Annotated in this window: 111 protein-coding genes and 2 pseudogenes (2 of these 113 only partly in view); 58 read left to right on the forward strand and 55 right to left on the reverse strand. The window is 60.3% G+C overall.

The window, feature by feature from the left end:
- Positions 1-547, reverse strand: partial view of a GntR family transcriptional regulator gene (locus tag AF71_RS02785; protein ID WP_169680131.1) — the 5' portion only. The gene continues 233 nt to the left of window position 1, outside the view; the window shows 547 of its 780 coding nt (coding positions 1-547); the start codon lies at positions 545-547; its stop codon lies off the left edge, out of view.
- Between the two features lie 178 nt (positions 548-725).
- Here AF71_RS02785 and AF71_RS02790 point away from each other — a divergent pair, with 178 nt between their 5' ends.
- The 5 genes from AF71_RS02790 (at position 726) to AF71_RS02810 (ending at position 5484) form a co-directional block, all read left to right on the forward strand.
- The gene (locus AF71_RS02790) at positions 726-1982 is read left to right on the forward strand and encodes an ABC transporter substrate-binding protein (RefSeq protein WP_169679715.1); all 1257 of its coding nucleotides are present in this window, start codon (positions 726-728) and stop codon (positions 1980-1982) included.
- Between the two features lie 92 nt (positions 1983-2074).
- Positions 2075-3184 carry an ABC transporter ATP-binding protein gene (locus tag AF71_RS02795; protein WP_169679718.1) on the forward strand — a complete coding sequence of 370 codons (1110 nt, stop codon included), beginning with the start codon at positions 2075-2077 and terminating at the stop codon, positions 3182-3184.
- Positions 3181-4071: a sugar ABC transporter permease gene (locus tag AF71_RS02800; protein ID WP_169679720.1), complete on the forward strand. Its 891-nt coding sequence runs from the start codon at positions 3181-3183 to the stop codon at positions 4069-4071. Before AF71_RS02795 ends, AF71_RS02800 begins: the two co-directional genes overlap by 4 nt.
- A gap of 2 nt (positions 4072-4073) precedes the next feature.
- Positions 4074-4952: a carbohydrate ABC transporter permease gene (locus AF71_RS02805; protein ID WP_169679723.1), complete on the forward strand. Its 879-nt coding sequence runs from the start codon at positions 4074-4076 to the stop codon at positions 4950-4952.
- Between the two features lie 19 nt (positions 4953-4971).
- Positions 4972-5484 carry a GNAT family N-acetyltransferase gene (locus AF71_RS02810; protein ID WP_169679726.1) on the forward strand — a complete coding sequence of 171 codons (513 nt, stop codon included), beginning with the start codon at positions 4972-4974 and terminating at the stop codon, positions 5482-5484.
- A 26-nt stretch (positions 5485-5510) separates the two neighbouring features.
- Here AF71_RS02810 and AF71_RS02815 read toward each other — a convergent pair whose 3' ends face one another.
- The 4 genes from AF71_RS02815 to AF71_RS02830 form a co-directional block, all read right to left on the reverse strand.
- Entirely contained in the window at positions 5511-7025 is a 1515-nt protein-coding gene (locus AF71_RS02815) for an aldehyde dehydrogenase family protein (protein WP_169679729.1), read from the reverse strand.
- Between the two features lie 112 nt (positions 7026-7137).
- Positions 7138-8163: an ABC transporter permease gene (locus AF71_RS02820; protein WP_169679732.1), complete on the reverse strand. Its 1026-nt coding sequence runs from the start codon at positions 8161-8163 to the stop codon at positions 7138-7140.
- A 39-nt stretch (positions 8164-8202) separates the two neighbouring features.
- On the reverse strand, positions 8203-9744 hold the full coding sequence (locus tag AF71_RS02825) for a sugar ABC transporter ATP-binding protein (protein ID WP_169679735.1): 1542 nt from the start codon (positions 9742-9744) through the stop codon (positions 8203-8205).
- Positions 9745-9823: 79 nt separating this feature from the next.
- Positions 9824-10786, reverse strand: coding sequence for a sugar-binding protein (locus AF71_RS02830; RefSeq protein ID WP_169679738.1), 963 nt, complete (start codon positions 10784-10786; stop codon positions 9824-9826).
- 438 nt (positions 10787-11224) lie between these two features.
- Here AF71_RS02830 and AF71_RS02835 point away from each other — a divergent pair, with 438 nt between their 5' ends.
- Both AF71_RS02835 and AF71_RS31285 read left to right on the forward strand, forming a co-directional pair.
- Positions 11225-12274, forward strand: a complete 1050-nt coding sequence (locus AF71_RS02835; protein ID WP_246733568.1) for a LacI family DNA-binding transcriptional regulator — start codon at positions 11225-11227, stop codon at positions 12272-12274.
- Positions 12275-12352: 78 nt separating this feature from the next.
- The gene (locus AF71_RS31285) at positions 12353-12544 is read left to right on the forward strand and encodes a hypothetical protein (protein ID WP_210258125.1); all 192 of its coding nucleotides are present in this window, start codon (positions 12353-12355) and stop codon (positions 12542-12544) included.
- 68 nt (positions 12545-12612) lie between these two features.
- Here the strand turns inward: AF71_RS31285 and AF71_RS02845 are convergent, their stop codons facing one another.
- The 5 genes from AF71_RS02845 to AF71_RS02865 are packed head-to-tail and all read right to left on the reverse strand — an operon-like array spanning position 12613 to position 17523.
- Positions 12613-13380, reverse strand: coding sequence for an ABC transporter permease (locus AF71_RS02845; protein ID WP_169679744.1), 768 nt, complete (start codon positions 13378-13380; stop codon positions 12613-12615).
- Between the two features lie 2 nt (positions 13381-13382).
- Entirely contained in the window at positions 13383-14201 is an 819-nt protein-coding gene (locus AF71_RS02850; RefSeq protein ID WP_169679747.1) for an ABC transporter permease, read from the reverse strand.
- 24 nt (positions 14202-14225) lie between these two features.
- On the reverse strand, positions 14226-15302 hold the full coding sequence (locus AF71_RS02855) for an ABC transporter substrate-binding protein (RefSeq protein ID WP_169679751.1): 1077 nt from the start codon (positions 15300-15302) through the stop codon (positions 14226-14228).
- A 23-nt stretch (positions 15303-15325) separates the two neighbouring features.
- Entirely contained in the window at positions 15326-16156 is an 831-nt protein-coding gene (locus tag AF71_RS02860) for an ABC transporter ATP-binding protein (RefSeq protein ID WP_169679753.1), read from the reverse strand.
- A gap of 11 nt (positions 16157-16167) precedes the next feature.
- Positions 16168-17523, reverse strand: a complete 1356-nt coding sequence (locus tag AF71_RS02865; protein WP_169679755.1) for an LLM class flavin-dependent oxidoreductase — start codon at positions 17521-17523, stop codon at positions 16168-16170.
- Positions 17524-17785: 262 nt separating this feature from the next.
- On the opposite strand from AF71_RS02865, the pseudogene AF71_RS31475 reads away from it, so the two are divergent.
- Positions 17786-17922: pseudogene (locus tag AF71_RS31475) on the forward strand (bifunctional O-acetylhomoserine aminocarboxypropyltransferase/cysteine synthase); the annotation flags it as partial.
- A gap of 158 nt (positions 17923-18080) precedes the next feature.
- Here the strand turns inward: AF71_RS31475 and AF71_RS02875 are convergent.
- Positions 18081-19109 carry a LacI family DNA-binding transcriptional regulator gene (locus AF71_RS02875; protein WP_025658523.1) on the reverse strand — a complete coding sequence of 343 codons (1029 nt, stop codon included), beginning with the start codon at positions 19107-19109 and terminating at the stop codon, positions 18081-18083.
- Positions 19110-19291: 182 nt separating this feature from the next.
- On the opposite strand from AF71_RS02875, the gene AF71_RS02880 reads away from it, so the two are divergent.
- From AF71_RS02880 to AF71_RS02915, 8 genes are all read left to right on the forward strand, one after another.
- Positions 19292-21217 carry an ABC transporter substrate-binding protein gene (locus AF71_RS02880; protein ID WP_169679757.1) on the forward strand — a complete coding sequence of 642 codons (1926 nt, stop codon included), beginning with the start codon at positions 19292-19294 and terminating at the stop codon, positions 21215-21217.
- 94 nt (positions 21218-21311) lie between these two features.
- Positions 21312-23420: an alpha-amylase family protein gene (locus tag AF71_RS02885; RefSeq protein ID WP_169679759.1), complete on the forward strand. Its 2109-nt coding sequence runs from the start codon at positions 21312-21314 to the stop codon at positions 23418-23420.
- Positions 23421-23522: 102 nt separating this feature from the next.
- A complete protein-coding gene (locus AF71_RS02890; protein ID WP_018855635.1) occupies positions 23523-24509 on the forward strand; it encodes an ABC transporter permease in 987 nt (328 codons plus the stop codon).
- A 10-nt stretch (positions 24510-24519) separates the two neighbouring features.
- Positions 24520-25710, forward strand: a complete 1191-nt coding sequence (locus tag AF71_RS02895) for an ABC transporter permease (RefSeq protein WP_169679762.1) — start codon at positions 24520-24522, stop codon at positions 25708-25710.
- Positions 25711-25720: 10 nt separating this feature from the next.
- Positions 25721-27430 (forward strand): ABC transporter ATP-binding protein, encoded by a 1710-nt coding sequence (locus AF71_RS02900; RefSeq protein WP_169679764.1) that lies wholly within the window; start codon positions 25721-25723, stop codon positions 27428-27430.
- Between the two features lie 10 nt (positions 27431-27440).
- Positions 27441-28241 carry a 2-oxo-tetronate isomerase gene (gene otnI, locus AF71_RS02905; protein ID WP_169679766.1) on the forward strand — a complete coding sequence of 267 codons (801 nt, stop codon included), beginning with the start codon at positions 27441-27443 and terminating at the stop codon, positions 28239-28241.
- A complete protein-coding gene (locus tag AF71_RS02910; protein WP_169679768.1) occupies positions 28238-29113 on the forward strand; it encodes a 2-hydroxy-3-oxopropionate reductase in 876 nt (291 codons plus the stop codon). Before otnI ends, AF71_RS02910 begins: the two co-directional genes overlap by 4 nt.
- Before the next feature lie 106 nt (positions 29114-29219).
- A complete protein-coding gene (locus tag AF71_RS02915; RefSeq protein WP_169679770.1) occupies positions 29220-31349 on the forward strand; it encodes a beta-galactosidase in 2130 nt (709 codons plus the stop codon).
- 158 nt (positions 31350-31507) lie between these two features.
- Here AF71_RS02915 and AF71_RS02920 read toward each other — a convergent pair whose 3' ends face one another.
- Positions 31508-32299 (reverse strand): aldolase, encoded by a 792-nt coding sequence (locus AF71_RS02920; protein WP_169679771.1) that lies wholly within the window; start codon positions 32297-32299, stop codon positions 31508-31510.
- Positions 32300-32327: 28 nt separating this feature from the next.
- On the reverse strand, positions 32328-33032 hold the full coding sequence (locus AF71_RS02925; RefSeq protein ID WP_169679773.1) for a haloacid dehalogenase type II: 705 nt from the start codon (positions 33030-33032) through the stop codon (positions 32328-32330).
- Between the two features lie 90 nt (positions 33033-33122).
- Here AF71_RS02925 and AF71_RS02930 point away from each other — a divergent pair, with 90 nt between their 5' ends.
- Positions 33123-34022, forward strand: coding sequence for a LysR family transcriptional regulator (locus tag AF71_RS02930; protein WP_169679775.1), 900 nt, complete (start codon positions 33123-33125; stop codon positions 34020-34022).
- Positions 34023-34202: 180 nt separating this feature from the next.
- On the opposite strand, the gene AF71_RS02935 is transcribed toward AF71_RS02930, so the two are convergent.
- Together AF71_RS02935 and AF71_RS02940 are read right to left on the reverse strand one after the other, a co-directional pair.
- Positions 34203-36131: an adenylate/guanylate cyclase domain-containing protein gene (locus AF71_RS02935; RefSeq protein ID WP_169679777.1), complete on the reverse strand. Its 1929-nt coding sequence runs from the start codon at positions 36129-36131 to the stop codon at positions 34203-34205.
- 142 nt (positions 36132-36273) lie between these two features.
- Positions 36274-36951: a GntR family transcriptional regulator gene (locus AF71_RS02940; protein ID WP_169679779.1), complete on the reverse strand. Its 678-nt coding sequence runs from the start codon at positions 36949-36951 to the stop codon at positions 36274-36276.
- 319 nt (positions 36952-37270) lie between these two features.
- Between AF71_RS02940 and AF71_RS02945 the strand changes: the two genes are divergently transcribed.
- From AF71_RS02945 to AF71_RS03055, 23 genes are all read left to right on the forward strand, one after another.
- On the forward strand, positions 37271-38395 hold the full coding sequence (locus AF71_RS02945; RefSeq protein WP_169679782.1) for a BMP family ABC transporter substrate-binding protein: 1125 nt from the start codon (positions 37271-37273) through the stop codon (positions 38393-38395).
- 18 nt (positions 38396-38413) lie between these two features.
- Positions 38414-39544, forward strand: coding sequence for an ABC transporter permease (locus AF71_RS02950; protein ID WP_169679785.1), 1131 nt, complete (start codon positions 38414-38416; stop codon positions 39542-39544).
- Positions 39544-40470 (forward strand): ABC transporter permease, encoded by a 927-nt coding sequence (locus tag AF71_RS02955; RefSeq protein ID WP_169680133.1) that lies wholly within the window; start codon positions 39544-39546, stop codon positions 40468-40470. Before AF71_RS02950 ends, AF71_RS02955 begins: the two co-directional genes overlap by 1 nt.
- 10 nt (positions 40471-40480) lie before the next feature.
- Positions 40481-41497: a formamidase gene (locus tag AF71_RS02960; protein WP_169679788.1), complete on the forward strand. Its 1017-nt coding sequence runs from the start codon at positions 40481-40483 to the stop codon at positions 41495-41497.
- Between the two features lie 9 nt (positions 41498-41506).
- Positions 41507-42208 carry an isochorismatase family cysteine hydrolase gene (locus AF71_RS02965; RefSeq protein ID WP_169679790.1) on the forward strand — a complete coding sequence of 234 codons (702 nt, stop codon included), beginning with the start codon at positions 41507-41509 and terminating at the stop codon, positions 42206-42208.
- Positions 42208-43269 (forward strand): ring-opening amidohydrolase, encoded by a 1062-nt coding sequence (locus AF71_RS02970; RefSeq protein ID WP_169679792.1) that lies wholly within the window; start codon positions 42208-42210, stop codon positions 43267-43269. The genes AF71_RS02965 and AF71_RS02970 overlap by 1 nt, the downstream gene beginning before the upstream one ends.
- A complete protein-coding gene (locus AF71_RS02975; RefSeq protein WP_169679794.1) occupies positions 43266-44816 on the forward strand; it encodes an ABC transporter ATP-binding protein in 1551 nt (516 codons plus the stop codon). The genes AF71_RS02970 and AF71_RS02975 overlap by 4 nt, the downstream gene beginning before the upstream one ends.
- On the forward strand, positions 44816-45484 hold the full coding sequence (locus AF71_RS02980; RefSeq protein WP_169679796.1) for an isochorismatase family cysteine hydrolase: 669 nt from the start codon (positions 44816-44818) through the stop codon (positions 45482-45484). The genes AF71_RS02975 and AF71_RS02980 overlap by 1 nt, the downstream gene beginning before the upstream one ends.
- Positions 45477-45830 carry a cupin domain-containing protein gene (locus tag AF71_RS02985; RefSeq protein WP_169679798.1) on the forward strand — a complete coding sequence of 118 codons (354 nt, stop codon included), beginning with the start codon at positions 45477-45479 and terminating at the stop codon, positions 45828-45830. Before AF71_RS02980 ends, AF71_RS02985 begins: the two co-directional genes overlap by 8 nt.
- Entirely contained in the window at positions 45827-47656 is a 1830-nt protein-coding gene (atzF, locus tag AF71_RS02990; protein ID WP_169679801.1) for an allophanate hydrolase, read from the forward strand. Before AF71_RS02985 ends, atzF begins: the two co-directional genes overlap by 4 nt.
- A gap of 364 nt (positions 47657-48020) precedes the next feature.
- Positions 48021-49346: an ABC transporter substrate-binding protein gene (locus tag AF71_RS02995; RefSeq protein ID WP_018855614.1), complete on the forward strand. Its 1326-nt coding sequence runs from the start codon at positions 48021-48023 to the stop codon at positions 49344-49346.
- A gap of 101 nt (positions 49347-49447) precedes the next feature.
- A complete protein-coding gene (locus AF71_RS03000; protein ID WP_192240164.1) occupies positions 49448-50416 on the forward strand; it encodes a sugar ABC transporter permease in 969 nt (322 codons plus the stop codon).
- The gene (locus AF71_RS03005) at positions 50413-51366 is read left to right on the forward strand and encodes a carbohydrate ABC transporter permease (protein WP_025658499.1); all 954 of its coding nucleotides are present in this window, start codon (positions 50413-50415) and stop codon (positions 51364-51366) included. Before AF71_RS03000 ends, AF71_RS03005 begins: the two co-directional genes overlap by 4 nt.
- Positions 51363-51578, forward strand: coding sequence for a hypothetical protein (locus tag AF71_RS03010; protein ID WP_169679807.1), 216 nt, complete (start codon positions 51363-51365; stop codon positions 51576-51578). Before AF71_RS03005 ends, AF71_RS03010 begins: the two co-directional genes overlap by 4 nt.
- 3 nt (positions 51579-51581) lie before the next feature.
- Positions 51582-52679 carry an ABC transporter ATP-binding protein gene (locus AF71_RS03015; protein WP_169679810.1) on the forward strand — a complete coding sequence of 366 codons (1098 nt, stop codon included), beginning with the start codon at positions 51582-51584 and terminating at the stop codon, positions 52677-52679.
- A complete protein-coding gene (locus tag AF71_RS03020) occupies positions 52672-53679 on the forward strand; it encodes an ABC transporter ATP-binding protein (RefSeq protein WP_169679814.1) in 1008 nt (335 codons plus the stop codon). Before AF71_RS03015 ends, AF71_RS03020 begins: the two co-directional genes overlap by 8 nt.
- A gap of 46 nt (positions 53680-53725) precedes the next feature.
- On the forward strand, positions 53726-55366 hold the full coding sequence (locus tag AF71_RS03025; RefSeq protein ID WP_169679818.1) for a dihydroxyacetone kinase subunit DhaK: 1641 nt from the start codon (positions 53726-53728) through the stop codon (positions 55364-55366).
- Between the two features lie 22 nt (positions 55367-55388).
- Positions 55389-56003 carry a dihydroxyacetone kinase subunit DhaL gene (gene dhaL / locus AF71_RS03030; protein ID WP_169679821.1) on the forward strand — a complete coding sequence of 205 codons (615 nt, stop codon included), beginning with the start codon at positions 55389-55391 and terminating at the stop codon, positions 56001-56003.
- Positions 56000-56398, forward strand: a complete 399-nt coding sequence (gene dhaM / locus AF71_RS03035; RefSeq protein WP_018855606.1) for a dihydroxyacetone kinase phosphoryl donor subunit DhaM — start codon at positions 56000-56002, stop codon at positions 56396-56398. Before dhaL ends, dhaM begins: the two co-directional genes overlap by 4 nt.
- The gene (locus tag AF71_RS03040; protein WP_018855605.1) at positions 56398-56742 is read left to right on the forward strand and encodes an HPr family phosphocarrier protein; all 345 of its coding nucleotides are present in this window, start codon (positions 56398-56400) and stop codon (positions 56740-56742) included. Before dhaM ends, AF71_RS03040 begins: the two co-directional genes overlap by 1 nt.
- Positions 56726-58306: a putative PEP-binding protein gene (locus AF71_RS03045; RefSeq protein WP_169679824.1), complete on the forward strand. Its 1581-nt coding sequence runs from the start codon at positions 56726-56728 to the stop codon at positions 58304-58306. The genes AF71_RS03040 and AF71_RS03045 overlap by 17 nt, the downstream gene beginning before the upstream one ends.
- A 2-nt stretch (positions 58307-58308) precedes the next feature.
- Entirely contained in the window at positions 58309-58719 is a 411-nt protein-coding gene (locus AF71_RS03050) for a hypothetical protein (protein ID WP_062371674.1), read from the forward strand.
- Between the two features lie 55 nt (positions 58720-58774).
- Positions 58775-59767: a dihydroxyacetone kinase subunit DhaK gene (locus tag AF71_RS03055; protein ID WP_169679827.1), complete on the forward strand. Its 993-nt coding sequence runs from the start codon at positions 58775-58777 to the stop codon at positions 59765-59767.
- Positions 59768-60024: 257 nt separating this feature from the next.
- Here AF71_RS03055 and AF71_RS03060 read toward each other — a convergent pair whose 3' ends face one another.
- Entirely contained in the window at positions 60025-61428 is a 1404-nt protein-coding gene (locus AF71_RS03060; protein ID WP_169679830.1) for an ATP-binding protein, read from the reverse strand.
- A gap of 112 nt (positions 61429-61540) precedes the next feature.
- Here AF71_RS03060 and AF71_RS03065 point away from each other — a divergent pair.
- A pseudogene (locus AF71_RS03065) lies at positions 61541-61771 on the forward strand (phenazine biosynthesis protein PhzF); the annotation flags it as partial.
- 140 nt (positions 61772-61911) lie between these two features.
- Here AF71_RS03065 and AF71_RS03070 read toward each other — a convergent pair.
- From AF71_RS03070 to AF71_RS03105, 8 genes are all read right to left on the reverse strand, one after another.
- Positions 61912-62955, reverse strand: a complete 1044-nt coding sequence (locus tag AF71_RS03070) for a sn-glycerol-3-phosphate import ATP-binding protein UgpC (RefSeq protein ID WP_169679833.1) — start codon at positions 62953-62955, stop codon at positions 61912-61914.
- Positions 62955-63803: a sn-glycerol-3-phosphate ABC transporter permease UgpE gene (gene ugpE, locus AF71_RS03075; RefSeq protein WP_025658489.1), complete on the reverse strand. Its 849-nt coding sequence runs from the start codon at positions 63801-63803 to the stop codon at positions 62955-62957. The genes AF71_RS03070 and ugpE overlap by 1 nt, the downstream gene beginning before the upstream one ends.
- A 9-nt stretch (positions 63804-63812) precedes the next feature.
- Complete coding sequence (gene ugpA / locus AF71_RS03080) at positions 63813-64694, reverse strand: sn-glycerol-3-phosphate ABC transporter permease UgpA (protein WP_169679836.1); 882 nt, start codon at positions 64692-64694, stop codon at positions 63813-63815.
- Between the two features lie 65 nt (positions 64695-64759).
- Entirely contained in the window at positions 64760-66070 is a 1311-nt protein-coding gene (ugpB, locus tag AF71_RS03085; RefSeq protein WP_192240256.1) for a sn-glycerol-3-phosphate ABC transporter substrate-binding protein UgpB, read from the reverse strand.
- A 170-nt stretch (positions 66071-66240) separates the two neighbouring features.
- Positions 66241-67041, reverse strand: a complete 801-nt coding sequence (locus AF71_RS03090; protein ID WP_169679839.1) for an inositol monophosphatase family protein — start codon at positions 67039-67041, stop codon at positions 66241-66243.
- A 35-nt stretch (positions 67042-67076) separates the two neighbouring features.
- Entirely contained in the window at positions 67077-68138 is a 1062-nt protein-coding gene (locus tag AF71_RS03095) for an ABC transporter ATP-binding protein (RefSeq protein ID WP_169679842.1), read from the reverse strand.
- On the reverse strand, positions 68135-70369 hold the full coding sequence (locus AF71_RS03100) for an iron ABC transporter permease (RefSeq protein WP_169679844.1): 2235 nt from the start codon (positions 70367-70369) through the stop codon (positions 68135-68137). Before AF71_RS03100 ends, AF71_RS03095 begins: the two co-directional genes overlap by 4 nt.
- An 81-nt stretch (positions 70370-70450) precedes the next feature.
- Complete coding sequence (locus tag AF71_RS03105) at positions 70451-71479, reverse strand: ABC transporter substrate-binding protein (RefSeq protein ID WP_169679847.1); 1029 nt, start codon at positions 71477-71479, stop codon at positions 70451-70453.
- A 182-nt stretch (positions 71480-71661) separates the two neighbouring features.
- On the opposite strand from AF71_RS03105, the gene AF71_RS03110 reads away from it, so the two are divergent.
- Positions 71662-72681, forward strand: coding sequence for a LacI family DNA-binding transcriptional regulator (locus AF71_RS03110; protein ID WP_169679850.1), 1020 nt, complete (start codon positions 71662-71664; stop codon positions 72679-72681).
- On the opposite strand, the gene AF71_RS03115 is transcribed toward AF71_RS03110, so the two are convergent.
- From AF71_RS03115 to AF71_RS03125, 3 genes are read right to left on the reverse strand one after another with little or no spacing between them, the layout of a single operon-like run.
- Positions 72676-72906 carry a hypothetical protein gene (locus AF71_RS03115; RefSeq protein WP_169679853.1) on the reverse strand — a complete coding sequence of 77 codons (231 nt, stop codon included), beginning with the start codon at positions 72904-72906 and terminating at the stop codon, positions 72676-72678. The genes AF71_RS03110 and AF71_RS03115 overlap by 6 nt on opposite strands.
- 19 nt (positions 72907-72925) lie before the next feature.
- Entirely contained in the window at positions 72926-74758 is a 1833-nt protein-coding gene (locus AF71_RS03120) for an ABC transporter ATP-binding protein (RefSeq protein ID WP_169679856.1), read from the reverse strand.
- 40 nt (positions 74759-74798) lie between these two features.
- Entirely contained in the window at positions 74799-75995 is a 1197-nt protein-coding gene (locus tag AF71_RS03125) for an aminotransferase class V-fold PLP-dependent enzyme (RefSeq protein ID WP_169679859.1), read from the reverse strand.
- A gap of 144 nt (positions 75996-76139) precedes the next feature.
- Between AF71_RS03125 and AF71_RS03130 the strand changes: the two genes are divergently transcribed.
- Positions 76140-76925, forward strand: coding sequence for an IclR family transcriptional regulator (locus AF71_RS03130; protein WP_245267913.1), 786 nt, complete (start codon positions 76140-76142; stop codon positions 76923-76925).
- 10 nt (positions 76926-76935) lie between these two features.
- Here the strand turns inward: AF71_RS03130 and AF71_RS03135 are convergent, their stop codons facing one another.
- The 5 genes from AF71_RS03135 to AF71_RS03155 all read right to left on the reverse strand — a co-directional run bounded on the left by AF71_RS03135 (position 76936) and on the right by AF71_RS03155 (position 82104).
- The gene (locus tag AF71_RS03135) at positions 76936-77433 is read right to left on the reverse strand and encodes a RidA family protein (protein ID WP_348644103.1); all 498 of its coding nucleotides are present in this window, start codon (positions 77431-77433) and stop codon (positions 76936-76938) included.
- Positions 77434-77466: 33 nt separating this feature from the next.
- Complete coding sequence (locus AF71_RS03140) at positions 77467-78678, reverse strand: amidohydrolase/deacetylase family metallohydrolase (protein ID WP_112646751.1); 1212 nt, start codon at positions 78676-78678, stop codon at positions 77467-77469.
- 1 nt (position 78679) lies between these two features.
- The gene (locus tag AF71_RS03145; protein ID WP_169679865.1) at positions 78680-79558 is read right to left on the reverse strand and encodes an ABC transporter permease; all 879 of its coding nucleotides are present in this window, start codon (positions 79556-79558) and stop codon (positions 78680-78682) included.
- Positions 79558-80499, reverse strand: coding sequence for an ABC transporter permease (locus AF71_RS03150; RefSeq protein ID WP_169679868.1), 942 nt, complete (start codon positions 80497-80499; stop codon positions 79558-79560). The genes AF71_RS03145 and AF71_RS03150 overlap by 1 nt, the downstream gene beginning before the upstream one ends.
- An 81-nt stretch (positions 80500-80580) precedes the next feature.
- On the reverse strand, positions 80581-82104 hold the full coding sequence (locus tag AF71_RS03155; protein WP_169679870.1) for an ABC transporter substrate-binding protein: 1524 nt from the start codon (positions 82102-82104) through the stop codon (positions 80581-80583).
- A gap of 174 nt (positions 82105-82278) precedes the next feature.
- On the opposite strand from AF71_RS03155, the gene AF71_RS03160 reads away from it, so the two are divergent.
- From AF71_RS03160 to AF71_RS03170, 3 genes are all read left to right on the forward strand, one after another.
- Positions 82279-82575: a hypothetical protein gene (locus AF71_RS03160; RefSeq protein ID WP_169679872.1), complete on the forward strand. Its 297-nt coding sequence runs from the start codon at positions 82279-82281 to the stop codon at positions 82573-82575.
- Between the two features lie 481 nt (positions 82576-83056).
- Entirely contained in the window at positions 83057-83425 is a 369-nt protein-coding gene (locus AF71_RS03165) for a type II toxin-antitoxin system RelE/ParE family toxin (protein ID WP_169679874.1), read from the forward strand.
- A gap of 2 nt (positions 83426-83427) precedes the next feature.
- Positions 83428-83763, forward strand: coding sequence for a transcriptional regulator (locus tag AF71_RS03170; protein ID WP_018855581.1), 336 nt, complete (start codon positions 83428-83430; stop codon positions 83761-83763).
- A 35-nt stretch (positions 83764-83798) separates the two neighbouring features.
- Here AF71_RS03170 and AF71_RS03175 read toward each other — a convergent pair whose 3' ends face one another.
- The 6 genes from AF71_RS03175 to AF71_RS03200 form a co-directional block, all read right to left on the reverse strand.
- Positions 83799-84218, reverse strand: coding sequence for a hypothetical protein (locus tag AF71_RS03175; RefSeq protein WP_169679876.1), 420 nt, complete (start codon positions 84216-84218; stop codon positions 83799-83801).
- A complete protein-coding gene (locus AF71_RS03180; protein WP_018855579.1) occupies positions 84184-84456 on the reverse strand; it encodes a hypothetical protein in 273 nt (90 codons plus the stop codon). Before AF71_RS03180 ends, AF71_RS03175 begins: the two co-directional genes overlap by 35 nt.
- A 252-nt stretch (positions 84457-84708) precedes the next feature.
- On the reverse strand, positions 84709-85278 hold the full coding sequence (locus tag AF71_RS03185; protein WP_245267911.1) for a hypothetical protein: 570 nt from the start codon (positions 85276-85278) through the stop codon (positions 84709-84711).
- 150 nt (positions 85279-85428) lie between these two features.
- Complete coding sequence (locus AF71_RS03190) at positions 85429-86205, reverse strand: molybdopterin-binding protein (protein ID WP_169679878.1); 777 nt, start codon at positions 86203-86205, stop codon at positions 85429-85431.
- Entirely contained in the window at positions 86202-87044 is an 843-nt protein-coding gene (locus AF71_RS03195) for a cytochrome b/b6 domain-containing protein (RefSeq protein WP_169679881.1), read from the reverse strand. Before AF71_RS03195 ends, AF71_RS03190 begins: the two co-directional genes overlap by 4 nt.
- Positions 87045-87125: 81 nt before the next feature.
- Positions 87126-87389: a hypothetical protein gene (locus tag AF71_RS03200; RefSeq protein ID WP_025658451.1), complete on the reverse strand. Its 264-nt coding sequence runs from the start codon at positions 87387-87389 to the stop codon at positions 87126-87128.
- 192 nt (positions 87390-87581) lie between these two features.
- On the opposite strand from AF71_RS03200, the gene AF71_RS03205 reads away from it, so the two are divergent.
- Both AF71_RS03205 and AF71_RS03210 read left to right on the forward strand, forming a co-directional pair.
- Positions 87582-88130: a sigma-70 family RNA polymerase sigma factor gene (locus AF71_RS03205; RefSeq protein WP_025658450.1), complete on the forward strand. Its 549-nt coding sequence runs from the start codon at positions 87582-87584 to the stop codon at positions 88128-88130.
- Positions 88127-88768 (forward strand): DUF1109 domain-containing protein, encoded by a 642-nt coding sequence (locus AF71_RS03210; protein ID WP_169679883.1) that lies wholly within the window; start codon positions 88127-88129, stop codon positions 88766-88768. Before AF71_RS03205 ends, AF71_RS03210 begins: the two co-directional genes overlap by 4 nt.
- A gap of 547 nt (positions 88769-89315) precedes the next feature.
- Here AF71_RS03210 and AF71_RS03215 read toward each other — a convergent pair.
- A complete protein-coding gene (locus AF71_RS03215; protein WP_018855572.1) occupies positions 89316-89462 on the reverse strand; it encodes a DUF1127 domain-containing protein in 147 nt (48 codons plus the stop codon).
- A gap of 466 nt (positions 89463-89928) precedes the next feature.
- Positions 89929-90396 carry an L-2-amino-thiazoline-4-carboxylic acid hydrolase gene (locus AF71_RS03220; protein ID WP_018855571.1) on the reverse strand — a complete coding sequence of 156 codons (468 nt, stop codon included), beginning with the start codon at positions 90394-90396 and terminating at the stop codon, positions 89929-89931.
- Positions 90397-91408: 1012 nt separating this feature from the next.
- On the opposite strand from AF71_RS03220, the gene AF71_RS03225 reads away from it, so the two are divergent.
- On the forward strand, positions 91409-92203 hold the full coding sequence (locus tag AF71_RS03225; RefSeq protein ID WP_169679885.1) for an ion channel: 795 nt from the start codon (positions 91409-91411) through the stop codon (positions 92201-92203).
- 89 nt (positions 92204-92292) lie between these two features.
- Here AF71_RS03225 and AF71_RS03230 read toward each other — a convergent pair whose 3' ends face one another.
- Positions 92293-93189 (reverse strand): GntR family transcriptional regulator, encoded by an 897-nt coding sequence (locus tag AF71_RS03230; RefSeq protein ID WP_169679888.1) that lies wholly within the window; start codon positions 93187-93189, stop codon positions 92293-92295.
- A 209-nt stretch (positions 93190-93398) separates the two neighbouring features.
- On the opposite strand from AF71_RS03230, the gene AF71_RS03235 reads away from it, so the two are divergent.
- From AF71_RS03235 to AF71_RS03275, 9 genes are all read left to right on the forward strand, one after another.
- On the forward strand, positions 93399-94514 hold the full coding sequence (locus AF71_RS03235; RefSeq protein WP_169679890.1) for a mannitol dehydrogenase family protein: 1116 nt from the start codon (positions 93399-93401) through the stop codon (positions 94512-94514).
- On the forward strand, positions 94511-95194 hold the full coding sequence (locus AF71_RS03240; RefSeq protein ID WP_025658443.1) for an amino acid ABC transporter permease: 684 nt from the start codon (positions 94511-94513) through the stop codon (positions 95192-95194). Before AF71_RS03235 ends, AF71_RS03240 begins: the two co-directional genes overlap by 4 nt.
- 13 nt (positions 95195-95207) lie before the next feature.
- Entirely contained in the window at positions 95208-95858 is a 651-nt protein-coding gene (locus AF71_RS03245; protein WP_169679892.1) for an amino acid ABC transporter permease, read from the forward strand.
- Positions 95842-96570, forward strand: a complete 729-nt coding sequence (locus tag AF71_RS03250; protein WP_018855564.1) for an amino acid ABC transporter ATP-binding protein — start codon at positions 95842-95844, stop codon at positions 96568-96570. The genes AF71_RS03245 and AF71_RS03250 overlap by 17 nt, the downstream gene beginning before the upstream one ends.
- A gap of 34 nt (positions 96571-96604) precedes the next feature.
- Positions 96605-97396, forward strand: coding sequence for a transporter substrate-binding domain-containing protein (locus AF71_RS03255; protein WP_348644104.1), 792 nt, complete (start codon positions 96605-96607; stop codon positions 97394-97396).
- Positions 97397-97545: 149 nt separating this feature from the next.
- The gene (locus AF71_RS03260; RefSeq protein WP_169679896.1) at positions 97546-98556 is read left to right on the forward strand and encodes a zinc-binding alcohol dehydrogenase family protein; all 1011 of its coding nucleotides are present in this window, start codon (positions 97546-97548) and stop codon (positions 98554-98556) included.
- A 224-nt stretch (positions 98557-98780) separates the two neighbouring features.
- Positions 98781-99767, forward strand: a complete 987-nt coding sequence (nuoH, locus tag AF71_RS03265) for an NADH-quinone oxidoreductase subunit NuoH (protein ID WP_025658438.1) — start codon at positions 98781-98783, stop codon at positions 99765-99767.
- A 30-nt stretch (positions 99768-99797) separates the two neighbouring features.
- Positions 99798-100364, forward strand: a complete 567-nt coding sequence (locus tag AF71_RS03270; protein ID WP_025658437.1) for an NADH-quinone oxidoreductase subunit I — start codon at positions 99798-99800, stop codon at positions 100362-100364.
- A 45-nt stretch (positions 100365-100409) separates the two neighbouring features.
- The gene (locus tag AF71_RS03275) at positions 100410-100850 is read left to right on the forward strand and encodes a CBS domain-containing protein (protein WP_025658436.1); all 441 of its coding nucleotides are present in this window, start codon (positions 100410-100412) and stop codon (positions 100848-100850) included.
- A 15-nt stretch (positions 100851-100865) separates the two neighbouring features.
- Here the strand turns inward: AF71_RS03275 and nuoG are convergent, their stop codons facing one another.
- The 14 genes from nuoG to AF71_RS03345 all read right to left on the reverse strand — a co-directional run.
- A complete protein-coding gene (gene nuoG / locus AF71_RS03280) occupies positions 100866-103463 on the reverse strand; it encodes an NADH-quinone oxidoreductase subunit NuoG (RefSeq protein ID WP_169679898.1) in 2598 nt (865 codons plus the stop codon).
- 30 nt (positions 103464-103493) lie between these two features.
- Positions 103494-104759, reverse strand: coding sequence for an NADH-quinone oxidoreductase subunit NuoF (gene nuoF / locus AF71_RS03285; RefSeq protein ID WP_169679900.1), 1266 nt, complete (start codon positions 104757-104759; stop codon positions 103494-103496).
- Between the two features lie 4 nt (positions 104760-104763).
- Entirely contained in the window at positions 104764-105276 is a 513-nt protein-coding gene (nuoE, locus tag AF71_RS03290) for an NADH-quinone oxidoreductase subunit NuoE (protein ID WP_169679902.1), read from the reverse strand.
- Positions 105277-105293: 17 nt separating this feature from the next.
- Positions 105294-106508, reverse strand: coding sequence for an NADH dehydrogenase (quinone) subunit D (gene nuoD, locus AF71_RS03295; RefSeq protein ID WP_169679904.1), 1215 nt, complete (start codon positions 106506-106508; stop codon positions 105294-105296).
- Positions 106509-106536: 28 nt separating this feature from the next.
- Positions 106537-107073, reverse strand: coding sequence for an NADH-quinone oxidoreductase subunit C (locus AF71_RS03300; protein ID WP_169679906.1), 537 nt, complete (start codon positions 107071-107073; stop codon positions 106537-106539).
- Positions 107070-107573, reverse strand: coding sequence for an NADH-quinone oxidoreductase subunit B (locus AF71_RS03305; protein ID WP_025658428.1), 504 nt, complete (start codon positions 107571-107573; stop codon positions 107070-107072). The genes AF71_RS03300 and AF71_RS03305 overlap by 4 nt, the downstream gene beginning before the upstream one ends.
- Positions 107561-107926 (reverse strand): NADH-quinone oxidoreductase subunit A, encoded by a 366-nt coding sequence (locus AF71_RS03310; protein WP_025658427.1) that lies wholly within the window; start codon positions 107924-107926, stop codon positions 107561-107563. Before AF71_RS03310 ends, AF71_RS03305 begins: the two co-directional genes overlap by 13 nt.
- Before the next feature lie 161 nt (positions 107927-108087).
- Positions 108088-109527 carry an NADH-quinone oxidoreductase subunit N gene (locus AF71_RS03315; protein WP_169679908.1) on the reverse strand — a complete coding sequence of 480 codons (1440 nt, stop codon included), beginning with the start codon at positions 109525-109527 and terminating at the stop codon, positions 108088-108090.
- Positions 109524-110999 (reverse strand): NADH-quinone oxidoreductase subunit M, encoded by a 1476-nt coding sequence (locus AF71_RS03320; protein ID WP_169679910.1) that lies wholly within the window; start codon positions 110997-110999, stop codon positions 109524-109526. Before AF71_RS03320 ends, AF71_RS03315 begins: the two co-directional genes overlap by 4 nt.
- 9 nt (positions 111000-111008) lie before the next feature.
- The gene (locus AF71_RS03325; RefSeq protein WP_169679912.1) at positions 111009-112766 is read right to left on the reverse strand and encodes a Na(+)/H(+) antiporter subunit D; all 1758 of its coding nucleotides are present in this window, start codon (positions 112764-112766) and stop codon (positions 111009-111011) included.
- Positions 112759-113013, reverse strand: coding sequence for a hypothetical protein (locus AF71_RS03330; RefSeq protein ID WP_169679914.1), 255 nt, complete (start codon positions 113011-113013; stop codon positions 112759-112761). Before AF71_RS03330 ends, AF71_RS03325 begins: the two co-directional genes overlap by 8 nt.
- Entirely contained in the window at positions 113010-114473 is a 1464-nt protein-coding gene (locus AF71_RS03335; RefSeq protein ID WP_169679916.1) for a monovalent cation/H+ antiporter subunit D family protein, read from the reverse strand. Before AF71_RS03335 ends, AF71_RS03330 begins: the two co-directional genes overlap by 4 nt.
- A 4-nt stretch (positions 114474-114477) precedes the next feature.
- Entirely contained in the window at positions 114478-114780 is a 303-nt protein-coding gene (gene nuoK / locus AF71_RS03340; RefSeq protein WP_018855546.1) for an NADH-quinone oxidoreductase subunit NuoK, read from the reverse strand.
- A protein-coding gene (locus AF71_RS03345; RefSeq protein ID WP_169679918.1) for an NADH-quinone oxidoreductase subunit J crosses the window boundary here: on the reverse strand, positions 114780-115033 show its 3' portion. Its footprint extends 247 nt past the window's final position; only the last 254 of its 501 coding nucleotides appear in the window; its start codon lies beyond the right edge, outside the window — the gene reads right to left on this strand; it ends in the stop codon at positions 114780-114782. The genes nuoK and AF71_RS03345 overlap by 1 nt, the downstream gene beginning before the upstream one ends.

Raw genomic sequence — 115033 nt, forward strand, 5'->3', positions numbered from 1 at the left:
CTTCGCGCAGCTCGGTATAGAGCGAGCGATTTGCGACCGTCCAGTCCATGCCGGTCAATCCTGGCGCGCGGGAGGCCGCTATCCAGTCGGTCTGGAGGACGACCGGCACGCCGTCAAGTAGCCGCAGGCGCGACAGCACGATCACATCCGATCCGGGAGGCAAGAGCAGCGGCCGGGTGATGTCAAGCGACGCCTTTACGACCTCCATCGCAAGCAGGCGATGTCCGGGCACGCGACCACTTGCCAGTGCGGTGCTCGTGAAGCTTCTGAGGACCTCGAGTTCAAATCCTCCTCCATTCTCCGCAACATACAAGCCCTTGCCCGGCTGACTTTGAACAACGCCCTGGCGGATCAGTTCGCGCACCGCATGCCGCACCGTGATGCGACTAACATCGTAAAGTGAAACGAGTTCACGTTCGGAGGGCAACTTGCCGCGCAATGGCACCTTCCCTTCCCGGATCGTAGCCAGCAAGTCTTCGTAGACCTGCTGATGAAGCGGACGAGGGTCGGCCCGATCGATTGCCGCATGCCTCTTTGTCGCTGCCACCGGTTCACGGGTCTTCACGTTGCGTTCGCTCCCTTGGTCGGTGCTTGTATTTGCTTTTGCATCTTTGCCCACAAGGGACAAAAGAGTCCAGTTGACATGACTGGTCATAACCAGTCCTACTAGGTCAGGAACCAGAGAGTTCCGCACCGCTCAAGTGTGATAAAGACAGGAACAGCCCATGTTGAAGAAATGCCTTACTGCAGTTGCAGTCTATGCCGGCCTATGGGCCAGTGCCGCGCATGCGGAAAGCATCTCCGTATTCTGCGCACCAACCGAATTCGAACTTTGCACCAAGGTTGCCGACGCCTGGAAGACAAAGACAGGCAACGAAGCAAAAATTAACAAGATGCCGGCTCTCCTCGACGACGCGATCCCGCTCTATCAGCAATTGCTGGCGGCAAAGTCCAAGGATATCGATGTTCTGTTTCTCGACGTCATCTGGCTCGGGATGTTCAAGGCCAACCTGCTTGATTTGAAAACCATGATTCCTGCGGCCGATCAGGACAAGCATTTCACTTCCACGCTCAGTGCAGCCAAGCTGGACGGCAACCTGGTCGCGATGCCTGCCTACATGGACGTGGGCCTGATGTTCTACCGCAAGGATCTCCTGGAAAAGTATGGCAAGCAGCCTCCCAAGACCTGGGATGAGCTTGCTGCGACCGCAAAGGAAATCCAGGACAAGGAGCGCGCCGCCGGCAACGCCAAGATGTGGGGCTACGCCTGGCAGGCAAAGAGCTATGAGGGCCTGACCTGCGATGCGATCGAACTCATTGCATCAAATGGCGGCGGCACGATCATATCCGACGACGGCAAGGTTACGATCAACACGCCGCAAGCCGCCGAAGCCATCGAGAAGGCCAGAGGCTGGATCGGTTCGATCAGCCCGGAAGGCGTTCTGAACTACGATGAGGAAGCGTCACGGGCAGTTTTTGAATCCGGCGACGCGGTATTCCATCGCAATTGGCCCTATGTCTGGGGTACATCGCACAAGGAAGGCAGCTCGATCATCGACAAGGTTGGCGTCATGCCGCTTCCGGTTGGCAAGGAAGGCCAGAAGTCCAGCGGCTGCCTGGGGCCCATGTATTATGGCGTCTCGAAATACAGCGCCAAACCTGAGGTCGCAGCCGACTTTGTGAACTTCATCACGGGTCCGGAGATGCAGAAGATGCGTGCCGTGGAGGCGACCCTCAACCCTTCGATCCAGTCGCTTTATAGCGATCCGGAGGTGCTGGAAAAAATTCCGTTCCTGAAAGACAACCAGCAAGCCTTCGCCGATAGTGCGGTCCGTCCGTCCGGCTACACCGGCACCAGCTACAACCGTGTCTCTCAGGCCTTCTATCGCGCCACCCATGACGTGCTGTCGGGCAGTGGCGATGCCAAAGACAGCTTTGCATCGCTGGCCAAGCGCCTGGAAAAGCTCAAAGAGAGCCGCTGATTGAAGGAAAGTTGCGGGAGCCTCAGCTCCCGCAACCTTTGCAGCCGGCGCTCTGTGCCGGTCGAGCCCCCATGCGCAAGCCAAGGTGAACGATGGCATCGGTTTCGATGGAGTCCGTTTCGAAGAGTTTCGGAACACACAGTGTCATTCATGATGTAGACTTGAAGATCGACGATGGTGAATTCGTTGTCTTTGTCGGCCCCTCCGGTTGCGGAAAATCCACGCTGCTGCGCATTGTGGCGGGCCTGATCTCAGCCTCGTCTGGAACGGTCAAGATTGGTGGCGACGATGTCACCGACGTCCCCGCTTCGAAGCGCGGTGTTGCCTTTGTTTTTCAATCCTATGCGCTCTACCCGCATATGACGGTGGCGCGCAACATTGGTTTCGCACTCGAGACCATGGGGATCCGACGCGATGCGATTGCTCAAAAGGTGCAACAGGTCGCGCGTATGCTCAAGGTTGACCATCTCTTGAGCCGGCGACCGAGAGAGCTGTCTGGTGGTCAGCGCCAGCGGGTGGCGATTGGACGGGCATTGGTGCGCCAACCCGAGATTTTCCTGTTCGACGAGCCGCTTTCCAATCTGGATGCGGACCTGAGAATGGAAATGCGCATGGAAATCGCCAAGCTTCATGACGATCTCAAGACGACGATGATCTACGTCACGCACGATCAATCAGAAGCCATGACGCTTGCAGACCGGATTGTTGTCCTCAATCACGGCAGAATAGAACAGATCGGCACACCTTCGGAGCTGTATCGTCAGCCCGGCAATCGGTTTGTTGCGGGTTTTATCGGCAGTCCGCGCATGAACTTCCTTGCCGTCGAGACACAGCCAGAGCATGACGATGAGCACATCGTCGGCCCGGGTGGCCTGGCAATTGGGCGATCGCCAAGCGATGCAATTCCAGTTGCCGAGATAGGCATTCGGCCGGAGGCGTTGCGCCTGGTACCAACGGGAACCGGGCGTCTCGATTGTATGCTCGAGCGGGTCGAAGACCTCGGACACGAACACTTCGCCTATTGCCGGGTGGGGAGCGGCACACTCTGGGTTGTTCGCCTGCCCGCGGCACCAAACCCCGACGCGATCGGCAAGCCGGCTGCACTGACTTTCGACGATCATTCGCTATTTTTCTTCGCCGCCGACGGCAGACGACTTTTGCCGTCGGCCGAACCATTCGGTGCCAGGAGCGCTCTATCATGAGTGCACGCCTTGCCCGCCGCGATCACCTTGCTGCCTGGCTCTTCCTCGTGCCGGTCATTGCCTCAATGCTGCTTGTCGCCGTATGGCCGTTAGGACGGACATTCTTCTTCGCTTTTACGGACGCCTTTCTCGACGATCCCAGCGTCTACTCCATGGTCGGCATCGACAACCTCGTCGAGGTTTTCAATGACCACACCTGGTGGATTGCCGTCAGGAACACACTGACCTTCACGGTCATCTCGGTGGCAATTGAAACAGCGCTGGGATTGGCTATCGCTCTCCTTATCAACGAGGCCATACCAGGCCGGGGACTTGCGCGCGCTGCGATCCTTGTCCCGTGGGCCATTCCGGTCGTGGTGTCCACCAAGATCTGGGAATGGATGTTGAACGACCAGTTCGGTGTTATCAACAAGCTACTGGAAGCCCTTGGGTTCATCGACCATGGTGTGGCATGGACTGCGAGTGGTTCGCTGATCATGGGGGTGGTCATTTTCATTGACGTATGGATGACGACCCCTTTCATGGTTTTGCTCATTCTCGCGGGCCTGCAGATGATCTCCCAGGAAATATTCGAAGCCGCCGAAGTGGACGGCATTCCGGCCTGGAAACGCTTCTGGTCGATCACCCTCCCGATGCTGCGACCCGCGATCGGAGTAGCCGTGTTGTTTCGCACACTCGATGCCCTACGCATGTTCGACCTTTCCTACGTTCTGGCGGCCAGCAATGAAAAGGTCATGACAGTGTCGATCTACGCACGCGACCGTCTGATCAGCTTCCAGGAACTCGGTGTCGGCTCCGCGGCCTCGACCTGGGTTTTCCTGTTGGTTGCGCTGGTCGCGATCATCATCATCGGTGCCTTGCGCCTCGACAGGGCAGCGGGGCATTGATCATGACAGACCTTTTTCTTGCACGCCCGGCCCGAAAGTCGAGCGCCTATTACAGGGTCCGGCGCCAGGTGTTGCGGGTACTGCAAATCCTTGCCCTATCGCTGGTCCTGATCTACACGCTGTTTCCCTATTACTGGGCCTTCGTTTCGTCGACGAAACAGGGCGCGGCACTCTATCGTTCGGTCCTGCTGCCAGCGCTTGACTTCACCTATTACCGAGAGTTGATCAACAACCCGGTGTTCATCGGATCACTCCTGAACTCCGCCTATGTCGCCGTGGCGACGACCTGCCTGTCCCTTGTGATCGGTATCAGTGCGGCCTATGCGCTCGGACGCATCGACTTTCCGAAGCGTCGGGCTGTTTTGATGATTATCCTGATGATCTCGATCTTTCCGCAGGTGGTCGTGCTTTCGGGCATGTTTGAGCTCATCAACTGGCTCGGGCTCTTCAACCGTCCAAGCGCGCTCATTCTGACATACCTTCTGTCAACGGTGCCGTTCACGACGTGGATTCTCACAACCTTCATTCGCGAGTTCCCGCGCGAGTTGGAGGAGGCCGCGATCGTTGATGGTTGTTCGCACCTTCGTATCCTCATGAAGATACTGCTGCCGCTGATGGGACCGTCACTTGCAAGCACGGGCATCCTCGCCTTCATTCTTGCATGGAACGAATTCCTCTTTGCCTTGACTTTCACGCTGACGGACGAAAATCGCACCGTGCCGGTCGCGATCGGATTGATCGCCGGCACCAATCGTTACGAATATCCCTTCGGACAGATCATGGCTGCCTCGGTGACAGTCACGTTGCCGCTGATCGCGGTCGTGCTCGTCTTCCAGCGGCGCATCGTTGCGGGGCTGACTGCCGGTGCCGTGAAGGGATGACGATAAAGGGACCAATTACATGGATATGCTTGTCAAGCTCTACGATCTCAAACCGGACACCTCCCTCGATGCGAAAATGGAACGGCAAGGTGTCACGATCCGTCGCGTCTTGCCGCCTGAACTGAAGGCTTTGACCGATTGGATTACGCCCCGCTTTGGAGCCGGGTGGTCTTGCGAAGCGACCACGGCTGCAATGCGGCAGCCGCCGACGTGCTTCATCGCAATCCAGAACGGAAGACTGATCGGCTTTGCCTGCCACGACGCCACGGCGAAGGGCTTCTTCGGCCCGACTGGCGTCGATAGTGCAGTCCGTGGCCAGGGGGTTGGCCATGCGCTGCTTTTGACGACGTTACTTGATATGTATGCACAAGGGTATGCCTACGGCGTCATCGGTGGCGCAGGACCTATGGACTTCTACCGCCGAAGCGTTGGCGCCGTTCCGATCGAAGGATCCGTCCCTGGAATATACAGGGGCATGTTGGCCGAGGCAGAGCCAGATGAAATCTCGCAATCGCACGGCCAACCTTCATAGATGCGCGCCCAAAGTCCTTGAGCGGCTCATGCAAGCCAGGGTGTGGGCCGCCCCAAGGTTACATGAACTCCCTTGAACTGGGAATATTCGTCGAAGCCATAGCGGCCAAGTTCGCGTCCCAGTCCGCTCTTCTTATAGCCACCGATCGGCAGCTCCGGCGTCCCGTCGATAACACTGTTGATCCAGCAGCGACCAGCGCGAATGCGGCGGATACTTTGCAGCGCGTTTTCGAGGTTGGTTGACCAGACGCTCGCTGAAAGGCCGAATTCGGTACTATTGGCAAGTGCGATCGCCTCTTCGGCTGTCTTGAAGGTCAGTGTTGAAAGCACGGGCCCAAAAATCTCCTCACGAGCGATCGACATGTCCGGCTTGACGCCTGCAAAGACCGTCGGTGGGTAATACAGTCCAGTCCCCTTGCCTACCCTTTCGCCGCCAAGAAGAAGTTCCGCGCCGGAGGCAATCCCTGCCTCGACGTAAGCATGCACCTTTTGTGCATGCGCCTCCGAAATCATCGCGCCGATCTTGGTGCGCTCGTTCAACGGATCCCCGAACGCGACCTTCCTTGAAATGCCGAGCAACCGATCCATCAAGGCATCCCGGATATTCTCCTGAACCAGCAGCCGGCTCCCGGAAATGCAGCATTGGCCGGCATTGTGATAGACGCCGTAAGCGATGCCGTCGGCCGCCGCCTCGAGGTCCGCATCGGCAAAGACAATCTGCGGCCCCTTGCCGCCAAGCTCCAGCCCCACCCGCTTGACGCTACGAGCGGCGATTTCGCCGAGCTTCGTGCCAACGCGCACGGAACCAGTAAACGCCACCATGTCGATGCCTGGATCCTCCGCGAGCACCTGGCCAGCCGGATCGCCAAAGCCTGTGACAACGTTGAAGACGCCGTCCGGAATGCCAGCTTCGCGCGCAAGTTCCGCCATGCGGATCGAGGTGCCGGAGGTGAATTCCGAGGGTTTCAGGACGACCGTGCACCCAGCGCCGATCGCCCATGGCACGCGCTCCGAGGCAATGATGAAGGGAAAGTTCCATGGCGTGATGATGCCGACGACGCCTGCCGGTTCGCGCAAGACGAGGCCAAGCCGGTCGTCGCCAATATTGTTGTGCGTCTGTCCCTCAAGCGCCCGGGCCTGGCCGGCTGCATAGGACCACAGATCCGCGCAAAATCCGATCTCGCCCCGAGCCTGGACGATTGGCTTGCCGACCTCGAGGCTCTCGATCAGCGCAAGTTCTTCCTGGTGGGCAAGAATGAGATCCGCCACCTTGAACATCAGTCGCGACCGCTCGGCGCCCGACATGCGCGGCCAAGGACCGGTGTCAAACGCCCGCCGCGCTGCTGCGATTGCCAAGCGAACGTCGTCCGCCGACGCATCCGGCCATGTTGCGACCACGATACCGGCATGGCCGGGGCTCACCCGATCGATGGTCTTGCCCGAGGCAGCATCAACAGACTTGCCATCAACGAGCATGCGGTAACGATATTTGGATCCCAGCCGCGGATCACTGGAATCAGGCGCGATAAAGTTAGACAGCATCATTTCTCCCCGGCCAGACATCACGGTCGGCCTTTTCATCCACTTCCGGTCTTCAATGACCCGGACGCATTGGTTTAAGTCGTATGGCGCAGCATGGAATGGCCCCGCTGCTCTAGTCCTGACGTGCAGCCACCGGCAGCGAACCGTCGTCGTGCAGGCGGCCTTCAGTCTGTCGAGCTGCTGCCACGAGGCGGCGCTGTGCCCGGATCGCATGCCATTGCTGGTCGATAAGGACGCCGATGAGGATCACGCCACCCATCACGGCAAAGTTCAATGACGACGGGATGCCGAGCAAGTTCACAAGGTTCTGCAATTCCTGAAGCAAGACTGTACCAAGCACGACACCGACGATCGATCCCTCGCCGCCGCGCAGCGAAAACCCGCCAAGCACGGCAGCGGCGATCGCATAGAGCTCGTAGAACTGTCCATGGCTTGCCGGTGAGATCGAGCGCGTGTACATGGCAAAATAGATCGCCGAGAGCGCCGTGAGCAATCCGCAGATGACATAGGCCGACATGATCATTCGGCCGGTGCGGATGCCTGAATAACGGGCCGCTTCCTCGTTCTTGCCGATTGCGTAAAGATAACGCCCGAAGACGGAGCGGTGCAACACCACCCACATGACCACCGTGATGATGGCGAGCGCAATGAAGGTGTTTGGAACACCATAGAAGCGGCCCGCGGTCAGGAATTCGAGGTCGGGGAAATTCTGGCCGAAGGCAAATCCCGCCGTCCCGTCGGCAGTATAGAAGCGCGCGGCCCCACGATAGATCAGCAAGCCGCACAAGGTGACGACAAAGGGTTGCAGATTGAGCCTGGTAATCAGCCAGCCATGAATGGCACCGATGACCGCCCCAAGCACGAGGATGAGCGGCAGCGCCAACATCCAGGACATGTCCTGGACAGCAATGAAATCGATGAAAAGGACGCCAAGAAGCGCGACGAGCGAACCCACGGAAAGCTCGATGCCGCCGGTAATGATGACAAAGGCCTGGCCGATCGAAAGGATGCCAAACAGTCCGATCAGGTTGGCGGTGTTCGCCAGATTGATCGGCAGCAGGAAGCGCGGATTGATGATGGCGACGACGATGCCGACGACGACAATCAAAAGCAGCAGTCCAAGGTCTTTCTTGATCATTCGAGATCCGTTCCCCGATACCTATGATGGCCGCAGCCGCTATTTTACTCTCTTGCCGACGGCAAGCAAAAGGACGCTTTCCTGGCTGAAGTCATCCTCTTCCAGAATCCCGGCGATCTGGCCCTCATGCATGACGGCAATGCGGTCGGAAACGCCGATCACCTCTTCCATGTCGCTTGAGATCATCAGGATGGCGACGCCAGCATCGGCAAGGGCCCGCATCAGCCCGTAAATTTCATTCTTCGCCCCGATATCGATGCCGCGCGTTGGCTCGTCGAAGATCATCACCTTCGGGTTCATCGATAGCCATTTGGCAAGCACCACCTTCTGCTGATTACCGCCCGACAGTGTGCCTGTCCGGGTCGAAACCGAGGGCGCCTTGATGCCGAGGCGAGCGCGTTGCTTTTCAGCCGCCGCCGTTTCCCGGTCGGCAGACAGCATGTGGCGGTTGGCAAGATTTGGAAGGTCGGCAAGGGTAATGTTCTGGGCAATCGGGAAATCAAGAAGAATGCCGTTGCGCTTGCGATCCTCCGGCACCAGGAAAATCCCGCGAGCCACGGCAACGCGCGCGGAGCCGACCGCGATTTGCTGTCCGTCCTGCAGAATGGCTCCGCCGTAACTCCGGTCAATGCCGAAGAGCACCCTTGCAAGCTCGGTGCGCCCCGAGCCGACAAGGCCGGCAAGTCCGAGGATTTCTCCATACCTGATGTCCAGATCGACAGGGCGGGATGGATAGGCCTCGGTGCGCACGCCGCTTGCCGTCAGCGCAACCGAGCCGGGCGCGCGTTGCGGTTTGGCGGTGCGCGCCGCAAGCACCCGGCCAATCATCAGCTTGACCATCTGGTCGTGCCCGATCTCGGCCTTTGCAAGCGTACCGACGAGCGTGCCATCGCGTAGCACGACCACGCGGTCGGCGACGCGCTCGACCTCGTGGAGGCGATGCGAGATGAAAATGACGCTGATGCCATCTGCTTTCAGCGACTTGATGATGCTCAAAAGCCGCTCGGTTTCGGCCAACGGAAGGCTGGATGTGGGCTCATCGAAGATGACGAGCCTCGCGTTGATCGACAATGCCTTGGCGATTTCCACCATCTGCTGCTCGGCAAGCGAAAGCGACGCCACGGGCGTATCGGCGGAAAAATGCGCCCCCACACGCTTCAGGAGCGGCCTTACCATCTCCCTCAGTCGATCACGATCGACGAGCTTGAGAGGCCCGGCCTTCAGTGGTTCGCGGCCGAGGAAGATATTGGCGGCGACGTCGAGGTTTTCGAAGAGATTGAGTTCCTGGTGGACGAAGGCGATGCCGGACGAGATGCTCGATTCCACGGTAAGCGAACGAAGCTCCGCCCCGTCGAGCAGGATCGTGCCCCGGTCGGGCGCGATCACGCCGCCGAGGATCTTCATGAGCGTCGACTTTCCTGCCCCGTTCTCGCCGACGAGGCCGATCACCTCGCCCGGCATGATGTCCATTGACAGGCCGTCAAGTGCGACGACGCCCGGATAAGTCTTGCCCACACCGGAAAGCGAAAGGAACGGTGTCGCGGGCGCGTCCGGTGACGGAATATCGGAGCTGTGGTTCATAGCCTGTCCATGGCTGCTAATGCTGTCGGCACAATACGTCACTTGCGGCGGCGACTGGCGCCACCGCCGCAAGGAAGGATTACTTGCCGGCCATGGCCTTCAGGTTGGCAGCATACTTGTCGACATCATCCTTGCCGATGATGACCGTCGGGATGATGATCAGACCGTTGGCTGGAACGCCAGACTTGTCGCCCTTGAGATAGGCTGCCATCAGCTTCATGCCCTGATAGGCCCATTCGAACGGCTGCTGTACGACGGTCGCCGCAATTGTGCCTTCCTTGACGCCACCAAGCGTGATCGGATCGTCATCGAAGCCGACGACGGTGATCTGGCCGAGTTTGCCTGCGTCACGCAGCGCCTCATAGATGCGTGGCGTGTTGTAGGAATAGAAGCCGACCATGCAGGTCACGTCGGGGCTGGCAACCAGCGCATCCTCGACGTTCTTCTTGGCACGGGTCTGGTCGATGTCGTCGCCGCGAACGTCAGTCAGCTCGATCTTCGTCCCCTTCAGCCCGTCCTTCATGCCCTGGATGCGTTCCTTGGCATTGTCGGCGCCAAGAAGTCCGACGAAGCCGATGCACTTGCCTCCATCAGGCATTGCCTTCTTGGCGATTTCAGCGGCCTGCTTGCCAGCATCGACGTTGGACGAGCCGATATAGGCGACGCGGTTGGTCTGGGGCGCGTCGCTGTCGGTGGTAAAGAGTGCGGTCTGCGAACCGATCTTGTTCAGGCCGTCCGTCTGGGTCTTAGGATCGACGGCGGAAACCATGACGCCTTTGACACCAGCGCTCACAAGGTCTTCCATCAGGCGCTGTTGAACGGCGACTGACGCCTGTTCAGGATATTTCAGCTGCATGTCGTAGTCTGGCATCTCGCCCTGAGCCTTCTTCACGCCGGCCTCGGCAGCCTTCCAGAAGTCGGAAGCCCCGTTGACCACGAAGGCCAAGGTCGGCTTGTCGGCGGCATGGGATACCGCAACAGGCGCGGCAGTCAGCATCAATCCGGTGAAGAACAAGGCTGCATTGCGTTTCAGCTGATTCATAATACACCTCCCGAAGGGCCGCAGTAGCAAGGGCCCGATTGCAACTTGCGGCCGGCCGGATGCGCGCCCCCTCCTAGGGCAGTCGCAAAGCGACGAATGGCATAGGGTTCCGATCGCTCCATGACGGTATACAAGAATTTTAATTAGTAAATAGTATTATCAATGCAGATCAAAACATTTCATAGAATGGTAGCGGGAAATGCATTTTTGCGTTCGGATATCGCCACCAGCGGCTCACAAGTATGTCACTTCATGCGATTGCTAACGCGGACTGATCAGTGGTAATATTAATTACCAATGGTGAGCAAATGAACACCTTGACCAAATATGGGTAACGGACCTCCACGGATGCGAAAAACCAAGATCTTGGACGAACACGAGCCCGCGGCAAGGAAGCCTGCACGCAACCGAAAGGCCTCTCGCCCCGAGCGCGTGACAATGATGGATATTGCCAAGGCGGCCGGTTGCTCGCAGGCGGCCGTCTCCTTCGTGCTCAACAACACACCCGGCACCCGCATCTCGCAGTTGACCCGCGAGCGCGTGTTTGAGGCAGCGCGGGCACTTGGCTATATGGGAGCGACATATGCAACGCCGACCTCTTACTCAGGCCTGGACAATGTGATCGGGTTTGCCGTCGACCAGCTCGCGACCAGCCCGGAAGCGATCGTTGCGATTGAAGGCGCGCGGCAAGCCTCATGGAACGCCGGCAATGTCCTGTTGGTGACGCAAACGCTCAGCGATCCCGTCATGGAGCCGAAGGCCATAAAAGCGTTGACGAGCGGCGGCATATCGGCGCTCATCTACATGACGATCTATACGCGCGAGGTTGAGCTTCCCGCCTATTTTTACAAGCTCAACATCCCGACGGTGCTGCTCAACTGTTATACGGCGGATTACGCCTTCCCTTGCGTTGTGCCGAGCGAGATTGCGGGAGGACAGAGTTCCACCCGACATCTGATCGCCCATGGACACCATCGCATCGCCACGATCACCGGCGAAATCTGGATGCAGGCTGCGCAGGATCGTCTTACCGGATATCGCCGCGCGCTCGCGACAGCCGATATTCCCTTCGATCCCGAACTGGTCATCGAAGGCGACTGGTCGGCCAGCGCCGGCTATGCTGCGACAATGAAGCTGCTGGCTTTGAAGGAGCCACCAACAGCGATCTTCTGCCAGAATGACAGAACTGCGATCGGGTGCTACGAAGCCCTCAAGGATGCGGGTCTTCGCATTCCCCAGGACATGTCGGTTGTGGGTTACGACGACGAAGACATATCGCGACACCTCGTTCCCCCGCTGACGACGTCTGTCCTTCCCCATCTCGCCATGGGCCAATGGTCGATCGAACATCTCAATCCGGAAAGCCTTCCTGGCAAGAAGCGGTATCCGATTACGAAGCTAGAATGCTCTCTCGTCAAACGTCACTCTGTCGCGGCACCTCCGGTCAAAAGGCCAAAAATCCACCACAGCGAGCAAAATGCGCAATAGTGCGGTCGGCGGCGCAATCCTAGCAAATGTGATCAGACACCTTCACCCACTCACATAGGCTCCTCATCGAGGCGGTTATTGCGCGACGACAGCCGCGCAATCCCCCGGTTTGACCAACCCTTTAAAGTGGCGGGCGGTGAGGATGCCATCCATCTTCGCGACGAGTTCGACAGGCGCTTCGCCGGAACTGGCAAGTTCCTGTCCGGTTATGGACTGTCTGCCGGTCCCGGTCCGGATCCGGCTTCGCCGTTGCCGATCTCGACCGGTTGAAACAGGTTCCCAATCTCGTTGCCGCCGCCACCACTTAAGCCGTACACCAACATCGTCAGGTTTCCGGCTCAGGCCCGCCAGCGCAGCAGCCTGGCTTCTGCCGCACCGGCGAGCCTGTTGAGTGAAAACCCGACAAGGCCGAGAATGATGACCCCGACCATGACAAGTGCCATGTCGAAGCGCTCGCGTCCAGCAATGACCAGGCCGCCGATGCCTGGACCGACCGCAAGAAAATACTCCGCCCCGACGGTCGCCAGCCACGAATAGATGAGGCCGAGATGGATGCCGGTCGCAATCGCCGGGAGAGCTGAAGGCAGGTAGATCCTGGCAACGCGCTGCCAGGGTCGAAACCGCAGCGCCCGACCGACCTCCACCAGCTCTGAAGGCGCGTCCTTGATACCGTCATAGGTGTTGAGGGCGATGGGAATGAAAGCTGCAAGAGCGACAAAGACCACCTTCGCCTGCTCGCCGAAACCGAACCACACGGAAATGAGCGGTATCCAGGCAAGCAGAGAAATTTGCTTCAGGCCGTTGAAGGTCGGCATGACCAGCCTGTCTCCGATCCTCGTCACGGCAACGAGCGTGCCGAAACTGACGCCGAGGATGCAGCCAATCAGAAAACCTGCGATATTGCGCAACAGACTGGCTGTGAGCTGGCCCGTCAGACCATTGTCGATGATCTCGCGCTTGGCGGTCAGGACGACATCTTCGATCCCTGGCAGAAAGCGGGGATCAACGAGCCCGAGGCGGCTGGAGGCCTCCCACAGGGCGAGAAGAAGAAGAGGAAGGGTGAGGCCACGTCTGATACGGACAAGCCTCGTTGACGCTTCGGCCATCGTCAAAGTCCTTCTTTCTTCCAGCGCTGGATGAAGACCTCGGCGCCATTCAGGCCCTTGTCCATGGCAAAGCCTATGAGGCCGATCACGATCATCGCGATGATCACGGTATCAAGCCAGAACATCTGTCTTCCCCAAACGAGCAGGTAGCCGAGCCCTTCGGATGACGCCAGGAGCTCGACCCCGACAAGCGAAGTCCATGCGTGCGTAAGGCCATAGCGGATACCGGTAAAAATGGAAGGAATTGCGCCCGGCAGTACGATCAGGCGAAGCGTCTGCCACCGGCTGAAACGCAGTGCCTTGCCGACTTCCACGTATTTGCCGGGAACACTGCGGATGCCGGAGAAGGTATTGAGCGTGATCGGCACGAGAGCGCCCTTGGCGATGATGATGATCTTCAGTGTCTCCTCAATGCCGACCAGCAGCATCAGAAGCGGGATCCATCCAAGCGTCGGGATCTGTGCGAAGGCTAGGAATGTCGGCTTAATATAGTCTTCCAAGCGCGCAGACAGGCCCATGGCGATGCCGAGACCCAATCCCAACCCCGCGCCGATGGCGAAGCCGAAGACAACGCGGCGCAAGCTGACTGCGGCATGGTAAAGCAGCTCCCCGCTCATGATCATGTCACCGGCGGTCTGCAGTACATAGGACGGGGCCGGAAGGATCTGCTCTGGCAGCCAGCCTCTCGCGGAGGCGAGCCACCAGAGGGCAATCAACAACACGGGAAGAAGCAAGGCCGAGAGCGAAGAGAACCGTCCCTTGAAAAACCTGCGCCCGTTCGGGATGCCGTCATCACCGGCGATTTCAAGAGGGATTGCCATCAGCCTGCTGCTCCAATGCTCTGCTTACGAGGCGACCGGCTTGCCGTCAGCGCCATAGGCTTGCCAGAAGTGCTGCAGGTTGAGCCGTTCAATGGCGCTTTTGAGGTAGCGAGGCTCGAACCAGCCCTCAAGATCGACATCACGGCGGATGAGGCCGAATTCCTTGCTCTTCGCCGCCTGCTCCTTGTACTGCGACACAAGCAGGTCATCGATCAGCGGCGAGTTGCGGTAGGCGAGCGTGTCACCCTTGAAGTACTCCTCCAGAATTGGAACTGGCGTTCCCGACTTGTGCCACAGCTCGAGAAGTGCGGTGCGGTTCGGCTCGTCCGACGACCATTGCGCCGCCTTGACGAAAGCATCGACGACCCGCTGGGTTATGTCGGGATGGGCATCGATGAACGCCTGGCGGCCGATGACGCCGGCATTGCGGCCGAAGCGCGGATCGTCCCCCTTGGTGGTATAGATGATATCGGCTGCACCCTTGGTGGCGAGGTTGATCAGCTGTGTATCGCCGAATGCGGCGTCGATGTCCTTGCTGGTCAAAGCAGCAACCGTGCCTGCGCTGTCGAGATTGACGACCTGAACGTCGCGCTCCGTCAACCCATTAGCCTCCAGCACCTTGATGGCAGCCAGATGACCGTTCGTGCCGCGCTGGAGGGCTATCTTGCGGCCCTTCAGATCCGCGATAGATTTAATGCCGCTATCTTTGGCGACGGCGAGATAGAGCGGCTTTCTCGCTCCGCTTGCCAGGAGATACCTGGTCTTCAGCCCGTTGGCACGGCCGATCAACGAGGGAAGATCACCCTGGTAGGCGAAGTCGAGCTGATCATTCGCAAAGCCTTCGTTGACGGCAGGGCCTGCGCCCTTGAAGAAGGTCCATTCAATCTTGATGTCCGGATCCTTGGCAAATTCCTTCTCCAGAAATTCGCCCGCCCGGGCGGTCGCGGCAGACGTGCCTTCCGCGTAAGGACGATTGTCGACGCCAATGGCGGCATAGCCGACATGAATGACCAGCGGTTCCTCGGCGTGGACCGTGGCCGGGGCGGTCGCGAGCATCAGTGCGAGGCCGGCGACCACGCGTGGCAGAAATGCGCGTTTCATAGTTTCTCTCCGTTTTTTGAAGCTTATCTGGCGAGTGCGACTGCACGTTCGACGTGGCTGCCGTCATCGGCTGATTTCAACCCCTTGGGCTGCGTGCTTTCGCCCGTCGCATGAAGGCTCTTCAGGACCCGATCGCGCACGTTGGCAATATCGCTGGATGTACGCCGGCGTGGGCGCGCCAGCTTGACCGGAACCACTTCGCGGATGCGGCCAGGACGCGGCGACATGACGACGACGCGATCCCCGAGATAGACCGCCTCTTCCACGTCATGCGTCACCAAAACCATCGTGATGTTTTCCTTCGCCCAGATCTCCTGCAGCTCGTCCTGCAGGCGTGCCTTGGTGATGGCGTCGAGTGCCCCGAAAGGCTCGTCGAGCAGAAGGACGTTCGGCCGGCTGACCAGGCCACGGGCAATGCCGGTACGCTGCGCCATTCCCCCGGACAATTGATGCGGGTAGACATTGGAAAAACGGGAAAGTCCGACAAGCTCCAGATGTTCGCGCACAAGCTCGGCCTTTCGCGCCTTGGTCAGCTTGCTGTTCAGAAGGCCAAGAGAGACGTTTTTCTCGACCGTCAGCCAGGGGAAGAGGCGCGGTTCCTGGAAGACGATGCCCCGATGAAGGCTGGGTTCGACGACTTGCTCGTCCGCATGGCGGATGGTGCCGGATGTCGCGATATCCAGGCCTGCAAGGAGACGCAACAGCGTCGACTTTCCGCAGCCGCTGGCACCGACAACAGTGACAAACTCGCCCTGGGCAATATCCAGATTGATGTCGTCGAGCGCGATCAGCGGCTCCCCGTCGATCTGGAACTGCCGGGTTATGTGCTCGGCTGTGAGATGGGGGCGGTTCATGTCGATCACCCCTACTCTGCCGCGGCCTGAACGCGCGCCGGGTGCCGGGGTGTGCTAAGGGAAAGATTTTCGCGCAACGTCCTGCCCTGGTATTCGGTGCGGAACAATCCGCGGCGCCGCAGTTCCGGCAACACGAGCTCCACGAAGTCCCTTAGTCCGACGGGCAGATGCGGCGGCATAACATTGAAGCCGTCTGCCGCCCCGGTCGTGAACCAGTGCTCCATCTCATCCGCGATCCGGCTCGGCGTGCCGACGACCTGCCAATGGCCACGCGCGCCTGCGATCCTCAGATAGAGCTCGCGGATCGTCAGGTTTTCGCGCCTGGCAAGATCAAGAAGCAACTTTTGCCGGCTCTTGCTTGCGTTCGTGTCCGGGAGGTCCGGGATGGGACCGTCAAGAGGATATTTCGAGAGATCAACGCCACCGGTCATGCCGTTCAACATCGACAGGCCGACCACCGGATGTATGAGATCCTGAATTTCCTGGAATTTCGCCTCAGCCTCTGCCTGTGTCCGGCCGACGACCGGGAAGATCCCCGGCATGACCTTCAACTCTTCCGGCCCGCGTCCGTATTTGGCAAGTCGGTTCTTGAGATCCTTATAGAAGCCGCGAGCATCCTCGATTGTCTGATGCGCGGTGAAGACAACCTCTGCGGTACGCGCGGCAAGCTCCTTGCCCGGTTCCGACGAGCCTGCCTGTACGAGCACCGGCTGACCCTGAGGCGCACGGGCGACGTTCAGTGGCCCGCGAACCTTGAAGAATTTGCCCTTGTGATTGAGGATATGCTGCTTGTCCGGATCGAAGTAGATGCCGCTTTCCTTGTCGCGCAGGAATGCGTCGTCCTCCCAGGTGTCCCACAGTCCGCGCACGACATCGGCAAACTCTTCGGCCCGCTCGTATCGCTCCGCATGTGCATAGTGCTCATCACGACCAAAATTATGCGCTTCGTGCTCGCTGGACGAAGTGACCAGGTTCCAGCCCGCTCGGCCGCCGCTGATGTGATCGAGCGAGGCGAATTTCCGCGCGATATGGTAGGGCTCGTTGTATGAGGTGGAAGCTGTGGCGACGAATCCGATGTGCTTGGTCACCGCCGCCAGAGCCGACAGCAAGGTAATCGGCTCGAACTGCGCCACATAGCGGACAGCTGTCCTGCTCAATGCCTCTATGTCCGTCCCGCGCGTTCCAACGCCGTCAGCCATGAAAATGAGATCGAATTTCGCCGCTTCAGCCAGCTGCGCAAGCTCGATATAGTGAGCAATATTGGAACCGGCGTCCGCCTGCGCCTCTGGGTGCCGCCACGCAGCCACGTGATGGCCCGTCGGATAGAGGAAGGCGCCAAGTTTGAGCTGTGGTCGCGCGGCACTCATGTGTGTCTCCTTGGTGAGGGAGACGATAGGCTAGCAGCAACAATTAATATCTATAGAAATAGTATTCTATTTCCTGTGTCGATGCGAGATTTTTGCCGCGGGCAATGGCGCCTTTTGAATGACGATGTTCTGCCGTCGCACCGGTCGGAAAGATATTGCGTCGATAGCGCCGCTGGCGCAATTGTCGCCTTCGAAAAGAACTTCTCTACGTAAAATCAATCAGATATTTCGGGACCTGAAAAGCCAGCCAGCGGCGAGAGGGGCGCAGAAGTACCTGCGCCTGGGCCATTGCGGCGCTCTCGTGGACTTCGAGTTGACGCACGGCCGCGAGGCCGGCCGCCGCTTCATTGACAGCCTTCAACTGCTCTATCCCGTCGCCGATACGGTGACGCGCGCGCTTTTTTGCGACAGGGACCGGGGCTATTTCCGTGCTCGGCAGGTTCGTCCATGAACCATCAGCGATCTATAGGAGGTGGCGTCCCTGCCCCTGGACAGATCCGGACCAGCATCCATTTTTGCACCTGAGGTGCAAATGCGATGGCTTGGAAGCCGGTCGTTTAGCGTGACGACTTCGCAGTATCTTCCGAAATGCGCATGTCCTTGCAGGGACCGGCCGAGCGGCGCTCGATAATGCGCGAGGCGATATTGATGCGGCGAGCGGGGTCGCCTGGTCGCCGCGGCGTCTCGATGCGCTCAAGCAGGAGGCGCAGGCCGACCGCCCCGCACTCCTGACCCTCCATTCGCACGGTGGTTAGCGGCGGCGAGATTTGTGTTGCCGGGGAAAAGTCACCGAAACCGACGACAGAGACGTCGTCGGGAATGCGATAACCTTGACCGAGCAATTCGGAGACAACGGTCAGGGCAAGACCGTCATGGGCACAGAAAAACGCCGTCGGCCGCACGCCGCTCTCCTTCAGCGCGCGAAAAGCATCGGCGAAGGCTCCCTGTTCGTCGAACTGCATCACATGAAGCGCGACGTCGGGATGACTTTCGGCGATCTCGCGAGCGCCATAGAAGCGCTCACGGCGTCCCCTGTATCCGGGCGCACCGGACACGTAGGCAATCGAGCGATGGCCGAGATTGATCAGATACTGAATGACCGCCTGGCCTGCCTCATGGTCCGTGCCAGTGATCTGATCGGCCTGCTCCAACGGGTCGATCCAGCCGAACCGGACGATCGGAATGCCGGTCGCCGTGGCAGCCGCAATCGCCTCGCGATCATGGGGGCCGACGAGAAGCAGCCCGGCGCAGGCAAGGGCCAGATCTTCCAACTGACGAGCGCTATGCGTCCAGTGCACGCGCAAACCCATGCCGAGCCTTTGGGCTTCGCCCTGCATTCCATTCTGGACCTGCATGTAGAGCTCGCTGTTGACTGGATCGAGATCGTGAAAAACAACGGCGATATCGTTGGAACCCGCCTGGGCCGCCGGTTTGGCATAGCCAAGACGTACGGCCATCTCGCGAATGCGCTCGCGCGTTTCCTCGCTGACGCCGCTCTTGCCCGCCAGTGAACGCGAGACCGCATATTTCGAGAGGCCTACCTCCCGCGCGATCGTCTGCAACGTCACTCGTCCCCTGCTCCCCACTCCGCACCTCTGCGTTGTCGTTCCATCTTCGCTTCGCCTACACTGCCTCAGCTGAAAAAGCAAACTGCATCGATAACGAAACATAACGCTTTACCTAACAGTATCCAAGTGTAACCTTCCCGTCATCCAAGCCTGGGAGCAGAACAACAATAAAGGGGCGCGGATCTTTGGAGGAGATATCCATGATCAAGCTGAAACGTCGTGCGTTTCTGGCCGGGACCTCGGCCGTTCTGATTTTGCCTGCACTGCCGGCGCTTGCGACCGGCTACACGGAAGCGGACGTCCTCAAGGAAAAGGTTTCGAGCGGCGCGCTGCCACCGGTCACGGATCGGCTGCCGGCAAACCCGCTCGTCGTCAAACCGGTAGAAAGTGTCGGAAAATACGGCGGCGACTGGAATATGGCACTGGTCGGCGGCGGATCGCTCTCCATGCTCTTCCGCTATCAGGCCTATGAGCCGCTGCTTCGTTATACGCCGGATTGGTCAGGCGTCACCCTCAACGTCGCGGAAGCCTTCGATGGCGATGCCGAATCCAAGGTCTATACGATTCGCCTTCGCAAGGGCATGAAGTGGTCGGATGGCCAGCCCTATACGACGGCCGACGTCAAGTTCTGGTATGATACAGTCCTGACGGACAAGCGCGTCGCCGTTACCAGCCAGGGCCACTGGAAGACAGCCGGCAAGCCGGCCAAGCTTGAAGTGGTCGACGAACAGACCTTCAAGGTGATCTTCGAAAAACCTAACGGTATGTTTCCGCTCCAGGTGGCCTGGGCCAACAACGACCACACGACCCGCTGTCCGAAACACTATCTCGAACAGTTCCATATTGACTACAATCCGAAGGCCGACGAACTCGCCAAGCAACGCGGTTTCGAAAGCTGGATCGCAGCCTTCCAGGCGGCGTCCGGGTTTCAGGATGACAACGCATTCTTCCTCAATTCCTCGAAGAAGCCCTGCCTCAACGCCTGGATGTTCACAACCGCGCCCGGCGAAAATACCGAACGCGTCATTGCCGAACGCAACCCCTTCTATTGGAAGGTCGATACCGCGGGCAATCAACTGCCCTATATGGACCGGATCGTCTACCAGATGGTGGCGGATCCGCAGGTATTGCTTCTCAAGGCCATGCAGGGCGAGATTGACCTGATGGACCAGTATATCGCGACGCCGAATAATAAATCGGTGCTTTACGATGCCCGTGAGCAGGGCGGCTACGACTTCTACACGCTTTCCTCGACAGAGGCCAACGTGATGAACTTCATCTTCAACCTGAACCATAACGACGCGACCAAACGGAAGCTTTTCCGGAACAAGGACTTCCGCGCGGCTCTTTCGACAGCGCTTGATCGCCAGACGCTGATCGATGCAGTCCTCGTCGGCCAGGGCGTGCCGGCCCAGCCCTCGATCAAGCAGGGAGATCCGCTCTATAACGAGCAGCTCGCCACGCAGTTCACCTCGTATGATGTCGACAAGGCGAATGCCATGCTCGACCAGATCATACCGAAGCGCGATGACCAGAACTTCAGGTTGGACGACCAGGGTCGGCGCCTGACGATCATCTTCGAGATCGACCAGGCTCGTGCGATCTTCCTCGATCTCTTCCAGTTGGTCATCCCGATGTTCCAGGCAGTCGGTATTGATGCGCAGATGCGCACGATGGACCGGTCGCTTTGGGAAACACGCGTCCGCCAGGGCCGCGATTTCGATGCCACGGCCCACCAATTCGGCGCCAATGGCGGTGTCGCCGCAATGCTCGACCCGCGCTACTACGTGCCGACGGATTCAAACGCGATGTATGCCCCGGCCTGGCAGCTCTGGTATCTCGACCGAAACAATGAAAATGCGGAAGAACCGCCGGAAGAGACCAGGAAGCTGCTCGAGCTTTACGACAAGCTGAAGGCGACCGCCGACCCCGCAGGTCAGCAGGAAGTCATGAAGAAGATCCTGCAGGGTGCTGCCGACAACTTCTACGTCTTCGGTATTTCGCAGCCCCCGGACGGCTACGGCATCGTCAAAAACAACATGAAGAATATCACGCGGACCATGCCGAATTCCTTCGGTTGGCCCACACCCGCTCCCACCATGCCGGAGCAATTCTACAAGGCCTGACGGTCTTTCAGGATCAGACATGTATCCGACGCCGGCCGGCCTGGGCCGGCGGCAGATCCCTCGTTGACTTTTTGCCAAACGATTGGATGAACCGATGCTCGACGCCAGAAGACAAAACACCGGAACGCTCCGGACACCGGACTGGTTCAAGGACGCGACCCGCTGGACCCAGCTGACCTTCGTCGAGGACGACCCGGAGAAGTACGACCCCGCCTTCTGGGTCGACGTCTTCAAGCGCACGAGATCCAATGCAGTCTGCCTTAGCGCCGGCGGCTACATCGCCTACTATCCGAGCGAAGTGCCCTATCACTATGTCAGCAAATATCTCGGCGACAAGGATATCTTCGGCGCGCTCGTCGATGCGGCCCGCAAGCTCGACATGCATGTCATGGCTCGTGTCGACCCACACGCAATCCATGACGATGCCGCCAGGGCCCATCCGGAATGGGTGATGATAAATGCCGACGGGACACCGCGCCGCCATTGGGCCTATCCCGATGTCTGGGTGACCAATGCCTATGGCGACTACAATACCGTCTTCATGCCCGAGGTCGTCAAGGAGATCGTCCGCAAATACGATATTGATGCGGTCTTTGCCAATCGCTGGCAGGGGCATGGCGTCGACTATAGCGAAGACAGTGCCCGCCGCTTCAAGGACATGTTCGGCCATGACCTGCCAAAAAAATCGGATGCGGAAGATCCGGCTTGGCAGGCCTGGGTACAGTGGCGCCGCCGGGTCCTCACCGACATGATCGCCCAATGGGACGATGCGGTAAAGGCGATCCGCCCGCATGCGAGCTTCATTCCGAACATGGGCGGTGCTTCGCTGATGGAATTCGACCTGTCGGTCATTGCCCGCCATTGCCCCTTCCTCGTTGTTGACCACCAGGGCCGCAAGGGCCTGGAACTCGGCTGGTCGGCCGGACGCAACGGCAAGCGCATCCGCGCCACCTTTCCGGATCGTCCTGTCGTCCTCATCACCTCGATCGGTCCGGAGGAGGAATATCGCTGGAAGGATGCCGTCACGTCCGGCGAGGAGATGCAGCTCTGGATCAATGACGGCACAGCGCATGGCCTCTATGCCTGGTTCACCAAGTTCAACGGGGTGGTCCCGGACGAGCGCTGGGTCGAGCCTGTCGCCGACGCCTTCGCCCTGCAGGCGGCAGTCGAGCCGGTGCTCGAAAGCATGAAGCCCGCCGCCGAAATCGCCGTCATCGACCCCTCCACGACGTTGCGCCACTGGGCACCGGAGGAGCGGCCCAACGCCGAAAAGCACGATCTCGGCTTCTACCACGCCCTGGTCGAGGCCCGCCTGCCCTTCGAGCTTCTCTCGGACCAGGTTCTGACGAAGGAAAATCTCGACCGTTTCAAGCTCATTATCCTCGCCAACGCCTCCTGCCTGTCGGACGAGCAGAACGCTGCGATCCGCGCCTATGCCGAACGCGGCGGCAGCGTGATCGCTTCCTACGAGACCTCGCTGCGCGACGAAACCGGCAGGCAGCGCCAGGAATTCGGTCTCTCCGAGTTGTTCGGCGCCAAATTCGTCTCCGGACCGCGTGGCATCGTCAAGAACACTTATGTGGCTCTCTCCGGTGATCATCCGATCAACGAAGGCTACGAAGGCGCCGAACGCATCATGGGCGGTACACGGCTTCTCCACGTCGAGGCCACGAACGGCTCCAAGACCCCGTTCCTCTACGTGCCCGACTTCCCGGATCTGCCGATGGAAGAAGTCTATCCGCGCAAGGCGCCGGAGGGTGCCGCGGTCATTGCGCGCGAGACAGGCACGGGTGGCCGCGCAGTCTATATTCCCTGGAACATCGGCGAAATCTTCTGGGAGGTCTTTGCCGTTGACCATGCCCGGCTGATCTCCAATGCCGTCCACTGGGCACTCGGCAAGACGCCGCGCGTCACTGTCATGGGTCCTGGTGTCGTTGATCTGGCCCTTCGTGAAAATTCCGACGGCATCGCGCTTAGCCTCTTCAACCTCACCAATCCGATGATGATGAAGGGACCGATCCGCGAAAATTACCCTCTGGCGGCGCAGACCGTTTCGGTGGAAATTCCTGCCGGCAAGTCAGTGGCGCGCGCCTGGCTCGTCGTTGCCGACCGTGCCGCAAACGTCAGCGTCAAGGATGGCCGTGCACAGGTGGAGGTGCCGGGAATCGAGCGGCTGGAGGTGCTGCACCTCTCCTGGAAATGAGGTGCAGTGCGCAGAGGAGCGCTTTCGGCCGCTGCCGGCCGAGAGCGGATGAATATCCGACGAAGGCGCAGGGGCGCTCTCAACGGGAGGAGATACATTCCGATGCTTGGCTATATCTTCAGGCGCGTGCTCTACATGATACCGACCCTGTTCGGCATGTCGCTGATCTCGTTTCTGATCATCCAGCTACCGCCGGGTGACTATCTCACCTCGATGATCGCGACGATGAGTGACAGCGGCCAGGCTGTCGATCCGGCGCAGATCGAACGGTTGAAACAGATCTACGGCTTCGACGACCCCTTCTACGTCCAGTACCTGAAATGGATGTGGGGAATTGTCAGCCGCGGCGACTTCGGCTGGTCCTTTGAATGGAACCAGCCCGTCTCGGGCCTGATCTGGGCGCGCATGGGCTCAACGCTGGTCATCTCGCTGCTGAGCCTCCTCTTCGTCTGGATCGTATCACTGCCGATCGGAATCTATTCTGCCGTGCGCCGCCATTCCATCGGTGATCACGTCTTCACTTTTTTCGGCTTCATTGGCCTTGCCGTGCCAAACTTCATCCTGGCGCTGACGCTGATGTATATTGCCTACAAGTACCTTGGCCTGAGTGTTGGCGGGCTGGTCTCGCCCGAATATGCAGAAGCACCCTGGAACCTCGCCAAGATCGGCGATTTTCTCACCCATCTCTGGATTCCGATCATCATCATCGGCGCATCCGGAACGGCGGCGATGATTCGCATCCTGCGCGCCAACCTGACGGACGAACTGCACAAGCCTTACGTCATTACCGCCCGCGCCAAGGGCCTGCCGGAATACAAGGTCATCCTCAAATATCCCGTTCGCATCGCGCTCAACCCCTTCGTGTCGGCGATCGGTTGGGTGCTGCCGCATCTTGTCTCGGGCGTGACGATCACGGCTATCGTTCTCAACCTGCCGACCTCCGGCCCCCTGCTTTTCCGGGCGCTGGTCGCGCAGGACATGTACCTCGCCGGCAGCTTCATTCTGCTGCTCTCCGCGCTGACCCTCGTCGGCATGCTTTTGTCGGATCTGCTGCTTGCGCTGCTCGACCCGCGCATCCGGTTCGATTGAGGAGAGGCCGATGAGCACGCACGAAACGTTCGGAACCCATACCGGCCCTCTTCATATCGTTGCCGATGGTCCGTCGATCAGCCCACTGAAGCAGGGCAAGACGGTCTCGACCGCCGCAGTCGGTCCCTGGCGGTTGATCGCCGGCAAGCTGATCCGCCAGAAGGTGGCGATGGTCGCCGGCGTTATCATTCTCCTGCTTTATCTCGTCGGCCTCTTCGCCGAATTCCTGGCCCCCGGGCTGCCTTCGACCTCCAAGCCGCAATTTACCTATGCGCCGCCGCAGGGCCTGAGTTTCTTCGTGACCAGGCCCGACGGCAGCTCCGAGTTCAACTTTCATGTGAAGGGCTACAAGGTCGAGATCGACAAGGTGGCGCTCAGGCGCACCTTCGTCGTCGACGATACGAAGGTCGTGCCGATCGGCTTCTTCGTCAAAGGCCCGGCCTACAAGCTCTGGGGCCTCATCCCGATGAGCAGACGCCTGATCGGACCGATCAACCCGAACGATCCAATGTATCTCCTCGGCGCCGACCGCCTCGGCCGCGACGTGCTCTCGCGGCTGATCTACGGCACCCGCGTCTCCATGTCCATCGGGCTTGTCGGCGTTGCCATGTCGCTGATCCTGGGTGTCGTACTTGGCTCGATCTCCGGCTTCTTCGGTGGCTGGGTCGATACACTGATCCAGCGCATCATCGAGGTGGTAAGTGCCATGCCGACCATTCCGCTCTGGCTTGGGCTCGCGGCGGCGATCCCGCTGACATGGTCGCCGGTCAGTGTCTATTTCGTCATCACGATCATCGTCTCGCTGCTCGGCTGGACAAGCCTTGCCCGCGAAGTGCGCGGGCGTTTCCTGGCCCTGCGCAGCGAGGATTTCGTGACTGCGGCAAGGCTCGACGGATCAAGTGAAGCGCGGCTGATCTTCCGCCATATTCTGCCGTCGCTGACGAGCCATATCCTCGCCGTCGTGACGCTCGCCGTGCCGACGATGATCGTCGCGGAAACATCTCTCTCCTTCCTTGGCATCGGTCTGAAGCCGCCTGTGGTCAGCTGGGGCGTGCTGCTGCAGGACGCTCAAAATATCCGCACGGTCGCCACCGCACCCTGGCTGTTGATCTGGCCGTCGCTGGCAGTGGTCGTCGCAGTGCTCTCGTTCAACTTCTTTGGCGACGGCCTGCGCGACGCCGCCGACCCCTATGACAATTGAGGAGGAAGCAATGACCGACCTTCCCGATGACGTTGTCCTGTCCGTCGAAAATCTCTCGATCGATTTTCGGCTGCGCACCCATATCCTGCACGCCGTCGAAAATGTGAGCTTCCAGCTCAAGCGAGGCCAGACACTTTGCCTCGTTGGTGAAAGCGGCTCCGGCAAGAGTGTCACCGCCCGCTCGCTGCTGCAGATCGTCGACAGCCCCGGACGCGTCGTCGGCGGCCGGATCCTGCTTCGCAATGGCAGCGCCATCACCGATATCGCGACGCTTTCATCTGGCAGCAGCGCCATGCGGGCAATTCGCGGCCGACGCATCGGCCTGATCTTCCAGGAGCCGATGAGTTCCCTGTCACCGGTCCACACTATCGGCTCGCAGATCGTCGAAGCCGTACGCCTGCACAGCAACCTCGACAAGGCGGCGGCGCGCGCCCGTACAGTCGAACTCCTGCGCCAGGTCGAAATCCCGAATCCCGAAAAGATGGCCGATCGCTATACGTTTGAATTCTCGGGCGGCATGCGCCAGCGCGCCATGATCGCCATGGCACTTGCGGGCAATCCCGATATCCTGATCGCCGACGAGCCGACGACGGCGCTCGACGTCACAACCCAGGCTGAAATCCTCGATCTCATCAGGCGGCTGCAGGTGGAGCGTGGCATGGCGATGCTGCTTATCACCCATGACATGGGCGTGGTCGCCGAAGTCGCGGACGAGGTCGCTGTCATGCGTTTCGGAAAGATCGTCGAGCGCGGCCCGGTCGACCCGATCTACCACGCGGCCGAACATCCCTATACGCGCCAGCTCCTCGCCTCGACAGTCAAGCTCACCCATCACGTCGAAGGCAGGTCGCCAGCAATCGCGCTGTCGGCTGAGGCGCCGAAGCCGGTCCTTTCGGTGCGCAATCTCGGCAAGACTTTTGGCTGGCACGGCAACGCCAACACCCTTCGTGCCGTTGACGACGTCAATTTCGATCTCTATCCGGGCGAAAATCTCGGCATTGTCGGCGAAAGCGGCTCCGGCAAGACAACGCTCGGCCGGCTCATCCTGCGCACTGTCGAACCGACCACGGGCAGCGTCATCTACCGCGGCAAGGGCGGAGAGGAGGTCGAGGTCACGAAGCTCGGAAAGAAGGAACTGCGCGGGTTCCATCGCGAGGTACGGCTGGTCTTCCAGGACCCCTTCGCCTCGCTCAACCCGCGAATGACGGTAAAGGAGGTGATCGGCGATCCCCTCATCGTCAACGGGCTCGCCAAGGGCAAGGCGCTGGAACAACGGGTCGCCGAGCTCATGCGGCTCGTCGGTCTCGATCCATTGGGCATGGAGCGTTATCCGCATGCGTTCTCCGGCGGTCAGCGGCAGCGTATCGGCATTGCCCGCGCACTGGCGCTCGATCCGCGCATCATCATCGCCGACGAGGCGACATCGGCACTCGATGTCTCCATCCGCAGCCAGATCCTCGATCTGCTGCTCGATATCCGCCAGCGCCTGAATCTCAGCTTCATCTTCATCTCGCACGACATTTCCGTGGTTCGCTACTTCTGCGACCGCGTCGCCGTCATGCATCGCGGCAGGATCGTCGAACTCGGCGAAGCCGAGCAGATTTGTACCGCTCCGCGGGAAGCCTACACCAAGAGCCTCATCTCCGCCGTTCCCAATCCCGATCCGCGCGACAAGCGCATGTTGCGCCGGCATCGTTTCATCGCGCCTGCCAATGCATAAGGACCTTCCAGTGCCGAAATTCTCCGCCAATCTCTCCTTTCTTTACCAGGAACTTCCCTTCCTCGACCGCTTTGCCGCCGCCGAAAAAGACGGATTCTGCGCGCTCGAATATCTCGGTCCCTACGCCGAGCCGAAGGAGAAGGTCGCAGACGCCCTGAAGGCAAGCGGTCTGAAGCAGGCGCTCTTCAACGTGCCCTCCGGCGACTGGGCTGGCGGCGAGCGCGGCATTGCCTGCCTGCCTGATCGCATCGACGAATTCCGCAACGGCGTCACGCTCGCACTCGACTATGCCAAGGCCCTCGACTGCCCGCAAGTCAACGTCATCTCCGGTCTCGTGCCGAAGGGCGCCGATCCCCAAGTGCTGGAGAGGGTTCTGGTCGACAATCTGAAATATGCTGCCGCACGCGCCGCTGATGTCGGCGTGAAGCTGCTGATCGAGCCGATCAACTTGCGCGACATTCCCGACTTCTTCCTGTCGACGACGGAACATGCCGAACGGATCCTCGACAAGGTCGGCTCCGGTAATCTCTACATCCAGTACGATTTCTACCACATGCAGATCATGCAGGGTGACCTGATCCCGACCTTCACGCGCCTGCGCGACAGGATCGCGCATGTCCAGATCGCCGACAATCCCGGCCGCAACGAACCGGGCAGCGGGGAGATCAACTACCGTTTCATCTTCTCTGAACTCGACCGCCTTGGCTACGACGGTTGGGTCGGCTGCGAATACAAGCCGAAGGCGACCACCAGCGAAGGCCTCGGCTGGATGAAACCCTATCTCGAGTCAGCCGAAGTGGACATGATATGAATATCGGATTTATCGGACTGGGTGTCATGGGCCGCCCGATGGCGGAGCACCTGATCGATGCCGGCCATACGCTGCATCTGAGCCGAGTAAAGGAAAACTCCCAGCAGCTCGTCGCCAGGGGTGGCAAGTCCGCAGCCAGCGCAAAGGCGGTGGCGGAAGCCTCCGACATCGTCATCCTCATGCTGCCGGATACGCCCGATGTTGAGGCGGTGCTTTTCGGTCCAGACGGCGTGGCATCAGGCCTGACCGAGGGCAAACTCGTCATCGACATGAGCTCGATCTCGCCGGTGGCCACCAAGGCTTTTGCCCGTCGCATCGAGGCACTCGGCTGCGACTATCTCGATGCGCCCGTTTCAGGCGGCGAAGTCGGCGCCAAGGCCGCCTCCCTGACGATCATGGTCGGGGGTAAGCAGCATGTCTTCGAGCGCGCTCGAACGCTGTTCGAGAAGATGGGCAAGAATATCACATTGATCGGTGGTGTCGGCGATGGCCAGACGGCCAAGGTCGCCAACCAGATCATCGTCGGGCTGACAATCGAGGCGGTTGCTGAAGCCCTGCTCTTTGCCCGGTCCGCCGGTGCCGATCCGGCCAAGGTTCGCTCCGCTCTGATGGGCGGCTTTGCTTCCTCACGTATCCTCGAGGTACATGGCGAACGCATGGTCACGGAAGCCTTCGAGCCGGGGTTCCGCATCCGTCTGCACCGCAAGGACTTGACACTGGCCGTCGACGCTGCCCGCGCCCTTGACCTCTCGCTACCGAACACCGCTGCAACGCAGCAACTGATGAACGCCGCGATTGCCAATGGCGACGGCGAGCGTGACCATTCCGCCCTCATCCGAACGCTGGATCTTCTTGCCGGAGGTCCGCGCTAAAGGAACCGCTCAAAACTAACCCCGGACATCATCGTCGTTTGCCCTGACTGGAGCAGGTCTCCGGACGCCGAAGGCATGTCCGGACGTGATTGAAAAGGACAGCACAATGCTCAGAAACGATATCCAGTTCCCTTATGGCGCCGTCTATTTCCGCAAGTCCAACCCGCCCCCCGAAGATTGGGAGCGCGACTACACGACGGCCCGTGAAGACGGCCTCAATATCTTCCGCCACTGGTTCATGTGGAGCGCGATCGAAACCGCACCCGGCATCTACGACTGGGAGGAATACGATCGCCAGATGGACCTTGCCGCAAGGAACGGCATCAAGACGGTCATTGCCGAACTGATCCATGCCGTGCCCGACTGGGCGGTGCGCAAATATGCCGATGCGCTTCAGGTCAATGCCGACGGCACGAAACTCGGATCCTACATGGGCGTCTCGGCGGCAACCGGCGGCTTTTCCAACAATGGCGGCGGCGCGGGCGCCTTGACGCTCAATTGCCAGGAGGTGAAGGAAGCGGCCGGCAAATTCCTGACGGCGCTTGCCTCCCGCTACAAGGATCATCCAGCGACCTACGGCTACGATGTCTGGAACGAGTGCAACTATTCCGCCGATGTCGATTACAGCTCCTACGCCAAGGCTGCCTTCCGCATCTGGCTGGAGAAGAAATATGGCAGCCTGAAAGTGCTGGCGAAGGCGTGGAATCGCTACAGCTATGCCGATTGGGCGGATATCGAGCCGCCGGTTCATATGGCGCCCTACCCCGAATGCATCGACTGGCTGCAGTTCAAGCGCGACAATTTCTACGACCAGATGCAGTGGCGCATCGACACCATCCGCGCCGTCGACCAAAAGAACGTCATCGCCGCCCACGGCATCTCCGGCTCGATCCCCAATATGGCGTCGAACGGCTGCGACGACTGGCTGGCCGCCTCCAAGGTCGAGGTCTACGGCTTCACCTGGATCCAGGCCCGCAAGGGCACTGAGCCCTGGAAGACCTGGTACGGTGTTGACATCAATCGGGCCGCGGCCCGCGGCAAGCCCTTCTGGCACGCCGAGCGTCAGGGCGGGCCGCTCTGGCTGCAGCCCCAGGTGATCGGTCGCGACAAGGAGGACGGCCGCGTTGCCGAGCCCGAGGATATCCGCATCTGGAGCATGACTTCGCTTGCCGGAGGCGCGCGCGGCGTGCTCAACCTGCGTTGGCGCCCGCTGCTCGACGGTCCGCTGTTCGGCGCCTTCGGCGCCTATGGCATGGATGGTTCGCGAACGTCCCGCTCGGACATGCAAAGCGCCATGGCAAAATGGGCGAACGACCCGGCGCGGGCCGCTCTCTGGGAAGCCAAGCCTATACGCGGCGAGATCGGCATCCTCGTCGTGCGCGAGACCCAGGAATGGGATTATCTGCTGAATTACGACCGCAAGGAAAAGCCCTATCCGGAGGCCATGTGGGGCGCCTATCGCGCCTTCCTCGACAGCGGACTCCAGCCGGACTGGGTACACATCGACGATATCGACGCCTATGATTTCCTCTATTTCCCCTACCCCATCATGTTCACCGCGAAACAGGCGGAGCAACTGAGAGCCTGGGTGGAAAAAGGCGGTACGCTGATCGCCGAGGCGTGTCCCGGTTATTTTGGCGATCGCGGTCGTGTGGGCACCTTGCAACCGAACCTTGGCCTCGACGCGGTCTTTGGTGTGCATGAGGAAACAGTCGAGTTCATGCCCGATATCGGGGACCGCATCCATTTCGACATGGACGGCCTTGCGGTTGACGGCGGCGGTCTCCTGCAATCCTACCGCCTGACCGATGGGACCGGCCGCGGCCATTTCACGGACGGCCGCCTTGCCATCGTCGAGAACAAATACGGCAAGGGCCGCACGCTGTTGATTGGTACCAATCCCTCGGTCGCCTATTACCGTACCGACGGAACGAAGAACGGCGCATTCTTCGCCGCCCTGCTGGCCTGGAGCGGCCGCGCGAAGCACGTGACACTTGATAACAGCAATCTTTTTGCCAGAGTACACGAGGGTGAGAAAGGCAGCTTCCTCTGGCTGGTCAATCCAACACGGACATCTCAGTCAACGAAAGTGAAGCTCGCCGAAGGCCTGGGCCAGCCCGACTTCGCCGGACCTGTCTGGCCGGTCGACCATATCCATGGTGGCGGCAATATCGAGGTGTCGGCTCGCGACGTGTTGATCCTCCCTCTCCGGCCGAAGTCCGTTTCGCAATGGTAGCCGGGTCATTGGCTACCGCAGGTCGGCCAGCAGTTCGAGGAAGTCGCACGGTGGGCCTGTTGTATATCGGCCCATGACGATCTTGCCCCCGCGTCTTTTCGCTGGTCAAAAGGACGCGCCGGTGCCCTATCGAACATCGGCGCGATCGCCGTCCTTCTCTACGACCTATAGTCTGGCGCCGTCACATCAAGTCTGCGCTTGAGGCTTTCCAGGTGCAAGCGGGCGCTTTCTGGGTCGCCTTCCCGCATCTGCTTTGCAGTGGCAGCGGCAATTTCCGGCTTTACCGGCAGCAAGGGTCGTCCTGTGCTCATGGCCTTCAACTGAGCCTCCGCCGCCCGCTCGAGATAATAGAGATCGTCCCAGGCCTCCGCGATGTTAGGCGCGCAGACCATGACGCCATGGTTTTTCATGAAGAGAATATCCTTGTCGGCAAGAACGGTTGCCAGACGATCGCCTTCCCGCTCATCGAGCGCAAGACCGTGATAGTCCGTGTCAACCGCGGTGCGTCCATAGAACTTCAACGCGGTCTGTCCGGCCCAGACAAGCGGTTCCCCCTCGATCATGCTGAGCGCCGTCGCGTTCGGCATATGGGTGTGAAATGCCGCGCCAATGCGCGGCGCCATCTTGTGCAGGCGGGCATGAATAAAGAAGGCCGTCGCCTCCGGTTCACCGTCGCCGGACAGCACATTGCCGTCGAAATCGCAAATCAGGAGACTGGAGGCCGTTGCCTCCTCGAAGGCCCAGCCGAGCCGGTTGACAAGAAAGAGGTCGGCATGTCCCGGCACAAGAGCGGAGAAATGATTGCATATCCCCTCTTCGAGGCCATGCCGTGCGGCTGCCCTCAGACAGGCGGCCAAATCCACGCGCGCCTGCCATACCTCCTGCGTGTCGAGGTTGGTGTTTCGCAGTATTGCCGGCGCCGACTGTCCGCGCTTGAGTTCATGGGCCATGACAAAATCTCCCTAAAAACAATTGGCCCTATTCCATCCAGCCTGCGGCGGAAAGCAAGTCGGGAAGCTCGTCAAGTCGGGCAATAATTGCGTCTGGCGCGTAGTCGTCAAGCGGCTTGCGGCCGGTTCCGCGGTCGACCCAGACCGTTTTGAAGCCAAGCTCCCTCGCCGCAGCGAGATCGAGATGAGGGCTCGCACAAACATGAACCAGTTGTTGCTTTTCGACACCAAGCTCTTGCCAGGCATATTGGAATATCTGTCTTGTCGGCTTGTAGGCTCCGGCCTGCTCCGCCGTGATCACCCGATCGACCCAACCGCCGAGTTGCGCGACATTTCCGGCTATGATCGCATCGTCCGTATTGGAGATAATGGCAAGTTTGAACCCCGCCGCCTTCAGTCTGGCCAATGTCTCAACCACCTCCGGAAAAGGCGGCATGCGGCTGATGGATGAGGTGAGAAGATCCGCGTCGCCGGGCGATACCTCGAGGGAGAATTCCTTCATCGCGAGCGCAAGTGCGGCCGCGCTTACATCCTGGAACGAACGGTGTGGGCGCTCCGCCTCGAGCCGATGCTCGTGCCGGTCGTACACGGCAATGAAGGCATCCCGGTCGATCGATTGCTTATTTCCCGCGAGAATCCTGTCCATTGCCGCAAGCAACCCTTCGTCCCACTGGATGAGGGTGCCGTAGCAATCGAAAGTCAGCCATTTCGGGTGCGGTCCTGAAAGTGTCATCTCGGTCTCCTGGTTGTTTCCAAGCAGGATTGACATCGGACGCGATCATTTGGAAATTAAATGTCACCATATTTATTATTGGAAACTCAAATGAGCTTCGGTTTCGACCTCGACCTTCTGCGCACTTTTGCCGCCGTCGTCGAGACAGGCGGGTTTACACGGGCGGCTGAGCGCGTTCACCTCACGCAATCAACGATCAGCCAGCAGGTCAAGAAGCTCGAGACCAATCTTGGACGCACGCTTCTCATCCGCGACCGCGCCTCGGGCCGTGTGCGAACGACGGAGGAGGGTGAACTGCTGATGAGCTACGCCCGGCGGATACTGTCGATCTTGGCGGAGGCAGACGAAGCTCTGGGCCGCTCGGTCCCGGTTCCGAAGACCGTGCGGCTCGGCGTTCCGGAAGACTTTGCCGGGCGGCGGATGATTGACCTGCTCTCCGGCTTTGCGCGGACCACTTCACATACGAGGCTCGATACGATCAGCGGCTGGAGCTTCGAGTTGCGAAGGCTTCTTCAAGCGGGAGAGCTCGATCTAGCCCTTATCAAGCGCGAGCCGGGCGATGGTAGCTGTATCGCCAAGTGGACGGAACCGCTAAGTTGGGTGGGTAGCCGAACCCTTTCCGGCGGGACCGATCCGATTCCGCTTGCGGTGTTCCCACCCGGGTGCATCTATCGCGAAAGGGCCATCCGGGCAATTGAGGAAAGCGGACGACGTTGGCGTATCGCCTATTCGAGCCAAGGCCTGATGGGAGTTCAGGCGGCCGTTGCATCCGGCCTCGGCATCAGCTTGCTTCCAGTCGATGCGATACTGCCCGAGCATCAGCCGTTGAACGGTGCTGACGGTTTTGCGGAGGAACCTGCGTCCGAACTTGCGCTAATCGCGGCCACAAGGAAGCTGGAACCGGCGGTCAAGGAGACGGCCGATTTTCTGATAGCGAACCTGACCGCGCTGAGGCGAAGCTCCAAAACGCCGATCGCCCGCGTGAACTGATTTCGGCCTGATTACTGTGAGCACACACAAGGCCGTTTCGCGCACTCGGACCGAAACATCGGGCTTCACCCGCCGGGATAGACGATACCGTATAAGACCTGGCGATACCGGCAAACACGGGATCGAACACCGGCCACCGGCAACGTCGCACTTTGCTGCGCAGGATCGAAGAGGTTTCAACTAGCAAACAAGCTCGAACACCTCGATCTGTTCGAAGCGGCCCTTGGCTTGCGCCAGTCCCAGAGACCGAAAACGGAACGCGTCTCCTGCCTTTGCGCTGATCGCCCCGCTTGCGAGGATAGAGGTGCCGAACTGCTTGTTCATGCCTTCCAGACGGGACGCCACGTTGACCGTATCGCCCATAGCCGTGTACTGGCGACGGGTCCGCGCACCAACACTGCCGACAACCGCCGGCCCGGTATGAAGACCGAACCGTGTGATGAATTCCGGGCGCCCCGAGGCTCGGTTAGCCATATTGAATTCGTCGATCGCCGCCTTTAGTGCCAGGGCGCAACGACAGCCGTTCTGCACGTGTTGAGGATCCGGCACCGGTGCGTTCCACATGCCGAAAATCGAGTCACCCAGATATTGGACGATAACTCCGTTGTGCTGCTCCACGATATCGTTCATCAACTGAAAATAGGACGAGAGCAGCGCAGTAACGCTTTCCGGGGAATACTGCTCAGAAATTGTCGTAAAATCCCGGATGTCGGTAAAAAGCAGGGTGACGTCCTGACGCGAGGCAACCGCGGTTTCGACTTTCCCGGCGCTGACGATCTTGCGTACAAGTTCCCGCGGCACATAGAGAGAAAAATTACGGATCGCGTCACGTGCTGCGGCAAGTGCGTTTGCGAGAATGTTGATCTCGGCGATCATGGAGCGGTAGGCTCCTTGTCCCTTGAAATCCAGATCCCCAATCTGCCTGGCTTCGGCAGCCAGAGAAAAGAGCGCATTGCTGATGAGCCGCGCGACCACGAGCGCTGCCACAATAGCCGCAACAAGAACGGCACCGGCAATCATCAGCGTCTTGATCAGCAAGCGGTTGCTTGGACCGACAAAATCGTCGACAGGTGCCGCAATGACGAGCGTGTTGCCCTTGAGCAGGCCGGAAAACTCGACCGGCGAGATCTGGGCCATGTATGGCACCCCCGCAACCGAAAAATGCGCCACGCCTCCCCTGGTGCCGGCTTCCGTCAGCAGCAGTTGCTTGACTGCGTCGAAAGCCGGATCCCCTGAATACGGTGCAGCAACTTCATCGCGCGACGTATTAGAGAGCGTTTCGAGGATTAGTGCCATGATCGTCGGGTCAGAGTGGACGATCAGGCGCCGGTGATCGTCGAAAACATAGCCACGTGCATGTGCCGATATTGCTTCCTCGTTCAGCAGGCTGCTGATGGTTTCCAGAAGCACGTCTGCGCCCGCCACGACGCGCCTGTCCTTTTCCATCGGCGTGGCGAGCGTCAGGCTCAGTGACTGCGTCGCGGCGGTGACATACGGGCCAACCGAGGCGGGCCCATCTTTTGCAACGGCAGCGCGATACCAGAGCCGTTGCCGAGGATCGTAAGTCACGTTCTTGCTGTCGCGCTCGGCGAGCAGGTTGCCGTTGACATCCAGGAACCGCCAGGCGGACGTCATCCCTTCAGCGGATTGCCCAATGGTGATCAGCGCAAATGCTGTGCCGGACGGTGCTGAAAGGACTTGGCTCCATTTCGGATTGGTGAGGACACTGGCTGCCTGAATAAAGGAACCGTCCGGATAGCCGGCATACAAGCTGTCCAGTTTCGGTGACCCCTGCAGCGCCTTCAGCAGGAAGTCGCGCTTTGCGTCGAGCTCCGCGGGCGGCGCCGATATCATTGGTGCCAGGGCGGAGCTTGTCTCAATGGCGGAATAGCCGCTGTCGAAGACGCTGCGATAGTGATCGAGCGCATGCAAGCTCAACAGCCGCATCTTCTCCTGCGCGGCATCGATCGCGGATGACCGCCCATGTTGGTATGTAAGCCACATCAGCGGCGTGCAGACGCTTACGAGCAGGAGTACGATCACGATGCTGAGGTGCAGGCGTAGCGGCTGGGACCAGGGCATCTCGGGATCGCTTCGCGAGGAAGACACTTTCACTTCCTCCACCTCAGGCCAACCTTTCTAAATCCTGTCGCGTCTTTGCCCTTGGCCATTTCTGAGGTCGCCGTATCCGTTTCACGGCCTTATCTTTCACCGATTTCGGGCCTGAGCAAGATGGATCGGCCACAGCTTCTCAGGCGTTCTTCGCTGTGGCGAATGTTATGCTCGCGTCACTCACATTGGCAACGTGCGAATAGGCTGCCTGACCGGCTGCCGCCACATCTCCACGCATGATCGCCGTCACGATGACATCGTGCTCGTCATAGGATTTGGCCAGGCGGCCGGGCAGGCGGAACTGCGCCCGGCGGAACGGCGCCAGTCGTGCGCGGGTTTGCGTCGCCAATTCGAAGATGTGCTCGTTATGGGCCCCACGATAAAGGCGAGTGTGAAACTCCGTGTTGTGCGCAGCATAGCCTTCTTCGGCTCCAGCGTGCACCAGTTTTGCCGAGGCCCGATGCTCGAGTTCGAGGGAACGCCGCTCATCGACCGTCATGCGTTCGGCCGAGAGCCGTGCGCAGATGGCCTCCAATTCCGACATCGCCTCGAACATCGAATGCAGATAAGTCTCCGTCACGTTCGCGACGACGGCACTGCGGTTGGGCTCACGATCGACCAGCCCCATGGCGCCAAGTTCGCGCAGCGCCTCCCGGACCGGCGTGCGGGAGACATCGAAGCGGGCGGCCAGCGAGATCTCATCCATCCTCTCGCCGGGAACGAAAAGGCCGGTCACAATCATATCCGCGATGGCGCGAACCATCTGCTCGACGGTCGTGCCCGCCCTGATTACCTGCCTGCGCTTGATCTCTGTCACGATCCTGATTCTTGCTGCGTCAACTGCATACAGATGCGGCCAGTTGGCCGACAAGTCAATTATCTTCTTGTTTCCAGAGGCATTGCGTTGCCCCAGCGAGCTTTTGTGAAGGGCCCGACGACAAGGCTGATGATTGAATAGTAATCAAAGACTAAATTTTGGTCATTCTGGCGGTAAAACTGCATACAGTTTGGAAAAGCAAAACAGTGCGGCTAATATTGGTGCGATAATTCAATTACTTAGAATATGGCACGGTCATTGCATACACTTTTCTGCAACGTTTTTTTTCGAACCGGCCCTGGCCGCAAGGAGCATTCCGATGACCAAACTCCTTTCCATGAACCGCCGCCACTTCCTGCAGGTTTCCGCCGCCGGAGCACTCGCCTTGACGCCGGGCCTGCTGTCGGGCCGCGCTCTCGCCCAGACCGCACTCACCGTTGGCTTCATCTATGTCGGCCCCAAGGACGACTACGGCTACAACCAGGCCCATGCCGAAGGGGCGGCGGCGCTGAAGGCCCTGCCGGGCGTCACGATCGTAGAAGAAGAGAATGTCCCCGAAACCGTCGATGTCCAGAAGACGATGGAGTCGATGATCAACCTCGATGGCGCGACACTGATTTTCCCGACGTCGTTCGGCTACTTCGACCCGCATATGCTGGCGATGGCGGCAAAGTATCCGGATGTGCAGTTCCGCCATTGCGGCGGCCTCTGGCAGGAGGGCAAGAACCCTGCAAACACGGGTTCGTATTTCGGCTATATCTTCCAGGGCCAATACCTGAACGGGGTCGCGGCTGGCTACACGTCGAAAAGCAAGAAGCTCGGCTTTGTCGCGGCCAAGCCCATTCCGCAGGTGCTGCAGAACATCAACGCCTTCCTGCTCGGGGCACGCTCGGTCGATCCCTCGATCACTTGCCAGGTCATCTTCACGGGCGAATGGTCGCTTGCCGTCAAGGAAGCCGAAGCGACCAACGCGCTGATCGACCAGGGCGCGGATGTTATCACCTGCCATGTCGACAGCCCGAAGGTTGTTGTCGAGACGGCAGCCGGTCGCGGCGCCTTCGTCTGTGGCTACCACGCAAACCAGAGCCCGCTCGCTCCTGAAAAATATCTGACCGGCGCCGAATGGGCGTGGGGCAACGTCTACACCGATTTTGTCAAGAAGGCCCAGGCCGGCGAGAAGCTCGGCAATTTCGTGCGCGGTGGCCTCAAGGATGGCTTCGTCAAGATGAGCCCGCTCGGACCTGCCGTGCCAGCCGAAGGACGGACGAAGTTCGACGCAACGCTCGCCGAGATGATGACCGGCAAGTTCTCCGTCTTCAAGGGGCCGATCAAGGACAACAAGGGCAACGTCGTCGTCACCCCCGACAAGAGCTATGCCGAAGATGCCATCGAGCTCGAGAGCATGGCGTATCTCGTGGAAGGCGTCGTCGGATCCACGGCCTGATCCGGAGGGAGAAGCGTCATGACAGTCGAGGCGAATACCTCCGCAATAGCCATCGCTTCCCAACGATCGTCCGCAGTAAGACCCATCCTTGAGTGGGTCGCACGGCGCGCGGAACCTGTCGCCATCAGTTGCGGCGCGATCCTGATCGGGCTGGCGCTCTTCTCCATCTTCATTCTCGTGATCGGCAAATCGCCGGTCACCTTATTCCAATTGATGTACACAGGCGGCTTCGGCAGCTGGTTCTCGATCCAGAACAGCCTCAGCCGGGCCGCCCCCCTTCTCCTGACGGCGCTTTGCGTCGCCTTGCCGGCGCGACTCGGGCTCGTCATCATCGGCGGCGAGGGCGCGGTCGTATTGGGTGGCGTTGCTGCGGCGGCGGCCGCATTGCCGTTCGTCGGAACGCTGCCCGCCTTCCTCGTTCTGCTGCTGATGGCGGCGGCGGCGATGCTCGTCGGCGGCATCTGGATCGGTCTTGCAGGCTTCCTGCGGCACTATCGCGGGGTCAACGAGACCATTTCTTCGCTGCTGCTCGCCTATATCGCCATCGCCCTCATGAACCAGTTCGTCGAAGGACCGCTGCGCGATCCGGCGAGCCTTAACAAACCCTCCACCACCCCCCTGCCCGCCGAATACATGCTCGGCAAGATACCCGGAATGGATGTGCACTGGGGGCTCGCAATCGGCGTCGTCGCCTGCATCATCTCGTGGGTGCTGATCGAGGTCACGAGCTATGGCTTCGCGGCGCGCATCGCCGGCGGCAATGTTCGCGCCGCGCAGATACAGGGGTTGCCGGTCGGCCGCCTGATCGTCGGCTTCACGGCGATCGCCGGCAGCTTCGCCGGTCTTGCCGGCATGATCGAGGTCGCCGCCGTCCAAGGCAGCGCCAATGCCTCGCTGGCGGCAGGCTACGGCTATACCGGCATCCTCGTCGCCTTCCTGGCGCGGCACAATCCACTGGCGATCATTCCGGTCGCCTTCCTGCTTGGCGGCATCGATGCGTCGGGCGGCCTCATCCAGCGCCGGATGGCCTTGCCTGACGCAACGGTCCTGGTGCTGCAAGGCACGCTCTTCGTCGTCATCCTCTTTTGCGAGACCTTCTACGGTCGCTTCAAGATCTTCAATCCCGACCTCTGGAAAAGGAGCCCATGATGGAAGCGAGCGGCATCGGCATCTGGGGTGTACCCCTCGCCATCTTTGCGGGCGCGATCCGCGTCTCGACACCCTTCATCTTCGTCAGCCTCGGCGAGACCATCACCGAACGCTCTGGCCGCATCAACCTTGGCCTCGAAGGTACGCTGGTCTTCGGGGCCATGACGGCCTACGCGGTCGCCGTGCTTACCGGCTCGCCCTGGCTCGGCGTGCTGGCGGCCATGGGCTCCGGCACCGTCTTCGGCCTCGTGCACGGATGGATCTGCAAGTGGCCGAAGGTGAACGACATCGCGATCGGCATCGCCATGATGCAATTCGGGCTGGGACTGGCCTTCTTTCTCGGCAAGCCCTTCATTCAGCCGGCAGCACCGCATCTGCCGTCGATCCCGCTCGGTGCGTGGTCCAACCTTCCGCAGGTTCAGGCGGCACTGAACATCAATGTGCTCTTCATCGTGGGCGGCGCGCTGGCACTCTTCCTGTGGTGGGGGTTCAAGAACACCCGTGTCGGTCTCGTATTGCGCGTTGTCGGCGACAGCACCGATGCGGCGCGGGCGATGGGGATCGATCCGGATCGTGTCCGGCTGCTTGCCACCGGCGTCGGCGGGTCGCTCGCCGCCTTGGGCGGGGCCTATCTCTCGCTCTACTATCCCGGCTCCTGGAACGAAGGCATTTCTTCCGGACAGGGCCTGATGGCGGTGGCGCTGGTGATCTTCGCGCGCTGGAACCCGATCGGCTGCTTCCTGGCCGCCCTTCTCTTCGGCGGCGCCGGCGCACTGGGTCCTGCCTTGCAGTCGGTCGGCGTCACGCAGGGCTACTACCTGTTCTATGCGGCTCCCTACGTGCTGACGCTCGTCATCCTCATTGCCACGTCCTCACCAACACGTTCGCTCGCCGGTGCCCCCGGCGCATTGTCGCTCACGAAATAGGGGATCTGCCATGAATGGTCTCGGCGGCCTTAACAAATCCGAACATGGCGTCGGCATTGGCCTCGTTCAGCTTCAGCTACCCGTTACGGTCACCACGGAGGACCTTGCAAGGCAGACAGAGGTTATCGTCGACCTCGTCGGCAAGGCCCGTCGCAACCAGGCAGGCATGGATCTCGTCGTCTTCCCCGAGTATGCGCTGCATGGCCTGTCGATGGACATCAATCCCGAGATCATGTGTTCGCTCGACGGGCCGGAGGTTGCTGCCTTCAAGAGAGCCTGCCGCGAAAACCGCATCTGGGGCTGTTTCTCGATCATGGAATTCAATCCGGATGGGATGCCGTACAATTCGGGCATCGTCATCGACGACAGTGGCGAACTGAAACTCCATTATCGCAAGATGCATCCATGGGTGCCGGTCGAGCCCTGGGAGCCCGGCAACTTCGGCATTCCGGTGATCGAGGGACCGAAAGGCGCGAAGCTCGCACTGATCATCTGCCATGACGGGATGTTTCCGGAGATGGCCCGGGAGTGCGCCTACAAGGGCGCGGAGATCATGATCCGGACAGCGGGCTATACCGCTCCGATCCGCGACAGCTGGAAGTTCACCAACCAGTCAAACGCCTTCTGCAATCTGATGGTGACCGCCAGCGTCTGCATGTGCGGTTCGGACGGCACGTTCGACTCCATGGGCGAAGGCATGATCTGCAATTTCGACGGCACGATCATCGCCCACGGCACGTCCGGTCGCCCGAACGAGATCATCACCGCCGAGGTCCGCCCTGACCTGGTGCGTGAGGCGCGGCGCAGCTGGGGCGTCGAAAACAATATCTACCAGTTCGGCCATCGCGGTTATGTCGCCGTCGCCGGTGGCGCGGGGGACGCGCCTTACAGCTACATGCACGATCTCATCGCGGGCCGGTACCGGTTGCCCTGGGAAGATGAGGTCAAGGTCGTCGACGGCACGTCCTGCGGCTTCGACAAGCCGGCGCGGCGCTATGGCGAAACTTTCAAACTTGCGGGCGAATAGGAGAAGACGATGGATGCGATGGTCGAAAACAAGGGACGCTACATCAATGCCGATCCCTATGCCTGGCCCTACAACGGCGCGCTGAGGCCGGACAACACGGCGCTCGTCATCATTGACATGCAGACGGATTTCTGCGGTCCAGGCGGCTACGTCGATCATATGGGTTATGATCTTTCGCTCGTGCGGGCACCGATCGAGCCGATCAAGAGGGTCCTTTCGGCCATGCGCGCCAAGGGCTATCACATCATTCACACCCGGGAGGGTCATCGGCCCGATCTCGCCGACCTGCCGGCGAACAAGCGCTGGCGCTCGCAGCGTATTAACGCTGGCATCGGCGACGCCGGCCCTTGCGGCCGCATCCTCGTTCGCGGGGAGCCGGGCTGGGATATTATAGACGAGCTGAAACCGATCGAGGGCGAGACGATCATCGATAAGCCCGGCAAAGGCTCTTTCTGTGCCACGGATCTGGAGTTGATCCTCAACCAGAAGCGGATCGAGAACATCATCCTGACAGGCATCACCACCGATGTCTGCGTTCACACGACGATGCGCGAGGCCAACGATCGCGGCTTTGAGTGCCTGCTGCTCGAGGATTGCTGCGGCGCCACCGACTATGACAACCACCTCGCGGCCATCAAGATGGTGAAGATGCAGGGCGGCGTATTCGGATCTGTGTCCAACGCGGCTACCCTGATCGAGGCCCTTCCCTGATGCCCTCCTTGCGTGCTCATGTCTTTCGCGTCCCGGCAGGCAGTCCGGACGATGTCTCCGGTGTCGAAGCCCTGTTTGCCGGCCGAATTGACGCATCCGACGTGGTCGCCGTGCTTGGCAAGACCGAGGGCAACGGCTGCGTCAACGACTTCACCCGCGGCTACGCCACACGCAGCTTCGAGCGGCTGTTCGATGAACAGAATGTAGAAGGCGTCTCAATCGTCATGTCCGGCGGCACGGAAGGCGCGCTCTCGCCTCACTGGACCATCTTCACGCGCAAACAGGTCGAGGAGCCCGGAGAAGGGGCTCTGGCAATCGGCGTGGCGCGCACCCCTGCCCTGCCGCCTGAACAACTCGGTCGCTGCGAACAGGTCCGCATGGTGGCGGCGGCGGTTAAAGCCGCCATCCGGGATGCCGGGATCGAGGACACCGCCGATGTCCACTTCGTACAGATCAAATGCCCGCTGCTGACCTCTCAGCGGATTGCCGATGCGGAATCAGCCGGCAAGACGACGGCGACGCGCGATACGCTGAAATCAATGGCGCTGTCACGCGGCGCGTCGGCACTTGGCGTTGCCGTTGCACTTGGCGAGGTGGATATCGACGCCATCGACGACAGTGACATCTGTAGCCGCTTCGATCTCTATTCCCTATGCGCCTCGGCTTCTTCAGGCGTCGAGCTCTTGGATCATGAGGTCATCGTACTCGGCATGAGCGCAAAATGGTCCGGGCCTCTCACCATCGACCATGCCGTCATGCGGGACGCGATAGACACTGGATCCGTCCGCGCTGCCTGGGATCGTCTGCCGGCGGAAGGAAGGCTCGCGGCCGTGCTGGCCAAGGCCGAGCCGGACCCGTCCGGTCACGTTGGTGGCAAGCGCCATACCATGCTGAACGATTCCGATATCGCCGGCACACGCCATGCCCGCGCGTTTGTGGGCGGCGCGCTCGCCGGCGTCTTCGGCATGACCGACTTATACGTATCGGGCGGTGCCGAACATCAGGGACCGCCAGGTGGCGGGCCGGTCGCAATTATCGTCGAAAAAGGAGACCTGAAGTGAGCATCGTACGCGACACGCCTCTTCCCCAGGCTGGCAAGGCCGTCGGCATCCAGACGCTCGACATGACGATGCGGTTTGCCAGTTTCACGGCGCTCGACCACGTATCGATCGATATCCCAGCCGGAACCTTCCATGCGCTCCTCGGCGAGAACGGCGCCGGCAAGTCAACGCTCGTCAAGTGCATCATGGGCTTCTACCATCAAACCTCGGGTTCGCTCTCCGTCGATGGGCGCGAAGTGGCGATCGCCTCCCCCAGGGATGCGGCAACCTATGGGCTCGGCATGGTCTACCAGCATTTCACGCTGGTGCCGTCGCTGACGGGCGCGGAAAACCTCGTCATCAGCCGGGCTGCCGTGCCCGCGGTGATCAACTGGGCCAAGGAGCGTAGGGATCTTGCAGCCTTCATGGAGCACATGCCGTTCAAGATTCCGCTCGATCGCCCCGTCAGCGGGCTGGCCGCTGGCGAAAAGCAGAAGCTCGAAATCGTCAAGCAGCTCTATCTCGGCCGCAGTTTTCTGGTGCTCGACGAACCGACATCCGTGCTGACGCCAGCCGAGGCGGACGAAATGCTCGGACTGGTGCGCGGCATGACGGATCGCGGCGAGCTGACCGTGCTGATGATCTCACACAAGTTCCATGAGGTTACGAAGTTCGCCGACGCAGTTTCGATCCTGCGGCGCGGCAAGCTGGTCGGCGGCGGAGGGGTCGACCAGCTGTCGACCGAAGAGATGGCATCGATGATGATTGGCGACGTCAAGCTCGCCCAGCTCGATACACGCGTGCCAGTGTCTGAGATGGCAAAGCCTGTTCTCAAGGTGGAAAAGGTCAAGGCACCGGATCGCTCGGGGTTGAAAACCATTGAAATCGACACCCTGACGGTTCGCTCCGGCGAAATCGTCGGCATTGCCGGCATATCGGGCAACGGCCAGAAGGAGCTGACGGAGATCCTGGCCGGCCAGCGGCCGACCGAGGCGGGCAGCGTGCTTGTCAACGGCGACGCCTACGGCGCGACCCGGCCGGAGACGCGCCGGAACAATGTGCGCTTCATTCCCGAGGAGCCCCTGCACAATGCCTGCGCGCCCCGCATGACGGTCAGCGAGAATCTTGCCTTCCGTACATTCGATCTGAAAAACGACGGAAAAGATACGATCTGGCTCAACAAGGGCAGGATGAAGAAACGCGCGACGGATCTGATCACCGATTACAAGGTCAGGACCGCCTCCTCCGCGTCGCCGATCGCAGCCCTTTCCGGCGGCAATGTGCAACGCGCGGTGCTGGCGCGTGAACTGACTGGCGAAGTCGATCTCCTGATCGTCGCCAATCCTTGCTTCGGCCTCGATTTCTCAGCTGTCGCGGAAATCCGCGCCCGCATCATGAGGGCGCGCAACTCCGGTGCGGCCGTGCTGCTGCTGTCGGAGGATCTCGACGAACTGTTGGAGATGTCCGACCGGATCATGGTCATCTCGGACGGCAAGCTGGTCTACGAAACCCCGGCGCGCGCGGCCGATATCTCGGTCATCGGCGCGCATATGGCAGGACATCACTGATGCCAGACATCAAGGCACAGCCTTTTGCCTTTCCGGCCAGGCCCGACCAACTGGCGCTCATCGTCATCGACATGCAGCGTGACTTTGCCGAGCCAGGCGGTTTCGGCGCAAGCCTCGGCAACGATGTCAGCCGCATCACCAGGATCATTCCCGACGTCAAACGGTTGATTGAGGGATTTCGCGAGGCCGGCCTGCCTGTCATTCACACCATGGAGTGCCACAAGCCGGATCTTTCCGATCTGCCCCCCGCCAAGCGCAACCGCGGCGCTCCAACCCTTCGGATCGGCGATGACGGGCCGATGGGACGGATCTTGATTGCCGGAGAGGCCGGTACTGCGATCCTGGCGGAGCTCGCCCCCGTCGACGGCGAAATCGTGATCGAGAAGCCGGGCAAAGGCGCATTCTACGCGACCGAACTCGGCGAGATCTTGAAAGCGAGGGGCATCAGCCAGCTTGTCTTTGCCGGCGTCACAACCGAGGTCTGCGTTCAGACGACCATGCGCGAAGCCAATGATCGCGGATACGAATGCCTTCTCGCCGAAGAAGCAACCGAGAGCTATTTTCCCGAGTTCAAGGATGCCGCCATCGCCATGATCCGCGCCCAGGGCGGGATCGTTGGATGGACTTCACATGTGGACGACATATTGGAGGCGATTGGTCATGCCTGAGACGACACGCGAGCTTCTGACGCTAGGTGGCTGGAAAGAGCTAACTTTCTCTCCATTTCGTGAGGACGTTACGATCCACTGGATCCGCCCTTTCGAAAACGATCAGCCAGGGGTCGCCCTTTTGAAATACGAGGCCGGAGCCTCCGTACCGCGGCATCGACACGAGGGGCTCGAAACCATCCTGGTCCTGGAAGGCACACAATCCGATGAGGCCGGCGACTATGGGCGCGGCAGCTATGTCGTGAATGCGGCTGGAACCGAGCATTCCGTCTGGAGTGACGCCGGCTGCGTGGTGCTGATCCAATGGGATCGGCCCGTAAGGATACTGGAAGAGGAAATAGCATGACCGGCGCACCGGCTTTCGACATCGCATCGCTGCACGCATTCTACGCTTTGGGTGGAAGCCCCGACACGATCATTGGCCGGGCGTTTGCGCGCCTGGCCGAAGTCAACGATCCTGGTATCTTTCTTCATCTCTCAGATCGCGAGGCGCTGCTTGCCGAAGTGGAAGCGCTGGGTCCGTTTGATGCCGAGGCCAAGCCGCTCTGGGGCATCCCCTTTGCCGTGAAGGACAACATCGATGTCGCCGGCATGCCGACAACGGCTGCCTGCCCTGACTATTCCTATGTAGCGGCTGTTGATGCGACCGTCGTTCGCTTGCTCAAGCAGGCCGGGGCCCTCGTCATCGGCAAGACAAACCTCGACCAGTTCGCAACAGGCCTCGTGGGCGTCCGCTCGCCCTACCCGATCCCTCGCAACGCCATCGACGCCAACCTCGTTCCCGGCGGCTCCAGCTCCGGCTCGGCCGTCGCCACCGCCCAAGGGATCGTCAGTTTCGCGCTCGGAACGGATACGGCCGGCTCCGGCCGTATCCCCGCAGGACTTAACAACATCGTCGGCCTCAAGCCGAGCGTCGGCGCCCTTTCGACGGCGGGGGTCATACCGGCCTGCCGCACGCTCGACTGTGTTTCGATATTTGCCCTTACCGTCGATGATGCATGGCGTGTCTTCGACACCACCGCGCGCTACGACGCGGCGGATGCTTACTCGAAGGACATACCCGCATCCGGCTATGGCTCGCTTCCGCCGGTCCTTTGCATCGGGGTTCCTGCAAAGGCAGACCGCCAGTTCTTTGGCGACGCCCGCATGGAGGCATCATATGAGAACGCGCTCGCGATGCTGACGATGCTCGGCCATCGCGTGGTCGAAGTGCCATTCGGCGATTTCTACAAGGTTGCCAATCTGCTCTACGAGGGTGCCTGGGTGGCGGAACGCTATGCCGCGGTGAAGCCCTTCTTCGATGCCAACGAGGCAAGTTTCCATCCGGTCACACGCAAGATCTATGGTGGCGCGAAGGCGCTGAGCGCGGCCGATGCCTTCAATGGTCTATACGCCCTTCAGGCTCTGAAGCAGACAGTGCAGCCGCTCATCGATTCTGTCGACGTCTTCTGTGTGCCGACGGCCCCGAGCCACTACACGCTGGCCGACCTCGCCGCCGAACCGATCCGCGAGAACTCCCGGCTTGGGACCTATACCAATTTCGTCAATCTGCTCGATATGTGCGGGATCGCCGTGCCGACTGGCAAGCGTGCCGACGGCCTCCCGGCAAGCGTGACCCTGCTGGCGCCGTCCGGCCGGGATGGCCTGGCGGCCTCCCTTGCCCGAGAGATCCACCAAGCAGCCGGTGTCAGTCTGGGAGCGACAGGCTGGTCTCTGACACCGGCTTTTCCGAAACCGGCGAGAATTGATGAGGATGGGATGATCGATCTCGTTGTCGTCGGTGCGCATCTCTCCGGCATGCAACTAAACGTCCAACTGCGCGACCTCGACGCCGTGTTCTCTCGGCAGGCGCAGACATCGGATTCCTACAGGCTCTATGCCCTTGCCGGCCAGGTGCCCGCCAAGCCGGGGATGATCCGTGTCGAGGCCGGCAGAGGCGGCCGCATCGACGTGGAAGTCTGGCGCCTGACGCCTGCTGCCTTCGGGCAATTCGTGGCGGCAATACCCTCGCCTCTCGGAATCGGCTCAATCAGTCTGTCAGACGGAACTGTGGCTAAAGGCTTCCTTGTTGAGCCCGCAGGGATAACAGGGGCCACCGACATCACCAACTATGGCGGCTGGCGCAACTATGTGGCGGCGGACACTGACCGGAGAGCGCGAAGCGCAGGCTGATCAATCCCGGCAATTGTGGATCGCAGAGCCGGGCAGTTCTCACCATCTGTTACGGCAGCGCCAGCTGCCAAGATAACCGGCTGCGTTGCCACGACGCCAGTGCGGCCGCTCTCTGCCCCTGTTTCGGAGGTAACCGCGGTCGGTTCAACCGGCAGCAATGATCTTGTGGCCACGGGCGCAGGTAAGCATGGAGGTCAGCAATTGCTGCGGAGCAACAACGATTGCCACTTGCAATGTTTATAAAAATATCTATCACTAAACATATTGCTAAACATGAGAGTTGAGGAGTTCATGTAGGCATTCTCGCAAATGGGTGAACTTGCGCGGTCGGCGGGGAGCCGGCCTTTGGTTCTGGGAGGAACTTATGCAAAAGAAATCGAAAGCCCTTCTCGGGCTGGCCTCGGCGTTCATCATCTCGTCGGCGCTGCCCAATCTCGCCAAAGCCGACCAGTTGACGCTCTGCTGGGCCGCATGGGATCCGGCAAACGCACTGGTCGAACTCTCCAAGGATTTCACCGCCAAAACCGGCACTGAAATGAAGTTCGAGTTCGTACCGTGGACGAGCTATGCAGACCGCTTCCTCAATGAACTGAACTCCCATGGCAAGCTCTGCGACCTGATCATCGGCGACAGCCAGTGGATCGGTGGCTCGGCTGAAAACGGCCATTACGTCAAGCTCAACGACTTCTTCGACAAGGAAGGCATCAAGATGGATGACTTCGTGCCGGCGACGGTTGTCGGCTATTCGGAATGGCCGAAGAATACGCCGAACTATTGGGCGCTGCCCGCCATGGGCGATGTGGTCGGCTGGACCTACCGCAAGGACTGGTTCGAGCGGCCGGAACTGCAGAAGGAATTCAAGGCAAAGTATGGTCACGATCTCGCGGCGCCAAAGACCTACGACGAGCTGAAGCAGATCGCCGAGTTCTTCCAGAAGCGCGAGATCGATGGCAAGACCGTCTACGGCGCCTCGATCTATACGGAGCGCGGCTCTGAAGGCATCACGATGGGCGTGACCAACGTCCTCTACGATTGGGGCTTCCAGTACGACAACCCAGACAAGCCCTACGAGATGGAAGGCTTCGTCAATTCGCCCGATGCGGTCAAGGGACTGGAGTTCTACAAGGCACTCTATGACTGCTGCACACCGCCCGGCAGTTCCAACGTTTACATGGTTGAATCCGCCGACGCCTTCAAGTCCGGCCAGGTGGCCATGCAGATGAACTTCGCCTTCACATGGCCGGGTCTCTACAAGGATGAGAAAGTCGGTGGCGACAAGATCGGCTTCTTCCCCAATCCGGCGGAAAAGAAACATTTCGCCCAGCTTGGCGGACAGGGTATCTCGGTCGTCTCCTACTCCGACAAGAAAGACGCGGCACTGCAGTACATCAAGTGGTTCGCCCAGCCTGAAGTGCAGGCCAAGTGGTGGCAGCTCGGCGGCTACTCGTGCCTGAAGTCAGTTGTGAACGCCCCGGACTTTGCGTCCAGCCAACCATATGCCCAGGCATTCCTGGACTCGATGGCGATCGTCAAGGATTTCTGGGCAGAGCCAAGCTACGCAACCCTCCTGCAGGACATGCAGAAGCGCGTTCATAACTATGTCGTGGCCGGCAACGGCACTGCTCAGGAGGCGCTCGATGGCCTCGTGAAGGACTGGACCGAAGTCTTCAAGGACGACGGCAAGATCTAGTGTCCGGCTGGACGCAAAACATTCTTGCCAGAATGGCGGCCCGGATTGCCAAGACTGCCGGGCCGCCACGTGTCTCACATACGCAAAGACCAGGTGATACCTTGAACATTTCATCTTCCTCCATGGTCGAAAAGGCAGCTGACGCGACTGCGAGGGCGACGCCGACATCGGTCGCACGCCGTGTCCGAGGACTATCCGACCGAGCGATTGCCTGGTTGTTCATTGCACCGGCCATCATCCTGCTTCTCGCCATCAACATCTTCCCGCTCATCTGGGCGATCTATCTGTCGTTCACGAACTATCGTGCCAACCGCCCGAATGCGCCTGTTCTGAACGTCGGATTTAGCAACTACCAGCGTGTCCTGAACGACCCCGATATCTGGCAGGCCATGCAGACGACGGCGCATTTCGTGTTTTGGACGATCCTGCTGCAGACGGTTATCGGCTTTACGCTCGCCTATCTGATCGACCGCAAGTTTCGTGGCCACGCGTTCTGGACGACGCTCATCCTGATACCGATGATGCTGTCTCCGGCTGTTGTCGGAAATTTCTGGCGCTTTCTCTACGAGCCGCAGATTGGTCTTTTCGCCTACGCGGTTTCGCTCATCACCGGCATTCCGACCGCCGACATCCAGATGCTCGGCAGTGTCACGCTGGCGCCTTGGGCCATCATCATTGTCGATACCTGGATGTGGACGCCTTATGTCATGCTGATCTGCCTCGCGGGCCTGCGATCCATCCCGGACTACATCTATGAGGCAGCCGAGGTCGACCGTGCCTCCCCATGGCGGCAATTCTGGTCGATCACCGTCCCGATGGCCCTGCCTTTCATCATGCTCGCCGTACTGTTCCGCGGCATCGAGAACTTCAAGATGTTCGACATGGTTACACTGCTGACAGGTGGCGGCCCGGGTTCGACCACCGAAGTGGCCTCGATCACCTTGAAGCGTACGGCCTTCGAGAGCTGGGCGACAGGGCGGGCGTCTGCCTTCGCCATCATCCTCTTCGTTGCCGTGTTCGGCCTCGCCAACATCTACGTCAAGGCACTTAACAGGGTGAAGCAACGATGAGCTCCGTCACCTCAGCCCATTCCGTCGTCGAACCAAGCCGGGCCAACAAGCGGATCGCCGGCACCATCGTTATCCTCTACGCCCTGATCACCATGATCCCGCTCGTCTGGATCTTCCTGACCAGCATCAAGTCTCCGCCGGACTCCATCAGCTATCCTCCGAAGATCATCTTCACACCGACGCTGGAAGGCTACTGCAACCTTTTGACAACAAGGACGCGGCAGACGCCGGAATATATAGCCTCCCTGCCCGCGCCGACCGGCACCTGCGACGAGGTCACCCGCAAGCGCAACATGGTGATCGCCGGTCCCTCGAATTTCCTTCCGCGCTTTGCCAACTCGCTGGTGATTGCCTTCGGCTCGACATTCCTGGCCGTCTCATTGGGAACGCTGGCCGCCTATGGCTTCTCGCGTTTCCGGGTCCCCCTTGCCGACGACCTGTTGTTCTTCATCCTGTCGACACGCATGATGCCGCCGATCGCCGTCGCCATCCCAATTTATCTCATGTATCGGGAGCTTGGTCTTTCCGACACGGCGCTGGGCATGATCCTGCTTTACACCGCGGTCAACGTCTCCCTTGCAGTCTGGCTCCTGAAGGGCTTCATCGACGAGATCCCACGGGAGTACGAGGAGGCAGCGATGATCGACGGCTACACGCGGCTGCAGGCTTTCTGGAAAGTCGTCCTGCCGCAAGCAACGACCGGCATTGCCGCCACCGCGATCTTCTGTCTGATCTTTGCCTGGAACGAGTATGCCTTTGCGGCACTGCTGACATCGGGCGAAGCCCAGACGGCACCGCCCTTCATTCCGACCATTATCGGCGAGGGCGGTCAGGACTGGCCGGCGGTGGCGGCGGGAACAACGATCTTCCTGATCCCGATTCTCGTCTTCACCATTCTCCTGCGCAAGCAGCTCTTGCGTGGCATCACCTTCGGAGCGGTCCGCAAATGATCCACCTCATAGAAACACCGCGCCCCCCATCCCGCCCGAAGCGCCCGCTCTTTCTGCGTCGCGGTCCAATGGAAAATATCGCAACCGCGTTGATTGCCATCGGCTTCCTCATGCTCTTCCAGCCATTCCTGTTGGTGCTCTACACCTACTCGCTGGTGACGCTGCTTGCGGGCACGGCCATGTTCATCATCGTCTCGAAGTTTCCGGAGTGAGCCATGGCGGACATCAGAATAGAAAATCTCCGCAAGCAGTTTGGCAGCTTCGTTGCTGTGCAGGATTCAAGCTTCACCATCCATGACGGCGAATTCCTGGCACTGCTTGGTCCGTCCGGCTGCGGCAAGACGACGACGCTGCGCATGATCGCCGGTCTGGAACTGCCGACCAGCGGCAAGATCTATCTTGACGGCGAAGACGTCACCTTCAACCGCGCCAGCGCGCGCGATATCGCTTTCGTCTTCCAGCTCTTTGCGCTCTATCCGCATATGAACGTGCGCAAGAACATCGCCTTTCCGCTGCTGTCGCAAGGCATGCCGAAGGCCGAGATCCGCCAGCGCGTCGAGGAAACCGCGCGGCTGCTGCAGATCGATCATATCCTTGACCGGTCGGTCTCCGGACTTGCCGGCGGCGACCGGCAGCGTGTGGCGCTTGGTCGCGCCATCGTGCGCCGTCCCAAATGCTTCCTGATGGACGAACCGCTGGGGACGCTCGACGCCGAATTTCGCGAGGTCATGGTTCACGAACTTCGTGAACTGCACAACCGCATTCAAGCGACGACGGTGTACGTCACCCATGACCAGCATGAGGCGATGGCGATGGCCGACAAGATTGCCGTCATGAACCATGGGGTCATCGAGCAATTCGGTACGCCCCAGGAAATCTACAGCAAGCCCGCCACCATGTATGTCGCCGATTTCATCGGCTCGCCGTCGATGAATTTCATGCGCTTCACCTCGGGGCTGCAGACAGGCGCGCGATCCGTCTCGCTGCATGGGGTCGATGTCGCCGTTCCCGAGGTGCACCAGGACCTGGCCGAGGCCGAATTGGCACTCGGGGTTCGGCCTGAGCATATTCGCCTGAGCGATACGTCGCCCTTGAGGGGAGCGGTTTATGGCAGCGAATACCTCGGGACCAATCAGGTCGTGACGATCGAGACGTCGAGCGGCGTCATCAAGGCGCGAGTTCCGGCAAACCGCAACTTCCGTATCGGCGAGACGGTCGGTCTTGACTTCAATTCGGCCAAGCTCGCGCTGTTTGACTGCCAGTCGGGCCGCGCCATTGCTTCGGCACTCTACTCGGAGGCCGAGCATGGCTGACATCGTCCTCAAGGGCCTCGACAAGCGTTTTGGCGACACGCAGGCTCTGTCTGATCTCAACCTTTCAATCCGCGATGGCGAGTTCGTCGTCCTGCTTGGGCCGACCGGTGCCGGCAAGACGACGACGCTGCGCCTCATCGCCGGCCTGGAACGACCGGATAGCGGTCGCATCGAGATCAATGGTCGCAACGTCTCGGGCGAAGCGCCCGCCGAGCGCGACGTCGCCTTCGTCTTCCAGCAATATTCGCTCTATCCGCACATGACGGTTTACGACAACCTCGCCTTCCCGCTGCGAGCGCCTGTGCGCAAGCTGGGGGCTGAAGAGATCGACCGTCGCGTGCGCGAAATTGCGCGTATGGTCCGGATCGACCACAAGCTTGAGAACCGTTCGACGCGTCTGTCGGGCGGCGAAATGCAGCGTGTCGCGATCGGCCGGGCGTTGGTACGTCGGCCCGCCATCTACCTGATGGACGAGCCCCTCTCGTCGCTCGATGCGAAGCTGCGTGCCGAACTGCGCCTGGAACTCAAGCGGATCCAGGAGGAACTCGGTTCTACCTTGCTTTACGTGACCCACGACCAGGTCGAAGCCATGACGATGGCGGATCGGATCGGCATTGTTGCTGGAGGCAGGCTGTTGCAGGTCGGGACGCCGCGTGAAATCTACGGCAATCCCACCAGCCTCGATGTCGCTGCCCGGCTTGGCCAACCGCATATCAACCTGCTGCCCGCCGATCTCCTGCCAGGCGCCAATCCGCCGCCAGGTACCAGGACGATCGGTGCTCGAACCGAGCATCTCGATATCATGGTCGAAAAGAATGCCAATGCCGAAATCGACTGGATCGAGCACCTTGGCGACCAGAACCACCTTCACATCCGGGTGCGCGACCACAAGCTCGTCACACTTGCCGATCCATATCTCGCAATCCGGCCGGGTGATCGAATCAGCCTCACGTTACGCGATCCGCTCTATTTCGACGCCAGCGGCCAGCGTCTGGGCTAGAATTGAACGATACAAAACACACTGCATAAAAGACGGGTCTCTCTCCATGAAACATTTCTTCAATCGCCGGGAAACCATTGTTACCGAAGCCCTCGATGGTCTGCTCTTGACAAGCAGTGCCGGTCGTCTTGCCCGTCTCGATAGCTTCCCCGACATCAAGGTGATCTTGCGCGCGGATTGGGATAAATCGAAGGTCGCGATCATCTCCGGCGGCGGCGCGGGTCACGAGCCCTCGCATGCCGGCTTCGTCGGCAAGGGCATGCTGACAGCAGCTGTATCGGGCGAGATCTTTGCTTCGCCGAGCGTCGATGCCGTGCTGACGGCCATCCGTGCGGTAACGGGCCCCAAGGGCGCCCTGCTGATCGTCAAGAACTATACGGGCGACCGGCTCAACTTTGGCCTCGCTGCCGAAAAGGCCCGGGCCGAAGGCTTCGATGTCGAGATGGTGATCGTTGCCGACGATATTGCCATCCCCGAAATCAACCAGCCCCGCGGCGTTGCCGGTACCTTGTTTGTGCATAAGATCGCCGGCTACCACGCCGAAGCAGGAGCCGGCCTGAAGACGGTCGCCGCACAAGCGGCTGCCGCAGCCCGAGATATCGTTTCACTCGGCATGTCGCTTTCGACCTGCAGCGTTCCCGGTCAGGCGCATGAGGATCGGCTCGGCGCCAATGAAGGGGAGCTTGGCCTCGGCATCCATGGCGAGCCCGGTGTCGAGCGGATCGCCTTGCAACCGGTTGTCGACCTTGTCGCGACGATGACCGAGCGACTGGCCGCAAGACTGGATGGTGCACATGACCACGCACTGTTGATCAACAACCTTGGCGCCGTGCCGCCGCTTGAGATGGGCGTCATTGCCAATGCCGTGTTGTCCTCGCCGGTCACGCGTCGCGTGCGCCTGATCGTCGGACCGGCACCGATGATGACCGCGCTCAACATGAACGGTTTTTCGCTTTCGCTCATTCGGCTGGACGCTGCTCGCGAAGCCGCGCTGAAGTCCGCAGTCGGGCCGCATGCCTGGCCACCCGTCGCCGAACGGCACGAGATCGCCATCGTTCCCGCCCCGGATAAGTTATCTGGCCGGGATGAAGTGGTCTCGGCAAGCGATGACAGCCGGAGCCGTCGCCTTTTGACGGCGGTCTGCGAGCATCTGATTTCCCTCGAGAGCGAGTTGAACCGCCTCGATGGCCGCGTCGGTGATGGCGATACCGGTTCCACCGTGGCAACAGGGGCGCGTAGCGTTCTTTCCCGCATTGACACGCTGCCGCTGAAGGATGCTGGCGCCACCATGGCCTCGATCGGTGAAATCCTGAGCACGAGCATGGGCGGCTCCAGTGGCGTACTGCTCTCGATCTTTTTTACGGCCGCCTCCAAGGCCATGGCGGAAAAGGCTGATATAGCCGCTGCCCTGCTTGCCGGGCTCGATCGGATGACGTTCTATGGAGGCGCCGGCATCGGCGATCGTACCATGGTCGACGCGCTGGCGCCCGCACTCGCGGCCCTGGCATCAGGTGATGTCGCGGCCGCGGCGAAGGCTGCGGCTACCGGTGCTCAATCGACAAAGGCGATGCTGAAGGCGAAGGCCGGCCGCGCCTCCTATGTCGGTGAGAAGGATCTGGAGGGAGTGCCGGATCCCGGGGCTGTCGCTACGGCGGGCGTGTTCGAAGTCGTTGCAGCGCTGGCATGAATTGGCGATTGGAGGATATCGGATGCAGGCAGAACCGGTTCTTCTTACGGGATTGATCGAGACTTGCCGGGCAACGATTGCGGCAAACAGCGAACATCTCTGCGCGCTTGATCGGGCGATTGGGGACGGTGACCACGGAACGAATATGCGCCGTGGCTGCGACGCAGTCAGCGCCGAGGAAGCCTCTGTTGCAACTCTTCCCTTGCCCGACGCGCTTGAAAAGATCGGACTGACGCTCGTTATGAACATCGGTGGCGCGGCCGGCCCTCTCTATGGCACACTGCTCATGGAGATGGGTCGCGAGCTCCGTGCATTGAACCAGAACCAAGATTTTCCAGCGGTACTGAGGCAGGCAATTGATGCGGTCGCCCGTCGAGGCCGCTCGCATGCCGGGGACAAAACCCTTCTCGATGTTCTCTATCCGGTTCAGGACGCACTCGCGCATTGTTCATCTTTGACGGACATCGCACGTCAAGCCGAAGTTGCTGCCGAGCGGACGTCTGCCATGAGGGCGATGCGCGGACGGGCTTCCTATCTCGGCGACCGGTCAATCGGCCATGTCGATCCGGGCGCTTCAAGTTGTGCGCTTCTGACAACCGCGATCTGCCGCTATCTCGAGGAGCACCGCAGCGCATGAATGCGAAGACGCCAAACGTCGGAATTGTAATTGTCTCCCACTCGCCGCTCATTGCGCGTGGCACCGCCGATATGGTGCGGCAAATGGTGGGCGACAGCGTGCCGCTCGCCTGGTCCGGTGGCAACAGTCACGGCGAGTTGGGAACGGATGCCGGCGGAATTCTCAAAGCCATCGAAGAGGCCTGGTCGGACGCCGGCGTAGCCGTCTTCGTCGATCTGGGTGGAGCTGAAACCAACAGCGAAATGGCAATCGAAATGCTCGGCTCGCCCCGGTCCAAGCGGGTATCGATCTGCAACGCCCCTATCGTTGAAGGAGCCGTGATCGCCGCTGCCGAGGCCTCCGGTGGCGCCTCACTGACCAAGGTGGTCGCAACGGCAGAGGAGCTCTCACCCTGATGAGCAGTGGATTGCGCATAGGAACCCATGAGGCAGGGCAGGTCCATGCCAGTTGCCAGACGGAGGTCGAGGTCAAGCATGGCGTCGGACTGCATGCCCGGCCTTCGGTGACGTTCACGCGGCTGGCAAAGTCGTTCCCCTGCTCCATCGAGGTCGCTGTCAATGGCAGCGACGTCTGGCTGAACGGCAAGAGCATCATCAAGATCATGGGCGCCAAGATCCGCAAGGGCTCGGTGCTTAAGATTCGCGCCGACGGAATCCTCGCCGAAGAAGCGATCCGGGCATTGAAGGGCCTCGTCGAGCGCAATTTCGATGAGGAAAAGAAGCATGGCCGCCCCGCTTAGATTGAAAGGCACGAGCGCGGCGCCAGGTGTTGCCAACGGACCGGCCTTCGTCGCCGAACCAATGGCCCCTGCCCCGTCACCGCCATCAAGCATCTCCGGCCATGCCGAACTCGCCAGCGCAGTCGACACCGCCATCCGCGAACTGCGGGACCTTGGCACCGGGGCAGACTCCGAGGGCGGCGACATCGTCGAGTTTCAGATTGAGGTGCTCCGCGATCCAACGCTGACCGAGATGGCCGGCGCGCGTATCGATGCCGGTGAAAATGTAGCTTTCGCCTGGATCGGAACGCTCGATGGTTACATCCGGGAACTGGAATGCTCGGAAGAAGATCAACTAAGGGCGCGTGCCGTCGACATTCTGGACATCAAGAACCGCGTCCTCTCCGTACTCACCGGAACGCCCGTCGACGACTTTCCAGCCGGATCCATCTATGTCGGAAAGGACATGGAGCCCAGCCGCTTCCTCGCCCATGACTGGTCGGCAGGCGGCGGTATCGTTCTCTTCGGAGGGAGTGCCGTCGGCCATGTCGCCCTGCTTGCCAAATCCCGGTCCGTTCCGATGGTAATTGGTACCGGCCGCTTCACGACCGAGGAAGGGCAACACATGGGAGTCGACGGTGATTCAGGTATTGTCATTCTTAAGACAGCCAAGGACCATGCGACGTCGACGCAAGTCAGCCGTCCGCCAACAAGCACCGCACCGCCACTCGACAGCGGAATCCTGCATACCGCGGACGGAGCGCAGGTCCTCTTGTCCGTCAATGTCAATGCTCCTGACGAAATCGATGCGATCCCGGTCGCGACAACCGCCGGAATAGGGCTGATGCGCTCGGAGTTCGCGGTGACGTCGCTCGGGGATGCCGCAAACGAAGAAAAGCAATTTGAGATCTATCGCCGCCTCCTGGATTGGGCGGATGGCCGACCCGTGACAATCCGTATGTTGGATATCGGTGGCGACAAGCCCCTCTCCGGCCTCACGGAAATGTCCTCGTTGCGCGGCATTCGTCTTCTTCTAGCCCGGCCCGAAATTGCGCGCGTTCAAACGCGAGCGCTTTTGCGCGCGGCCGTCTTCGGCAATCTTCGCATCATGCTGCCGATGGTGACATTTCCGTCTGATGTCGACGATATCAGGCAGATCTATCGCGAAGAATCCAGCCTGCTCGCAAGCAGGGGTGTGCCGCACCGTATTCCCCCGATCGGCATGATGGTGGAGGTCCCGGCGGCGGCCCTCATGCTCGATCAATTCGAAAATGCAGACTTCTTTTCGTTTGGTACAAATGACCTTTCGCAATACCTGGTCGCTTCCGCACGCGAGCAGGCCGACTTTGCTCGTTATCAGGCCCGCGCAGTGCCCGCAGTGCTGCGCCTCGTGGCACGGGCGGTCAAGCTTGCCGGCAAAAAACCAGTCAGCATTTGCGGAGACATGGCCGGCGATCCATCCCGTATCTCTGATCTTCTCGCCGTCGGTCTGCGGCATTTTTCCGTGGCGCCAGATCGCCTTCCCACGATAAGATCGGCCATAGTCGGTCTGAATGCCGATGGAACAAGGGCAGCCGGAGAATAGGGATGGCGCGCGAAGACACCGAAGACGCCATTATCGCCTATAAGAATATTCTGGCGCAGATCATCGAAAACCGGCCTTCGGGAACCCGTCAGCGGCTGGCGACGGAACTCGGCAAGCATCGCAGCTTCGTCACCCAGATAACCAGCCCCATTTATGCGACGCCTCTTCCTGCGCGTCATCTTGCGACGATCTTCCGGGTTTGCCATTTCAGCGCCGCCGAACAGGAACGCTTTCTCGACGCTTATCAGATCGCCCATCCCGGCAAACTGCCGGAATTTGGCGCCTCGGAGAAATTGCGACACCTTTCCATCATGGTGCCTGACTTCGGTGACGAACGACGCAACCGGCTGCTTGAAGAGGCAATCACCGACTTGGTGCAAAAGATCGCTGCAATTTCGGGATCGCCGGATTGAACGGACCATTGCGCGCGACGAGGCGCTAGATGATCATCGCCTTGGGAGGGGCTTGATGAAGAAATTCATGAATACAGCGGAAACAATGGTCGCCGAAAGCCTCGACGGGTTCGTGCGCGCCCATGAGGACTTCGTTGTGTTCGGCGCTGATCGTAAATTTGTCCGCCGTCGTCACCTCGTTCCGGGCAAGGTGGCAATCATTTCCGGCGGTGGCGCGGGTCACGAACCAATGCATATCGGTTTCGTCGGTCGCGGCATGCTCGATGCAGCATGTGTCGGGCATATCTTCACCTCTCCTACTCCGGACCAGATCGTTGGCGCGATCGAGGAAACGGATACCGGGGCTGGCTGCCTGCTCGTGGTGAAGAACTACGACGGCGATGTCATGAATTTCGAAATGGCGGCAGAGATGGCATCGAGCCGCCACAAGATTGAAATGGTGATCGTGAGCGACGACATCGAAACGGCGCGGACGCAGGACGGGCGCGGCCGACGCGGTGTTGCCGGTACCGTGATCGTTGAGAGACTTCTCGGCGCTGCAGCCGAAAAGGGAATGGCGCTCGCCGAATTGAGAGCCCTTGCCGGTGATCTTTCGCCCCGCGTCAGATCGATGGGTGTCGCTTTGACTGGCGTAACGGTTCCTCACACGCAGCGATCAACCTTTGCGCTCGGCCCGAGTGAGATAGAAATGGGCGTTGGCATTCACGGGGAACCAGGCCACGAGAGAGAGCCCTTCTCCAACGCAGATGCCATCGTCACGCATCTGAGCGCGACAGTCTTCAACGAAGTCGCCCCGGTTGCGGACAAGGCATTGCTTTTCGTGAATGGCCTTGGCGGTACGCCACCGGCCGAACTTTATCTCGCCTACAATACTGCCCACCGCTTCATGACGGATCATGACCTGAGGATCGTACGCTCGCTCGTCGGCACTTACGCCACCTCCCTCGATATGCAGGGCCTTTCCGTCACGCTCGCCATCCTCAGTGAGGAAGAACTTCTCCTGTGGGATTCGCCCGTTGCGACGGCGGCGTTGCGCTGGGGGTGCTAATTTAGGCTCGAGCAATTGCTCCCGTGGAACTGGGCCGTCAAGCAAATTGCACCGAATGGGGCAGAGCCCCCTACATTCAGAACCTCAGGACATCATCGTGAGACACGGAACCACAGAATTTTCCGGCATTAGGTAGCGAAGAGCACCAAAAGCAGCGTAGGCATCTGATTTACTACAGAAATTGCCGACGTTATGGAGCAAGTGCCACATGCGTCAGGCGGCGCGTTGGGAGCGGCAATGCGCCCACGCTATCGCCTCTACCGACGCGGTCTTACCAGTGTTTCTGGGGTTATCAGATGCAGCCGCTCGTCTTCTTTCGCCAAACTCTCGACATCGCTTGAAAAACCACTTCGACTGAAAAACAGGTAGTGCTTGCCCGTCGCTCCTTCCCCGTAAGTCGTTTTCTCGGATCGCTCACGCAACAATCGGACGTGGCCAAGGTCGATCACGCGCGATCGCCATTTGCATTCGCCATAGAAAAATGCACCATCCAACAATCGCCCCGCGACATCGATGTCGAAATCGGCGTGACCCCAAATCTGGCCAACCTCCTGCGTCGGAACCGCAAGGACCTCCTGCAGATGAAGCCTTGCAAATTGAAGGGTGATCGGTTCGAACGCAATCCCCATATATTCGGAGAACCGAGCCTCCACGACGCGGTCGTAAACCTCCTCGCCAAATCCGCTGCTGATAGCGCTCAGGTTTGGTCGCACGAAACGATGCCAGAACGACATCAGGCTGTCTGCAACGCGATAGCGGCGGTTTCGGCCCTTTTCGTCGGCATCCAGCGATTTCGAATTTTCGATCAAATCAAGCGCGAGCAGTTTTGCCAGGTACGGCCCAATACCGTCTGCTTTGACACCCAGTCGGTTTGCGATCTCCGACTTAGTGTTGCAACCGTCAGATATAGCCGCAACCACGCTTGAGTAAAAGGACGGCTCTCTGAGTTCGGTCTGCAGCAGCGTGTTCGGTTCGTCGATCAGGGTGCCTGTCTCTGTGAGCAAGAGTTTGATGACGTTGTTGCGGAGCGGTTCCTGAGCGTCGCAAAGCTGAAGATAGTAGGGAATGCCGCCGAAAATCGCATAGGTTCTGATAATGTCGACGGCCGTGTACTCCGGGAAAAACTTGGCGACGTCGACAAGGGGCAAGGCCTTCATGTCGAGCGACAGGGTTTTTCGCCCGTAAAGCGGGTTCCGTTCCGCCAACAGGTCTTCCATTTGAGAAATGGCAGAGCCGCAAAGGATCAGTTTCATCGCCCCATCTGCAAGTGCGCCGGAATCCCAGAATTTCTGCACGATCGATGGCAGTGCTGGCTCGTTATCAAGCAGATAGGGAAATTCGTCGATCGTGACGATCAATCCCGGATGCTCGCCGGCACGCTCGGCAACATAGTGCAGTACCCCCTCCCAGCTTGACAGGGCTTCGAGCTGTGGCTTTGATCCGATTGCCTTTCCGACATCGGATTTGAACTGTTCCAGGTTCAAAAGTGATGAGACGCGGGTCGCCTGAAAGTAGATTTCTGGGCGGTTCTTGGCGGCCTCCCGAAGGAACCGCGATTTGCCGATCCGCCGTCGGCCAAATACGATGATGAGGGAAGGTCGTTGCGAATCCAATTCGATCCGCACCAGCTTGAGTTCACGTTCGCGCCCGAGAAACTGCATATGCCTTCCTTAGGGTAATTATAATTACCGTAATCGTGATTACCTTAATCGTGTTTACCTTATTGACGATCAGTTTGTCAAGTTTTGCGCGCTACAGGCTCTCCAAACCGCGTTCGAAGTGCGTGCCTTTACGGCGGCCGGTTTTGAAGATCCGGTAACCGGCAGCTTAAATGCAGGCATCGCTCAATGGTTGATTGGCAGCGGCATCGCTCCTTCGTCATACATTGCCAGCCAGGGTAGCGTCCTTGGACGGGAAGGACGTGTTTATGTGGAGCTGGTCGAAGATCGGATTTGGATCGGTGGCGACGTCACGACTTGTATCGAGGGTGTCGCAGCCGTCTAATTTGAACGCCCGCCAACGAAATTACAGCCTCCGCGGCCTCGGCCGTATGGTTACCGCACTGCCGTATATCGCCAGAGAGAATCGTGCAGTCTCGGTTGGCTTGGTGGAACGCCTCGGAGGCAATAAAAGGGGTCAGTCTCTTACTGCAGCCGAACGTTGCTTCGGTCGAAGAAGTGCAGTCTCTCTGCCTTGGCGGCAATCCGCACCGGGGCGTCGATCTCTATTCTTGATCGGCCCGCGACACGAAAGACAACATTGGCGCCGGTCGGCAGCGTTGCGTGAACGTAGCTTTCAGCGCCGATCAGTTCGACAGCGGCGACGCGCGCCTCGGTAATAAGGGCTGCGGGTTCTGCGCCTTCCGCCAGATAGAAATCCTCTGGGCGGATGCCGATGGTGGCGGTCTCGGCTGGAAGAAGGTCCGGGTTGCTCAATGTCAGGCTCGGATTGTCGGTCGAAAACAGGTTCATCGCCGGCGAGCCGATGAAGGTCGCGACGAAGGTTGTTGCGGGTTTCTCATAGAGCTCGATCGGTGTGCCGACCTGCTCGATCAGGCCGCCGTTCAGGACGACCAGCCGGTCGGCGAGGGTCATCGCCTCCATCTGGTCATGCGTGACGTAAACGCTGGTGGTTGCAAGTGTCCGCTGAAGGCGCTTGATCTCGACCCGCATCTGTACGCGCAGCTTGGCGTCGAGGTTGGAGAGCGGCTCGTCGAAGAGAAAGGCGGCGGGCTCGCGAACAATCGCCCTGCCCATCGCCACGCGCTGGCGCTGGCCACCTGAAAGCTGGCGCGGCTTGCGCTCAAGGTAGGGCTCGATCTCGAGCGAAGCAGCCGCCTTGGCAATGCGCCTGTCGATCTCGTCCTTTGGCGTGTTGCGGTTCTTCAAGCCATAGGCGAGGTTCTGGCGCACGGTCATATGCGGATAGAGCGCATAGTTCTGGAAGACCATGGCGATGTCCCGCTCGGAGGGCTCCAGCTCGTTGACCCTACGCCCGCCGATCCCGATCTCGCCGGCAGTGATACTTTCCAGCCCGGCGATCATACGCAGCAGCGTGGACTTGCCGCAGCCCGAGGGGCCGACGAGGACGAGGAGTTCGCCGTCGGCAATGTCGAGCGACACGCCCTTGATCACGTCGATGCCGCCGCCATAGGACTTGCGGACGTCGTTAAGCTTGATTCCGGCCATTATTTCTCCGTTTCCACCAGACCTTTGACAAACCAGCGCTGCATGAGCACGACGACGAGGACTGGCGGGATGATTGCCAGGATCGCCGTCACCATCACGAAGTTCCACGGGGTCGCCGCATCAGCAAAATCCACCATCTTGCGCAAGCCGATGATGATCGTCGTCATGCGCGCGTCGTTGGTCACGAGCAGCGGCCAAAGATATTGTGTCCAGCCGTAGATGAAGAGGATGACGAAAAGCGCGGCGATATTGGTGCGCGATAGCGGCAGCAGGATATCGCGCATGAAGCGGAAGGGACCGGCGCTATCGATACGTGCCGCCTCAACCAGCTCGCCCGGGATCGTCAGGAAGAACTGCCGGAACAGGAAAGTCGCCGTCGCTGACGCCATCAGCGGCAGCGTCAGACCGGCGTAGGTGTCGATCATGCCGAGATCGACGATCACCTTGTAGGTCGGCAGGATACGGACTTCGACCGGCAGCATCAGCGTGATGAAGATCATCCAGAAGAAACCCATGCGGAAGGGAAAACGGAAGAAGACGATCGCGAAAGCCGACAGGAAGGAAATCGCGATCTTGCCGACCGCGATGACAAAGGAAACGACGAAGGTGTTCCAGAGCATCCGCTCGAGACTGACACCGACGGTGCGTTCGACACCACCGAAGAGCGCTTCGCCGTAATTTCCGGAGAAGTGCGCACCCGGCAGCAGCGAGATCGGCGGTCGCAGGATCTCCGCCGAGCTCATCGTCGAGGCGACGAAGGTGTAGTAGATCGGAAAGGCGACGATGACGATGCCGAGGATCAGCATCAGGTGGCCGAGAAGCGTGGCCAGGGGACGTTTTTCGATCATCAGCCTTGCTCACCCATAATGAACGCGGCGTTCCACGAAGCGGAACTGGAAGGCGGTCAACGCGATCACGATTGCCATCAGGATGACCGATTGCGCCGCCGAGGAGCCGAGGTTGAGATTGACGAAGCCATCGTTGAAGACCTTGTAGACCAGCGTTTCGGTCGCCCGTGCCGGACCACCTCCGGTAACCGCGTGGATGATGCCGAAAGTGTCGAAGAAGGCGTAAACGGTATTGACCACAAGCAGGAAGAAGGTGGTCGGCGCCAAGAGCGGGAAGACGATCGTCCAGAAGCGCCGGCTGCCGCGCGCACCGTCGATCGCCGCCGCCTCGATCAGCGACTTTGGAATCGCCTGCAGCCCGGCCACGAAGAAGAGAAAATTATAGCTGATCTGCTTCCAGGCGGCTGCAACAATCACCAGCAGCATGGCCTGGTTGCCGTTCAAGAGTGGATCCCAGCCGAAGCCGTTTCGGCGCAGCAGATAGGCAAAGGTGCCCATGGCGGGATTGAACATGAAGAGCCAGAGCATGCCGGCAACGGCGGGCGCGACGGCATAGGGCCAAATCAGCAGCGTCCGATACAAGCCCTGCCCGCGCACCACCTTGTCGGCGGCGGTCGCAAGCGCGAGCGCCAGGACCATGGACAGCAACGCCGTCGAGATGCTGAAGACAATGGTTACCTGCAGCGAGTTCAGATAATTCTCGTCAGAGAGAACCGCCCGGAAATTGGCGAGGCCGACAAAACCGCTCTTGAGTCCGAAGGGATCCTCGCGCTGCGTCGACTGGTAGAGCGCCTGGCTTGCCGGCCAGAAGAAGAAGACCACGGTAAGCACGATCTGAGGCGCGACCAGGAGATAGGGAAGGATCTTGTTGGGAAAAACGACACGCTGCAAATGAGGCTCCTGACAAACGGTAGTAACCGCCCGCGGCTTTGACCGCGGGCGGCAAGAGACGTCTGTTAGTTGCCCAGGGCTTGCTGGATCGCCGCATTGCCTCGCTCGACCGCCTTGTCGAGGGCCGCTTTGGCATCCTGCTTGCCGGCGAGCATGGCCTCGAATTCCTCGTTCATGATGTCGCGGACCTGAGGCAGGTTGACGAGACGAACGCCCTTGGAATTTTCGGTCGGCGCCTTGCCCATCATCTGCAGGATCGGCGTTTCGCGAGCAGGGTTCTTGTCATAGAAGCCGGACTTCTTCGTGTCCTCGTAGGCCGCCATGGTGACCGGCATGTAGCCCGAAACCTGATGCAGTCGCGCCTGGATCTTGGTCTGGGAGAGGAAATGGAAGAACTCGGCGATGCCCTTGTATTCCGCATCCGACTTGCCGGCGAAGACCCAGAGGCTCGCGCCGCCGGGGATCGTATTTTGCGGCCGCCCCTCCCCATCATAATAGGGCAGTTGACCGATGCCGTAGTTCATCCCCGACTTGACGATGTCGCCGAGGCCACCCGAGGATTCCGTCATGATCGCGCATTCGCCGGAGGTGAAGAGTTGCTTTGCCTCCGAGGTCCTGCCGCCGTATCGGAAGGTGCCGTCCTTGGCGAGATCGGCGATCGCCTGGAAATGCTGGACGAAGAGTGGCGAGTTGAATTCGAGCTTCACATCCGTGCCGCCAAGCCCGTTTTCGTTGGTGCCGTAGGCGACGTTGTTCCAGGCGGCAAGGTTTTCCGTCTGGATCCAGGTCAGCCATGTTGAGGTGAGTCCGCAAGGGGCTGCGCCGCTCGCCTTGATCTTCTTGGCTGCCTCGAAGACATCAGGCCAGGTTTTCGGCGGCGTCTCCGGATCGAGGCCGGCTTTCTTGAAGACATCCTTGTTGTAGTAAAGGATCGGCGAAGAGGAGTTGTAGGGGAAGGACAGCATCGTGCCGTCCGGCTTCGAGTAATAGGCGACGATGCCGGGCAGATATTCAGACTTGTCGAACTTGTAACCGCCCTTCTCCAGCACCTGGGCAGCCGGCATGACGGCGCCCTCTGCCCCCATCATGACGCCGCTACCGGCGTCAAAGACCTGCAGGATTGCCGGTGGCTGCTTGGCGCGGAAGGCGGCGATGCCGGCGTTCAGGGCTTCCGGATAGGTGCCCTTGAACACCGGGACGATCTTGTACTCGCTCTGGCTCTCGTTGAACTCCTTGGACAGCTTTTCGACGACCTCGTTATTGGCGCCTGCCATGGCATGCCACCATTGCAGTTCGGTCACCGCAAAGGCGTGCTGGGCACCGGCCGAAAGGGCCGCGGCTGCGACGGAAACGAAAAGTAGACGTTTGGACATAATTCCTCCCTGTGGTTTTGGCGATCGTCTGCGACCTTTTCCGGACGATCCTCCTCGATCGTTCCGGAAATCCTCTTCTGTCTTTTCCCGAAAGCGGCGAACTCCCGATGCAAAGCAATCGAGGAGAACTAGGACGCTTTCGCAATCTGTCGAGCATCGGAGCGAAGATCGCCTCAAAGGCCGGCGATACTCCTCAAATCCTCGATCGCGCCTGGCGCGGCGGCAAGCACCGGCGCGCCTTTCGTGAGCATCTCGCCCTGTGTCGGGAAAGGGTGGTACCAGCCGCCCGCCTCTTTCACCAGGCAATAGCCGGCCATGCAGTCCCAGGCATGCATGTAGGGCTCGTAATAGCCAACCAGCCGGCCCGCCGCGACATAGGCGAGCATCAGCGCGCCGGAGCCGTTGCGCACGAAATTGCCGCCGGCGTCCAGCAGGCTTTCGACCATCTTCCCGACAAAGGCCGGCGTGACGTAGTTGTTGGCACCGATTCCCGTCACCGCGTTGCGAATGTTGCGCGAGGGGTCGAGCGTCAGCGTCTTGCCATTAAGCGTCGCACCCATGCCTGATGCTGCGGCATAGAGTTCGCCGTGGCAGGGCGCGGAAATGACGCCAAGCACCGGAACGTCGTCGTGCAGAAGGCCGATCGAAACACACCAGTTCGGCATGCCGTTGACGAATGGGCTTGTGCCGTCAATCGGATCGACGACCCAGGTGAAGCCCGAGGAGCCATGTTCGAGCCCATACTCCTCGCCGAGGACACCGTCGCCCGGATAGGCTTGATGAAAGCGGGCGCGGATCAGGTTCTCGACTTCGCGATCGGCGATCGAAACGACGTCCTGGGGGTCGCGCTTGGTCTCGATGACGAGGGTTTCGCGCTTCCTGAAATAATCGAGCGCCACTTCGCCTGCCTCACGGGCAACCGCCTCAGCAAGCGCGAGACGGGCTTCGAGACCGGAGATGACATGCGACGTCATGAACTAATATCCTTCTTGTCAAAACGGGATTGGGGTCAACCGATAATGGCGATGCCACGGCTCTTGAAGCCGATCGTCACTTCCGTTCGCGGCGCGAGCGCCTGTTCGACAGCCGGGTCGACGACGAAAAGCGTACCGTTGCTCGTCTTGACCTCGTATTCGACACGGTCGCCAAGATAGGCGGCATGGGTGATCTCGCCATTGAACGATCCATCGGAGGTACGCGGCGCAAGGGTGATGGCGTTCGGACGAATGGCGAGCTGCGCCGGTCCGGTGCGGATGTTGCGGCCAGCAACCCGATGCTGCAGCCCCTCGACGCTGATCGTCGCACTGTCGCCCTCGACGCCGACGATGTCGCAGGGCAGCACGTTGGCCTCTCCCATGAAGTCGGCGATGAAGGCGGAGGCCGGCGCGTCGTAGAGGTCGCGCGGCGCACCAGCCTGTGCGATCTGGCCATCCTTCATGACAATGATGCGGTCGGAAACGGCAAGGGCTTCGTCCTGGTCATGCGTGACATAGACCGCGGTGAAGCCGAGACGCTGCTGAAGATCGCGGATCTCAGTGCGCACCCGCCGGCGAAGGCGGGCGTCGAGATTGGAAAGCGGCTCGTCGAGCAGCAGGACCTGCGGCTCCAGCACCAGGGCGCGGGCGACGGCGACGCGCTGTTGCTGGCCACCGGAAAGCTCGGCCGGCAGGCGCTGGCCCATGCCGGCGAGACCGACCAGCTTCAACCCCTCCTCCGCCCGCTCGCGGGCCTCCTTGCGGCGAATGCGGGAGGATTCGAGGCCATAGGCGACATTATCGAGCGCCGTCATGTGCGGAAACAGCGCGTAGGACTGGAACACCATCGAGACGTCGCGCTCGTTAGCCGGAAGGGCCGTGACATCCTTGCCGCCGATCAGGATCCGGCCGGCCGAGGGATGCTCCAGTCCGGCCAGCATGCGCAGCGTCGTCGTCTTGCCGCAGCCCGATGGTCCGAGCAGCGTGACGAGCGTACCTGGCTCGATGGTCAGCGAAAGATCAGGGATCGCTGTGAATGCACCGAATGTCTTGCGGACATTTTCGAAGACGACGGAACCGGCGGCGGTGTTGCTCATGCGGTTTTCTCCTGACCGAGAGGCGCGGAAGCGGCTTTACCGGCAAGCGCGACGCGGTTTTCGCGCCGCAGCCGGCGCTCGCCGACGAGAAGCTGGAAGCCGGCGATGATGACGATCATCACCAGGATAAGCGCCGAGGAATAGGCGATTGCCACGCCGTATTCGCCGTTCTCGACAAGGCCGACAATATAGGCGGTGGACATGTTGTACTTCGCGCTGACCAGAAAGATGACCGCGCTGATCGAAGTGATTGCGCGGACGAAGGAATAGACGAGTGCTGCGGTGATTGCTGGCCGAAGCAGCGGCAGGATAACCCTGCGGATGGTGCGGAAGCTGTCGGCGCGCAGTGTCAGCGACGCCTCGTCGAGGCTCTTGTCGAGCTGGCTCATGGCCGCCACACCGCCGCGCACGCCGACCGGCATGTTGCGGAAGACGAAGCAGGCGACGAGGATCAGCGCCGTGCCGGTCATTTCGAGCGGCGGCAAGTTGAAGGCCATGATGTAGCTGATGCCGATAACGGTGCCGGGAATGGCAAAGCTCATCATCAGCGCAAATTCGAAGAGGTTGCGGCCGACGAACCGCTGACGAACGATCAGATAGGCCGTCAAGAGGCCGACGGCTGCTGTCAGCGGCGCGGAGATCAGGGCGATCTCCATGGTCGTCCAGAAGGAGTTCCAGGCGACGCCCGTCCAGGCAATGCCGCCGTCGTCGCGCCAGCCGATCGAGAAGGCCTTCACGTAGTGCTCGACGGTAAGCGTGTTGTCGAGGCCCCAGGTGCGGACAAAGCCGCCGAAGAGGATCATAGCGTAGACGACGATGGTAAAGATCATCCAGGGAATGACGATCGCATGCACGCCGATCGAAAGCCCGCGCGGCAGGGCGATATGGGCGCCCGAATCCCCCTTGCCCGTAACGGTCGCGAAACTCTTGCCGGCGAGCCAGAAGCGCTGCGCGATGAAGGCCGACATGGTGAAGAGAAGCAGGATCATCGCAAGGACGGCGGCCCGTGACGGATCGTTCTGCGAGCCGACGACGGCGAAGAAGATCTCCGTCGACAGCACGCCATGGCTGCCACCAAGCACCATCGGATTGCCGAAATCCGCCATGCTCTCGATGAAGGCGATCAGAAACGCGTTGGCGAGGCCGGGCTTCATCAGCGGCAACGACACCCGCCAGAAGGTGCGCCAGCGGTCGGCACGCAAGGTTTGAGACGCCTCCTCCATCGAGGGGCTGACGCCTTCCACCACGCCGATGAGCACGAGGAAAGAGATCGGCGTGAAGGAAAGAACCTGGGCGATCCAGATGCCCGTCAGCCCATAGAGCCAGCGGCCCGGTTCCGCGCCAAGAAGAGTCGCCACCGTTTGGGTGACGACGCCGGCACGCCCGAAGAGCAGCGTCAGCGCCAGACCGACGACGAAGGGCGGCGTGATGATCGGCAAGATCGTCAGCAGCCTTAACCCCTTCTTGAAGGGAAATCGCGTGCGCGTCGCAACCAGCGCAAAGCAGAGGCCGAGAAGCGTCGCGCCGCTGGCCGTCAGGATCGCGAGCCAAAGCGTGCGCCAGGCGACGCCGCAGCGGTCGCCACCAACCAGGCAGTCGAGACTCCAGACGGACGCGTCCTGAATATTGGTCACAAACCCGCTCGGATCAAAGGACCCGTCGAAGGCCTGAAAGGCGCCGACGAACATGCTGCCGACCGGGTAGAAGACAAAGATTGCGACCAGCACGATCAACATGACGATGGCGCCAACGAGAAAGGCATCGCCTTTCATGACGCCGCGTTCGGCAAGCCCGAAGGAGAAGAGAAGCACGAAGACGATGCCGGCAAGGATGGCGCCGGCACCCATCGAGGGCTGCCCATCGTTGAGCGTACCGAAAAGCATTTCGCTGATCGTCCAGCTCCAGCCGGAGAAGGTAATTGCCAATCCCTGCAGCGCCAGGAAGGCAAAGCCGAGGCCACCTGCCAAGGCAAGCAGCCGACCACGGCGGATCGGATCGGACATCAGGCGCGCCGAGCCGCCCACGAACAGGAACATGAGGGCGCCGGCAAGCCACCAGCGTCCGTGCATCAATATCTGCAAAACGCCAGGCGCGGCGGCAGGGTCAGCTGGAAAGCCGGAAAGCCAGCCGAAGCTGTAAAAGCCACCTTCGATCCGGTACCACGGAAGGAGAACGAAGGCAGCAAGGCCGAGAAGAAGAGCGACATCGAGCCGTCGATTGCTATGTGTCATGGTCGGGTCCGCGTCTTCATCCGGTTTCAGTTGTGCCTTCGGGCCGAACATAGTCCGGCCCGGGCACGGGCGAAGTCAGGTTCAGTTCGCCTTGGCGCCGATCTCCTTGTCCCAGCGAGCAAGAAGCGCCTTGCGTACATCGGGATCGCCGTATTTCGCGAAATCGTAATCGATGAGCTTGATGTCCTCGAACTTCGGCGCCTCCTTCGGCACCTCGGCGGATTTGTTGGACGGAAGCTGATAGGACTTCGCTTCCTTCATGTGCGATTGCGCTTCGGCGGAAAGCGCCCAATCGTACCATTTCTTGGCGTTTTCCAGGTTCTTGGCGCCCTTGACGATCGACATCGAACCGATTTCGTAGCCCGTGCCTTCGCATGGCGCGACGGCCTTGATCGGGAAACCCTCGACGGTCTGGGCGACCGCGTCGTGCATGAAGACGATACCGATGGTGGATTCACCGCGCGCGGCCGCCTTTACCGGCGCCGAACCGGACTTGGTGTATTGAGAAACATTGGCGTTCAGCTTCGAGAGATAATCGAAAGCCTTGTCCTCGCCCATGATCTGCACCAGCGTGGCAAGCGTGTTATAGGAGGTGCCGGACGAATTCGGATTGGCGATCTGGATCTCACCCTTGTAGCTCGCATCGAGCAGGTCAGCCCAGCACTTCGGCTCCTTCAGCCCCTTCTTGGCAAGGATTTCAGAGTTGTAGCCCCAGCCGAGCGCGCCGGCATAAACGCCGACGGTGCGGAACTTGGCGCTCTCGGCCTGCTTCTTGGCCCAGTCTTGGAGCTGATCGAAAAGCGGCGACTTGTATTCCTGGGTCAGGCCTTCGGCGGCTGCCTGAAGATGGGGATCGCCGGTGCCGGCCCACCAGATATCCGTCTTCGGGTTGCGTGCCTCGGCACGGATCTTCGCATAGGTCTCGCCAGCCGACAGGCGAACCATGTTCACCTTTATGTCGGTCTGCTTCTCGAACAGACCCTTCATCAGGTCGCAGACCTGCGAATCCGCCGAGCAGATGACATTGAGATCGCCGGCGGCATGAGCCGAAAAGGCGACAAAGGATACACCCGCGGCAAGCAATGCCGCGGCCAACTTGACCGGTCGCATGATTTCCTCCTGGTTGTGACGGCGCCTCCACGCCGCTCGCTCTTGCAAGCGTGTGCAGAGCTTGCATACGGGCAAAATAACTGTCAACTCGTTTTTCGCAAAACTGTCATAAAAGTCTCGTGCAAGACCGCTTGCACGCACGTGCAACAAACGGCTAAGAAAAGACCGTGCGGGAGGGGAAGGTGCGGTCCAAAATTTTCGTTAGTGCACAGGAAGTCGCCGAAAGGGCCGGCGTATCGCGTTCCGCCGTCTCGCGAACCTTCACCCCGGGAGCGAGCGTCTCGGCAGAGACGCGCGAACGGGTGCTGCGGGCGGCAGAGGAGCTCGGCTACCACGTCAACCATCTTGCCCGAGGCCTGATGCGCAACGAAAGCGGCATCGTCTGCCTTATCGTTTCCGAGGTCGCGACGCCGTACCGGTCGGCGCTGCTCAGGGAGCTGACGCTGCAGCTGCAGAATGCCGGCAAGGTGGCGATGTTCATCAACACGGATCGCTCCGACGGCAGCGTCGACCGGGCGCTGCAACAGGCCATCCGTTATCGCGCCGATGCATCGGTCATTCTTTCCGGACTTCCCGACAAGTCGATAACGCAGCTTTGTCTGCGCAATGGCCAGCGCCTGGTGCTGATCAACCGCGACGACGATCAGCCTGGCCCGCTCCGGATCAACCTCGACGACGACGAGGCCGGCGGACGCATCCTGACTGCCTTTGTGCGGGCCGGCTGCCGCCGGCTTGCCTTTGCCAATTCCGAAGCGGGGACGCCTAGTCTCATGGGGCGCGAGCGCGGATTCGTTGCCGGCGCGCGCGCGCTTGGAATGGATGTCATCGTCGAACGTCACGGCTGGACGGGCTATGAGGCCGGGCGCGTTCTCGCCCATCGCCTGCTGACGGCCAAGGAGCGGCCCGATGCCGTCTTCTGCGCCACCGACCTTCTGGCCTGCGGTTTCATGGATGCGGCACGCCACCAGTTCGGCATATCCATTCCGGACGAACTCTGCGTCGCCGGCTTCGACGATATCGAGCAGGCGTCCTGGTCATCCTACGAACTGACGACATTCGCACAGCCGGTCGCCGAAATCGCTTCAAGGGCCGTCGAATGGTTGACCAAGTTCGAGCGGGAGGACGGCCAAGGCGACGTTCAGTCCATCAGGTTGAAGGCCGAACTGCTTTGGCGAAAGTCTATTCGCGCCAGGAAGTCATAACGCCGCTACCGGCACTGCGAGCATGCTGCGCAGATGCGCAACGTCGCCCATACCGGCTCGGGGCTGGCGCCGCGACATGACGTCCTGACCACGATCGTCCCCCACAAAATGGGTCGGCCCTTGATGCGGGCGGTCGAACACCGGATGGCGAAGGTCGACAGCGACAAGGACGATATGGTGCCGGCATCCCTTGTCCGGCCAGGCGAGAAGCAAGGGGTCGTCCATGCCCATTGGCGCAGAACCGTCAGCTTATCACGAGATGTCCTGGCGAAACGGTTCGATATTCGCGCCGTCCAGCCTCGTATTCGACAGGCCGGATCGGGCTCTTCAGCTCCTCGACAACAGCCATTCGTTTCTGGCGGCGACGGTCCGGATCCGGCACCGGAACCGCGGCCATGAGTTTCTTGGTGTAGTCGTGTTGCGGGTTGCCGAAGACTGCCGCGCGCGGGCCGATTTCGACGATCTCGCCAAGATACATGACCGCCACACGGTGGCTGACGCGTTCGACGACCGCCATGTCATGCGAAATGAACAGGAAGGCGAGATCGAGGTTGTGCTGCAGATCGAGCATCAGGTTGATGACCTGCGCCTTGATGGACACGTCGAGTGCCGAGACACTTTCATCAGCGACGATGACCCTCGGTTTAAGTGCCAAGGCCCGGGCGATACAGACGCGCTGTCGCTGGCCGCCAGAGAATTCATGCGGGTAACGTCTTGCCATATCGGGTGTCAGCCCGACCTTCAGGAGCATGTCAGCGACGACGTCCTTTGCCTCTCTTGCTGTGCCCATCTTGTGCTCGAGGTAGGGTTCGGCAATCGCCTGGCCGACGGTCATGCGTGGGTTGAGCGATGCAAACGGGTCCTGAAAGATCATCTGCACAGACTTGCGCATATCGCGCATCCCGCGCTTGTCGAGAGCGAGCACGTCGCGTCCTGCGACCAGAACGGATCCCGAATCCGGTTCGATCAGCCGCATGATGGCGCGCCCTGTGGTCGATTTGCCACAACCGGACTCGCCGACCAGCGACAGCGTCTCGCCGGCGAAAAGGTCGAAGGAAACGTTCTCCACGGCATGCACGCGGCCGCTCAGTCGTCCAAACAGCCCCGAGTGGATGTCGAACCGCTTGGTGAGCCCCTTCACCTCAAGGATCGGTTTGTCCTTGGATACGGTGTCAGGCACTTCGACCTGCTTGTCCGTTTCACCGGTTGCGGTGTTGACAACAGGAAAGCGCAATGGCCGCGCATAGGCCTGCATTGATCCAAGCACCGGGACGGCAGACAGCAGGGCGCGGGTGTAGGGATGCTTTCCACGGTGGAAGATGTCGGCGGTGGCACCGGTTTCCACCTGCTCACCGCGATACATGACGACTGTGCGGTCAGCAATTTCGGCAACGACGCCCATGTCGTGAGTGATGAACAGGACCGAGGTCCCCTGCTCGTCCTGCAGCATCTTGATGAGATCGAGGATCTGCCCCTGGATCGTTACGTCGAGTGCCGTCGTCGGTTCGTCGGCGATCAAGAGCTTTGGCCTGGAAGCCAGAGCCATGGCGATCATCACGCGCTGGCGCATGCCGCCGGAGAAGCGATGCGGGTATTCATCGAAACGAGATGCGGCGGACGGGATGCGGACCTTTTCCAGCAACCGGATCGTCTCCGCCTTCGCCTCGGCCTTCGACATCGCCTGGTGGCACAGCAATGCCTCCGAGATCTGGTCGCCAATGGTAAAGAGCGGATTGAGGCTCGTCATCGGTTCCTGAAAGATCATCGAGACGTCATTGCCGCGGACCTTTCGCATCTCATTTTCGGAAAGTGACAGCAGGTCGCGGCCACCCAGCATGATTTTGCCCTCGATGCGGCTCGAATCGGGCTGCAGGAGCCGCATGATCGAGAGCGACGTGACACTCTTGCCCGAGCCGCTTTCGCCGACGATCGCGACCGTTTCTTGCGATGCCACAGAGAAGGAAACATCCCGCACGACGGGTTTTAATCCGCCATCCACCAGAAACGAGGTGGTCAGGTTCTGGACAGACAGAACCGGATCGACGGACCGTGCGGTGCTTGTCTCTATGGGGCTCATGATCGTTCCCTTCCTTCTATCGTTTGTCGCCTGTCGGTCCTCAGTCCGGCCAGCGCAGCATGCCGTCAAAACGATGCTTGCTGCGGTTTTCGAACGGGGTGGCGATGATCTCGTTCGAGGCACGAGCCTTGTTGAGCTCTTCTGCAAGGCGGACGGCGACGATCTCTTCCTGGCCAGGGTGGAGGTTGCAGGGATCGAGATAGAAATGCTGATGCTCGACCTCGTGGTCGCGCACGATGACCGGCGGGTTGCCCTGCGACAGAGCGGCAGCGAGATCCCAGGCGGTGATGTGTGCCTCCGTCGGCGATATGACCACCCGCAAGCGGTCAAGCGGATTGTTGGTAGGATCGGGCTCGATCAGTGCCGTCACGCCCGGGCGATCGTCCAGTTCGTTCTTCCAGAGGTTCAGGCAGGCGGTCTCACGTTCCCGGATAGCCGCATGATCGCGCTTTTCCCAAGCTTCTAACGCAGCCATGACGCCATAGACGCTTTCCTTGCCGACTTTCATGCCGCGGCCGATCCCCATGTTCTGCAGGAAGGCGCTGCGCACCAATTCCTTCTTGCCAGCGACGATGCCGGAGGTCGGGCCGCCGAGGAACTTGTGGCCGGAATAAAGCGCGATATCGGCTCCTTGCGCCAGGAAGAGCTTGAGATCGTATTCGGAGGCCGCATCAACGATCACCGGAACGCCCTTCGCATGCGCGATCTCGACAAATTCGGTAAGATGAAGCAAGCCGTAGTCGACAACATGATGCGACACGACATAGACGGCCGCCGCCGTTTTCTCGGTAATGGCATTTTCCATATGGAAACGATGCGTCGAGGTTGCCTGCCCAATCAGGACGACCTTGCCCCCGGCGAGGCGGATGGCCTGATCAACCGGCGCGCCGTAACTGACAACATGGCCCATCTGCACGAGGACTTCGTTCTTCTCGGGAGTCACATCGGGCAATTTCTCGATGGCCAGGAGATTGTCGCCGGTGATGGCGCCGGCGACGGCGAGGCTTATGCCGGCCGAGCACGATGCGGTGACAAAGCCAGCTTCACCACCAGTCAGCCGTGCGATGACGCTGCTTGCCTTGCGTTGCAGTTCGTTGATCTCGACGAACTGCGGCAGGATCGCTGCCATCGCCTCTATCGCTTCCGGCACGACGATCGATGCGCCGAGGCTTGTCATGGTGCCGGACACGTTGATGACCGGGCGCAGGCCGATCTTGGTGCGGATATCATCGGACATTCTATTTCTCCAGAGTGGCGGCAGGTTGCGAATTGCCATCGACAGTTATGCCATAGTAATGTAATAGCTTCTCGTTATCAGACGAGGAGCGTTGAATTGGACACCAAGACCTCATCCGCAGCCCCCCTCTATGAGGCCGCATCGATCGAGGCGGCCGACGCAAAAGGCGCGCGGCGCTCTCGCGTCAGCGGTATTGACCGTGCCTTGCAGGTAATTGATTATCTTTACGAAACCGGTTCTCCAGCGGGTGCTTACGCGATTGCCAAGGCAGTCCGGGCTCCGCTTTCCACCGTCTACGTTATCATCGACGACCTGGTCGAAAAGAACATGCTGGCTCGCAACTCGGATGGGTCGATCTGGCTTGGTTCGCGCCTCTATCATTATGGCCTCGCCTATGCCCGTTCGCTGGACTTCATGAGCGTTGCCACGCACGAGATGCACGATCTCTGCCGGCAAGCCGGCGAAACCGTGCAGGTCTGCGGTCGCGACGGCGATTACATGCTTGTGCTTGCGATGGCGGACGGCCCAAGCCATTTTCAGGTTGCCTCGCGTGTCGGCACGCGCGTGCCATTGAACTGGACGGCGTCCGGCAGGCTTCTTGTCGGCCACCTGCCCGAGAACGAGCGGGTAGAATTGTTCAAGCGCTGCGCCCGCACCTCGCCGACCGGGCGCGCTGAGATCGATGCGCGCACGCTTTCTGATGCCGCAGGCAAGGCTTTCGGGGAGCGACTGTCTATCCAGGTCGCCGAGTCGGACTACGCGGTTGCCTGCATCGCTTCGCCGGTCTGCGACCGGGAAGGCCAATGCGTTGCCACCATTTCGATCGTCCTGCCCGAACAGAAGGTTCTGTCCGACGAAAGCCATTACACCGAACAGGTGAGAGCTTCGGCGGAGCGGATCGAGAAGTTGATGGGATGGCGCAACCACTGACCTGACCTCCTCAGTCGTTGAGCGAGACGATCGCCTCGATCTCGACAGTGATGTTGCCTGGCAGGGAGCCGAAGCCAACGGCGGAGCGAGCGTGCTGGCCGGCCTCGCCGAAAACCTCGATAAGGAGGTCCGAGCATCCATTGATGACGCTTGGATGGTTTTCGAAGTGCGGCACGGCGTTGACCATGCCGAGCAGCTTGACCACCCGCTTCACCCGGGAGAGGTCGCCGAGCGCGTCGTGCATGACGGCCAGCAGGTTGATGCCGGTGAGCCGTGCATGCTGATAGGCTTCTTGCGTGCTCACTTCGCTGCCAACCTTGCCGGCGTGCAGATGACCGTCCGCTTCCCGCGGGCCCTGACCCGACAGATAGAGGATGTTGCCTTCGCGAACATGGGTAATGAAGTTGGCGATGGGCGGGGGAGCTGATGGCAGCGTAATGCCGAGCGCCGCGAGGCGCTCGTAGGGTGTCTGTACCGCTGCTGCGGCCTCTGCTGGGGACGTGTCCACGTCTGCTCCTATCATGCGGTTTGGACCTTCCGTTCAGCGCCACGAATAGCCGTGGCTGTGACGGACGAGCTTGCGGGCACGCGGGATATAGCGGCTGGCCGCGATCGCCTCCGATCCGATCACCGCATATCGCGGTTCAAACAGCTTCTGCAGGCGGGAAACGTCGCCGTTGGAGTCGGTCGCTTCGAGATCGGCATCGATGAGGTCGAAGATCGTGAAATCCGCCCTCTCGCCAACGCAAAGACGGTTTTCCATCGACAGCTTGATGACCGAGGCCGGTGCGTGCGTCACAGCCTCCACGACCTTGTCGAAGGGCATGCCGACGGACAGGAGCTTCGACATGGTGGTCGCGAGGTCCCAGACCGGGAAATTCATCGAATGACCATGCAGGTCGGTCGAGATGGAGAACGGCAGAAGGCCGCGTGCGATGGCTGCTTCCGCCACCTTGAAGGAGAAGGATGCGCCGCCATGGCCAATGTCGAGCCGAATACCTTCGCCAGCGCAACGTTCGGCGAGATTGAAGAGGTCCTCGTCTTCCATGATGCTCGACCCGGCCTTGCCGTTGAAGCAATGGGTAACGACATCTCCGGGACCGAGGATCTCAAGCACTTCATCATAGAGCGCCGGCGGCTCGCCGACATGGACCATCATCGGGATCTTGAGGATCTTGGCGATCTTCTTGCCGAGCTTGACAGGCGTGACACCCCAGGAACCGGTGATGACATGGCTCGCCCGTACCTTCAGGCCGACGATGTGTTCGCTATTTTCAGCATAGCATTCAAGAATGCGGTCGAGGTCGATGTCTCTGATATCGCGCAGCTCGGCAACGCGGTTGCAGGCGACAAGGCCGATCGAGCCAAGGTTCAGGAAAGCCTTGATGCGCTCTCTCGACGGCTCGATGATATATTCGCGGAAGCCGTGGAAGTTGGCTTCCCCAGCTGATCCGGCATCAACCAGCGTCGTGACGCCTCGCTCGGCGCCGCATTCCGACGGACGGATCGAAATGTCGGTGCCGCCATGCCAGATATGGACGTGAAGATCGACCCAGCCGGGCGAGATCCAGGCTCCCTTGGCGTCGACGCGCGCGGCATCTGCTGGCGCGGCAAGCGACGGGCCGATTGCGGAGATCCTGCCGTCTGCGCCGACAAGGATGTCCGTCGTGCTGCTGGAGGGGGAAGCCGCGCCGAAAGCCATAGGCTTTACATTGGTGATGAGGAGCGGCTTGCCCGCTTTTTCACCGGTCATTCTAAAGGTCCTTTCGAAGTCTTGGGTCGAGCATGTCCCGGAGACCGTCGCCAACCATTTGCAGCGACAGTACGGAGAGGATGATGGCGAAGCCCGGGAAATAGGTCATCCAGTCGGCCTGGCCTATATATTGACGACCGGCTGCGATCATGGTTCCCCAGGTCGGGATTTCGGGGCTGACGCCGAGGCCGAGGAAGGAAAGTCCGGCTTCGGCCAGCATGGCGCTGGCAAACAGGAAGGTGCCCTGCACCAGGATCGGCGACAGAAGATTGCGAAGCACATGCCGCGTCATGATATGGAAGGTGGAAATGCCGAGCGCCTGCGCGGCCTCCACATAGGGTAGCTCGCGGATGACCAGGGTCGAGGCGCGAACGATACGCGCCAGGCGCGGCGAGTAGACGATCGACAGGGCAACGATGACCGTCGTCAGCGATGGCCCGAGAGCTGCGACAAGAGCGATAGCCAGGAGAATATCGGGAAAAGACATCATCGCGTCGATCAGGCGGGCGATCGGCGTATCGAGTTTCTGGAAGAAGCCGGCGAGCAGACCGAGCGTGACACCGATCAATGCAGAGAGCACGACAACGGCGGCGCCAACCAGCAGCGACAGCCGCCCGGCATAGATGGTGCGTGAAAACACATCGCGGCCGAACTCGTCGGTGCCAAACCAGAACATTTCACTCGGCGGCTTGAGCCGGTTGACGATCGACAGCTTCGAGGGCGAGTACGGCGCAATCCAGGGCGCCAATGCCGCCAACAGCACGAAGATCGTGAGCACTATGATGCCGGCGGCGACCGTCTTGCGTCTCAACAGGCGGCGAAGAAATTTGCTGCGCTCGGCTGCGGCGGGTCTCTCGGTGGTGGTTACGATATCAGCCATCAGTAGCGCACCCTTGGATCGACCAGCAGATAGAGCATGTCGATTGCGAAATTGATGAGGACGTAGAGGCCGGCAATGACCAGCAGCGCGCCCTGGATGACGGGGTAGTCGCGTCTGAGAACGGCAGAGACGACGAGATTGCCGACCCCCGGAAGGCCAAACACGGTCTCCGTTACAACAGCACCTGAAATCAGCACGGCGGCAGTGAGGCCAAGCACAGTCAGGATCGGGATCAAGGCATTCTTCAGCGCATGCTTGAGGACAACCTTGCGTTCGACCAGCCCCTTGGCGCGCGCGGTGCGAATGTAGTCGTCGCCGAGCACATCAAGCATCGAGGCGCGCGTAAAGCGCAGGATCAGCGCCGAGGAGACAAGGCCGAGGGCCAAGGAAGGCAGCGTCAGGTGGTACATGCGCTCAAGAAAGGACGCGCCGGGGCCGCCGTATCCGGAGACAGGAAACAGGTTCAGGCGCACGGCGAAGGACTGCATGAGAATGAGGCCGAGCCAGAAGCTCGGGATGCTTGCGGCCAGCATGGCAATGGTTGTCGACAACTGATCGATGAACGAGCCGCGTCGGTAGGCGGCATAGATGCCGATCGGCAGTGCGACGACACTTGCAATCAGGAGCGAGAAGATCGTCAGGAAGAAGGTGGGTTCTGCGCGTTCGAGAAGCGCCGACGTCACCGGCATGTTGAGGAAGATCGACTGGCCGAGATCCGCCTTCAGAAGCTGTCCTATATAGAAGAAGTATTGAACGACGATCGACTGGTCGAGACCGAGGCGCGCGCGCAATTCGGCAACGTCCTGTGTGGTTGCATCAGGGCCGAGCATGACTGCGGCGGGGTCGCCGGGCGTCACACGCACGATCACGAAGACAATCGTGACGACGAGAAACATCACAACGATCATGCCAAGAAGGCGCTGAAGGATGTAGCGTATCATGGAAAGCGGCTCCTGTGTCCAAACACAGCACGATCGTGGACGGATGCCGGCCTCGGGACCAGCACCCGGCACGCTGGGTTACTACTTGATCGATGCGTTCCAGAAGTATGGCCAGGGGGCGGGATCGACACCCTGAAGCTTCGTTGACATGGCCGAGACGGCGTTGAAATCGCCAATCTTCATGAACGGCACCTCGTCGTACATCGTCTTCTGGACGTTGGCCCAGAGTTCAACGCGCTTCATTGGGTCGATCTCGGTGGTGAACGCATCGACGGCACTCTTGCGCGCCGGCGTGTCCCACCATCCAGGCGAGCTCGGAGACAGGGAGCCGATCAGGGCCGGTTCCGGAAGGAACGGGCTGTGGCTGATATAGATGTCCCACAGCGCCTTGTCGGTGCGGCGCTGTGTCAGCGTCGCCCAGTCGACAACCTGGAGGTCCACCGTAAAGCCCGCCAGCTTCAGATATTCGGCCGCGACCTGGGCCATCTTGTAGTGGAACTCGTACTGGCGGCTGGTCAGGATGCGGATGGGCTCAGCGTTGTAGCCTGCCTCCTTGGCAGCCGTGGCTGCGCCTTCCGGATCCGCGACATTGTAGTTGCCTTTGACACCTGCGTCCGTGCTCCAGGCGAAGTTGCCAGGATAGATGTTGCCATCCGCCGCGTAGAAGTCCGTACCGCCGAAGGCGGCTCCCATCATGTCTTCCATACTGAGCGCCTGGCGGATTGCCTTGCGGATCGCAACGTTCTTTGTAACGCCGGCAGCGGTGTTAAAGACGAATACCGGGTAGCCAAACGGCTTCAGGAGCAGCGGCTGGGTTGCCGTTGACGACTTGAGTTTGTCGTAGGATTCGACCGGCAGGGAGTCGATATAGTCGTATTGGCCAGAGACGGCGGCCTCGACGCGGGTGTTGGCATCCGGCACCGGTACGAAGCGGATTTCGTCGAGATACTGATGGCGGGCGCCGCCATAGCCATCACTGTCGCCGGAGCGCGGCTTGTAGTCATTGAAGCGAACGAGCTGGATATATTGGTCAGCCTTACGCTCCTTCAGCATGTATGGGCCGGTGCCGATGAAATCCGTCATCGTGTCGGCCTGCTTTTCCGCGGGAATGATGATCGCAGCGGAGTTGTTGAAGGCAAGCAGCGAGACCAGTGGAGCGTAGGGCTGTTTCAGCTTGATCGTGACGGTCGATGCGTCGGTTGCAGTGATCGACTCGATAAAGCTAGCAGCCTGTTTCCCGCGTGAGGCAAGCTTGGTCCAACGGTTGAGCGAGGCAACGACGTCGTCGGATGCCATGTCGCTGCCGTCATGAAACTTGATGCCCGTGCGCAGCTTGATCGTGTAGGTCTTCCCGTCGGCGCTAACCTCAGGAAGGCTTTCGGCCAATAGCGGCGTTACGGCCCACTTCTTGTCGAACGTATAAAGCGTCTCGAAGATATGCTGCGTGACGATACCGACAAGGTCGGCTGTCGACGTCATCGGATCGAGTGTGGGCGGTTCGCCAATCGTGGCGACGTTGATCACGCCGCCTTTTTCCTGCGCCAGCAGAAAAGACGGTGTTGCGATCAACGCCGTGGCGACGAGGAATGCGAGCTTCATTCTCATATCTATCTCCCGTTTTGTTCCACAATTATGGTATATGCGCTTTTATAAAAGAATACATGGAGCGATGGTGGTGTCAATGGCGGGACACGACACGAGTAGCGTCAATGCATTCGTGGAGGTGAGCGGAGCAAGTCGAAGGACGCCGCAGTTGGAACGCAGTTCGGCGGCACTCGCATGGCCGAGAAGGTCGTCACCTACTGTAAGGCCATGTGGAAACGGATGAAGCCGCACCATCCGGAGCTATTCCGCACCGACACGCCGAATCCGTGGCACGGCGTGACGCTGAAGCGCAGGAAGAAGCAGACCAATGGCCACGTAAACCGAGAGACGGTCTATGCCTTTGCGAGTTCCCCCACCGTCGTCTCCCCAACTGAGAGCCCCGCTTGGTCTTGCACTTCCGCGGGGCTTTTTTTGGCCGGAGTTCAGCCGCTTGAAACGACTATTATTGTGCCGTTGGCTACAGAGCCGTGACGTCAAGAGTCGTTTGAAGGCCACCACAATCATCGGGTGGCGGTTCCAAGCGAAAAACCTGCGTCGGGCGGCTTTTTGTCGCCCGATGCGCTGCTTCAAAACGGAGACCGGAATAGCTGCCTTTACGCAGCGCGTGCCCCGCCACGTAGATGTCCCTTTGAAGCTCTAATGTAACGGAATCCATTCGGGAATCGTGCACGTGGCTTGGCCATCTCTATCGCTACGGTCGAACGGTAGCATTGACGTAATCGGGCGGCAAACGCAGTAGAGCGCCCCACCAAGGGCGCCCGTGCTATGATCACGGGGCCCGCACCCCGATTGCGGGCCGCTTGCATTCCTCCGAAGAGGGTTAAGTCTTTGAAGAGGTACTAGGTCTCGAGTAACTCTACCTCGCGCGAAGCCTACCTCTAAGGTCTATTTACGGAACTTTAATGTGAAATACGTATTGACTAGGTGCGTATTTTACTCACATAAGAGGTCCATGCACACGGTCACAGAACTCTGGTCTTTCCGCAAGGCTGCTCTGGCAGCCGGGATGTCCGAACAGGACATAGAAGCTCTGGTCGATCATCTGTCAGAGAACCCTGATGCGGGAGACGAGATGGAAGGCACCGGTGGGTGTAAAAAGCTACGCTGGGCCATTAGAGGAAATAACAAAGGTAAGAGCGGCGGTGTTCGAACCATCACGCTGTTTTCCGGGGAGAATCTTCCTGTGTTCCTGATCACCGCCTTTGGGAAAGGTCAGAAATCCAATCTCACCAAGGGCGAGCGGAACGATCTGAAGAAAATATCTGACCGTGTGGTCCAAGAATATTCAAGACGGGTTTTACCGATCGCAGTAGGAGAATGACAATGAGCAAGAAGGTATTCGATCAAATCGCAGAGGGCTTGAATGAGGCTTTGGCCGTTGCTCGCGACGAAGCCGAACCTTACAAGCTCCATGTGCCGGCCGAGATCGATGTCAAGGCCATACGTGTGCGCACGGGTCTGACGCAGAAAGATTTCGCGTCGACGTTCGGGTTTGGCTTAGACCAACTCAAGCAGTGGGAACAGGGCCGTTCGCGGCCTGTGCAGGCGATGAGGGCATATCTCCTTCTGATCAATTCTGAGCCGCACAAGATGGTTCAGGCTCTCAGGGAGATCAATATCGCATCGCACGACGTCCCTATGAGACGCGCTGCCTGCTGAGTAAGCTGGGCAATACACAACCAATTAGGAACGAGTTATACCCCGCCTCCTGGCGGGGTATTTGTTTTAAGGCCTATAGCGACTTTTCGCTCTTCCCGTTGGCTCGTCGATCTTGCCGGACAACACCTCTCCTCGGGTAGCGACCTTGTTGACGGTGTCGAGGACCGTATCCAGCTTACCGCCGAAGGACTCAACGACGCGATCAATCCGCTTGTTTGAGCGATGCTGGTCTTGTTCTCGCTGACCTTCTCAAGCATTTGAGACTGCTGGTACTGAAGCGGAGCAATCTGGCCAATCTGGGTATTCATCCCGTCCATGGTCACTTGGTAGATCTTCTGACGCTCCTTGCGATCGAGAGCTTCGCGGTCGAACCGGTCTGCAAGCTCGCGCTGAGTTTGCTTCAGATCGTCCACGGTGTTGTTAAGATTGGCCCATACCACGCCGATACCCACCATGCATGCCAATGGTGAGAACAACGGCAAAACCGAGGATGACAACCAAGGCCCGCCAGTCGAAGCCAGAGAAGGCAGCAAGACCGAACCCACCGCCACCGAATGCCGTGCTAGCCCAGCCGAGGATGTTGGATTTCTTCCTGACGGTCTTGTCCACTGCGACCGGTACAGTCTCCTTCTCCTCGACGACAGGAGCCTCGGAGAACGCCGCCATCTTCGTCGAGACACCCGAGAGGGCCAAAAGGGCTCTATGCAGTGTCGCGCCGAATGCTGCCTTACCACGGGCCCTACGCCATGACGGCCTGGGCAAGAATATCAGACCCTGGCGAACGGCTTGACTATATCCTCCTCGAACATCCGGAGGCCTCTAGAAGAGGCCTCCGTTCCTGTCGTTCGAGGTTCCTTGTATGCAGATGGGAGGGCAGGCTCCTGCAGCCGAAGCCCGGGCCCAGGCCTGTCCCGGCATGCCCTCCCAAGGTCGCCTTCCAAACTTTCACATCGGCGGCACGATGCCGTGGGTGCCGACAACGACGCGAAGGGCGGACATCGAGCCATCGGCAGCCCGTTCTGACGGAATGAACACTGTCGCGCCGCTCTTGATGTCGCTCTCGGTCGCCGGAGCGAAGGTGACGACGGGCGTGCCGTCCGGGATGGAGATTTTCTTCTCACCGCCCTTGTACTTTACCGTCACGGTTCGGCCGTCGACCGATTTGACCGCATCGGCCACGGTCGCGTTGGTCATCGAACTGTTTGGCTTCAGGTCCCAGGCATAACTGCCCTCGCCGGTGCCTTTCATGGCGGCAGGGAAAATCAGCACTTCGAGTGCGCCATCACCACCGTCGGCGGTGGGCAGGGACGCGATGCCAACGAAATCACCTGGCTTGATGTCGTCAATCGACGCCTTGGCGACGCTCGAAACCTTCCAGCCATCCTTGAGCATGATCTTGGCATCGGTGCCTTCGCGTGTCTTCACCGACAGCGTGCTGCCCTCGAGGCCCTCGACCGTGCCACGGACGCGGATCGGGTCCGCAGCGTTTGCCGAAAAGCCCACGGTGACGGCCATCAGCGCGCCTGCAAGCAACGTAAAGCCGGTTTTGAAAATAGGGGACATCTGCTTTTCCTTCTTGAAACCCTGACATCGAAACGGCCGGCGGATGCGGGTTGAAACCGTCGGCTTTCTCGAGGCGCTGCCAACAGGCCGGCCCCGCGAACATCAAATTCCGGCGTACCATTCGTAGCCGCGGTCTTCCCAGAACCCCCCATTGCCGCCATAAAGACCAGACAGATCGGCAAGCGCCTCGATGCGCATCAGGTATTTTGCCTGTTTGTAGCCGAGCTGCCGCTCGACCCGGAGCCTGAGCGGCGCGCCATGCGGTACCTCGAGGTCCCGACCATTCATCGCATAGGCGAGGATCGTTTGCGGATGGAAGGCATCGACGAGATCGATGCTCTCGTAATACCAGCCGCTGTTGTCGAGTGTTTTCTCGTATTCGTCGGCGCAATGGAAAACGATATAGCGCGCCTCTGGCTTCAGGCCGACCTGATGCAACAGGGCGCCGAGCGGAACGCCGGTCCACTGGCCGATGGCGCTCCAGCCCTCGACGCAGTCGTGCCGGGTGATCTGGGTTTTCGACGGCATCGCTTTCAATGCGGCGAGCGAGAAAGCCGCCGGACGCTCGACCAGACCGCCGACCTGCAGCTGCCACGTCTGGAACTTCCGGCCGAGCAGCTCCTGATATTGCGCCCCGTCCGGCATGCTCGTGCCATTGGCTCGAAAGGTCGGCGAGATGTCCGCCATGGTGAATTCGCGCGCGAGTGCGTCATCTCCGATCAGCAGGCGCTGCGTGCGCATCGTCAGGCCCTCGGCGATCTTCAGGACCGACTGCACTTTCGGGTTTTCGACCAACATGTCGCAGCCGCTGAGACCAAGCGCCGATGCGCCAAGCGTCGAGCCAATCAGAAATCGGCGGCGGGTTATGAGGCTGCTCATCGCTTTGGCTCCGTCTGGATCGCGTAGCGACCGGTGATCATCGAACGCATGTTGTTAAAGACGCCGGACACCAGAACCATCGCAACGTGGACGACAACGAAGGCAACGAGTGAGCTGGCGGTAATGAAATGCAGCGTCCGGGCCGACTGACGACCGCCAAAAAGATCGATGAGCCATGGTGCGAAAGCATCGAACCCCGGTGACATGGTGAGGCCGGTGGCAATCATCAGCGGCAGAGCCACGAAGATTACCAGCAGATAGGTCAGCTTCTGCAAGGCATTGTAGCTGCGCGCTTTTTCACCCTTGGGGAAACGTAGTCGGGCATGGTCGACAACCTCCTGCGCCAGATGCGCGGGGGCCAGTTCGTCGGTCGTCGGCAACAGGTCGCGGCGGAAATGGCGGGTAAGAAGACCGTAGCCCAGGTAGATCAGGCCGTTGACGACAAACAGCCATGCAAAGAAAAAGTGCCACCGGCGCCCGGTTGCGAGATCCTGGTAGCTCGGGAGCGTGATCCAGGCGGGGAACCCGCGCGCCGTGGGTTCGCCATCAACATTCGACACCCCGAGCGTTCCGGTCGTGTCGAAGGAAAGCCCGCCGACGCGAGTGACACCCCGGATGGCATCCCCCTGCTCCACCGCCTCCAGGGAGAGGAAGGATGGATCGCTGTCAGCACCATATTGGCCCCAGTACAGGGCCGGATGGGCATTGAAGATCTGCAGCCCGCTGAACAGCAGGATCGTCATGCACAACACGTTAAGCCAGTGCGACAGGCGCACAGTCAGGCTGTGGCGACGGATCAGCCTTCGTCCGCTCGTCATGCCAAGATCAGCAGTTTCCATTGATCGCGTCCTCACAGCAGTCGTCATCTTGCTATACGGCGCCACCCCCGCCGGAGTTTCACCGGCAAAGGCGCCACCTGATCACTTCATCGCATCGCAGCTCTTCATCATTTCGGTCTTCTTCATGCTGTCCTTCTCCATGCCGGCCTTGTGCATGCAGTCGGCCTTGCTCATGCCCATCTTCATGCTGTCTGTTTTCATGGAGCCGGTCTTCATGCTGTCCATTTTCATCGTGTCGGACTTCTTCATCGTGTCCGTGCCCGTCTGTGCGCTGGTCCCGCCAGCGGCAAGGAAAAGACCGAGAAAGACCGTGCCTGCAGTGACGGCGAAAGGACGAATGCTCATGCTGGTTCTCCCAGGTTGCGTGGTCGCCGCAGGATGCGACGACGGTCACATCGGCTCCTTCGGCCGTAGCGCTGACCGGTTACAGGCATCACGGTCATGTGATCGTGAAAATTCTGTCGCTTCAGTTTTCTCGCTTTTCCTTTCGCCCGCGTGTAACGGTTTCCTCATCTGGCCGTATGAGTGCTCATAGACATGAAGCAATTGACCGAGCCCGAGCTGAAAGCCCTGATGCTCTTGTCCCTCGATGGCGACGAGGCGGCATATCGCTGTCTGCTCGAGATGCTGCGGCATCTGCTTGCAAGCTACTACACGCGACGGCTCTACCGCTCAGCCTCGGCCGACGTTGAGGACCTTGTTCAGGAAACACTGCTCGCCCTGCATCAACGCAGGATCACCTATGATCGGGGCAGGCCGTTCACGGCATGGTTCTTCACCATCGCGCGCCACAAGCTGGTGGATCACCACCGCAGGACGGGTGGACGTTCCTATCTCGGTCTGGAGATGGTCGAAGACATGGTGGACGCCTATAGCGAGGATGCGATCGCCGCGGGCATGGATATCGACCGGTTACTGAAAAGCCTGCCGGCATGGCAGGGCGAGATGATCCGGGATGTAAGGCTCAAAGGACATTCCGTCGCCGAAACTGCGGCAAGCAGCGGGCGCAGCGAAGCCACGGTCAAGATCAGTGTATTCCGCGGCATACAGGCAATGGCGGCGAAATTGAAAGGCGAAGGTAAGTGACGACCGATGACCTCATCAACGCTCTGGCACGAGACCTGCGGCCGGTTTCGCCGGGTGCGCTCGGGCGGCTGCTGGCATTGGCTCTGGCGCCTGGTCTTGTGCTGTCGGCGGCCCTGATATTCTTTGCGCATGGCTTGAGGCCCGACCTGTCGACAGCGCTTCATCTGCCGGCCTTCTGGGTCAAGTCCTTCTATCCGCTGTTGCTCGCGCTAACCGGCATCGGCGCGCTGATGATCGTCGCTCGACCGGGTGGCGTTCCACGCAGCCGCGGTATTGCCGCTCTTATCATCTACCTGATCCTGGTCGCACTTGGCCTGTGGCAATTGCATGCATCTCCGGCAAGCGACTATCCGGCATTGATATTCGGCATTTCCTCCTGGTTTTGCCCGATAATCATCCTTGGTGCGGCCCTTCCGGTCTTCGCCGCCAATATCTGGTTCCTGCGCCGCGCGGCCCCGACCCATCTTCGTCTGGCGGGATTTGTCGCCGGCATCACGGCTGGGGCCGTCGGTGCCTGGACCTATTCCTGGGGCTGCATCGAAAACGGACTGCCTTTCGTAGCGCTCTGGTACACGCTCGGCATCGTCCTGTGCGGCATCCTCGGCGCGTTGACATCGCGGTCGCTACTGCGCTGGTAAGCCAAGCCGGACTGGAGGTTCAGGAAACTTCTTAGTGCGATGGAACCGGCGAGAAGCAATCGCGCGGGGGCTTAACAGGAATTCGAAGGCTCCAGATTGGCCCCGGGCAAGCGCTGCACCACTATTCCTGCATCTGTGTGCGCGACGAAGGAAAACTGCCGCAACTCGATCCCTGCCTTTGAGCGAGACATGGCCCAAAAGCAAAAAGCCTGCCGCGGGAGGAGGTGCGGCAGGCTTTTCGAAAAGAACCGAACAGCGACTGGGAGGAGGAGTGTCGCTGTTCCTTCAGACGTCCCTGGGAGGAGATTGGCCGTCTGAAACTCGAAGCCTTGCGGGAGGAGGTGCATTGCTTCGACAGCTCCAACACTACATCGTTCGGCGGCAGTTTCCATGTCTTATGTTGCACTGCAGCTATGCAAATAATGCAAGCTGGTAAGACTGGCGATGAGTACAGGGCCTGAACCGACCTCGGCTATCGCGATCGACGCAAAAACGCCCGCGTTACCAGCGGGCGTCGGGCAGTCTTGGAGACGGAAGGTGCGCGCGGTCAGCGGGCGACCGCTGCGCGGGCAACGCTGCGGATGTCGGCGCGGTCGATGCCAAGGTCCTGCAATTCGCGGCTGGACATACGGCCGAGTTCGTTAACAGTCTGACGGAACTTGCGCCAGTTGTTGAAAGAGCGTGCTACGTTCATGATAATCCCCTTTCCTGAGGGCTAATGACGTCAGCAACCTTGCTTGGCTCCGGCGTCGTTTCGATGGTTGAGATATAGGTGGTTCAATCGGTTTAAAACAGTGACAATATCTCACCTCACCTATGCGTGTGATGCATAGGATGATCTTTCGCTTTCAGAATATGCTTGTTTTTTAACCCCATGGGCGAGCCCGTTTCGCTGGAAGACGCCAGGGACGATGGTCGCTTTTTCAGGCCGCCGAGCCAGCTGGCAAATATACCTGCTGCCCATTAAAGAGGCTGCGCGCCCTGATCGACTGTCCTCGGCTCCCCATGCCAATCTCGGTTCGCAAAATCGGTGGAAGTGATCCTGTGGGAGTGCTCGAAGGGCGCTCCTTGGACCACGCCGGAGGCTCCCGCTGTCCGCTGACGAGGTCAGCGATCTTCGTGGAAATGAAGCCTGGTTGAATTGCCCTGGCGGTGACCGGCTACGGCGCGGTTTTCTCCTCCAGGACATACCGGAAGTCACAATGTGTCGCGCCTTGCATGATGGTCTGCGTTCGAGACATTTTGATGCGAGTATCGTAGCCTTTGCAGAAGACGGCATCCCGGTTACAGGACAGGAGATGGCCTATATGGCCGAGCCCCATCTCGCGGTAGGTTTCGGCATAACGACAGCGCAGGACGTTGTAGTCAAACACCTTGTCATCCGCCCGGACGACCTCGATTTCAAGGGCGTCATCTTGCGTCCAAAGGCTTTGCAGCGCCTGAAACGTCAACAGACTGGTGCCTTCCTCCGTCGCGTCTGCGAATTCACGGGCGGCCCGCATCGCCGCCTTGCTTACAGCGGCATCGATGATCGCCTGTGCCTCCGCTTCGCCCAGCCGCTGCCTCAACTCATCATAGATCGGCGCGATAATGGCCGCTTCGATCTTGCGCCGCTGGAGGATGCCCATTGGTTTTGGCGCTTCTGCAGTCGCTGGGTCCGGGCAACTTGTCTCTTCATTTGGCAAATCCGACATGCCGGGTTCCCTTTGCTTCGTCTGTCTAGGGTGGTGGGCGCGACCTTGCCACACGCTGCCAATCACGTTCAAGGCTCGATGTAGCAGTCAGGGCAGCGTCGAGCGCTGTACGTGGCAATGAAAGAGCGCGGTTTCGCCATCGGTTCTGTAAAGCGCTGCGCTCGATTTCCGCGGCAACGACAAAAATAAGACGGAGCGATTGCCGATGCCGTCCGCGGTGCCGTCATGACCAAGGCCTACCTCGCCGTCAAGCTCTTGCAAGCGCTTGCAAATCTTGACGCGACGGTGCTCTCCTGGTTTGGCTGCCCTTCCCCCGATGATACTGAAATTATTCTTGTGATGGTATCAAGAGCCGTTTTCGGGCGTCAGCATCAGATGAGGTGGACAAGGAGCAGGCTCATCGCAGCTACAGGCCGCAAATGGCGTATGGCGGACCTGCGGCAGACTACGTCCGCGGTTGAGGTCCGAGGACGAAATTCCGGAGCACCGTCGTCGCGTTGGTAGGCTCGATTGATTCGAAAAATAAGAATCCTCTAATATGTGTGGCTTGCCCCAGGAACCCATGTTAGGTTTTTTGCCAGAAACAACGGAGCAGGACATGGGCATCTTCGATAATGTGATTTCCGGGCTGACTGCGCTTGAGGCAAGCATCGCAGCGATCAATGCGAAACCGCTTCGGGTCGATGCGCAACCGATTCCATCGCGGATAAGCCTGCGAAGCCGGGTGCGGTCGAATCCCGGCAAGGGCGGGAAACGCAAGCGAGCTTCGTCAAAGAAGCCCGCCGAGGCCCGTCGCTCCGATTAGATCTGGCCAGCCTAGACTAGGTGTTTGCCTGACGCCAGTTCGAGCACATACCCAAAGTGTACCCATGTCGTGTACGCATGTCGTTTGCCCTCGCTATTTTGATCTATAACGAGGCGCGCAAAGCGAGTAGATTTCCGATACATGGGCATCCTCGACCTTGGTGATCGTTCGTATCGGCAGTCTATCCGCGATTGGCTTCGTCGCCTCGAAACGAGCGATGACGCCAAGGCGATGGCGGTGCAGGCTGCTTTCATGGCGGTTGATATAGCCATCCTCGCGTTTTTCGTCCTCGGGCCCTATCTGCGAACGGGACCGTCCTACCTGATCATCGATTACGCGATTGCGGCGTGGATCATTCTCGAGATGGTGGCCCGCGCAGTCGCAGCCCCCTCAGTCGGCGCATGGCTCGTTCGACCGATGACATGGGTCGACCTGATCATTCTGGCGACCCTGCTCTTCCCGTCCCTTCTCTTCAATTTCGCCTTCCTCCGGGTCATGCGCCTCTGGGCGCTCGGCCGTAGCCCCCTTCTTCTCGCAGGATTGCGTCGGATTGGTTGCAGCGAATTCGTTGAGGTTCTGCGCGCAATCCTGAACTTCCTGGTCTTCCTCTTCCTGATCACCGGATTCGTCTACACGTCGTTCTTCTACGACAGAAACGGTGAGGAAGGCTTCGTCGACGCCCTCTATTTCACGGTCGCAACTGTCACAACGACCGGCTTCGGCGACATCACGCTGCCCGGAACCCTCGGAAAGCTCACGTCGGTGGTCACCATGATCGTCGGCATCTCGCTTTTTGTACGGCTGGCGCAGGCGGTCGTGCGTCCGCACAAAGTTACGTTCCCGTGCCCCAGATGCGGCCTGCAGCGGCACGATACCGATGCCGTGCATTGCAAGGCCTGTGGGGAGGTGCTGAATATCCCCGACGAAGGAAACTGAAGGGCCTTGCCGACGGCAGGGTTTCGAGGCGGATTTCGAACCCGGGGCGACATGCGGGCGATGTCTGTCCGAGAAAGGACGCGACGTGGTCAGTCCGAGGCGATCTCGATCGAGGAGAGAAGCGTTGAGCGGGCGGTCTTCAGATGCTCGGCACAGGCATGCCGCGCCTGTTTGAGGTCGCCACTCTGAAGGGCAGCGATATAGGCCAGATGTTCCTCGACCGCGACGTGATTGCGCTGTCGCTCGTCTTTCTTGCTCCATTGATAGTGATAGTGGAAAATGACCGACATCACGCCCTGGATATTGATGAAGAACCGGTTGGGGGCGATGCCGTGGACCAGCTTATGGAACCGGTGGTCGAGATCGGAGAAATCGCGGTAGCGCCAGCTGATTTCGGCCAGCATCTCCCGATGCTCCTGTTCGAGGAACGCAAGCGTGCGCCATGCGGCATGGTCGGGCGGTAGCGCCATGAAGCGCTCCACTGCCCGGATTTCCATGAATTCGCGCATGTCGAAAAGCTCGGCCACGAAGTCCACCGTCAAACCGAGGGCCTTCCAGCGTCCGCTGCTCTGCCGCTCCAGCAGGCCGAAATGGCTGAACGTGTTGAGGCATTCGCGGATGGCAGACGTGGAGACCCCAAACTGGCGGGCGAGATCGAGCGCATTGATGCTCTGGCCAGGACTGCAATCTGGCCCCACCATCCAGGTCATGAACTTGCGTTCCACGATCTCCGCGAGCGGCCCGAGATCAGTCCCTGCCTGATAGTCCTTGGCGCACGGCAGGCGCAGGAGCACTTTGGAGCGCCCGTCGAGCGCGACGATACCGCTGCTCGAAAGCTCCGCCAGCACGGCGCGCAGCGTCGTCCGGCTGACGCCGAGTTCGGCCGCCAGGACCGGCTCAGACGCAAGCTTTGATCCCGGCGACTTGCGTGCGAGTACGTCAAGACATTGATTGAGCGTCCGTTTGTAAAGCGTGTTCGTCTTCATGCCGCCCCCCGACGCTTTGTCTTTTACAATGATTTTTTTATAAAAAAAACAGATTGCCCGTCCAAATAATGTCTTTTATACAAAAAAAACAGACCAGCTGTGTGGAAGGAGGAGTTCATGCACGCGGACAATGGATGCGAAGCGCATCCTCACACCCTTTTCTGTTGCTGTCCTCTTCTGGGCACCGGCCGCCTCCCGGTGTTCGGCCTATGACAGGGCTCATCCTTCAATTCGGCACGAGCCGCTTCCTTCAGGCGCATGTGGATCTGTTCCTGCACGAGGCACGGGACGCGGGTCAGGACGTGCCATCGGTCGTCATTGTGCAGACCTCGGGCTCTGCCGAGCGGGCCGGTCGGCTTGCGGCCTTTTCCGATCCGGCGGGCTTTCCTGTCGTTCTTCGCGGCCTTGAAAACGGCATGGCCACCGAGCGTCGCGTTGCGGTGAAAAGCGTATCGCGCGGCCTTTCGACCGCCGGCGACTGGGCCGAAATCGTCGATCTCTTCGCTCACGAAGCCGATTTTGTGGTCTCCAACACCGGTGACTCAGGCTATGCGGTCACTCCTGGCGAGGCGTCCACCGGCCTTTCTGCTGACACGCCGCTTGTCTCGTTTCCCGGCAAGCTCCTTCAGCTTCTCCATGCCCGCTGGCAGCGCGGCGGGCGTCCGCTGACGGTGCTGCCCTGCGAACTCGTCAACCGCAACGGACCGGCGCTAAGGGCCATTGTCCGCGACCTTGCGGCGACGGCCAGCGCCCCTGCGGATTTCCTGAGGTTCCTCGACCAGGAGGTGGTTTTCGCCAACACCCTCGTCGATCGCATCGTCTCCGAGCCGCTGCAGCCGGCGGGCGCGGTGGCTGAGCCTTATGCGCTCTGGGCGATCGAGCGGACGCCGGGCCTGCGCCTGCCCTGCACGCATCCGTCCATCGTGCTGACGGACGACCTCGAACCCTACGAGCGGCTCAAGCTGCATATTCTCAATCTCGGCCACAGCGTCCTTGCCGATATCTGGCAGCGCGACGGACGTCCGGAGCATGAGACCGTTCGTGCCATCCTGGCAGACCCTGCCGTCAACACCCGCCTCGACGCGATCTATCGCGACGAGGTCCTGCCCGGATTCTCCGCACGCGGGATGGAGGATGCGGCGCGCGCCTATGTCGCCACCACCATGGACCGCTTCCGCAATCCCTATCTCGACCACCGCATCGCCGACATCGCTGGCAATCACGCGCTGAAGGTCGAACGGCGTATCGCGGCCTTCCTCGACTGGGCCGGTACGCCAGCGCCGGTTCTTTCCTCGATCGTTTCCCGGCAGAAGGCGACGGCATGAGCTATACATTCGACTTTTCCGCCCTCCTGCCGTACTGGCCGGTGTTCCTGCAGGGGGTCTGGCTTACGCTGAAGCTTTCTGCGCTCGCAACAGTCCTGGGTTTCGTTGTCGGCACGCTTTGCGCGATCGCGCGGGCGGACGGTCCTTCCTGGCTGAAATTTCTGGTAGCGGTCTACGTCGAGACGATACGCAACACACCGCTGCTGGTGCAGATCTTCCTGGTCTATTTTGGCTTCGCCTCGATGGGCTTGAAGGTATCGGCGAACACGGCAGCCGTCGCAGCCCTTGTGGTCAATGTTGGTGCCTATACCTGCGAGATCGTGCGGGCGGGCCTCGAATCCATTCACAAGTCCCAGTTGGAAGCCGCCGAATGTCTTGGGTTGACGCGCACCCAGACCTATTGGCACGTCATCGTGCGTCCTGCGATCGAGCGTGTCTATCCGGCACTGACCAGCCAGTACGTACTGCTGATGCTCGCCTCGTCGATCACATCGCAAATTTCCGCCGAGGAACTGACGGCTGTGGCAAACCGCATCCAGTCGGACACGTTCCGCTCCTTCGAGACCTATATCGTCACGGGGGCTCTATACATCGCCTTGTCCTTCGTGGTGCGGGTAGCCTTCATCCTGTTCGGCCTCGTTATTTTCCCCCGTCGGCGCAAGCTGGGCACGGCCATCTGAGGAGGAACAGGACATGTCGCTCACGCCCGTCCACATCGAATTCATCGCCGTCGGGGCGCTCTGGACCATCGGTCTTTCAGCAATCGGCTTCATCGGGGGTTCCGTCCTGGGCTTTTCCATGGCGCTCGCCCGGATTTCGCCAAGCCCGCTGCTGCGGCGACTTGCCAGCGGCTATATCCAGATCGTGCAGGGCACACCGCTGCTCGTCACGCTCTTCCTCTTCTATTTCGGCCTTGCCGTCATCGGCCTCGATAGCCTGCCGGCCATTGTCGCCGCCGGCCTTGGCCTTGTCATCTACTCTTCTGCCTTCCTTGCGGAAATCTGGCGCGGCTGCCTGGAATCTGTGCCGAAGACCCAGTGGGAGGCGGCCGAATGCCTGGCGCTCAGCCGCTGGCAACGCATGACCCGGGTGATCCTTCCGCAGGCCATGCGCATCGCCACGGCGCCGACCGTCGGCTTCCTCGTGCAGATCGTCAAGAACACCTCGCTGGCCTCGGTTGTCGGCTTCGTCGAGCTCGCCCAGGCCGGCAAGCTTGTCAACAACACGATCTTTGAGCCTTTCACGGTGTTCATCGTCGTCGCCGCCTTCTACTTCGCCATCTGCTACCCGCTCTCGGCCTGGAGCCGCAGCCTTGAAAGGAAACTCAATGTCGGCCGTCGTTAGCCTCAGCAACGTGCACAAAAGCTTCGGGGCCGTGAAGGTCCTGAAGGGGGTCAGTTTCGATATCGGCGCCAGCGAAGTGATCGCGGTGATCGGTGCTTCGGGCTCAGGCAAGTCGACTGCGCTACGCTGTATCAACGCACTCGAGACCATCGACAGCGGTGAGATCCTCGTTTGCGGCCACAAGGTCCACGACGCTGCACTCGATCGGCGGGCGCTGCGTCGCGATGTCGGCATCGTCTTTCAGAGCTATAACCTCTTCCCGCATCTGACAGTGGCACAAAACATCATGCTCGCGCCCTCCTGCGTGAAGAACATGGGCAAGGCTGAAGCGCGCGCGCTTGCCGAGCAGGTGCTGGCGAAGGTCGGCCTCCTGGAGAAGGCCGACAATTACCCCGAGCAACTTTCCGGCGGCCAGCAGCAGCGCGTCGCCATCGCCCGTTCGCTCGCCATGCAACCGAAGCTGATGCTCTTCGATGAGGTGACCTCGGCACTCGACCCGCAGCTCACCGGCGAGGTTCTTCGCGTCATGGAGGATCTCGCCCGCGCGGGCATGAGCATGATCCTCGTCACCCACGAAATGGCCTTCGCCCGCAAGGTGGCGAGCAAGGTGATCTTCATGCACCAGGGCAAGGTCTGGGAAACGGGCCCCGGCGCGATGCTGGATAATCCGCAGACCAAGGAACTAAGCGAGTTCCTGAGCAACGGCCTCTAATTCGATCGAAATGTCTCAAGGAGGAGATTAAATGATGAAACGCAGAACCCTGATGACCAGCGCCTTGGCGCTCGCTCTCTTCGGTGCCGTCCCGGCAATCGCCATCGCCGATACGCTTGACGACATCAAGGCACGCGGCACGCTGCGCGCCGCCATCGACCTCGGCTCACCGCCCTTCGGCATGCAGGATGCCAACATGCAGCCGACCGGCTCCGAGGTGGAAAGTGCAAAGCTGCTCGCCGATCATCTCGGCGTGAAGCTCGAAATCATCGAGGTGACCAGCCCGAACCGCATTCCCTTCCTGCTCACAAACAAGGCCGACGTGGTCGTCGCTTCGCTCTCCATCAGTGAGGAACGCAAGAAGGTGATCGATTTCGCCGATCCGCACGGCGTCATCCAGGTCATCGCAGCTGCTCCGAAGGGCCTTGAGATCAAGGGGTTGGAAGAACTGGTGGGCAAGGATGTCGCAACAACCCGCGGTACGACCAACGACAAGGTAGCCACAAGCCAGGCGACGGGAGCCAACATCGTGCGTTATGACGACGACGCGACCCTCGTCACCGCACTCGTCTCCGACCAGAACAATATCATGATCTCCGCTCCGCAGATCATGAATGCCGTCAACGAGCGCCGGACGAACGACCCGCTCGAGGTCAAGTTCGTGCTCAAGGTCAATCCCTATGCCGTTGGCCTGCGCAAGGGCGACGATGCGCTGAAGGCGGCGGTCAACGACTGGGTCAAGACCGATCTCGCCAACGGAAAGCTGAACGAGATCTACAAGAAGTACAACAACGTCGACCTGCCGGCGGAAATGCCGAAACCGTAAGCGGACAGCGGGGCGGCCGACCCACGGTCGCCCATGCACCTCCCTCGTCCGGTCGGGCTGCCGACTGATGATGAGGCGTAAGGACCTTATCGATATGCCCGGCGGCTCTGTGGTGCCGTCCAAACCTTCAGACAATCAGGATGAACTTCATGAAAGCGCTTCTCTGCGAAGAACCCGGCCGTCTTTCGCTTGTCTCCCGTCCGGCACCGGCACGCGGCGCTGGCGAGGTTCTCGTGCGCATCCGCCATGTCGGCATCTGCGGGACCGATTTTCACATCTTCGCCGGCAAGCACCCCTTTCTCGAATACCCGCGCGTCATGGGCCACGAACTTTCCGGTACGGTCGAGGAAGCCCCTGAGGGCAGCCGTCTCAAGACGGGCGAACACGTCTATATCGTGCCCTATCTCTCCTGCGGTACATGTCATGCCTGCCGGAAGGGGCTGACGAATGCCTGCCAGTCGATCCGCGTGCTGGGCGTGCACTGCGACGGCGGCATGGCCGAATATGTTTCGGTGCCCGAGGCCAACGTGGTGCCGACGGGCGGTATCGCGCTTGAAGATGCGGCGATGATCGAATTCCTGGCGATTGGCGCGCACGGCGTCAAGCGCGGCGCGATCAACGCCGCCGACCGCGTGCTCGTTACCGGATCCGGTCCGATCGGCATGTCGGCAATCATTTTCGCCAAGACGCGCGGAGCGCATGTGACTGTCATGGACACGCGCGCCGACCGGCTCGCCTTTGCCACAGACCGGCTCGGCGCTGACGCTGCAATGCTCGCCGATGCCTCCGCCGAGGCGGAAGCGAACCGCCTGACCGGCGGCGACGGTTTCGATGTGGTGGTCGACGCGACCGGGAGTGCCGGCCCCATCGAGCGGGGTTTCGGCTTCCTCGCCCACGGCGCGCGCTATGTGCTGCTCTCCGTCGTACGGCAAGACATCACCTTCTCCGACCCCGAATTCCACAAGCGTGAGGCGACGCTTCTGGCCAGCCGCAATGCCCAGCCGGACGACTTTGCCGAGGTCGTGCGCCAGATCGAGGCCGGCAAGGTGCCGACCCGTGCCCTCAATACGCATCGGGGACGCCTGGAAGATGGCGCGGCCCTGCTGGTGGAATGGGCCCGTCCCGAGGCGGGCGTCATCAAGGCGATCCTGGACGTTTGAAAGCATCGACGAATTTCAAGCGCGAGCGCGGGTCCCCGACGGGCTGTCGCCGAAGCATCGAATGCCTGCGACAGCAGCTGTGAGGCAGCGACAAGATCATGGGCGCAACCGCATGGACTGCGTCGCAGTTGTATCTGCGACCTGACAGGTGCAGAGTACGCAATGAATAGCCGGAGATAAAAACCGGCCATGTGTTTCAACCCGTGAACAAGCAGCCGCGGACTATGGAACTCGTACTCGCCACCGGATTGATCGTCTTCAAGGTCGCGTTGCTTATTGCGATGCTGCTGCTGCTGCCTCTGCCTCTCACCTGGCTGGAACGCAAGATCGCCGGACACATGCAGCAGCGGATGGGGCCGATGCGGGTTGGGTGGCATGGGCTGCTGCAGCCTATGGCGGACGGAATCAAGCTTCTGACCAAGGAGGACCACATTCCCGCCGAGGCCGATCGCTTGCTGTTCAAAATGGCTCCCATCCTGGCGCTTGCTCCGCCCTTTGTCGTCTTCGTCGCGATCCCCTTCGGCGAATCCGTCTCGGTGCTCGGCAACGAGATTTCCCTCTATGTCTCCGACATGAATGTCGCGCTTCTCTTCGTCTTCGCGGTGCTTGGGATCGAGGTCTATGGCGTTATCTTCGGTGGCTGGGCGGCCAACAGCAAATACGCCGTCCTCGGCAGCCTCAGGACTTGCGCGCAGATGATCAGCTACGAGATCCCGATGGGGTTCGCGGTGATCGGCGTGGTCATGCTGGCGCAATCCATGAGCCTGTTGGAAATCGTGCGTGCGCAGGCCGATGTGTGGAACATCGTTTACCAGCCGATCGGCTTCTTCGTGTTTTTTGTCGCCGGCCTGGCCGAAGCCCAGCGCATTCCTTTCGACCTGGCGGAAGCGGAAGGCGATCTCGGTGCCGGGTTCCATACCGAATACAGCGGTATCCGGTTTGCGTTGTTCATGGTGAGCGAATATGCCATCGTCCTTTTGGTGTCGGTCCTGGCGGTGATCCTTTTCTTTGGCGGCTGGAACGGCGCGCTCATCCCCTTGCCACCGCTCCTGTGGTTCGCGCTCAAGGTCGCATTCTTCGTCTATATGTTCATCTGGTTCCGTTTCACCTTCCCACGCTACCGCTACGACCAGCTGATGGCGATCGGATGGAAAGTCTTGCTTCCTCTCTCGATGGCGAACATAATTATCACTGGTCTTGTCTTCCTTTAGGGGCCAGAGCGGCTCGGTAGTGAGGCAGCGATGTCGCACGCGCAGGACAGAATTGGCACATGGATCGGCTGGGCGTTCTTCGCCGACCTGGCGAAGGCTTTGGCTCTGACCTTCGGTTACATGTTTTCCAAACCGGTAACCATGCAGTACCCGGACAAGGAGAAATGGCTTCCCTATTCACGCTACCGTGGGCATCACTTCCTGAAGCGTGACGAAGAGGGTGAGATCAAGTGCGTGGCCTGCGAACTCTGCGCGCGCATTTGTCCATGCGACTGCATCGAAGTCGTCCCCTACGAGGATGAGAAGGGCAAGCGTCATCCGGCGAAATTCGAGATCGATACGGCACGGTGCCTCTTCTGCGGCCTGTGCGAGGATGCCTGTCCAGCAGACGCGATCGCGCTTGGCCAGCAATACGAATTCTCCAGCTTCTCTTCGCGCGAGCTTGTGATCGGGCGTGACGATCTGCTTGCCAAGCCGGGCAAGGCAGCGACTGGCGGCAGCGTGGTGGCTGCGCGCCTCAGTGTCGAACCGAAGGTCCTGGTCGAGACCGGCGGGCGGCAGGGGTACAATTGGTGGCGTAATATCCGACGAACGTGAAAATGCGCCAGCCGTCAAGGCAAAGCGCGCAGAGAGGAGGCCCACATGCATGTGCGCCAGATCTTGAACAGCAAGTCTCCCGAGATCGTCTCGGTTACACCCAACCACACGATGGTGGAGGTCCTGAGGTTGTTTCGAGAAAACAACATCGGCTTCGTTATCGTCGCCCGTTACCCGGGGGAATGCCTGGGAACGGTGTCGGAGCGGGACTGCTGCAATGCCGTCGCCAAATATGGCACCCAAGCACCCGCCATGCGCGTCAGCGAGATCATGAGCCAGCGTGTGGCGACCTGCTCCACAGACGATTTACTGCCTCTCGTGATGGCGATCATGACCGAGCGGCGTACGCGCCATGTGCTCGTCATGGAAGGCGACAACATCGCCGGCATCGTCAGCATCGGCGACGTGGTCAAGTACAGGCTAGAGGAAGCGATGCGCACGGAGCAGGATCTGCAGGATTACATCTGCGGGGTCAGCTATCATTGACAAGGCACGCCAGGGCTAGAGGCGGCCACCGGTCCTGCCCTGGGCGTTGTCTTCGGGGTCAGGTGCGAGGACGGCGGCTGCGGTTCCATTGGCCACCCGCGCCTTTCGAACCTCCACCGGACACGGGTATTCGCCCCGCTGCATCAGGCTGTTGAGGCGCAACGCGCTGTAGTTTTCAGGAACGAACACAAGGTTCTTCGGGAAGCGCCTGTTGACCTTGAGCTTTGCAGTCAGCTCGCCTTGGGCTGAGCGCACGACAAGCTGATCGCCATCGGAAAGGTCCAACTCCTCGGCATCCTGTGCGCCCATCTCGACATAGGGGTCATCTGCGACCGTATTCAGGATTTCCGAGCGTTCGGAAAGATATCCATTGTGGAACAGGCAGTTGCCGGTGACCAGCATGAGACGGTCGGATTGAGCGGAAGCAGGCGCCGGGGCGAAGAACCCGCCAGCCGGTGGCGCAAGTCCCCCTTTGGTGAACGCTCCGTCTGCGCCAAGGCCGTCCCAGTTCAAGCCGTCGTAGGCAGGAACCAGCCTGGCAATCTCGTCGAAAATCTCGCGTTGGATCGATGGTCGCAGTGAGTGGCCACGAAGTGCCGCGACGAAGTCGAAGATCTCCAGATTGCCGCGTGCCTCGCCGACGGGTTCATGGAACTTGCAGACCTTTTGGAGCCGGCCCTCATTGTTGGTGAAGGTCCCGGGCTCCTCGCCGTAACTCGCGGCCGGCAGCACCACCTCGGCCATGCCGACAGTCTCGGTGAGAAACGCATCCTGCACGATCAGGAGCTCGGCGGCACGAAGGGCCTGCTGTACGTACGCACGGTCGGGATAGGACCCAAGCGGGTCGCTTCCGGCAATATAGAGCGCGCCCATCTGCCCCTTGTCGCAGAGGCCGAGCATCCCGTCGAAATCCGAGCCGGGCTCGGACGGTATCTCACTGCCCCAGCTCCGTTCGAGTGTTGTGTGTGTCTGATCGTCAGCGACCGGGCGCAGCCCCGGCAGAGTTGCCGGCAGCACGCCCATATCCCAGGCTCCAAGCTGGTTGGCGCGGTCGAAGAGAAACTGCATCGCCAGTCTTTTGCCAAGCAGGCGGACAAGCTGCATAAGGTTTGAGAGTTGCTGCAGTGTGTCACGTGCTGTCGACGACCTCAGGAGCTCGGCGCTGACAAGCAGTGTGACGCTCTGCGCGTTGAGCAATGCCCGCACCAGACGAGATACCTCATCGCCAATGGCCGCCGGCGATCCGCCGAGGTTCGCGGGAACGGCGCCCAGCAGGTTCGCATCAGCCGCCGCCATGATCCCAGCCACCACCCCAGCGAGACCTGGCCCCTCACCGCCCGGTGACACACGCACGACCGCCCTGGCATCGGCGTCCAGACGGGATGGCCGGGCCGAAAGCATGAACAATCCGGTCTGTCGCCGCCGCGCAGCGTCCCGCAGGAGGTATTCGGTGACCGGGTTTTCCTCGGTCGGGTTACCACCGATGACAAGCACGCAATCGTTGCCGATCACGTCCGCCAGCGGCGCGCGGCTGTAGTGGCCGGTGACCAACGCAGCGAGCGGATCGTAGGGTGTCGACCAGCGCGAGGAACAGTCCATGTTGTTGGTCCGGAAGACCGTGCGCATCATTTTCTGGAATTGATAAAGCGTCTCGTTTGGAAGGCGTGGCGAGGCAAGCCCGCCTGCGGCCTTTCCTTCCACCGCCGAAAGGCGCCGTTTCAGGTGGTCCCCGGCCTCTTCCCAGGAAACTGCGACAAGGGCGCCATCACGGCGGACCATCGGTCGCCTGATCCTCTCCGGGCTTGTGACAAAATCGAGGCCAAAGCGCCCGCGCACGCAGAGCGTTTCGCGGTTGACCCCCTGGTCCCATTTTGAACGCACGCGCATGAACTCGCCCTTGCGCGTGCCAACTGTCAGCTGGCAGCCGGTACCGCAATGCGGGCAGATGGTGTCGGTTTCGGCCAGATCCCAGGGCCGCGCCTTGTAACGATAGGGGAAGCTCATCAGCGCACCGACCGGGCAGACTTCGATGCAATTGCCGCATTGGTCGCAGCTCGCGAGACTGCCCTCAAACCCGGTTACGGCAGTATCCATGCCTTTCTCGACCGTGCCCAAGGCGACCGCGCCGACCACCTCCTCGCACATCCGCACGCACCGCTGGCACTGGATACAGCGATTGACATTCATGATGACGACGGGGCTCAGACGGATATCTTCGGAATGGAACACGCGTTTGGCATCGCGGAAACGGCTTTCGCGTGGCCCATAGGCCATCACCTGGTTCTGCAGTTCACACTCGCCGCCCTTGTCGCAGATGGGGCAGTCGAGGGGGTGATTGGCGAGCAGCATGTCGAGCATGGACGAACGTGTTTCGTCAATCAGCGGCGTGTTCGTTCGCACGACCATGCCGTCTGTGACCGCGGTGGCGCAGGACGGCTGCAGCTTGCGCTGTCCTTCGATTTCGATCAGGCACATCCGGCACGAGGCCAGCGGCGGCAGCCGCTTCATATAGCAGAAAGTCGGGATGTCGATACCCAGACCCTGAGCCGCCTGCAGCACCGTAGACCCGGCCTCCACGTCCAGTGTCTGGTCATTGATCGTGACGCGAACCATGGCTTCCTCGCGGTCTTCTCCCGATGCACCCTAGTGGTACGGGCACCTGTGCTCCTTGATATGGACGTCGAACTCGTCGCGGAAATGCTTGAGCGCAGCCCGCAGTCCCATCGCCGCGCCGTCACCCAGCGCGCAGAACGTATTTCCGAAAATTCCTTTGCACAGGGCGTCCAACTGCTCCAGATCACCGGGCTCACCCTGCCCCGCCTCGACCCGGCGCAGTACTTTCACCGCCCAGTCCAGCCCTTCGCGGCATGGGGTGCATTTGCCGCAGGATTCGTGATGGAAGAACTCGACGATCCGTGTGGCGACCTTGACCATGCAGGTCGCATCATCGATCACGATCACGCCGGCCGAGCCGAGCATCGAGCCGGCGGCAGCAAGCGAGTCAAAATCCATCCCAACATCAAGCCCGCTCTCCGGTATGACCGGCGCCGAGACCCCGCCCGGGATCACCGCCTTGATCCTGCGTCCCGGCAACGGGCCGCCGGCGTGGCTCTCGACGAGTTCCCGCAGCGGTATGCCCATCGGCAACTCATAGAGACCGGGTTTCAACACCTGTCCGCTGACGCAATATAGCTTCGGGCCGGGGCTCTTGTCCGGTCCGATCTCCCGAAACCACCTCGAGCCACGCATCACGATATGCGGCACGCATGCAAGCGTCTCGACATTGTTGATCACCGTGGGGCTGGCATATAGCCCCTCGACTGCCGGAAACGGCGGTTTCAGGCGAGGCTGGGCGCGTTTACCCTCGAGCGAGTCGAGCATCGCGGTCTCCTCGCCGCAAATATAGGCGCCAGCACCGCAATGAATATGCACGGTGAAATCGAAATCGGTGCCCAGGATTTTCCGCCCGAGGTAGCCTTTATCGTGGGCCTCGGCGATCGCCTGCTCCAGGCGACGGATCGCTGTCACATACTCTCCGCGAACGTAGACATAAGCGGTCTTGGCGCCAATTGCGTATGCGCTCACCGCCAACCCCTCCACGAGCTGGTGTGGGTCGCGCTCCATGATGATGCGGTCCTTGAAGGTACCGGGCTCGCCCTCGTCGGCGTTGCAGCAGAGATATTTCGGCTTGCCTGTTTGCTTCGGGACGAAGCTCCATTTCATCCCCGTCGGGAAACCGGCACCGCCGCGACCTCGCAGGTTTGCCTCCTTGACGAGGTCGATGACCTCGTCGGGGGCGTGCTCGCGCAGCGCCTTCTTCAGCGCCTGGTAGCCGCCGCCGGCTTCATAGGTCGACAACAAATGACCATCCTGCACGTTGACGTTCTTGAGGAGAACCGGCTCGAACATGGCTTTACTCTCCCGGCGGCCGCGCCGAAGCGGGCTCAATGCCTGCCGCTCGCGACACTCCTGCCCGAAGACTGTCGAGCAGTTGATTCACCCGCACGTCATCCAGCTTGCCATGGTAGTCGTCGCCAACCTGCATTACTGGAGCCATCTCGCAGGCCCCGAGGCATTCAACGGTCGAAAGCGTGAACAGCCCGTCCGGGGTCGTTTCTCCCTTTTTGATCTGCAGCACCGTTTCGAGATGTTTCAGCAGGTTCTCCGAGCCGCACAGCATGCAGGAAACATTGTCACAGAGCTGCAGGTGGAACAGGCCAACCGGTTCGGTATGGAAGAGCGTGTAAAAGGTCGCCAGCTCGTAAACCCAGATCCGCTCGACGCCGAGGATGTCGGCGACCTCCTCGAGCACGGGGCCTGGCAGATAACCATGTTCTTTCTGCGCGATCAGAAGCGCGGGCATGATCGCTGAGCGCTGGTTCGGATACCGCGCTGCCGCTGCTTCTATTTTTTCGCGCATGCTCATTGCATCCAGATCTCCAGTTACTTGTCCACCTCCGCCATCACCGGGTCGAGGCTACCCAGCACGGCTATCATGTCGGCCAGGTAGTGTGCGTTGGTCACCCCGAAGAGCCCCTGCAGATTGACGAAGGACGGGGCGCGCACTTTCATGCGGAACGGTTTCGGCGACCCATCGCTGATAATGTAGAAGCCCAATTCACCCTTTGGCGCCTCGATCGCCGAATAGACCTCGCCCCTGGGTACGTCAAAGCCGTAGGCCGACAGGTCGAAATGCTGGATCAGGGCCTCCATCGAACAATGCACGCGTTCCTTGTCCACGGGGAACGCGATCGTCGGCATGTCGATCTGGAATGGCCCGTCCGGCATCTGCTCGAGGCATTGTTCGATGATCGCGATGCTTTCGCGCATCTCGTCAACGCGGCACCGCCAGCGCGCATAGCAATCGCCCTCGTTGCGGGTAATGACGTTGAAGGCGAGCCTTTCATAAATCTCGTAGGGCTCGTCGCGGCGGATATCCCAGTCGACACCTGAGGCCCGCAGGTTCGGGCCACTCAGACCAAGATCGATCGCATCCTCGCCGGAGATCACGCCGATCCCCTTCGTGCGCTTGAGAAAGACCCTGTTATCTTCGAGCAATCGCTCATAGTCGCGGATCCGGTTCGGGAAGATGTCGCAGAACTCCCTGATCTTGGGCAGGAAGCCGTCGGGCAGATCCTCGCGCACTCCGCCAACCCTGCAAAAGGACGTGTGCATGCGCGCACCGGTAATCATCTCCAGCAAGTCCATGATCATTTCGCGCTCACGCATGACGTAGAGCAGCGCAGTCATTGCACCGAGATCCATTGGCAGCGCACCCGTGATCAGGAGATGACCGGAAATCCTTGCCAGTTCTGCCATCATCACGCGGATATACTGAGCGCGGATCGGCGCTTCGATGCCGAGGAGCTTCTCCACCGCCAGCGCGAAGGCCAGGTTGTTCGACGGCGGACAGAGATAGTCGAGCCGGTCCGTGAGCGGGAAAATCTGGGTGTAGGTGAAGCTCTCGGCGAGCTTTTCCGTGCCGCGATGGAGGTAGCCGATATGCGGGTCCACGCGCTCGACATACTCGCCGTCCAGTTCGAGAACGAGCCGGAGCACCCCGTGAGTGCTGGGGTGCTGCGGGCCGAGATTGAGAAGCACTTCCTTGGTGTGGAGCGCTTCGCCTTGCGGCCTGCTGAGCTCGGTGACTTCGGTCATCTCAACCCTCCGGCGTAGAACGGCCTCCTTATGGGATGTCCCTGGTGGCGATGTCCGGCTGCGTCGGCGGCGGACCTTCGGCACCGAAGGGATTCAGTTTGTCCTTGTAGCCCCTCAAGGGGAAATCCTTGCGCTGGGGAAAGCCCTCGAAGCCTTCCCACATGTAGATCCGGCGCAGATCGGGATGGCCCTCGAACTTGATGCCGTACATGTCCCAGGCTTCGCGCTCATGCCAATTGGCCGTCCGCCAGATGCCCGTCACCGACGGGACGCTGGGCGGATCACCAAGGCGGCATTTGATGCGCACGCGCCATTTGTTCTCCAGCGAATAGAGGTGGTACACGGCCTCATAGCGTGGCAGCTCGGGGTAATGATCGACGCCGCAGATATCGGACAGGAAATTGAACTGCAGCGCCGGGTGCTGTTTCAGAAATCGGCAGAACTCAACGATCATTTCCGGTGGAACGGCAAAGGCATGAATGCCGTGCCTGGCGCCGAGATCCTCGATTGCGGCGTTGAAATGTTCGATGACCAGAGCGGGATTGAAAGACGACTTGACGCTCATGAGGCTGCAATCCGATCGAGAGGCGTCCCGGCCAGCGCGCGGGATTTCTTGATCTTCTCCTGAAGCAGCAGGAAGCCGTGCATCAGCGCCTCGGGTCGAGGCGGGCAGCCGGGGACATGCACGTCCACCGGCACGAAGGTTTCCGATCCCTGCACCACCGCATAGGTATTGTAGACCCCCCCCGAGATCGCGCAGGTGCCCATCGCGATCACCCAGCGCGGCTCCGGCATCTGGTCATAAAGCCGGCGCACGACGGGAGCGAATTTCCGGGTCACGGTCCCGGCGATGATCATCACGTCGGATTGGCGCGGCGAAGGCCGGAACACCACGCCGAACCGGTCGAGGTCGTAACGCGCGCATCCTGCCGAGATCATCTCGATGGCGCAGCAGGCAATGCCGAAGGTTTCTGGCCACAGCGCCGAGCGTCGGCTCCAGCCGATGATGCTGTCGGCAGTCGTGAACAGCACGCTGTCGCGGATCGCATCGCCTACGCCTCCCATTCCAGCGCTCCCTTCAGCCAGGCGTAGGCGAAACCCACGATCAGCAGCAACATGAACACGAACATCTCGACATAGCCGACCAGACCGATGTCCTTCAGGACGACGGCCCAGGGAAAGAGAAACATCGTCTCGACGTCGAAGACCACCAGCAGGATCGCCAGCATGAAGAACTGCACCCTGAAACGGCCGCCGGCGGCCTCGCCGGCCGGGTCCATGCCGCATTCATAGGCTACGTTCTTTGCAGGATAGGGATTGGATGGCCGCAGCAGTGACGAGACAAAAAGCGTTGCTCCCGTCACCAGAGCAACTCCGGCGACCATGACGAGGACTGGCAGGAATTCCATTGCAGTCATAGCCATATCGCATTGCTGCGGTCGCCCACCGAGGGTTCTTTTCAGGCCGCCGCCGGCGCCAGTTCGGAACCGGAGATGCGGTCGCAAAGGAAGCGACTTTGGCAATCCTTTCTAGAATTGTCAGTGTATTCCGTCGGGTGGATCATTGCAAATTCAATAGATCAGCCGCCAAATACCGAGTGCTGGGCAAGCCTCAGAAACCATGCCGGAAACAGGCCAATTCCTATGGTGCCGGCGGCGGTAAAGGCAAGCGTGGCGCGCAACAAGGGAGACAGTGCGGGGGAAAACGCCCTTTTGGGTTCGCGCATGTAGATCAGCATGGCGATGCGGATATAGAAATAGGCCGCCACAACACTGAGCAGTACTGCGCTCACCGCCAGTATGACGAAGCCTTGCTCGACCAGCGCGACAAGCACGTAGAACTTGGCGAAGAATCCGGCCGTCGGTGGAATGCCCGCCAGTGAGAACAGATAGAGTAGCATCAAAAGCGCCAGCCCGGGATGCGACCTGGAAAGACCGGCATAGTCATCGATAGTCTCGCCCGAGAAATCGCCGTTGCGCATCATGATGATAGTGCCGAAAATGCCGAGATTCATGAACGAGTAGATCAGCAGGTAGAGCATCACGCTGGCGATCCCATCTGCGCCGCCGGCAACCACGCCGAATAGGGCGAAGCCGGCATGGGCAATGCTGGAATAGGCGAGCAGGCGCTTGAAATTATCCTGCACCAGCGCTGAGAAACTGCCGAGCGCCATCGTCGCGACCGCGATGACAGCGACGATGATCCAGGCATTTGAGGCTGCGACCAGCGGGTTGAGAAACACACGCAGGATCACCGCAAAACCCGCCGCTTTTGGTCCGACAGACATGAAGGCGGTGATGGTTGTCGGCGCCCCTTCATAGGCGTCCGGCAACCACATGTGGAACGGAACCGCGCCGACCTTGAAGACCAGCCCCGCGACAATGAAGACGACAGCAAGCAACAATCCGGGATCGGGCCGGGCACCGGTCACAGCCGCAGCGACCCCATCCAGTTGCGTCGTGCCGGTCAGCCCGTAGACCAGCGAGACGCCATAAAGGAAAATCCCGGTCGAGGCCGAGCCAAGGATCACATATTTCAGCGCTGCTTCGTTTGACCGCCGTTCTTTGCGCAGGAAGCCGGTCAGAACATAGGTGCAAAGCGCCATCAGTTCGAGGCCAACATAGATCGACAGGAGATCGATCGCCGAGGCCATGATCATCATTCCTGAAAGCGCAAGGAGCAACAGGACATGATATTCGCTGTTCGCGATGCCTTCGATCTCCGCATATTTTCTGGAAAGGAGGAGTGTCAGAACGGTGGCCAGATAAAAGACCATCTTGAAAAAGACCGAAAAACGGTCGGCGATGAACATGCCCGTGTAAGCGGGGCGCACCTCGCCGGCGAGCATGATCGTCAGGACAGCGGCTGTCAGTACCACCGCGACGGACGCCGAAAGAAGGAATTGCTCCTGCCCTTTCCGGACAAGCTGTCCGAGGATGAGGAGGATGCAGGCCCCGGTGACGACCACGATTTCGGGCAGGCTTGCTACAATCGACTGCAAGAGCGCGGCAGCAGTCATTGGACACTCCCCTCACCGTGCACATGTAGCATGAGCTGCTTCACCGAGGCGTCGATGATGCCGAGAAAGGGCTTTGGATAAAAGCCGACCCAGAGCACGAAGAGCGCCAGCGGCAGGATCGCCGCCATCTCGCGGGCGTTGACATCGCGTATCTTGAACTTCGCACCGACGTTTGCCGGACCAAGCGCAACTTTCCCATACATGCCGAGCAGGTAGGCCGCGCCCAGCAAGGCGCCGAAGACGGCGGCCGCACCGACAACAAGGTTGGCCGCAAAGCCACCTGACAGCACGAGCAGTTCGCCCACGAAGGAATTCGTTCCCGGGAGCGCCATCGACGACAGCGTGAACAGCAGGAAAAACGCGGTATAGACAGGCGCTGCCTTCATCAACCCGCCATAATCCGCGATGCTGCGCGTATGTGTCCGTTCGTAGATCAGGCCGACGAACAGGAACAGCGCGCCCGTCGTTACGCCGTGATTGAACATCTGGAGGATGGCGCCCTCGAGCCCGCGCAGGTTCAGCGTAAAGATCCCCAGTGTCACGAAGCCCATGTGGCTGATGCTTGAATAGGCGACCAGTTTCTTGAGATCATCCTGCGCCAGCGCAAGCAGCCCGCCGTAGACGATCGCAAGGGCCGAAAGCGCCAGCATCAGCGTGGAATAGTAGGCCGACGCTTCCGGTAGCATCGGCAGAGAGAACCTGAGGAAACCGTAGGCGCCCATCTTCAGGAGCACGCCGGCAAGGATGATGCTGCCTGCCGTCGGGGCCTGGACATGGGCGTCCGGCAGCCAGGTGTGGAGCGGAACCATGGGTACCTTGACTGCAAAGGCGACCAGGAAGGCGAAGAACAGCCACGACTGGATCCGGAACGGCAAATCCTGCGCTGTCAGCGCGAGGATGTCGAAGGTCTCGCCGCCATTGAAATAGAGCACGATGACGCCGATCAGGAAGAGGACGCTGCCGGCCAAGGTGTAGAGGAAGAACTTGAATGCCGCATAGACCCGGCCCTCGCCACCCCAGACGCCGATGATGAGGTACATCGGGATCAGCATCGCTTCCCAAAAGACATAGAACAGGAACAGGTCGAGGGCGCAGAACACTCCGAGCATCAGCGCCTGCATGGCTAGCAGGCTGACCATGAAGGCTTTCACCCTCCGGTCAATCGCGACCCATGAGGCGAGCACGCAGATCGCGCCAAGGAGCGCGCTCAGGAATACGAAAAGCGCGCTGATCCCGTCCACGCCCAGCGCATAGCTGATCCCAAGCGCGGGCACCCAGAGGTGTCTTTCGGTGAACTGCATCGCGTGCGTCGTAGTGTCAAAACTCGCAAGCATGATGATGCAGAGGACGAGATCAAGGATGGCGATGCCCAGTGCTGTCCATCTGATGGCATCTTCGCTGCGCAGAAGCATCAGCAGCCCTGCCCCGATGGCGGGCGTGAATACGATGAGGCTGAGCAGCGGCAACCCCATGAACGCCCCCTACCGCCACGCCACGGCGAGAATGACGGTGGCTGCGATCACACCGACAATCATCGCCAGTGCGTAATGGGTCACGACGCCCGTCTGGAGCCGCCGCAGCGCCCCGCCACCGCGCAGGATCGAGTGGGCGACGCCGTTCACGACACCGTCCACGGCGACGACATCGATCCGCAGTCCTGCCCGTGCCGCTCGATTGAGGAGGGGCAGCGCTGCTGTCTCCGATGCGTTGCTCACCGCCTGCTCGTAGCGCGCGAGCGGCTTTTCGGCGAACCACATGAATGCCCGCGCGCCCTTGCGATAGAACCAGTCGGTGTCGAGGCTGATCGTATTCTCGGGGTCGAGCGCCCTGAGGAACAGTATAAAACCAAGGGCGGTAAACATCAGTATGCCGAGGCTCTCGGTGACATGGGAGCCCGTATAGGGTTCGAAGTCGACCGGATATGGCAGGAGCGCATAGAGCGGCTGCGGAAAAACCCCGATCGCGATGCAGAGCACCGCCGCCATGGCCATCGCGACCAGCATGTTTGCTGGCGGTTCCCGCGCCTGAAGCTTCCGGTCCGTACCGAAAAACATGTAATAGGGAAGCTTGAGCCCGGTGTGCAGGAAAGTGCCGGAGGACGCCATGGTCAGGGCCAGCACCACGAGCGCCCGATGATCCTCGCCTGCAGCGGCAATCACCATCGACTTGGTCACGAAGCCCGAGAAGAATGGAAATGCCGAGATCGCGAAAGCACCGATCATGTAGAGTGCAACGGTTACCGGCATGCTCTTGTAGAGCCCGCCGAGTTCGGTCAGCTTGCGCCTGCCCGTAACATAGATCACCGCCCCGGCGCCCATGAACAGTAGGGACTTGTAGAGGATGTGCGCGAAGGCATGACTTGTGGCCCCGTTAACCGCCATCTCGGTTCCGATGCCGATGCCGGCTACCATGTAGCCCACTTGACTGACGATGTGATAGGCCAGCAGGCGCCGGCAGTCGTTTTCCAGGACCGCATAGACGACGCCGTAAAGCGCCATCGCGGTGCCAAGCCAGACAAGAAGCTCGGTTCCTGGAAAGGCACGGGCGAGCACATAGACCGCGGTCTTCGTGGTGAAGGCGCTCATGAACACCGCTCCCGTCACGGTCGCCTCGGGATAGGCGTCTGTCAGCCAGGCGTTGAGCGGCGGTACGGCAGCGTTGAGCAGAAACCCTGCAAGGATCAGGTAAGTCCCGGTGCTCATTTCCCCGATCGGTCCGAAGAGGAGCGATCCTGTTGAATGTCCATGGAGAATGATACCGCCAAGCAGGACGACGCCCCCCGTGACATGGACCATGAGGTACCGGAAACCGGCGCCGATGGCTTGCTGACCGCCCTGTGCGAAGACCAGATAGGCCGAGGCAAACGCCATGATTTCCCAGAACAGGTAGAGGGTCAGGTAGTCGCCGGCAAACACCACGCCAAGCGAGCTTCCGACGTAGACGAACGCCGCGACGTGCTGGCCGGGGTGAGACAGGTGCAGGGCGTAGACCGTTCCGATCAGAGCCATGATCGCAAAAACGGTGGCGAAGACGATGCTGAGCTTGTCGACCCTGGCAATCAGGATGTCCTGCCCCAGGAACTGCGTCGCCCCATAGCTGCCCGGCTGCATTGTGACCACTGCAAGCAGGCCCAGCAGCGGGACCAGCACCAGATAGATCCTGCGGATCGGATCCTTAAGGAAAGGGATCGGCGCGGCACCAAGAACGAACAGCAGGGCGGGATGGGCGAAGTCAATCATAATAGTCCTCGCGCCGCATGAGCCCCCCCTGATGGCCGAGGAACTTGGAAACGAAGATCAGCAGTACACAGGATACGAATCCGTAGACGGCCGACCAGCCCGGCAGGCGGTCCCAGAGGTATTCTGCGTGTTCGCGCGGGACCAGAAAGTCCGCGATGACGATCAGAACAAGCGCAATGTAGAACAGCCGGCGTCGCTGGCTGGCATATCTCTCCTCGCCAAAGAAATCGATCACGCGCTTGATCATCTGACAACTCCTTCCGCCAGAGCGAGGAAATAGTTGGGAAAGACGCCCATCGAGACAGACAGGATCGCGGTTGCGACCAACGGGATCGTCATCATCGGAATTTCCCGGACCGTTTCCGGGCTCCCCTCCGCCTCCGTCCTGAAGAAGGCGAGATAGGTCACTGGCAGGAAATAGGCGGCGTTCAGAACCGAACTCACCAAAAGCACGATCAGGAAGGCAACATCCCCCGCCTGCATAGAGCCCAGCGTCAGATACCATTTGCTGACGAAACCCGCGGTCGGGGGCACCCCGATCATGCTCAGCGACCCGACGAAGAACGCTCCCATCGTCCAGGGCAGCCGGCGGCCGATCCCGGCCATGTCGCTGATGTTGCGCTTCCCCGACGCGCAATAGATCGACCCGGCGCAGAAAAACAGGGTGATCTTGGAGAAGGCGTGCGCCGCAATGTGGATGATGCCGCCGACCATGGCGACCGGCGACAGCAGAACCGCGCCCAGCACGATATAGGAGAGCTGGCTGACCGTCGAATAGGCGAGCCTCGCCTTCAGGTCGTCCCGCGTGAGCGCGTAGACAGACGCCATCAGGATCGTGAACGAGACCAGATACGCTGTGGCGATGCCGAGATGCAGACTGCCCATCAGCCCGGTGCCGAAGACGTGAAAAACCACCCGCAATACGCAAAAGACGCCCATCTTGACGACGGCCACGGCATGCAGGAGCGCGCTGACAGGTGTCGGCGCCACCATCGCGGCTGGCAACCAGGCGTGCATCGGCATCACCGCAGCCTTGGCGAAGCCGAAGAGATAGCAGAAGTAGACCACCGTCAGCAGCGCTGCAGTAGCATTATCCCCCGCCAGCAGACCACCCGCCACAAAGTCGAGCGATCCCGCAATCGAGTAGGTCAGCGCCAGAGCGGCCAGAAGTGCGCTCTTCGAGGCGCCCATCAGATAGACGAGGTATTTGCGGCTGCCCGTCCATGCCGCTTCGTCCTCGTGGTGATAGACGAGCGGGTAGGTAACGAGGCTGAGCACCTCGTAGAAGATCACCAGTGTGAACAGATTGGCCGCGAAGGCGCCGCCGGCGGCGGCCGCAAGGCTGCTGGCGAAGCAGGCGAAGAACCGGGTCTGCGCGTGCTCCTTCAAATGTCGCATGTAGCCGATGGAATAGATCGCCGCCGCGATCCATAACAGCGATGAGACGGTGGCAAACACCATGCCGAGCGCGTCGACCCGGAAGGCAAAGTCAATCCCCGGCAGGATCTCGAACAGGCGCAAGTCGATTGTCCCGCCGGAAAGCACTGTTGGCGCCATCGAGGCGACAATCGTAAACATGGCGACCGCCGCGATCGGCGAGACGGCGTCGCGGAATTTCTCGCGGTTGTTCAAAAGGAGAATCGCAAGGGCCGCCAGACCTGGTATGGCGATGGCAAGCAGCGGCCGGATCGATGTCACCGGGTCCAAACCGCTATCCTTTCATCATCGTCACATCGTCGACCTTGAGAGTGGATTTGTTCCTCACAAAGGCGACCAGGATGCCAAGGGCGACTGCAACTTCCGCCGCGGTGATCGCGATGACGAAGATCGCGAAAACCTGGCCGCGGAAATCGCCATGCTGGCGCCCAAATGCGATGAAGTTGATGTTGACCGAGTTGAGCAGCAGCTCCAGCGACATCAGCACGACCAGGATGTTGCGTCTCAGCAAGACGCCGGCCGCCCCAATCACGAAGACGACCACTCCGAGCAGGATGAACCAGGAGAGCGGAACCATTATCGCTCGTCCTTTCTCGCCAGCACGATGGCGCCGACCAGGGCGGCCAGCAGGATGACGGAGGCTGTTTCAAACGGCAGCAGGTAGTCGGCGAAAAGTGCTGTGCTAAGTTGCCTGACCGTGTCGCCGCTTGATATTGCGGGGGGCAACGCAACCGAAAAGCGGCTGCTCCAGAACACCAACGCAATCATCTCGATCCCAAGCAGGACCAGGAGCACAAGAGCGGGCAGGTTGGGGCCCGGCAAGAACCGCT

The sequence above is a fragment of the Rhizobium sp. 57MFTsu3.2 genome (assembly GCF_012932765.1).
In the GTDB taxonomy this organism is placed as follows: domain Bacteria; phylum Pseudomonadota; class Alphaproteobacteria; order Rhizobiales; family Rhizobiaceae; genus Rhizobium; species Rhizobium altiplani.

Coding starts and splice junctions, on each gene's coding strand:
- AF71_RS02790 (WP_169679715.1), top strand. CDS start 726: ATGTTGAAGAAATGCCTTACTGCAGTTGCAGTCTATGCCGGCCTATGG.
- AF71_RS02795 (WP_169679718.1), top strand. CDS start 2,075: ATGGCATCGGTTTCGATGGAGTCCGTTTCGAAGAGTTTCGGAACACAC.
- AF71_RS02800 (WP_169679720.1), top strand. CDS start 3,181: ATGAGTGCACGCCTTGCCCGCCGCGATCACCTTGCTGCCTGGCTCTTC.
- AF71_RS02805 (WP_169679723.1), top strand. CDS start 4,074: ATGACAGACCTTTTTCTTGCACGCCCGGCCCGAAAGTCGAGCGCCTAT.
- AF71_RS02810 (WP_169679726.1), top strand. CDS start 4,972: ATGGATATGCTTGTCAAGCTCTACGATCTCAAACCGGACACCTCCCTC.
- AF71_RS02815 (WP_169679729.1), bottom strand. CDS start 7,025: ATGCTGTCTAACTTTATCGCGCCTGATTCCAGTGATCCGCGGCTGGGA.
- AF71_RS02820 (WP_169679732.1), bottom strand. CDS start 8,163: ATGATCAAGAAAGACCTTGGACTGCTGCTTTTGATTGTCGTCGTCGGC.
- AF71_RS02825 (WP_169679735.1), bottom strand. CDS start 9,744: ATGAACCACAGCTCCGATATTCCGTCACCGGACGCGCCCGCGACACCG.
- AF71_RS02830 (WP_169679738.1), bottom strand. CDS start 10,786: ATGAATCAGCTGAAACGCAATGCAGCCTTGTTCTTCACCGGATTGATG.
- AF71_RS02835 (WP_246733568.1), top strand. CDS start 11,225: ATGATGGATATTGCCAAGGCGGCCGGTTGCTCGCAGGCGGCCGTCTCC.
- AF71_RS02845 (WP_169679744.1), bottom strand. CDS start 13,380: ATGGCCGAAGCGTCAACGAGGCTTGTCCGTATCAGACGTGGCCTCACC.
- AF71_RS02850 (WP_169679747.1), bottom strand. CDS start 14,201: ATGGCAATCCCTCTTGAAATCGCCGGTGATGACGGCATCCCGAACGGG.
- AF71_RS02855 (WP_169679751.1), bottom strand. CDS start 15,302: ATGAAACGCGCATTTCTGCCACGCGTGGTCGCCGGCCTCGCACTGATG.
- AF71_RS02860 (WP_169679753.1), bottom strand. CDS start 16,156: ATGAACCGCCCCCATCTCACAGCCGAGCACATAACCCGGCAGTTCCAG.
- AF71_RS02865 (WP_169679755.1), bottom strand. CDS start 17,523: ATGAGTGCCGCGCGACCACAGCTCAAACTTGGCGCCTTCCTCTATCCG.
- AF71_RS02880 (WP_169679757.1), top strand. CDS start 19,292: ATGATCAAGCTGAAACGTCGTGCGTTTCTGGCCGGGACCTCGGCCGTT.
- AF71_RS02885 (WP_169679759.1), top strand. CDS start 21,312: ATGCTCGACGCCAGAAGACAAAACACCGGAACGCTCCGGACACCGGAC.
- AF71_RS02890 (WP_018855635.1), top strand. CDS start 23,523: ATGCTTGGCTATATCTTCAGGCGCGTGCTCTACATGATACCGACCCTG.
- AF71_RS02895 (WP_169679762.1), top strand. CDS start 24,520: ATGAGCACGCACGAAACGTTCGGAACCCATACCGGCCCTCTTCATATC.
- AF71_RS02900 (WP_169679764.1), top strand. CDS start 25,721: ATGACCGACCTTCCCGATGACGTTGTCCTGTCCGTCGAAAATCTCTCG.
- AF71_RS02910 (WP_169679768.1), top strand. CDS start 28,238: ATGAATATCGGATTTATCGGACTGGGTGTCATGGGCCGCCCGATGGCG.
- AF71_RS02915 (WP_169679770.1), top strand. CDS start 29,220: ATGCTCAGAAACGATATCCAGTTCCCTTATGGCGCCGTCTATTTCCGC.
- AF71_RS02920 (WP_169679771.1), bottom strand. CDS start 32,299: ATGGCCCATGAACTCAAGCGCGGACAGTCGGCGCCGGCAATACTGCGA.
- AF71_RS02925 (WP_169679773.1), bottom strand. CDS start 33,032: ATGACACTTTCAGGACCGCACCCGAAATGGCTGACTTTCGATTGCTAC.
- AF71_RS02930 (WP_169679775.1), top strand. CDS start 33,123: ATGAGCTTCGGTTTCGACCTCGACCTTCTGCGCACTTTTGCCGCCGTC.
- AF71_RS02945 (WP_169679782.1), top strand. CDS start 37,271: ATGACCAAACTCCTTTCCATGAACCGCCGCCACTTCCTGCAGGTTTCC.
- AF71_RS02950 (WP_169679785.1), top strand. CDS start 38,414: ATGACAGTCGAGGCGAATACCTCCGCAATAGCCATCGCTTCCCAACGA.
- AF71_RS02955 (WP_169680133.1), top strand. CDS start 39,544: ATGGAAGCGAGCGGCATCGGCATCTGGGGTGTACCCCTCGCCATCTTT.
- AF71_RS02960 (WP_169679788.1), top strand. CDS start 40,481: ATGAATGGTCTCGGCGGCCTTAACAAATCCGAACATGGCGTCGGCATT.
- AF71_RS02965 (WP_169679790.1), top strand. CDS start 41,507: ATGGATGCGATGGTCGAAAACAAGGGACGCTACATCAATGCCGATCCC.
- AF71_RS02970 (WP_169679792.1), top strand. CDS start 42,208: ATGCCCTCCTTGCGTGCTCATGTCTTTCGCGTCCCGGCAGGCAGTCCG.
- AF71_RS02980 (WP_169679796.1), top strand. CDS start 44,816: ATGCCAGACATCAAGGCACAGCCTTTTGCCTTTCCGGCCAGGCCCGAC.
- AF71_RS02985 (WP_169679798.1), top strand. CDS start 45,477: ATGCCTGAGACGACACGCGAGCTTCTGACGCTAGGTGGCTGGAAAGAG.
- atzF (WP_169679801.1), top strand. CDS start 45,827: ATGACCGGCGCACCGGCTTTCGACATCGCATCGCTGCACGCATTCTAC.
- AF71_RS02995 (WP_018855614.1), top strand. CDS start 48,021: ATGCAAAAGAAATCGAAAGCCCTTCTCGGGCTGGCCTCGGCGTTCATC.
- AF71_RS03005 (WP_025658499.1), top strand. CDS start 50,413: ATGAGCTCCGTCACCTCAGCCCATTCCGTCGTCGAACCAAGCCGGGCC.
- AF71_RS03010 (WP_169679807.1), top strand. CDS start 51,363: ATGATCCACCTCATAGAAACACCGCGCCCCCCATCCCGCCCGAAGCGC.
- AF71_RS03015 (WP_169679810.1), top strand. CDS start 51,582: ATGGCGGACATCAGAATAGAAAATCTCCGCAAGCAGTTTGGCAGCTTC.
- AF71_RS03020 (WP_169679814.1), top strand. CDS start 52,672: ATGGCTGACATCGTCCTCAAGGGCCTCGACAAGCGTTTTGGCGACACG.
- AF71_RS03025 (WP_169679818.1), top strand. CDS start 53,726: ATGAAACATTTCTTCAATCGCCGGGAAACCATTGTTACCGAAGCCCTC.
- dhaL (WP_169679821.1), top strand. CDS start 55,389: ATGCAGGCAGAACCGGTTCTTCTTACGGGATTGATCGAGACTTGCCGG.
- dhaM (WP_018855606.1), top strand. CDS start 56,000: ATGAATGCGAAGACGCCAAACGTCGGAATTGTAATTGTCTCCCACTCG.
- AF71_RS03040 (WP_018855605.1), top strand. CDS start 56,398: ATGAGCAGTGGATTGCGCATAGGAACCCATGAGGCAGGGCAGGTCCAT.
- AF71_RS03045 (WP_169679824.1), top strand. CDS start 56,726: ATGGCCGCCCCGCTTAGATTGAAAGGCACGAGCGCGGCGCCAGGTGTT.
- AF71_RS03050 (WP_062371674.1), top strand. CDS start 58,309: ATGGCGCGCGAAGACACCGAAGACGCCATTATCGCCTATAAGAATATT.
- AF71_RS03055 (WP_169679827.1), top strand. CDS start 58,775: ATGAAGAAATTCATGAATACAGCGGAAACAATGGTCGCCGAAAGCCTC.
- AF71_RS03060 (WP_169679830.1), bottom strand. CDS start 61,428: ATGCAGTTTCTCGGGCGCGAACGTGAACTCAAGCTGGTGCGGATCGAA.
- AF71_RS03070 (WP_169679833.1), bottom strand. CDS start 62,955: ATGGCCGGAATCAAGCTTAACGACGTCCGCAAGTCCTATGGCGGCGGC.
- ugpE (WP_025658489.1), bottom strand. CDS start 63,803: ATGATCGAAAAACGTCCCCTGGCCACGCTTCTCGGCCACCTGATGCTG.
- AF71_RS03090 (WP_169679839.1), bottom strand. CDS start 67,041: ATGACGTCGCATGTCATCTCCGGTCTCGAAGCCCGTCTCGCGCTTGCT.
- AF71_RS03095 (WP_169679842.1), bottom strand. CDS start 68,138: ATGAGCAACACCGCCGCCGGTTCCGTCGTCTTCGAAAATGTCCGCAAG.
- AF71_RS03100 (WP_169679844.1), bottom strand. CDS start 70,369: ATGACACATAGCAATCGACGGCTCGATGTCGCTCTTCTTCTCGGCCTT.
- AF71_RS03105 (WP_169679847.1), bottom strand. CDS start 71,479: ATGCGACCGGTCAAGTTGGCCGCGGCATTGCTTGCCGCGGGTGTATCC.
- AF71_RS03115 (WP_169679853.1), bottom strand. CDS start 72,906: ATGGACGACCCCTTGCTTCTCGCCTGGCCGGACAAGGGATGCCGGCAC.
- AF71_RS03120 (WP_169679856.1), bottom strand. CDS start 74,758: ATGAGCCCCATAGAGACAAGCACCGCACGGTCCGTCGATCCGGTTCTG.
- AF71_RS03125 (WP_169679859.1), bottom strand. CDS start 75,995: ATGTCCGATGATATCCGCACCAAGATCGGCCTGCGCCCGGTCATCAAC.
- AF71_RS03140 (WP_112646751.1), bottom strand. CDS start 78,678: ATGACCGGTGAAAAAGCGGGCAAGCCGCTCCTCATCACCAATGTAAAG.
- AF71_RS03145 (WP_169679865.1), bottom strand. CDS start 79,558: ATGGCTGATATCGTAACCACCACCGAGAGACCCGCCGCAGCCGAGCGC.
- AF71_RS03150 (WP_169679868.1), bottom strand. CDS start 80,499: ATGATACGCTACATCCTTCAGCGCCTTCTTGGCATGATCGTTGTGATG.
- AF71_RS03155 (WP_169679870.1), bottom strand. CDS start 82,104: ATGAGAATGAAGCTCGCATTCCTCGTCGCCACGGCGTTGATCGCAACA.
- AF71_RS03160 (WP_169679872.1), top strand. CDS start 82,279: ATGGCCGAGAAGGTCGTCACCTACTGTAAGGCCATGTGGAAACGGATG.
- AF71_RS03165 (WP_169679874.1), top strand. CDS start 83,057: ATGCACACGGTCACAGAACTCTGGTCTTTCCGCAAGGCTGCTCTGGCA.
- AF71_RS03170 (WP_018855581.1), top strand. CDS start 83,428: ATGAGCAAGAAGGTATTCGATCAAATCGCAGAGGGCTTGAATGAGGCT.
- AF71_RS03175 (WP_169679876.1), bottom strand. CDS start 84,218: ATGGTGGGTATCGGCGTGGTATGGGCCAATCTTAACAACACCGTGGAC.
- AF71_RS03185 (WP_245267911.1), bottom strand. CDS start 85,278: ATGGCCGTCACCGTGGGCTTTTCGGCAAACGCTGCGGACCCGATCCGC.
- AF71_RS03190 (WP_169679878.1), bottom strand. CDS start 86,205: ATGAGCAGCCTCATAACCCGCCGCCGATTTCTGATTGGCTCGACGCTT.
- AF71_RS03195 (WP_169679881.1), bottom strand. CDS start 87,044: ATGGAAACTGCTGATCTTGGCATGACGAGCGGACGAAGGCTGATCCGT.
- AF71_RS03200 (WP_025658451.1), bottom strand. CDS start 87,389: ATGAGCATTCGTCCTTTCGCCGTCACTGCAGGCACGGTCTTTCTCGGT.
- AF71_RS03205 (WP_025658450.1), top strand. CDS start 87,582: ATGAAGCAATTGACCGAGCCCGAGCTGAAAGCCCTGATGCTCTTGTCC.
- AF71_RS03215 (WP_018855572.1), bottom strand. CDS start 89,462: ATGAACGTAGCACGCTCTTTCAACAACTGGCGCAAGTTCCGTCAGACT.
- AF71_RS03220 (WP_018855571.1), bottom strand. CDS start 90,396: ATGGGCATCCTCCAGCGGCGCAAGATCGAAGCGGCCATTATCGCGCCG.
- AF71_RS03225 (WP_169679885.1), top strand. CDS start 91,409: ATGGGCATCCTCGACCTTGGTGATCGTTCGTATCGGCAGTCTATCCGC.
- AF71_RS03230 (WP_169679888.1), bottom strand. CDS start 93,189: ATGAAGACGAACACGCTTTACAAACGGACGCTCAATCAATGTCTTGAC.
- AF71_RS03235 (WP_169679890.1), top strand. CDS start 93,399: ATGACAGGGCTCATCCTTCAATTCGGCACGAGCCGCTTCCTTCAGGCG.
- AF71_RS03240 (WP_025658443.1), top strand. CDS start 94,511: ATGAGCTATACATTCGACTTTTCCGCCCTCCTGCCGTACTGGCCGGTG.
- AF71_RS03245 (WP_169679892.1), top strand. CDS start 95,208: ATGTCGCTCACGCCCGTCCACATCGAATTCATCGCCGTCGGGGCGCTC.
- AF71_RS03250 (WP_018855564.1), top strand. CDS start 95,842: ATGTCGGCCGTCGTTAGCCTCAGCAACGTGCACAAAAGCTTCGGGGCC.
- AF71_RS03255 (WP_348644104.1), top strand. CDS start 96,605: ATGAAACGCAGAACCCTGATGACCAGCGCCTTGGCGCTCGCTCTCTTC.
- AF71_RS03260 (WP_169679896.1), top strand. CDS start 97,546: ATGAAAGCGCTTCTCTGCGAAGAACCCGGCCGTCTTTCGCTTGTCTCC.
- nuoH (WP_025658438.1), top strand. CDS start 98,781: ATGGAACTCGTACTCGCCACCGGATTGATCGTCTTCAAGGTCGCGTTG.
- AF71_RS03270 (WP_025658437.1), top strand. CDS start 99,798: ATGTCGCACGCGCAGGACAGAATTGGCACATGGATCGGCTGGGCGTTC.
- AF71_RS03275 (WP_025658436.1), top strand. CDS start 100,410: ATGCATGTGCGCCAGATCTTGAACAGCAAGTCTCCCGAGATCGTCTCG.
- nuoG (WP_169679898.1), bottom strand. CDS start 103,463: ATGGTTCGCGTCACGATCAATGACCAGACACTGGACGTGGAGGCCGGG.
- nuoF (WP_169679900.1), bottom strand. CDS start 104,759: ATGTTCGAGCCGGTTCTCCTCAAGAACGTCAACGTGCAGGATGGTCAT.
- nuoE (WP_169679902.1), bottom strand. CDS start 105,276: ATGAGCATGCGCGAAAAAATAGAAGCAGCGGCAGCGCGGTATCCGAAC.
- nuoD (WP_169679904.1), bottom strand. CDS start 106,508: ATGACCGAAGTCACCGAGCTCAGCAGGCCGCAAGGCGAAGCGCTCCAC.
- AF71_RS03300 (WP_169679906.1), bottom strand. CDS start 107,073: ATGAGCGTCAAGTCGTCTTTCAATCCCGCTCTGGTCATCGAACATTTC.
- AF71_RS03305 (WP_025658428.1), bottom strand. CDS start 107,573: ATGGGAGGCGTAGGCGATGCGATCCGCGACAGCGTGCTGTTCACGACT.
- AF71_RS03310 (WP_025658427.1), bottom strand. CDS start 107,926: ATGACTGCAATGGAATTCCTGCCAGTCCTCGTCATGGTCGCCGGAGTT.
- AF71_RS03315 (WP_169679908.1), bottom strand. CDS start 109,527: ATGACTGCTGCCGCGCTCTTGCAGTCGATTGTAGCAAGCCTGCCCGAA.
- AF71_RS03320 (WP_169679910.1), bottom strand. CDS start 110,999: ATGGGGTTGCCGCTGCTCAGCCTCATCGTATTCACGCCCGCCATCGGG.
- AF71_RS03325 (WP_169679912.1), bottom strand. CDS start 112,766: ATGATTGACTTCGCCCATCCCGCCCTGCTGTTCGTTCTTGGTGCCGCG.
- AF71_RS03330 (WP_169679914.1), bottom strand. CDS start 113,013: ATGATCAAGCGCGTGATCGATTTCTTTGGCGAGGAGAGATATGCCAGC.
- nuoK (WP_018855546.1), bottom strand. CDS start 114,780: ATGGTTCCGCTCTCCTGGTTCATCCTGCTCGGAGTGGTCGTCTTCGTG.